82 protein-coding genes and 3 pseudogenes (1 of these 85 cut by a window edge) are annotated in these 115,343 nt (G+C 49.2%); 29 read left to right on the top strand and 56 right to left on the bottom strand.

Annotation, left to right across the window (positions count from 1 at the left end; translation table 11 throughout):
- Window positions 1-116 precede the first annotated feature (116 nt).
- Window positions 117-1,343, top strand: coding sequence for a transposase (locus EZ315_RS08300; RefSeq protein WP_135469735.1), 1,227 nt, complete (start codon window positions 117-119; stop codon window positions 1,341-1,343).
- 15 nt (window positions 1,344-1,358) lie between these two features.
- Here the strand turns inward: EZ315_RS08300 and EZ315_RS08295 are convergent, their stop codons facing one another.
- From EZ315_RS08295 to EZ315_RS08250, 10 genes are all read right to left on the bottom strand, one after another.
- Window positions 1,359-1,877 carry a hypothetical protein gene (locus EZ315_RS08295; RefSeq protein ID WP_135471660.1) on the bottom strand — a complete coding sequence of 173 codons (519 nt, stop codon included), beginning with the start codon at window positions 1,875-1,877 and terminating at the stop codon, window positions 1,359-1,361.
- A gap of 146 nt (window positions 1,878-2,023) precedes the next feature.
- Window positions 2,024-2,341 (bottom strand): hypothetical protein, encoded by a 318-nt coding sequence (locus EZ315_RS08290; protein WP_135471659.1) that lies wholly within the window; start codon window positions 2,339-2,341, stop codon window positions 2,024-2,026.
- 7 nt (window positions 2,342-2,348) lie between these two features.
- Complete coding sequence (locus EZ315_RS08285) at window positions 2,349-2,573, bottom strand: DUF3873 domain-containing protein (RefSeq protein ID WP_135471658.1); 225 nt, start codon at window positions 2,571-2,573, stop codon at window positions 2,349-2,351.
- Between the two features lie 11 nt (window positions 2,574-2,584).
- A complete protein-coding gene (locus EZ315_RS08280; RefSeq protein WP_135471657.1) occupies window positions 2,585-2,842 on the bottom strand; it encodes a hypothetical protein in 258 nt (85 codons plus the stop codon).
- Between the two features lie 54 nt (window positions 2,843-2,896).
- Window positions 2,897-4,231: a PcfJ domain-containing protein gene (locus tag EZ315_RS08275; RefSeq protein ID WP_135471656.1), complete on the bottom strand. Its 1,335-nt coding sequence runs from the start codon at window positions 4,229-4,231 to the stop codon at window positions 2,897-2,899.
- A gap of 11 nt (window positions 4,232-4,242) precedes the next feature.
- Window positions 4,243-4,680 (bottom strand): PcfK-like family protein, encoded by a 438-nt coding sequence (locus EZ315_RS08270; protein WP_135471655.1) that lies wholly within the window; start codon window positions 4,678-4,680, stop codon window positions 4,243-4,245.
- Window positions 4,681-4,692: 12 nt separating this feature from the next.
- Window positions 4,693-4,908: a hypothetical protein gene (locus EZ315_RS08265; RefSeq protein ID WP_068959944.1), complete on the bottom strand. Its 216-nt coding sequence runs from the start codon at window positions 4,906-4,908 to the stop codon at window positions 4,693-4,695.
- A gap of 971 nt (window positions 4,909-5,879) precedes the next feature.
- The gene (locus EZ315_RS08260; RefSeq protein WP_135471654.1) at window positions 5,880-6,917 is read right to left on the bottom strand and encodes a hypothetical protein; all 1,038 of its coding nucleotides are present in this window, start codon (window positions 6,915-6,917) and stop codon (window positions 5,880-5,882) included.
- A 16-nt stretch (window positions 6,918-6,933) separates the two neighbouring features.
- Complete coding sequence (locus EZ315_RS08255; protein WP_135471653.1) at window positions 6,934-7,515, bottom strand: RloB family protein; 582 nt, start codon at window positions 7,513-7,515, stop codon at window positions 6,934-6,936.
- 11 nt (window positions 7,516-7,526) lie between these two features.
- Window positions 7,527-8,708: an AAA family ATPase gene (locus EZ315_RS08250; RefSeq protein WP_135471652.1), complete on the bottom strand. Its 1,182-nt coding sequence runs from the start codon at window positions 8,706-8,708 to the stop codon at window positions 7,527-7,529.
- A 912-nt stretch (window positions 8,709-9,620) separates the two neighbouring features.
- On the opposite strand from EZ315_RS08250, the gene EZ315_RS08245 reads away from it, so the two are divergent.
- Window positions 9,621-10,421, top strand: a complete 801-nt coding sequence (locus EZ315_RS08245) for a phage integrase SAM-like domain and Arm DNA-binding domain-containing protein (RefSeq protein ID WP_135471651.1) — start codon at window positions 9,621-9,623, stop codon at window positions 10,419-10,421.
- Between the two features lie 180 nt (window positions 10,422-10,601).
- Here the strand turns inward: EZ315_RS08245 and EZ315_RS08240 are convergent.
- The 7 genes and pseudogenes from EZ315_RS08240 to EZ315_RS08210 all read right to left on the bottom strand — a co-directional run.
- Window positions 10,602-10,838, bottom strand: a pseudogene (locus EZ315_RS08240) (helix-turn-helix domain-containing protein); the annotation flags it as partial.
- Window positions 10,839-10,956: 118 nt separating this feature from the next.
- On the bottom strand, window positions 10,957-11,964 hold the full coding sequence (locus EZ315_RS08235; protein ID WP_135471650.1) for a porin: 1,008 nt from the start codon (window positions 11,962-11,964) through the stop codon (window positions 10,957-10,959).
- The gene (locus EZ315_RS08230) at window positions 11,961-12,659 is read right to left on the bottom strand and encodes a hypothetical protein (protein WP_135471649.1); all 699 of its coding nucleotides are present in this window, start codon (window positions 12,657-12,659) and stop codon (window positions 11,961-11,963) included. Before EZ315_RS08230 ends, EZ315_RS08235 begins: the two co-directional genes overlap by 4 nt.
- A gap of 163 nt (window positions 12,660-12,822) precedes the next feature.
- Window positions 12,823-15,105: an inorganic phosphate transporter gene (locus tag EZ315_RS08225; protein ID WP_135471648.1), complete on the bottom strand. Its 2,283-nt coding sequence runs from the start codon at window positions 15,103-15,105 to the stop codon at window positions 12,823-12,825.
- A 104-nt stretch (window positions 15,106-15,209) separates the two neighbouring features.
- Window positions 15,210-15,656, bottom strand: a complete 447-nt coding sequence (locus EZ315_RS08220) for a methylglyoxal synthase (RefSeq protein WP_123615268.1) — start codon at window positions 15,654-15,656, stop codon at window positions 15,210-15,212.
- A complete protein-coding gene (locus EZ315_RS08215; RefSeq protein WP_135471647.1) occupies window positions 15,653-17,101 on the bottom strand; it encodes a sensor histidine kinase in 1,449 nt (482 codons plus the stop codon). The genes EZ315_RS08220 and EZ315_RS08215 overlap by 4 nt, the downstream gene beginning before the upstream one ends.
- The gene (locus tag EZ315_RS08210; RefSeq protein WP_135471646.1) at window positions 17,085-17,780 is read right to left on the bottom strand and encodes a response regulator transcription factor; all 696 of its coding nucleotides are present in this window, start codon (window positions 17,778-17,780) and stop codon (window positions 17,085-17,087) included. Before EZ315_RS08210 ends, EZ315_RS08215 begins: the two co-directional genes overlap by 17 nt.
- Window positions 17,781-17,946: 166 nt before the next feature.
- On the opposite strand from EZ315_RS08210, the gene EZ315_RS08205 reads away from it, so the two are divergent.
- The 4 genes from EZ315_RS08205 (at window position 17,947) to EZ315_RS08195 (ending at window position 22,243) form a co-directional block, all read left to right on the top strand.
- Window positions 17,947-20,697 carry a TonB-dependent receptor gene (locus EZ315_RS08205; protein WP_135471645.1) on the top strand — a complete coding sequence of 917 codons (2,751 nt, stop codon included), beginning with the start codon at window positions 17,947-17,949 and terminating at the stop codon, window positions 20,695-20,697.
- A gap of 12 nt (window positions 20,698-20,709) precedes the next feature.
- A complete protein-coding gene (locus tag EZ315_RS08200) occupies window positions 20,710-21,633 on the top strand; it encodes a metallophosphoesterase (protein WP_135471644.1) in 924 nt (307 codons plus the stop codon).
- A gap of 111 nt (window positions 21,634-21,744) precedes the next feature.
- Window positions 21,745-21,903 (top strand): hypothetical protein, encoded by a 159-nt coding sequence (locus EZ315_RS16355; RefSeq protein WP_170957495.1) that lies wholly within the window; start codon window positions 21,745-21,747, stop codon window positions 21,901-21,903.
- A 28-nt stretch (window positions 21,904-21,931) separates the two neighbouring features.
- Complete coding sequence (locus EZ315_RS08195) at window positions 21,932-22,243, top strand: hypothetical protein (protein ID WP_135471643.1); 312 nt, start codon at window positions 21,932-21,934, stop codon at window positions 22,241-22,243.
- Between the two features lie 216 nt (window positions 22,244-22,459).
- Here the strand turns inward: EZ315_RS08195 and EZ315_RS08190 are convergent, their stop codons facing one another.
- The 12 genes from EZ315_RS08190 to serB form a co-directional block, all read right to left on the bottom strand.
- Window positions 22,460-22,729: a hypothetical protein gene (locus EZ315_RS08190; protein ID WP_135471642.1), complete on the bottom strand. Its 270-nt coding sequence runs from the start codon at window positions 22,727-22,729 to the stop codon at window positions 22,460-22,462.
- A 347-nt stretch (window positions 22,730-23,076) separates the two neighbouring features.
- Window positions 23,077-25,071 carry a type I pullulanase gene (pulA, locus tag EZ315_RS08185; RefSeq protein ID WP_242452544.1) on the bottom strand — a complete coding sequence of 665 codons (1,995 nt, stop codon included), beginning with the start codon at window positions 25,069-25,071 and terminating at the stop codon, window positions 23,077-23,079.
- Window positions 25,072-25,253: 182 nt separating this feature from the next.
- Window positions 25,254-26,135: a Cbp1 family collagen-binding glycoprotein adhesin gene (locus tag EZ315_RS08180; RefSeq protein WP_135471641.1), complete on the bottom strand. Its 882-nt coding sequence runs from the start codon at window positions 26,133-26,135 to the stop codon at window positions 25,254-25,256.
- Window positions 26,136-26,159: 24 nt separating this feature from the next.
- Window positions 26,160-26,870 (bottom strand): 16S rRNA (cytidine(1402)-2'-O)-methyltransferase, encoded by a 711-nt coding sequence (gene rsmI / locus EZ315_RS08175; RefSeq protein ID WP_135471640.1) that lies wholly within the window; start codon window positions 26,868-26,870, stop codon window positions 26,160-26,162.
- A gap of 19 nt (window positions 26,871-26,889) precedes the next feature.
- Window positions 26,890-27,513: a hypothetical protein gene (locus tag EZ315_RS08170; RefSeq protein ID WP_135471639.1), complete on the bottom strand. Its 624-nt coding sequence runs from the start codon at window positions 27,511-27,513 to the stop codon at window positions 26,890-26,892.
- Between the two features lie 2 nt (window positions 27,514-27,515).
- The gene (gene dacB / locus EZ315_RS08165; RefSeq protein ID WP_170957494.1) at window positions 27,516-28,883 is read right to left on the bottom strand and encodes a D-alanyl-D-alanine carboxypeptidase/D-alanyl-D-alanine endopeptidase; all 1,368 of its coding nucleotides are present in this window, start codon (window positions 28,881-28,883) and stop codon (window positions 27,516-27,518) included.
- A gap of 5 nt (window positions 28,884-28,888) precedes the next feature.
- The gene (gene surE / locus EZ315_RS08160) at window positions 28,889-29,650 is read right to left on the bottom strand and encodes a 5'/3'-nucleotidase SurE (RefSeq protein WP_242452543.1); all 762 of its coding nucleotides are present in this window, start codon (window positions 29,648-29,650) and stop codon (window positions 28,889-28,891) included.
- An 84-nt stretch (window positions 29,651-29,734) separates the two neighbouring features.
- Window positions 29,735-30,202 (bottom strand): hypothetical protein, encoded by a 468-nt coding sequence (locus tag EZ315_RS08155; protein ID WP_135471636.1) that lies wholly within the window; start codon window positions 30,200-30,202, stop codon window positions 29,735-29,737.
- Window positions 30,203-30,312: 110 nt separating this feature from the next.
- Window positions 30,313-30,813 (bottom strand): very short patch repair endonuclease, encoded by a 501-nt coding sequence (locus EZ315_RS08150; RefSeq protein WP_135471635.1) that lies wholly within the window; start codon window positions 30,811-30,813, stop codon window positions 30,313-30,315.
- A 60-nt stretch (window positions 30,814-30,873) separates the two neighbouring features.
- Complete coding sequence (locus EZ315_RS08145; protein WP_135471634.1) at window positions 30,874-31,308, bottom strand: NINE protein; 435 nt, start codon at window positions 31,306-31,308, stop codon at window positions 30,874-30,876.
- Window positions 31,309-31,334: 26 nt separating this feature from the next.
- The gene (locus EZ315_RS08140; RefSeq protein ID WP_135471633.1) at window positions 31,335-34,319 is read right to left on the bottom strand and encodes a PEP/pyruvate-binding domain-containing protein; all 2,985 of its coding nucleotides are present in this window, start codon (window positions 34,317-34,319) and stop codon (window positions 31,335-31,337) included.
- A complete protein-coding gene (gene serB / locus EZ315_RS08135) occupies window positions 34,316-35,545 on the bottom strand; it encodes a phosphoserine phosphatase SerB (protein ID WP_135471632.1) in 1,230 nt (409 codons plus the stop codon). The genes EZ315_RS08140 and serB overlap by 4 nt, the downstream gene beginning before the upstream one ends.
- A gap of 127 nt (window positions 35,546-35,672) precedes the next feature.
- On the opposite strand from serB, the gene EZ315_RS08130 reads away from it, so the two are divergent.
- Window positions 35,673-37,559, top strand: coding sequence for a LysM peptidoglycan-binding domain-containing protein (locus EZ315_RS08130; RefSeq protein ID WP_135471631.1), 1,887 nt, complete (start codon window positions 35,673-35,675; stop codon window positions 37,557-37,559).
- Entirely contained in the window at window positions 37,559-38,275 is a 717-nt protein-coding gene (locus EZ315_RS08125; RefSeq protein WP_135471630.1) for a porin family protein, read from the top strand. The genes EZ315_RS08130 and EZ315_RS08125 overlap by 1 nt, the downstream gene beginning before the upstream one ends.
- A gap of 85 nt (window positions 38,276-38,360) precedes the next feature.
- On the opposite strand, the gene EZ315_RS08120 is transcribed toward EZ315_RS08125, so the two are convergent.
- The 5 genes from EZ315_RS08120 to uvrB form a co-directional block, all read right to left on the bottom strand.
- Window positions 38,361-38,762, bottom strand: a complete 402-nt coding sequence (locus EZ315_RS08120) for a DUF5053 domain-containing protein (RefSeq protein WP_135471629.1) — start codon at window positions 38,760-38,762, stop codon at window positions 38,361-38,363.
- Window positions 38,763-39,231: 469 nt separating this feature from the next.
- Window positions 39,232-41,163: a choice-of-anchor J domain-containing protein gene (locus tag EZ315_RS08115; protein ID WP_135471628.1), complete on the bottom strand. Its 1,932-nt coding sequence runs from the start codon at window positions 41,161-41,163 to the stop codon at window positions 39,232-39,234.
- Between the two features lie 33 nt (window positions 41,164-41,196).
- A complete protein-coding gene (locus EZ315_RS08110) occupies window positions 41,197-43,959 on the bottom strand; it encodes a TonB-dependent receptor (RefSeq protein ID WP_242452542.1) in 2,763 nt (920 codons plus the stop codon).
- A 234-nt stretch (window positions 43,960-44,193) separates the two neighbouring features.
- The gene (locus EZ315_RS08105) at window positions 44,194-46,059 is read right to left on the bottom strand and encodes a YgiQ family radical SAM protein (protein WP_135471627.1); all 1,866 of its coding nucleotides are present in this window, start codon (window positions 46,057-46,059) and stop codon (window positions 44,194-44,196) included.
- On the bottom strand, window positions 46,059-48,158 hold the full coding sequence (gene uvrB / locus EZ315_RS08100) for an excinuclease ABC subunit UvrB (protein WP_135471626.1): 2,100 nt from the start codon (window positions 48,156-48,158) through the stop codon (window positions 46,059-46,061). Before uvrB ends, EZ315_RS08105 begins: the two co-directional genes overlap by 1 nt.
- A gap of 198 nt (window positions 48,159-48,356) precedes the next feature.
- Here uvrB and EZ315_RS08095 point away from each other — a divergent pair, with 198 nt between their 5' ends.
- From EZ315_RS08095 to EZ315_RS08085, 3 genes are all read left to right on the top strand, one after another.
- Window positions 48,357-49,016 carry a response regulator transcription factor gene (locus EZ315_RS08095; protein ID WP_135471625.1) on the top strand — a complete coding sequence of 220 codons (660 nt, stop codon included), beginning with the start codon at window positions 48,357-48,359 and terminating at the stop codon, window positions 49,014-49,016.
- The gene (locus EZ315_RS08090; protein ID WP_135471624.1) at window positions 49,000-50,424 is read left to right on the top strand and encodes a sensor histidine kinase; all 1,425 of its coding nucleotides are present in this window, start codon (window positions 49,000-49,002) and stop codon (window positions 50,422-50,424) included. Before EZ315_RS08095 ends, EZ315_RS08090 begins: the two co-directional genes overlap by 17 nt.
- Window positions 50,425-50,525: 101 nt before the next feature.
- A complete protein-coding gene (locus tag EZ315_RS08085; RefSeq protein ID WP_135471623.1) occupies window positions 50,526-52,829 on the top strand; it encodes an inorganic phosphate transporter in 2,304 nt (767 codons plus the stop codon).
- Window positions 52,830-53,059: 230 nt separating this feature from the next.
- Here the strand turns inward: EZ315_RS08085 and pyrF are convergent, their stop codons facing one another.
- From pyrF to EZ315_RS08065, 4 genes are all read right to left on the bottom strand, one after another.
- Window positions 53,060-53,890, bottom strand: a complete 831-nt coding sequence (pyrF, locus tag EZ315_RS08080) for an orotidine-5'-phosphate decarboxylase (protein WP_135471622.1) — start codon at window positions 53,888-53,890, stop codon at window positions 53,060-53,062.
- A gap of 27 nt (window positions 53,891-53,917) precedes the next feature.
- Window positions 53,918-55,657 carry a DUF4153 domain-containing protein gene (locus EZ315_RS08075; protein WP_135471621.1) on the bottom strand — a complete coding sequence of 580 codons (1,740 nt, stop codon included), beginning with the start codon at window positions 55,655-55,657 and terminating at the stop codon, window positions 53,918-53,920.
- 60 nt (window positions 55,658-55,717) lie between these two features.
- A complete protein-coding gene (gene prfA, locus EZ315_RS08070; protein ID WP_135471620.1) occupies window positions 55,718-56,827 on the bottom strand; it encodes a peptide chain release factor 1 in 1,110 nt (369 codons plus the stop codon).
- Window positions 56,828-57,124: 297 nt separating this feature from the next.
- Window positions 57,125-57,382: a type B 50S ribosomal protein L31 gene (locus tag EZ315_RS08065; RefSeq protein WP_135471619.1), complete on the bottom strand. Its 258-nt coding sequence runs from the start codon at window positions 57,380-57,382 to the stop codon at window positions 57,125-57,127.
- 217 nt (window positions 57,383-57,599) lie between these two features.
- Here EZ315_RS08065 and EZ315_RS08060 point away from each other — a divergent pair, with 217 nt between their 5' ends.
- The 9 genes from EZ315_RS08060 to prmA all read left to right on the top strand — a co-directional run bounded on the left by EZ315_RS08060 (window position 57,600) and on the right by prmA (window position 63,371).
- Window positions 57,600-59,045, top strand: coding sequence for a transcription antitermination factor NusB (locus EZ315_RS08060; protein ID WP_135471618.1), 1,446 nt, complete (start codon window positions 57,600-57,602; stop codon window positions 59,043-59,045).
- Between the two features lie 101 nt (window positions 59,046-59,146).
- Window positions 59,147-59,467 (top strand): preprotein translocase subunit YajC, encoded by a 321-nt coding sequence (yajC, locus tag EZ315_RS08055; RefSeq protein ID WP_135471617.1) that lies wholly within the window; start codon window positions 59,147-59,149, stop codon window positions 59,465-59,467.
- 3 nt (window positions 59,468-59,470) lie between these two features.
- Window positions 59,471-60,442: a YbbR-like domain-containing protein gene (locus EZ315_RS08050; RefSeq protein ID WP_135471616.1), complete on the top strand. Its 972-nt coding sequence runs from the start codon at window positions 59,471-59,473 to the stop codon at window positions 60,440-60,442.
- A 4-nt stretch (window positions 60,443-60,446) separates the two neighbouring features.
- The gene (gene coaE / locus EZ315_RS08045) at window positions 60,447-61,034 is read left to right on the top strand and encodes a dephospho-CoA kinase (protein WP_170957493.1); all 588 of its coding nucleotides are present in this window, start codon (window positions 60,447-60,449) and stop codon (window positions 61,032-61,034) included.
- A gap of 184 nt (window positions 61,035-61,218) precedes the next feature.
- Window positions 61,219-61,416 carry a YtxH domain-containing protein gene (locus EZ315_RS08040; RefSeq protein WP_135471614.1) on the top strand — a complete coding sequence of 66 codons (198 nt, stop codon included), beginning with the start codon at window positions 61,219-61,221 and terminating at the stop codon, window positions 61,414-61,416.
- A gap of 80 nt (window positions 61,417-61,496) precedes the next feature.
- The gene (locus EZ315_RS08035) at window positions 61,497-61,694 is read left to right on the top strand and encodes a YtxH domain-containing protein (RefSeq protein ID WP_135471613.1); all 198 of its coding nucleotides are present in this window, start codon (window positions 61,497-61,499) and stop codon (window positions 61,692-61,694) included.
- Window positions 61,695-61,823: 129 nt separating this feature from the next.
- Window positions 61,824-62,162 (top strand): hypothetical protein, encoded by a 339-nt coding sequence (locus EZ315_RS08030; RefSeq protein ID WP_135471612.1) that lies wholly within the window; start codon window positions 61,824-61,826, stop codon window positions 62,160-62,162.
- Between the two features lie 2 nt (window positions 62,163-62,164).
- Window positions 62,165-62,449: a hypothetical protein gene (locus EZ315_RS08025; protein ID WP_135471611.1), complete on the top strand. Its 285-nt coding sequence runs from the start codon at window positions 62,165-62,167 to the stop codon at window positions 62,447-62,449.
- Between the two features lie 73 nt (window positions 62,450-62,522).
- On the top strand, window positions 62,523-63,371 hold the full coding sequence (gene prmA / locus EZ315_RS08020; protein ID WP_135471610.1) for a 50S ribosomal protein L11 methyltransferase: 849 nt from the start codon (window positions 62,523-62,525) through the stop codon (window positions 63,369-63,371).
- A gap of 265 nt (window positions 63,372-63,636) precedes the next feature.
- Here prmA and EZ315_RS08015 read toward each other — a convergent pair whose 3' ends face one another.
- Together EZ315_RS08015 and miaB are read right to left on the bottom strand one after the other, a co-directional pair.
- Window positions 63,637-64,242: a YqgE/AlgH family protein gene (locus EZ315_RS08015; protein WP_135471609.1), complete on the bottom strand. Its 606-nt coding sequence runs from the start codon at window positions 64,240-64,242 to the stop codon at window positions 63,637-63,639.
- Between the two features lie 108 nt (window positions 64,243-64,350).
- Complete coding sequence (gene miaB, locus EZ315_RS08010) at window positions 64,351-65,691, bottom strand: tRNA (N6-isopentenyl adenosine(37)-C2)-methylthiotransferase MiaB (protein WP_135471608.1); 1,341 nt, start codon at window positions 65,689-65,691, stop codon at window positions 64,351-64,353.
- Window positions 65,692-65,766: 75 nt separating this feature from the next.
- Between miaB and EZ315_RS08005 the strand changes: the two genes are divergently transcribed.
- Together EZ315_RS08005 and EZ315_RS08000 are read left to right on the top strand one after the other, a co-directional pair.
- Window positions 65,767-66,201, top strand: coding sequence for a hypothetical protein (locus EZ315_RS08005; protein WP_135471607.1), 435 nt, complete (start codon window positions 65,767-65,769; stop codon window positions 66,199-66,201).
- A 37-nt stretch (window positions 66,202-66,238) separates the two neighbouring features.
- A complete protein-coding gene (locus tag EZ315_RS08000; protein WP_135471606.1) occupies window positions 66,239-67,735 on the top strand; it encodes a succinate CoA transferase in 1,497 nt (498 codons plus the stop codon).
- 61 nt (window positions 67,736-67,796) lie between these two features.
- Here EZ315_RS08000 and EZ315_RS16350 read toward each other — a convergent pair whose 3' ends face one another.
- Entirely contained in the window at window positions 67,797-67,961 is a 165-nt protein-coding gene (locus tag EZ315_RS16350; protein WP_161903504.1) for a hypothetical protein, read from the bottom strand.
- 275 nt (window positions 67,962-68,236) lie between these two features.
- On the opposite strand from EZ315_RS16350, the gene EZ315_RS07995 reads away from it, so the two are divergent.
- From EZ315_RS07995 to EZ315_RS07965, 7 genes and pseudogenes are all read left to right on the top strand, one after another.
- On the top strand, window positions 68,237-69,115 hold the full coding sequence (locus EZ315_RS07995; RefSeq protein ID WP_135471605.1) for a TIM barrel protein: 879 nt from the start codon (window positions 68,237-68,239) through the stop codon (window positions 69,113-69,115).
- A gap of 113 nt (window positions 69,116-69,228) precedes the next feature.
- Window positions 69,229-70,704, top strand: coding sequence for a DUF4992 family lipoprotein (locus EZ315_RS07990; protein WP_135471604.1), 1,476 nt, complete (start codon window positions 69,229-69,231; stop codon window positions 70,702-70,704).
- A gap of 29 nt (window positions 70,705-70,733) precedes the next feature.
- The gene (locus tag EZ315_RS07985; protein ID WP_135471603.1) at window positions 70,734-74,045 is read left to right on the top strand and encodes a SusC/RagA family TonB-linked outer membrane protein; all 3,312 of its coding nucleotides are present in this window, start codon (window positions 70,734-70,736) and stop codon (window positions 74,043-74,045) included.
- 12 nt (window positions 74,046-74,057) lie between these two features.
- Complete coding sequence (locus EZ315_RS07980) at window positions 74,058-76,256, top strand: RagB/SusD family nutrient uptake outer membrane protein (protein ID WP_135471602.1); 2,199 nt, start codon at window positions 74,058-74,060, stop codon at window positions 76,254-76,256.
- A 97-nt stretch (window positions 76,257-76,353) separates the two neighbouring features.
- Window positions 76,354-78,093: a thrombospondin type 3 repeat-containing protein gene (locus tag EZ315_RS07975; protein WP_135471601.1), complete on the top strand. Its 1,740-nt coding sequence runs from the start codon at window positions 76,354-76,356 to the stop codon at window positions 78,091-78,093.
- 15 nt (window positions 78,094-78,108) lie between these two features.
- Entirely contained in the window at window positions 78,109-78,771 is a 663-nt protein-coding gene (locus EZ315_RS07970) for a DUF3826 domain-containing protein (RefSeq protein ID WP_135471600.1), read from the top strand.
- A 125-nt stretch (window positions 78,772-78,896) separates the two neighbouring features.
- A pseudogene (locus EZ315_RS07965) lies at window positions 78,897-81,979 on the top strand (DUF6298 domain-containing protein).
- Window positions 81,980-82,052: 73 nt separating this feature from the next.
- Here EZ315_RS07965 and EZ315_RS07960 read toward each other — a convergent pair.
- From EZ315_RS07960 to EZ315_RS07890, 15 genes and pseudogenes are all read right to left on the bottom strand, one after another.
- The gene (locus tag EZ315_RS07960; RefSeq protein ID WP_262709758.1) at window positions 82,053-82,931 is read right to left on the bottom strand and encodes a DMT family transporter; all 879 of its coding nucleotides are present in this window, start codon (window positions 82,929-82,931) and stop codon (window positions 82,053-82,055) included.
- Between the two features lie 224 nt (window positions 82,932-83,155).
- A complete protein-coding gene (locus EZ315_RS07955) occupies window positions 83,156-84,472 on the bottom strand; it encodes an alpha/beta hydrolase family protein (protein ID WP_370463736.1) in 1,317 nt (438 codons plus the stop codon).
- A 34-nt stretch (window positions 84,473-84,506) separates the two neighbouring features.
- Entirely contained in the window at window positions 84,507-87,263 is a 2,757-nt protein-coding gene (locus EZ315_RS07950; RefSeq protein ID WP_135471597.1) for an alpha-L-rhamnosidase, read from the bottom strand.
- 10 nt (window positions 87,264-87,273) lie between these two features.
- On the bottom strand, window positions 87,274-90,597 hold the full coding sequence (locus EZ315_RS07945) for an MGH1-like glycoside hydrolase domain-containing protein (RefSeq protein ID WP_135471596.1): 3,324 nt from the start codon (window positions 90,595-90,597) through the stop codon (window positions 87,274-87,276).
- On the bottom strand, window positions 90,594-91,544 hold the full coding sequence (locus EZ315_RS07940) for a glycoside hydrolase family 43 protein (protein WP_370463734.1): 951 nt from the start codon (window positions 91,542-91,544) through the stop codon (window positions 90,594-90,596). Before EZ315_RS07940 ends, EZ315_RS07945 begins: the two co-directional genes overlap by 4 nt.
- A 53-nt stretch (window positions 91,545-91,597) precedes the next feature.
- Window positions 91,598-95,500: a family 78 glycoside hydrolase catalytic domain gene (locus EZ315_RS07935; RefSeq protein ID WP_135471595.1), complete on the bottom strand. Its 3,903-nt coding sequence runs from the start codon at window positions 95,498-95,500 to the stop codon at window positions 91,598-91,600.
- Window positions 95,501-95,532: 32 nt separating this feature from the next.
- Window positions 95,533-96,978 carry a glycoside hydrolase family 140 protein gene (locus EZ315_RS07930; RefSeq protein ID WP_370276537.1) on the bottom strand — a complete coding sequence of 482 codons (1,446 nt, stop codon included), beginning with the start codon at window positions 96,976-96,978 and terminating at the stop codon, window positions 95,533-95,535.
- 20 nt (window positions 96,979-96,998) lie between these two features.
- Complete coding sequence (locus tag EZ315_RS07925; protein ID WP_135471594.1) at window positions 96,999-99,443, bottom strand: glycoside hydrolase family 95 protein; 2,445 nt, start codon at window positions 99,441-99,443, stop codon at window positions 96,999-97,001.
- 208 nt (window positions 99,444-99,651) lie between these two features.
- Window positions 99,652-101,253: pseudogene (locus tag EZ315_RS07920) on the bottom strand (polysaccharide lyase); the annotation flags it as partial.
- Window positions 101,254-101,331: 78 nt separating this feature from the next.
- On the bottom strand, window positions 101,332-103,959 hold the full coding sequence (locus EZ315_RS07915; RefSeq protein WP_135471593.1) for a glycoside hydrolase family 2 protein: 2,628 nt from the start codon (window positions 103,957-103,959) through the stop codon (window positions 101,332-101,334).
- A 33-nt stretch (window positions 103,960-103,992) separates the two neighbouring features.
- Window positions 103,993-106,278 carry a DUF5703 domain-containing protein gene (locus tag EZ315_RS07910; RefSeq protein WP_135471592.1) on the bottom strand — a complete coding sequence of 762 codons (2,286 nt, stop codon included), beginning with the start codon at window positions 106,276-106,278 and terminating at the stop codon, window positions 103,993-103,995.
- A gap of 6 nt (window positions 106,279-106,284) precedes the next feature.
- Window positions 106,285-107,706 (bottom strand): sialate O-acetylesterase, encoded by a 1,422-nt coding sequence (locus EZ315_RS07905; protein ID WP_242452570.1) that lies wholly within the window; start codon window positions 107,704-107,706, stop codon window positions 106,285-106,287.
- Between the two features lie 63 nt (window positions 107,707-107,769).
- Window positions 107,770-111,009 (bottom strand): glycosyl hydrolase, encoded by a 3,240-nt coding sequence (locus EZ315_RS07900; protein ID WP_135471591.1) that lies wholly within the window; start codon window positions 111,007-111,009, stop codon window positions 107,770-107,772.
- Window positions 111,010-111,017: 8 nt separating this feature from the next.
- Entirely contained in the window at window positions 111,018-113,855 is a 2,838-nt protein-coding gene (locus EZ315_RS07895) for a glycoside hydrolase family 2 protein (protein ID WP_135471590.1), read from the bottom strand.
- A gap of 45 nt (window positions 113,856-113,900) precedes the next feature.
- On the bottom strand, window positions 113,901-115,343 hold the final stretch of the coding sequence (locus EZ315_RS07890) for a glycoside hydrolase family 2 TIM barrel-domain containing protein (protein WP_135471589.1). The gene runs 1,797 nt beyond the window's last position; the window shows 1,443 of its 3,240 coding nt (coding positions 1,798-3,240); its start codon lies off the right edge, out of view; the stop codon is at window positions 113,901-113,903.

Below are 115,343 nucleotides of genomic sequence, written 5' to 3'. Positions count from 1 at the left end.
CTGCGTCAATTCAATGATTCGGTAAAAATTACCGAAGTAGTTGAAACTTAAGTTAATATCTCGAATTGTCAAATACAAATGAATCGCCAAAGCGTTCATTATAAAAATCTTATACCATGAACGTATTGGCGATTCTCAAAGACTTCACCTTTCGGTGTAAGTCGGTATTTGAAAATACTACAACCAAGATGAGCAAAAGGTTCCTCAACTGGCTGATTTTAACAATACGCACTGTGGCGTTGATTCCGGGCAAAGTCAATTTTACCCGGCTGTCGCGCTATGGCGGTCGTACAGCCAAGACCTTTGCTTCCAATTTCAAGACATCCGTAGACTGGATGAAAGTCAACATAGGTATGGCGCAGGATTGTTTTGAGCCGGCCGATGACATGGCAGTGGCAATCGATCCGTCGTTCATTTCAAAGTCAGGCAGACTGACGTATGGCATAGGCCGTTTCTGGTCAGGGGTGGCACAACGTGTGAAACGCGGTCTGGAGATAATGGCGATCGGGGCAATAAGTCTGAGTAAACATACATGCGTGATGCTCGGTGCTGTCCAGTCACCGAACTTCAGGACTCTTGAATCTGAGAAACAAATGTCAATGCTTGGCTGGTATGTGGCACTTGTCAGGTCAAAGGCGACAGAGCTGCTCTCACTGACGGATATTCTGGTTGCCGATGCCTTCTTTTCCAAATATGAATTTGTGAATGAAGTGATTGGCATGGGATTTCGATTTGTCGGGAGATTACGTGCCAACTCATATCTGAGGTATCTGGCCATACCGGATTCCTCCGCCCCGCGAAGACGCGGCAGAAAGAAAAAGTATGGAGAGAAAGTGGATTTCTCCAACCTTGACATGTCCGTGTTCACTTCATTCATATATGAGGATTCCAAAGGAAACAAAAACCGATGTCACACGGCGGTCGTGCATTCGAGGGCATTGAAACGCGACATCCGTATCGTGGTCTGTCCGGTTGAAAACGCAGAGCCTCTTCTTTACTTCTCTACCGACACCAATATGAGGCCTGAAAAGATCATCGGTTTCTACCGCACCCGCTTTCAGATTGAGTTCGGTATACGCGATGCCAAGCAGTTTACCGGACTTCAGTCACAGCAGACCCGCGACAGGGAGCGGCTTGACTTTGCGTTCAATCTTTCCTTCACTGCCCTCAATGTCTGCAAAGAGGTCATAAGGAAGGATTATCCGGATCTTTCGGTAGCGCAGTTCAAACGGCTTATGTTTGAATCTTATCTCGCCTCAACAATTATTTCGACTTGCGGAAAATCTCCGCATCTAAAAATAATTCAGAAAATAAATCATCGGTTGACTCAGTTAGCGGCTTAGCCTAGGATGAACAACCTAAAATTTTACCGAATCATTGTCAATTGAAGCTTGAGGAATATTTAAGCCTAATTTATTCTTTATTTTTGAAATAAGGGTAATTGTGCTTCTTTCATTTTCGAGCTGCTGAAAAATTTGTTCCATTATAGTTGAGATTATCTCTCTTTTGTTGGATTTAGACAAAATTTCATTAGCTTTCATATTAACATTATGTTCCCCAACTAATCTATTTGGATCTGCACCGTTTATTGCCGCTTCTTTAAGGATATATCGTATGTATTCAGTTACCTCTTCATACATGTCTTTTACAAAAGCAACATATATGGTCTTACGTAGATGTTGAACTACTAATTTTCTACTGTTTGCATTATTTTGTCGCTTTGACAGAATCGGATGATTTACATCGGTAATGTTAGCAAAAATTGAAGCCTCTCCTTTCAAGAGCTCCTTATTTGCTACGATTATTTCCGCGACCTCATTGTCCTCACGAAAATATCTCAATCTGTCAGTGAATCGTTTATATCCTTTACTATTCATCTTTATATTTTCAGCAAAATTACGCAATAATTACGATATGAACAAACGCCGCCTTTTGGCGGCCGAAATTTTTGGAAAAATCAAGGTGAGCAACTTCATCACGAGGTCGCCCACCTTCTCTATATTACGACTTGGCAAATGTTCGGTTAAAATCGGGTGTATAACCCCGTCACATCAGTGAAGATGTCCTCCAACATATCGCAATAGACTCCATCTATCTTCTTGATGTCCTTTGTCTTGACCTCAAACGTCTTGTGGTTGATGCTCTGACGATAAAATCTGACATTGTAGAGGTCTGCGCCACTATCGTATATGATTTCAAGGCGGTTAGCCGATGTCTTGTTACGGCTAAGGCTCATTCTCAGTCCGTTGCCGAGATTTATGAAATCGTGACTTCCTGTCATTGCCACAAACCTGCGCCCTCCGATTTGTTGGAGTATGATTTTTGCTACTTGGTTGTCCATAACGATTTTATTTTGAGTTTTTGATTTTCTTGTTAAGCCATTCATCACGGCGTTGTCTGCACTCTTTGAGTGTGCCTGCCACGCAGGAGAATAATTCTCCATCGGTGTGGCGGTAATCATATTGGTAGTGTTTCTTTCGCCGTGAGCGGTAGCCGGTGTAAAACACCTCGTATTGTTCTGTGCCGGGAATAGTAGTTGTGCTTACTCCGTTGGCGGTGAGTTTTGTTGCCATAGTTTTGCGGTTTAGTATTCTACAATCAGTATCCGATATTCAAATGTTATATCGGGGTTGGTTATCTTCCTTTGTTTTAGCCAAAGGTGGTGACTGCCGTAGCCATACACGAAGTATCGGTCAAGGTCGTACTTGTCAGCAAAATCGACTACTATCTGCCGTAGCGTTTTCTCGCTGTCGGCATAGAGAATATGGTTTACAAATTCTATGATGATTTCGGCTATCCTGTCATCAAATATGATGGTCGGGTGTTCAAATGTCACTTTCATAATCGGTTGGTATTGTGACCTGCGCCATTGCTGGCGCAGGTTGGGGTTGAAGATTTAGGCTGTCATCATTCTCTCTCGGATTTTCTTGGCGTTGGCATTGACAAGGTTGACAATCCTTTCGTGGTAATCGGTATCCTTGTTATTCTTGCCGTGACACTGAACGACTTGGAAGGTGTGGAGGTCAACCTCTACCGTTTCAATTATTCTGCCGTCTATCCTCGCCGAGAGAATAAGGGAGTTGGCTTTGGTATAATAGCTTGAACCGAATACGCATATATTCTGCGTTTTACCTTCCTCATAGTATTCCTCTATGCTTTCAAGCACCTTGACCGTTATCTCGTTGTCGGATATTACCAGCCCGAAGAATTTGGATTTTTGGTTGATGAAATCCTGCTCTTTCTGTTTCTCTCGCAATAGTCTTTGCTGTTCTCGCTCACGCCTTTCCCGCTCATATCTACGCTCCAATTCGGCACGTTCCTTTTCCCTCTTGGCGTCTATCCTTCGGTTTACCTCATCGTGTGCCTTGATGAAATCATCGGGGCAGATGTTTTTTGGATTGCGCAGGTCTTGACCGAGATTTTTCAGCATTTTCAGATAGTCGCACCACATTCGGAGATTGTTGATGCAGTAGTGGTGGCGTCTTGCGATGATGTATGATGCCCAAAGTTCATCGGCAGTATCGGGATTTGAGAGAAAGTATCTCATTTCCTCAATATTGCCCTCTTTCATCAGCGTTTCTATCTTAGGGTCGGACAGCAGACCTTTGAAAAGACTGACGGGTGTTACTCCGTAGAAATCGCCCTTGAAGCCGTTGCGACGGAGTTGTGGCAAAACTGACATTTTCGGATATACCTTGCTCCAAACGCACACATCGTCATAAAGACTGTTGTGAGGTCTTATCTCCATATCGCTGAATAAAGACCAAACATCGCAGTAGCAGAAATTAAATCCTCGCAATAAAGCCATATCGGTAACTTTGCCGTTTGCAGAAATCCAGCGTTGAACGACCTCGTTGCAGTAATATTTAGCAGGCTTGCCTTTTAGACTTTCGCTCTTAATCTGCGCCACTCGGATAACCTGAAATCCGTTGTGGGTAGTAATCACGCTGAAATATGATGTCTGCCCGTACTTACGTTTGAGAGTATCTTTCACTTGCAGTTCCTTTCCGCAGTTGGGGCATTTGCACCCTGCAATGGTGTCGCAAAGCGTTCCCTTTCCGCTTTTCCAGACGTGTCCGCAGTCTGAGCAGGTAATCGTTCCGCTCTTGGTGCGGTAGGCGATGTGTTCAAAGCAATGGTTGTATGCCCATTCTTTCTGCGAGTATGATAGTGGGCGCAGGGTGGCAGATGCCTTTGCCACTTGCTTTTGTAGTGCTGTCTTGGGTTTCATAGTCGTATCTTTTAGAAGTCGAATAGACTTGGTTGCTCAACTTGGGTTCTGTTGTCGGTAGTTTTCTTGGGCTGGATTGGCTTGCGCATTTTCGCCATTTCCTCGTCACGGAGTTTTGCGATGGCGTCCTGCCGTGCCTGTTCCTTTTCTTCCTCAGTGAGTTCTACCGTATGGTTGACCACCACTTGGCAGTTGATTGGTTTGCCGACCTCAATTTCTTCCTCGTCATAATAGTGGGTTGCCATTCCGAATATTTCATCGTCCTCGAACCCGTTGCAACCGCTTTTCTGCACGGAGTTTAGTATGTAGGTCACGCACTCCTCGACTGATTTCGAGGGATTTGCAAACTTGACTGCAAACAGCGCGTCATTCTCGGCTCGTTCTTCAAGATACGCCTTGATAGTTTTGTTAAAGGCTCGTGTGCCTTTGTTTTCTCTTGTGGTTGCCATAGTCGTAAATATTTAGAGTGTCATTACCAAGTAGATAATCCCTATTGCGGTGAGGATTGAGATTATCCACCCCACACCTCGGAATATCGGTCTGAGTATCGCCCAAAGAATAATCCCGACAACCGCCCCGACTGCTATCCCCACCACCTTAGCCGCCTTTTTTAATGCGGTATGAGCTGGAGAAGGTGTGAAGCTCGTATTTTTAATATGTCTGTCGTTCAGTGTCATAAGGCGATATTTTTTTTAATGCGTATAATCGCTGTTTGAAGTTTGTTCGCTCGTTGACCCTGCGGCACGACGGGAGCAAAGGGGTGTTCGGCACTTGCACAAAAAAATACTACCGACCACCGGGAACTGTGGAGATTTTTTTGCGCGAATGCCAAAGAATACCCCGTACCGTCGTGTTAATCAACTACGAGCGAATAAACTTTGAATGGAGATTATACTCTGCATGAAAAATAGAGGCGGCAAAGCCCCGCAGGGTGACACTGGACGACAGACATAAGAAAAATGGAAACCGTTGAGATAAAAGCAATGGCCCCGGAAAGAGCAAGTATGCGTATGCTGCCGTACATGGAGCATGGCGTAATGATCGGCGTCATACGCTTTCTTGCTCCCGTGGGCTTGAACAAACGGATAGTGGCGTGACGGCTCAGATTCATTATAAGGAGAAGGCGTATGGCACACTGATTTGCCGATTGGTGTCTTGTGAGGGAAGCGACGTCACCGGCGCATCCTCACAAGGCGTTGAGGCAAACCGGTGTGTAGCCTCCTCCCATAGTCGGGGTACGGTCGGATGGTGTCAGTGACCCACCGGATCACCGTCACCATCTGACGGCACAACCGACGCCAACACCGTGAGCCGCCACGCCTCTATCCGTTTCCGCAGTGGAAAATAGGATCTAAACTCTGTTTTTTGTATAAATCACCGTTATAATCGCAGAAATTTGTACCTACGAAGAATTTAATCGTAAGTTATATACAATTATTGGTAATCAGATATGTCTGTGTAACTTAATTTCGGCAATAAATTGGATTTATTGCCGAAATCAAGGAGCATATCAACATTGTCGTAAAATGGGGTTTTGCGCTATTGCGTCATAATAAGTGTCCCCAAAGGAATTTTATGCTTTGGGGCATTGGAGTACACCTTTATTAATCGCAACTTCTAATATTCCATTACTTTATCGAATGTAACTTCAGATTACATCATAATTCCCTTGTATCTCATTATATATAACAGGACGTATTAATTCTTTCAATCCCTTGAAATCTGCGCATTTTTTTAGTGTTAGAGTTGATTGTCCCCACCAATCACAAAAATTTCGTTTATAATAACCCTCAACACTTCTTCTTGGGAACTCCCCAATAATGCTATCAAATAATGTTGTGTATGTTGACACATGGAAATTTGTTGGTTGGATAAAATCGCTCCATGTGTCAAGCAATTCTGATTCGGGCTTTACATCAATAATTTCAATCTGGTCATAACGTCTAAATGTGGAGGAAAATGCGGTTTTCATTGCCTCAATCGCTTCAATATCAGTTTTGGGTGCACTATAACCAAAAATAGTCAATATACTGGCATTTTTGATTATCTCCAGTAGCCCATTCCAAGCGGTGCTAATGTATGGATCGGAATTGTAATTTTTCTTTTTTACTGGAAACAAAAGTTTAGGCAGATGCAGAGATGTAGCACCACATTTATAGCAACGTATATTTCTATATGACTGTATAGCATGGCATTCATTACAGATGCCAACTCCTATATTTCCATGCAGGAACACTAATTGCGGTAAATCATTAGTAATACGACAAACTCTGTTATATGCTTGGATTAGCAGGTCATCCCAATTAAAAGTAAATATATAATCTTTTGACCTTAAAGACAAAATTAAATAGTCATAGATAGTAGGTTGTTCCGGCAATACATATTGAGAGAATTTTTGTATTATTCTATTCTCCAACTCGTATTTTATTGATGTATATTCTGGTATGGTATCCAATTCAGAGTAAATATCTTCCAAATTGCGACTCTTAGTGTTTAATTTTACACCTGACAAGATGTCCAATAAATCCAATTCTTCAAGGAAATTATTCATAACGGAACATCTTAATCCGTTTTTATCACCATTCGGAATTGCCGCAATAGTCGCACCCGCGCCCAAAATAAACACATGAGGGCGATTTAAGATGAAGTCATGTATGTACTTTTCTATTTCTGCTTTGTTTTCCATTACAGCACAATAAGATTTACTTTATATCAACAATCTCAAATAAATCAGGCAATCTACTGTAAGATTCTCCCTCCGTACCGATAGTATTGGCATTGACTATTGCTGTATCAAGACGATTGTCTGCAAGCAACTCCGAAACCCATGATTCTTTGGAGAGGAATGATTGATGCTTGCTGAAATTGGGCATATAGCGGTGTAAGGCATTAATCACATCGTCAGACGTGGCGAAATAGCGATTTGTGTTCAGGTAATGCAAGAGAAACCAAAACTCAATAGACGGCATACTGTCACATAATATGACAGCAGGATTGTCTGCATACTTACGTTTCAGATCTTCAAACTTTGCTTTTTCAGCCGGTCGGGTACGGGTAACATCAGCGTCAAAAACGCATACGGCAATTCCGTTATCGGCAAGCACACGTTCAATCTGCTTCCGCATTTCATCAAACGTTTGCTCAGTAAAATTTCGCGGTTTGCAGACATAGTTATATCCACGCAGCCTTTTGAGATGCGTGAAATAGTATCGCTCGGTTGCTCCTTCTCCGATGATGGTGATTGTCGGATTTTTTAGCTTGCGCTCTCGTATTCTTCGTGCCATAACTTAATCTTCTACAATACATTCGGCAATGCGCCAAACTGACCGTTCATATAGGCTCGATGAATTGAAGACAGCTTGTTAAGCCCTTTGAAATCAACAAGAGAAAACAGTGTGGTATTGCCGTCTTTACACTTTTCAGTAAACCATACGGAATCCTTGCCAAACAAATCATCAATATCTTTCAAGATTGGATCATAGTGAGTCGATACAAGCAGTTGTGATTGATTGTCCGGGGTGTTTATAAATTTGGCAAGTATGTATTCCATAAGATTGGGGTGCATACTTGCCTCAATCTCATCAATGCACAGAAAAGCCTGTCGCTTCAATTGTGTATATATAAGCGACTCCAGTTCAACCATACGCTTTGTACCTGTACTCTGGCAGTTTTCGGGCAAAACATAACTCTCACTTCCAGTCACTCCCTCCACGGTATGACCGAATAATGCAGCCATTTTCTGTATCTTGATGTCGGATATGTTGAAGTCGGCTTCTTGTGCGAACTGCATCAGGTATTCCCTGAAATCCTCGCTGTCTGCAATCATCTTCTTTGCTCCCTGCGATAATGATGAAAGCGAACCACTCTGCAAAGGAAGCATCCGGCTGTCAATCCAACGGCGCATATTATCAAGATAAGGCACGGCGATATTGACTTTTTTCAATACGGCAAGAACCGACATATTTCGCAGGCAGTTCATTGTCATAATATCCACCTCTGCCGGAGAGAGCTTGGCGACAGTTGAATTGAATGTCAGCTTTGATACGCCCTGTACGTCCTCTCGACAAAACACCTTTGTCGGGCGATTTGTGAGATAGACAAATAATGCCTCACGACATACCTTTTCTGGATTCACCGTAAGCTGATACCAGTAACGTATGCCGTCCACATACAATTTGATCTCAATCTCTGTGTCATAAGACAAAGCCGACTTCCGCATAAGGAATGGCTGGACATTTGTTCCATCATCATTTGTGGCAGGGATATTATTCCAGAATTCACGAAGGAACTCAACGGCATCCAAAAGATTAGATTTGCCGCTGGCATTGGCTCCGAGAACAACTGCAAAGCGGAGTAACTGCACCCCGTCAGGCATGGTTACAACACTGTTGTAACGGTCATCTCCCGAAGGCTCGAAACTTAGTTCAACTTCGTCACGGAAGGACTTGAAATTTTTTATTTTCAGCTCTTGTATCATTATATGTGGCTTTGATATGGCAAAGTTAGCTATTATTCGCGGCGTTTCCAAAATAAAACCGGAATATTTCGGTTTTTAATCTCTGAATTAGCCTAAATATCGCCAAAATAGAAATCAAAACGCAATTAGTGTTCATTATAATGAGGCGAGAGGGAGCAAAATTAAGTCTATAAATACATCGTCAAATATACGAGGGAGCAAGTATTAGTGAAAAACGGGGCAATAAATAAGGGTTATTTAACGCTCTTAATCGCCGAAAATCAGCGAATTATTTGTATCTTTGCAAAGTAAACGAAGAAGAACATTGAAATATCGGGGTGCGCAAAGAGGGAGTGCCGCGATTTTCAGAGAGCTAAGATATTGATAATCATATAATATACGTTTGTGTCACAGAGACCACGCGGATCACAAGGAAGTACGGACTTCCACCGCAAAACGCTGAAAATCACTTGATTTCCAGCGTTTTTCTTTTTGCCCTATCCGGCATAATACAGCGGAGTTCGGCACATGAGCGTGAGTTTTGCGTGAGTCACACGCATCGTGAGGCAAATGACTCACGATTGCAGTAACCGGTGAGTGAGTCGTCTGATGTTCAGTATTTTACTGCGATATGCAGTCCTGATACGGGAGGCTCAGGGTTCATGGCTCCACCCTCCGGCCCCACTTTTCTAAGCACAAAGCCCGTAAATTAACATCATTTAAGGAATGAGCGTGCAACGGGTATTTTTCGGGACGGATTTAACATTTGAGGATGTTTCCTCCGTGCTTTTCCGTGAGTTGCAGGGATATTTTTTGACTCACGCGGTGCGCCAGACGCTTACTGCCACACAACATACATTCATACTGTCCTTTGCCTGTTGCGAATTCGGCAGAAAATGATTATATTTATATAGCCATTAAACCCACAACAGTATGAAGGATTCATTTTTTACGCTGACTTTCTTTCCGAGGAAGCCGCGTTCGGAAGGCAACGGGGAGTACCCCATCTACGCGAGAATCACAACCGAAGGTCAGAAGACCGAGTTTACAATCGGCAGGAAGGTACATCCGTCCAACTGGGACCAGCGCGCCCAGAGAAGCGCGGGACGCTCCCGCCGCGACTTGGAGCTTAACAAGTATCTTGAAATGGTGCGCTCCCGTTTCTATGAGATACACAACCGCCTGCTCAACGAGGGCCGTTACATCAATCCGCCGATAATGAAGAACCATTATTTCGGTATGGTGGAAAAGCCTAAGATGCTCTGCGAAGTGTTCCGTGAGACAAACGTGAAGCGCAGGGAGGAATATGAGCGCGGTGACATCGGCTACGCCACTTTCAGCCGCTGGGAGCGTTGTGTCACCTATCTGGAGGAGTTCATCGCCCTCACCCACGGAGGCGACAGGGATATAGCCATAAAGGATGTGACAGCCGGTTTCGTGCAGGATTTCGAGCATTTCCTGCGTGTGAGCAAGGAGTGCGCCAACAATACCGCTGTCCGGTATCTGCGCTACCTGAAGAATGTGATCCAGTATGCCATCGCCAACAAGTGGATCAGCGACGACCCGTTTCTTGGAAAACGTTTCAAACGCACTAAGGCAGACCGCGGTTTCCTCACGGAGCCGGAGCTGAAAAGCATAATGGCTCTCGACCTGAAGGCTTTTCCGAGGTTGGAATGTGTCAGGGACACTTTCGTGTTCTGCTGCTTCACATTTGTTGCACTAACTAATGTATAGTTGATTATCAATAAATTACAAGCCAACAATAGAGGTATAGGTAATGGTTTAGAAACCACCTGCCTTCATCATTTTGCATGATTCCCAATCATTTCAAATAGCTCAATGCGAAGATAATATTATTTTGAGAATTAACCAAATTCTGATAATCAAAATCATATAAATCCAGTGAATTACTGGCTATGCTTGCTGAAATTTATACTTCAATCCATATTCTTCCAGTTTGTTGTACAACGTCGTGCGTCCTATCCCGAGCAGTTCGGCGGCAACCTTGCGGTTACCGTTCGCCTGCTTCAACGCGCGTAAGACACGCTCCTTGTCTTCCGCATCGTTGCGCAGGGCGAAGCTGACGGGTGAGGTCGCCCTCGTCACGGCAAGTTCCAGATGCTCTTTCGTGACAAGACCCGATTTGGCTTCAGCGGTGATTGCGATGGCTTCACGAATAATCGGAAGCACGACTGAAACCCCTGTAACTCAATTCTATCACTATATCTTTCCACATTTCACTTTTTTGTAGTAACTTTGTTTACCAAAATCAAAAATGGGCTACAAATTCCATGACTATCTTATTCTGTTCTGAAATTGCCGGATTTACTCCTCTGTTATAAAAATATTGTTCATAGTTGAGGCGAATATCTGCCTGTAATGATTTCTTTCCAAAACTCAATGTAAGACCTCCAGTCAGTCTATGCCTTTCAGGATCATCTACTTTGAGATTGCCGGATTCATCTTTCGTACCTTTGCTGTGATCTGACATATAGTCATATCTTCCGAGGAATGATATGGAAGTCAGACCTTTTTTCATCGGAAGTCGATATGCGGCAAATGCGTCAACCGCATTTACAGGCGTGAAAGAGCCGTGGGCATAGTGCTTGCGGAGATATTCCGCCTCGATGTGCCATCTCCGGTTTTGCCAGTAGACCCCTGCATCGTACATCATCACGTTCACATCCCCGGCATTTGCCTTCTGGCAACTGAGTGTGATATTAAATTGCCGGGCAATCATTGTCTGCGCCTTGAACGAGAAATTATAGTTGTTGGTCCAGAAATGTTTTTGATTTGTCAGTCCTGAGCCGTTGAATATACCTCCTTCAAGCGTAATGGGCATACGGTCGTTGAATGTCCACGATGCTGATGCCCCTACATCGCGCACATTGCCGACCTGCTTTGCTATGAAAGAACGATTGGCGAAATACTGTAGATGCGGTGAACGATGAGCATCAATGGTAAACGGCACTCTCATCTGACCGAAGGTGAACTTTAACACATCTTTAGGTTGCAGACGTATATATGCGTCAAGCATCTTTATAGTACCCTCGTCCGAAAGGTCTATCTCGGCCTTGTATCTTACAATAGGAATCACCCTGCCTTCCACGCTCAGACGCGCATTGCGTATCTCAAAGCGTCCCTTATCTATTTGAGGCTCATATTCATATTTGGTCCGGATAGTCCCGTGTATTTCCGGGATAAATGGATTTTTATCCTGAGCCACGGCAGACAATGCAAATACTGACAATGCCGTCATAATTAAAATCCGTTTCATGCTGTCATTGGTTTATTGCTTGTTTTAATGTTTTTGATTGCCTGTAGAAAGGAACTGATAAAGGAATGAAGATAATACAAGAGCATCAGATAGGAATATGAGGGGGCTCCTTCATCAAAATCTTCATGGGTCATCCCTTTGGAATGTATGGCGATGCTGTGTTCGATAAAATCTTTCTCCAAGCCCGCATCTCCATTAATCTTCACTGTATCAACATCTGAACTGAGTATGCTGTCAGCTAATTGAGACAGTCGGACAATCCCTCCACGAATTGTTTCGATCTCACATTTGTAAGAGATGGGGATATAGCCATCCGGGGAAGTGACAAGATGACGTGTGGTTTCGGCAATCTTGTCCGTAGCCTCAAGCATATATTCACAATATAGCGCAGTCTTGCCGATAGTATCGTCAGTGTCTGCCGAACTATTCCGGACTTTATCGCTGATTATATCAATGGTCTGCGAACCGATTCGATGATTCTTGCATACCGCAATATTATCATTGTTTGAAAGACATTCCAACGCTTTGTCGATAATCGGACCGCATGACTGCATCGTCATAGTCAAGCAAGACTTTTCAACAGGACGGGCGGGGATAAAACAATACATTTCCTTGACCTTATGTCTGCGGATATGCCGTCGCAACATAACGATGATTCCGGCCAGAGCCATTATCGAGAGAACTGTAACGTACATGATTTATAGAATTTCTTTGATGCAAAGTAACCATATTTATATTTCACGTTTATGTCTGAGATATTAGATAAATATTAAATTTATCAATCAGTTACAATACAAAAAGATGGGAGATATGCACTCCCATCTCAACCTTAGGAACAATCCTTTTTTACCTTAGACTTTATGCTGTTGGTACCATAATTTTGGCAAAGCGTGTGCGGAAATCTGAGTCGCGCAGCTTGGCAAACGCCCGCAGATATTTCCTTATTGACGATACCATTTCCTGCGTTTCCTGAAGCAGATTGACATAGACATACAGAACAGCCATTGCCGATGTGTCTCCGTCGCGGAGCTGGTCATGCACACGATGATATGTGTCGGAAACAGTATCCTTTATCTCGTCACAGTGTCGGCGAAGAGTGCTTATCGTATCTGTATCCCCGCTCCCCATAAGTTTGACAGTATCATTGAACAGTGTACTTATTTGTGTCCGTATCATCTCGTATTCAGTAGTATATTTGGGAGGCAGAGGAAGGAAATTGTTGTCGACATGCTCTTTGCAGACCTCGTTGATGCGGCGCAGGTTGTAAAGTATGCCCATACAGCAGTTGTTGCTGAGATAGAACCAAGTGCTTTTTTCTATCGCCATCTCGCGTGTCAAATGACGCAGACATAGAGTTTCCTTCCGGCGGGCGTTTTTAAGCGTGGTTTTCTGGCGGGCGAGACTCGATTCCGTCTTGCCGAGAATCCCGGCGCTCTCAGTTATGAAAGCCGATGTTATATCCCGGTATTTTTCCTCGGCATAGGTCATGAACTTCTCTTGTTGCTCGGTGATATACATCATAAGCAACGGCCATGTCTGCTCCCGATCCTGAGTGGATATTATAGTCTGGAACAGTGCATCACCGTTATCTTCTTCTGTCTTCTTTCTGAACCTCCGGTTGCTGTTGATGATTATGAATATCGTCAAAGCCGCCAACAGAAGCATCACCCACTGACCACCATAGTGCATTGCTGCAACAATCAGTCCTGCGCCGATAAACGCCGCACCCGCAGTAAGAAACCAACCGCCGATTACGGAAATCACGCCGGTGATGCGGAACACAGCACTTTCACGCCCCCATGCCCTGTCGGCAAGAGAAGTACCCATAGCGACCATAAATGTTACGAAAGTGGTTGACAGGGGCAGTTTCAGCGAGGTGCCGAGGGCAATGAGTGCTCCGGCAAGCACCAGATTGACAGAGCCGCGTATGAGGTCGAAAGCCGCACCTTGATCCATAATGGTCTCATCCACATTAAAACGACGGTTGAACCAACGGCGTACTTTCGCGGGTGTGACACGCCTTAACCAAGAAAGGGATGATAAGGTCCATCTTACCAGCCGCCGGGCAATGCGGGAAGAACCAAACATCTCATCGCCACCCTGCTGGCTTCCGAGACCGATTTCAGTCTTGGTCACATTTCTTGCCTTTTTTGACGTTGCAAGCGAGACCACCATTATGACTCCGGCACCGATGAGGAAATATATCGGTGTATTTGCCGGGCCGTTAAGTGAATCCATAAGGAAACCTTTGGAGTCCCCTCCGCCGTTAGCCATAAAATCCTGATATGAAGCCAGACCGCTCAAGGGAACACCTATGAAATTCACAAGGTCATTACCTGCGAATGCCACGGCAAGCGAGAATGTACCCATCAGCACAATTACTTTCAGCACATTAACCTTGCAGACATGGAGCAGTTGCATCAGCACTGTAAAAACTGCGAAACAGGACAGTATGATCAGCGCAGTGTTGTTTTTTATCCACGCTTTCAGTTCAGGGGTCATGAAAGAAAGATCTTTAGCCCCTTTAATCAGAAGAAAGTAAACAATCGCAGTTGCACATATACCTCCGAATATTCCTATCTTCCATTTCAGGTTGCTCCGGTAATTGAACGAGAACACCATACGGGATATGAACTGCACCACCGTTCCGAAGAAAAAGGCTATCGCCACCGACAGGAATATTCCGAGAATCACCGACAGGGCTTTCTCCGTGTTAAGCAAGTCATCAAAACCGAGACCGATGCCTCCTGCCATTTTAATCAATGCAACGACAAAGGTGGCTCCCAGCAGCTCGAAAACCATTGACACGGTTGTAGAGGTAGGCATACCCAGCGAGTTGAACACGTCGAGAAGGATGATGTCCGTGACCATTACCGCCATGAAGATGCAGATAAGGTCATAGAACGAAAAATGCTCGGGACGGAAAATTCCGTGCCGGGCAATCTCCATCATACCGTTGCTCATCGCCGCACCGATGAAAACACCGATGGAAGCGACAATCAGAACTCTTTTGAATGATGCCGCCTTAGACCCGATAGCCGAGTTCAGGAAGTTGACAGCATCGTTACTCACACCTACTGACAGGTCAAACACAGCCAGCAGGAAAAGAAAAATTACTACGCAAAGAAACAGTATTTCCATTGTTTTCTCAATTACTTATTCTGCTGCAAAGTAACTAAGAAAACATTTCATGATTATTTCAAAATCCTTAACCATTTATTAAAACTGCCGGACTGACAGAGAGTTTAATTGCGGTCAAACCGTATATAGCTCTGTTCGATGGGTTTATACGTCGGGTCATCCCACAGACGGCTTGAAATCATCAGGTCCGCACTTATTCGGTTGCAGGCAATCGGCACGTTGTGGAGCCGGCATTGACGCAAAAGCATCTGAATGTCCGCCTCGTGGGGCTGCGCATTGAGGTCGTCTATCAGGAATATAGCGAGATCAATCTCGTTTCTTACCACCATTGCCGCTATTTCGGCATCACCGCCCATCGGTCCGGAGTTCATACATTCGATTTGGGCATCTATTCCTGCTTCTGAGAAAGCATTCTTTATAAGCCCTCCAGTCGTGCCGGTACATACCAGCTCATGCTGTGAAAGGTATTGGGCGTTGAATTTTACCCAATCGACCATATCGGCTTTGCGTTGGTCGTGAGCTACAAGCGCGATTTTTAGTTTTGTCTTCATTTTGAGTTTCTTGAAAATGTTATTTTGAACAATAATCCGCCTGAGCATTGAGTTTCGGCGGAGATTTCACCGCCATGAAGAATCACGGCGTTTTTCACTATCGAAAGCCCGAGTCCGGTGCCACCGGCCGCTCGTGACCGTCCCTTGTCAATGCGATAGAACCTTTCAAACAGTCTTGGCAGGTGTTCGGGAGGAACGCCGCATCCGTTGTCGGACAATGCAATTACAACTTTATCGTTGTCGATACTGATTAATTCTATTTTTATTCTGGTTCCTCCACTATAAACAATCGCATTGTCTATAAGGTTGTTGAAAACGGCCTCAAGCAGAGAAGCATTACCGGCCATGATTACGTTATGAGAAACAAAATTCTCAATCCTTATGCCCTTTGTGGCGGCGATTATCTGTCGGTCCTCAACCACGTCATTTATTATATCCGTGAGATTAACCTGTTCTCTCAATATAGAGGCGCTTCCGTCGTCCATGCGTGTTAGGAGCGAGACATCGGTCAGAAGCCTTTGGAGCCTTTCTGTGTTTGTAAGACAACGTTGCAGGAACAATATCTGCTTTTCATCGCTCATATTCCTGTGTGCCAGCATCGTCTCCACACTGACCCTGATTGATGCGACCGGGGTTTTCAGTTCGTGGTTTATGTTATTCGTGAGTTGCTTTTTGATGCGTTCCTTTTCAAGCTGTTCATGGAGGGCTGCGCGATGTTCGCTGTCCCTGTCAGCGACAGCCTGTTGCAAACGGGCATAAAGGCGGACAATGTGGTTTGAAATCTCGCCAAGCTCGTCATGGGGGAACGGTTCGGTGTCGGAAATCTGGGCACCGTTTTCTACGTTTTCCGCAAATCTGTTCAGCCTGATTATGTGGAGGCCGACCCTTCGGGTTGCGAAATAGCCAAGTACGCACATCACCATTGTGATAATCCCCATAATCCACAGAAAGCCGTAATCGGCCTGCAACAGCCCACTGAATGATACGGAATACGGCACCGCTGTACGGACAATATAGCCGTCATCGCTCTTTTGCGCCGAATAAAAATAATTGTTGCCGGTACTCTCGCTGTGGCGCCTTACGGCATAGCCTGACCCAAGCCGCAGTGCGTCTCGGATTTCCTGTCGGTCAAGATGATTGGTTTTCGGAAGGGAATCGAGGGTGTTGTCGTAAATGATATGCCCGTCCTCGGAAATCACGCTGACACGGATTTCCCCGAATGGCTTGAATTCGTCAAGTTTAATATCCGGCACATCGTGTCCCTCACCAAGTTCGGTAAGGATATATGTGTTGATAAGCTGTAGTTGCTTGTCAATCTCCTCCGCCTTGAATTCCTTTTCCCTGTGATACTGAAACACGACAAAGCAACCGACCATCAGCAAGGAATATCCAAGAAGCCACACGAACAGCCGCTGCGGATAGGAGAGCTTATTCAATAAACCCATAACCGTAGCCCGAGCGAGTTACAATATTCTTGCCGTAGATGCCGATTTTCTGGCGTATACGGGTTATGTTCACATCTACAACCCTGTCAAGCACCACAACCTCGTCGGGCCATATCTCGTTGAGCAAATCCGCACGGGTGAAAACCTGCCCCCGGTTGGAGATTAGTTTGAGCAGTATCTCAAACTCCTTTTTGGGCATTTTCACCTCCGTCCCGTCAACCGTGCAGGTCCTGTTTTTTGCAGACAGAACCAGCCCCTTGTATGAAACAAGGTCAGAATCAGTCTTGGCAGGTGCGACATAAGCCGCCGTACGGCGAAGCACAGTCCTTATTCGGGCAAGTACAGCTTTAAGAGAATAAGGCTTCATTATATAGTCGTCAGCCCCGAGATCAAGTCCCGAAATCATATCCTCCTCAGTGTCTTTTGCTGTGCAGAATATGATGGGAACGGAGGCCGTTGCCGGATTTGACTTCATTATGCGTGCCAGTTGAGTCCCGGATATTTCCCCCATCATAATATCAAGGAGTATCAGGTCATAGGCGGCAAGGTTGAGGGCAAGAGCCTCCTCCGCGCTATACGCCATGTCGACCTGATAGCCTTCCGCTTCAAGATTGAATCCGAGGCCGTCACACAGGGCTTCCTCATCATCGACAACAAGTATCTTCTTTTTTGTTTCCATGCCGCAAAATTACTAATAATCGGTTAAATACTATCCTAATGCTCAAAAGTTTAATAAAAGTTTAATGACACAATTCATTTCATAAAATCTAAACAAATCTGATAAACCCATGAAATATTAGTTGGCGAATTTTGCAGCGTGAATCAGAAACAAAACAACAATCACAATGAAAAAAGTAATGTCAACTTTTTGGGTCGCACTTGCTTCAAGTCTGACCATTATGGCGGCTGACAGTCCGAAATACGGACAACTTAAAGGCCGCATCCTTGACAATGAGAAGAACCCGCTGCCGGGGGCGGTGGTTATCATTGACAGCAACAAGCTGTCGGCGGTTACAGATCTCGACGGCTTTTTCTCGTTTGCCAACCTTTCATCCGGGAATCATAATCTGAAAGTAACTTATATCGGTTTTCTTCCGGTCAGTAAAACAATCGTGGTTTCGGAAAAATCGACGGTTGACGACATTGTAATGTCGGATACATCACGGGAACTGAATGAAGTTGTAGTGACCGGCGTTTTCTCCGGGCAGCAGAGAGCCATAAATGCCCAGAAGAATAATATCAATATAACCAATGTGGTGTCTGCCGACCAGATTGGCAAATTCCCCGACTCGAATATCGGAGACGCTCTGAAACGTATAAGCGGTATCAATGTGCAGTATGATCAGGGCGAGGCCCGCTTCGGTCAGGTACGCGGCACTCCGGCTGAGTTCAGTTCAGTGACAATCAACGGGTCAAGACTGCCATCGGCCGAGGGAGACATTCGCAATGTTCAGCTTGACCTTATACCGTCCGATATGATTCAGACAATAGAGGTCAGCAAGACACTTATGCCGGATCAGGACGGCGATGCTATCGGCGGTTCTATCAACCTCGTTACGAAAAATTCGCCACACAGATTTACTATCGGAGCCGTAGCGGGAACAGGCTACAACTGGATAAGCCGTAAGGCGCAGATGAATTTCGGACTCACTCTCGGTAACCGTTTCTTCAATGACCGCTTCGGAGTGATGCTTGCGGCCTCCTATAATAATGCGCCAGCCGGATCATATAACACAGAATTTATATGGGAAAAGGATGACGACGGCAAAATCTATGTCAACGACTATCAGATAAGGCAGTATTATGTCACACGAGAGCGACAGAGCTACTCATTGTCGCTCGACTGGAAGTTCAATGACTTCAACAAGGTCTGGTTCAAGGGTATTTTCAACAACCGCAATGATTGGGAAAACCGTTACAGGACAACACTCAAAGACATTACGTCCGAAGGGAAAGCCGATGTGCGTGTCCAGACAAAAGGAGGTTCGGGTGACGAACGAAACGCCCGTCTTGAACGCCAACGGACAATGGATTTCACTTTGGGAGGTGAAAACCGTTTAGGTATCCTTGGCATGGACTGGAAACTGGGATATGCACGGGCTACGGAGAAACGCCCGAATGAGAGATACATCGACTACCGTCTCAAATCGCAGAGGTTCAGTTTCGACCTGAGTAATCCGAGAGAGCCATTTGCCACTCCCGACGAAGGATATACAATGATCTTGAATGATGACTTCTCGCTCAAAGAGCTTACACAGCAGCAGGAGGATATTGTGGAGCAGGACTTCAAGGCGGCACTGGATTTCAAGGCCCGACTTAGCGAACGCTCAAAAATCAAGTTTGGATGCAAGTTCGTGAACAAGACAAAAGATAAGGAGATAGACTATTACGAATACACTCCGCTTGACAAAAAGGCATTTAACACAGATGCGCTTGCACATACCACAGACCAAAGTACCGACAGATTCATGCCTTCCTCAAAATATCAGACCGGCACATTCGTTGACAAGAAATTTCTTGGCTCCCTCAATCTTGACGATTCCAATTTGTTTGAGCGAGAGCAAATTGCAGAGGAACTTGCGGGCAATTTCCATGCGAGGGAGAATGTGGCATCAGGTTATGTGCGTATTGATTCCAGACTTTCCGACAACCTTAACTTTATGGGCGGTCTGCGTGTCGAGAACACATCACTGCGTTACATAGGCAGAAATTACGATGATGAATCCAACAGTGTCTCCAAGACCGAGCCTGAGACTTCAAATTATATAAATTTCCTCCCCTCATTATTATTGAAATGGGACATCAACAAGGATTTCATGCTGCGTGCCGGTTATAACCAGTCCATATCCCGGCCAAAATATTCCGCACTCGTTCCCGGCATGAATATCAAACGTGGCGACAATGAGATAAGGATCGGGAATCCAGGTCTGAAAGCAACGACATCTCACAATATCGACCTCAACACTGAATATTACTGGAAATCAATCGGACTTGTGTCCGCCGGAATTTTCTATAAAAGAATAGAAGGATTCATCGTTGATGAGGTGGCTTATAACAAGGAGTATCAGGGTACTGTCTGGACTAAGTTCACACAACCTAAAAACGGTGGCAACGCTAATCTTTTCGGAGTGGAAATGGCATGGCAGCGTGATTTCAGTTTCATCACACCGGCGATGAAGTGTCTCGGACTTTACGCTACATACACCTATACCCACTCACGCATTACCGACTTCAACTTCGAGGATCGTGAAAACGAGAAAGGCCTTAGCTTGCCCGGCTCTCCCGAGCATACATCCAATCTCTCGCTATATTTCGACAAGTGCGGTTTCTCCGCAAGAGCCTCATTCAACTATGCCTCGGCATTTATCGACGAAATGGGCGCAAGTTCGTTCTACGACCGATACTATGATGCCGTGAAATATCTGGACCTTAACGTCAGCTACACATTCGGGCGCAAAACAAAAATAACCGTATATGCCGACTGCAATAACCTCCTCAATCAGCCTCTGCGCTATTATCAAGGTAGCAAGGACTACACGATGCAGCAGGAATATTACGGAGTGAAACTCAACGGCGGTGTAAAAGTAACATTCTAAAAATACAAAACAATGATTCGTAAATTTCTTATCGCGGCTTTGGCTCTCATCTCCTCTTTTGGAGCCATTGCCCAGACTGAAATCGCCAAAGGCGATGTGAACCTGATGGTAGTGTCAGACCTCGGACGCAACGGCCACTATGACCAGAAGCCTGTTGCCGCGACAATGGGCAGAATTGCAGAACAAATAGGACCCGATGCTATTCTTGCTCTTGGCGACACACATCACTACGGCGGAGTGGAGAGTGTGACAGACCCCTTGTGGATGACCAACTATGAGCTTATCTACGACCACCCGGAGCTTATGGTGAACTGGTATCCCGTCTGCGGCAACCATGAATATCGCGGCAACACCCAAGCGGTTATCGATTATTCCGGCATATCCCGCCGTTGGGAGATGCCGGCAAGATATTACACCAAGACCTTTGAAGATGACGGGACAACTGTCAAGGTGGTATTTCTCGACACTACTCCTTTGATTGACAAATACAGGAAAAAGACCGACACATATCCCGATGCTGTGAATCAGGATACCGAAGCCCAGTTGCAATGGCTCGAAAAGACTTTGACAGAGGCGACGGAAGACTGGATCGTTGTGGTCGGTCATCATCCCATCTATGCCTATACCGACAAGTCGGAATCTGAGCGAACAGATATGCAGAAGAAAGTTGACACAATTCTGCGGAAGCACAATGTGGACATGTATATCTGCGGTCATATCCACAATTACCAGCACATCCGCCGCCCGGATTCAAAAATCGACTATGTGGTCAACACATCCGGCTCCCTCACACGGACTCCGAAAGAAATCGAGGGCACCGTATTTTGCAACAATTCTCCCGGATTCTCTGTCCTGACCGCCGACAAAGAGAATCTTAAACTGAATTTGCTCGATAAAGAAGGCAAAACCATACATGTGGTAAGCCGCTCCAAATAGTGCGTGGCTTATGTGATATTCTGACAAATAACTACAAAACTCAGATACGTTTCATGCTCTTTCATGGAACGTATCTGACTGTGTATTTTAATAATCTAAATTTATCTAACAATGAACAAAATCCTCATTGTAGATGCCTCCGACTCCGACCGTCGGCTCATGGTTGGCTTGCTTACGCGAGCCGGCTACGAGCCGATAGCAGTCGAGACGATGGAGGCTGCAAAAGACGAGGTGGAGAAACTTCCACCCGGCGCAGTGATTAACTCGTAAACTCGTTGAGCTAAAGGTTGTCGCGGCAATGAAATTCGTCCGTGGCACAGCGCAGGAGTTAATCAACTGGCAGAAACGGAAGGGCTACAAATTTCCCATCATAGCCATCGTGGACAACCTCAATCCGTTGGAGATCGCCGACGTGATGAAAGACGGCGGTGCCGTCAACATCATTCAGCGTCCGGCAATGGACAAGCAGCTTGTTGAAACAGTGAGTATTTACAGGAATGTACTCTATTGCACCATTTATTATACTTTCCGATGTCATTTCAAGCAAATCCGACACTCGGCAACCGATAAGTCACTGAAAAACAAATATGTCGCGTTGCACCTCCAATGACGGTTTGTCAGACAAATCGAAACCGGCTATCAAATCGCGCTCCTCTATTGTGATATAGTAAGGAGTGCCGTATTTCTCACTGCCTATACCTGTGAAAGTTGCGAACGGAGTGCGGTCGAGATAGCCTCGTTTGACACACCAGTTGAAGAAAGCCCGGAGCCTTTTAAGAATACCGATAATGGAGTTCTCGCCGCGTTTCTCAGGGCGGCGGTGTTTTCAGGCAGTTTCAACCACATCGGAAGCCGCCTTGTATATTGAGGGATATTTGTAATATATTTTCGGCTCATTGATAACAAAGTCTTTGAATCGCTCTATCTCGGTGGAATCAAAGTCGTTGAGAATAAGCGTGAACTTTGTCCGGGTCGTTTTCTGCCTATATAATTCAAAGCGACGCAACAGACGAGCAAGTACCTTATAGTGGCCTGATAGCGGTGCCCAGTCAAGATGCTTATCAAGAAATTCATTGAACACCTCGAAGAAGGACATTTTCTGTGGAGCGGTCACTTCAAACTTTACGACACAGCCCCTTATTGTATTTTTGAAGGATATGTTTCCGTCAGTTATTTTGTCGGGGGAAGGACATAAAAAAGCCACACCAGAGCAAGATGATGAAACTCCGAATGACAGGATTTGAGTGCTGAGCCGTCCTTTGTAATCCTCCGGGCAATGCTTGCCTCCCCTAAGGGATGAGGCCCGCCATTAGCCGGCTAAGCTTGTCTCGGTATTTCAGAATAAATTGAAGAGTTTCCCAATCGTCTCTGATGTGGTGTATTTTTATAACGCAAATTTACGTCTTTTCGTTTTAATCTCCAAACGAAAAGACGTAAATTTTTTCATTTCTCTTTTGCAAGAATGAGAGCTGAGGTTGCCGGGACTATGATTTTGCCACCCTTGGATGAGCCGAGACCGTCGGCGTTTATGCGTCCGTCCTCCGCAATCACTTTCCACTCGCCACGCGGAATCCTGACCTCCTGAGGTTTGCCGGAACCATTGAACACGAGTTTTATCTCCTTCCATTCATCTCCGTTGGCATTATCAATGAGAGAGTATGATATGAGCCCGGGAAGTGTCTTGTCGAATTTCAGGTGGCGAGCTACCTGTTCGGCAGTTGTCATTCTGAACGCAGGATGCTCCTTTCTCAGCCTGATAAGCTCCTTATAATAATCAGTCTGTCCGGCATTGACATGTTTCAGGTTCCAGTCGATGGCATTGATGGAGTCAGGTGATTTATAGGAATTGTGCACCCCTTTCTTATCCCTGAACACCTCTTCGCCAGCAAACATGAACGGAGTGCCCTGCGAGGTGAAAACTATTGTCTGCGCCAGCCGCGCTGCTCTCTGACGCTCGGCATCGGTCGCTTCCGGCATGGATTTGCGAAGTTTGTCAGTAAGCATCAGGTCGTCGTGACACGACACATAATTGATGATCTGTGTAGGGGCGGCAGCATATGGGAACTTAGAATTGTTGCCCTTGGAGTAATCGACCTGCGGATGATCCGTAGCTGCTACAATCCCTATCTTGACAGTCTCCTCAAGCCCTGGTTTGCCGGTAGCGAACCCACGGTCGGCAGCATCGCTGTAATGCCCCTTTATGGCATCACGTATGTCATCGCTGAACACAGCTATACGAGGCATTCTGGCTACATTCTCTTTAAGAGCGCGCTTTTCGACAGGCAACGGAGAGTCTCCGGCAGTCCACCCCTCTCCATATATGAATATCGACGGATTTATCTCCTTGAGGGCTTCTGCCACAAGGTTCATGGTCTCGATATCATGAATTGCCATAAGGTCGAAACGGAAACCGTCGATATGATACTCCTTAGCCCAATACTTCACAGAGTTGATGATAAAGTCCCTCATCTGCTGACGGTCCGATGCGGTCTCGTTTCCGCAGCCCGAAGCATCGCTGTATGATCCGTCCGGACGATGACGGTAATAATATCCCGGGGCTGTCAACGAGAAATTGGAGTCATCATTGTCAGCCGTGTGGTTGTACACCACATCCATTATCACTCCTATGCCATTGTCATGAAGAGATTTCACCATTTCCTTCATTTCCCTGATACGAGTGGAAGGCTCGGAAGGATTGGTGGAATACGACCCGTCAGGGACATTATAGTTAAGAGGATCATAGCCCCAGTTATACTGACCGGACTGGAGGTTTGCCTCATCCACACTGTTATAGTCATAGGATGGGAGAATGTGCACATGAGTCACACCAAGCTCCTTGAGATGGTCTATGCCGGTAGTCTCTCCTGTGGGATTGGTCGTGCCGGGCTCGGTCAGTGCCAGGAACTTACCCTTGTTCACAATACCCGACGAAGGGTCGATGGAGAAGTCGCGATGATGCATCTCATATATCACAGCATCGTTTATATGCTTTAAGGCAGGCCCCTTGTCGCTCTCCCATCCTTCAGGATCGGTATCCGACATGTTGATCACCGCTGCTCTTTCCCCATTTGTTCCTACAGCCTTAGCCCATACGCCTGGTGTCTCCTTCAGCCACTTGCCATTGTGCCTGATGGAGAAAGTGTAAAACTTCCCATAAAGCTTTTCAGGCAACGACGCCACCCAAGTACCTCCGTCAGAACGCACCATATCGATGGTCCTTACAGCCGGGGTGTTAAGTCCGTAGGAATAGACCGACACCTTGGCAGCCTCAGCCTCAGGTGACCACAGACGCCAATGCGTGCCATTGTCATCCACTGTCAATTCAAGGTCGGAACCTGAATAAACCGGAAAGTTCAGATACTTTACATCAGGATTCTCGGCTAATGTCTCCATGGTACAGCATAATGCGACACTTGTAAATACTGGAATAATTTTCATAACAGATTGGAAAGTAAGTATAATATATAAAATGAAAGCAAATCCATGCATGCCAAAACACAAAAGGACAAAAGGACAAAGAAACAAGTATCATTCAGCTCATTATAAAGCTGTTGTTTTCTTTGTCTTTTTGTCCTTTTGTGTCTCTATCCAAATAGATTATCGGGGATATGCGAGCGGGATCAATCCACCTTTATCACAAGGAAGTTGGATACCTGCCAGAACTTTGCCGGATCAGTGATCTTGACAACTTTCTGCCCATCCACATCTACGATCTGATAGGAGTCCTTGGGCTGGCTTGTCATCACCTCAGCCTTCTTGCTGTGGGTAGGTATCTCAGTGAGAGTGCGCTTGTCGGCATTCTGGAAATAATCCATATCGAAATCGCCCTTCATCACTTTGGTCTTGCGGAGGAATCCTGACGAAAGGATGTTGCGCTCCTTAAGCTCCTTGCTGTTGCCTATCGCATAGTAGCAGGCATTGAGTTCTGCTGTTGCTTTGTCGGCCTCAGCCTGAGCCGCATCCTTAAGTTCACGCTCGTTAGCGACATTTGTGCTCAGCGAATCCACCTGTGTGTTAAGACTGGTGACAGTGCTGCTGAGCTCCTCGATCTTGATGTTGGCTGAGGCAAGCTGATTGGTAAGCGTTGCGATCTCGGTGGTCTGGTCAGCTATCTGAGCTTTCAGATTGGAGATAGTGCGCTTGAGGGTAGAATTCTCCCCGCCCTCCTTGGCGAGCTTAGCCTCAAGGTCGGCAAGACGCTGACGACGCTCCTGAAGAGCCTGCTGGATAGCGATCATATCGTTGCGTATCTGCTCCTTGCGTGAAGCCGACTCTGCGCCGATACCGCCCGGAGTGCTTATGATTTTCTCAAGATCCTTTATCTGAGCCATCCCGTCGGAAATGTCATTGACAAGCACCAGAAGGCTGTCCTGAGTAGCAAGAGTCTCACTCAAGTCACCCTTGAGCTGCTGATTCTGAGCTTCTGCTTCACGAAGTTTATCACCGTTGCAACCGCTAAGTACAGCAGCTGCCACAATTGCGATTGATGCAATCTTTTTCATATTCTCTTAATGTTGAAAAGTGAGCTAATCCTTATATTTGTTCTTATGCACCTTCGGGGTATTATCCTCGGGGGCTCCCAAGACTATAACAATCTCGCCGCGCGGAATGTTCTCCTTGAAATAAATTTCCAGTTCTCCGAGTGTCCCTCTATGGGTAGTGTCATGGAGCTTGGATATCTCACGCGACACACTTGCCTGCCTGTCCGCTCCGCACACCTCGATCAACTCCCCCAATGTCTTTACCAGACGTAGCGGAGACTCGTATATGATACTTGTACAATCGTTTGCGGCGATCCGTTCCAGACGCGTGCGTCTCCCCTTTTTGGGAGGAAGGAAACCCTCAAACGTGAACCGGTCGGTCGGCAATCCGGAATTTACCAATGCCGGCACAAACGCTGTGGCTCCCGGCAGAGTCTCCACATCTACACACTCCCTACGGCACTCCCTCGTGAGCAGAAACCCCGGATCACTTACACCAGGTGTTCCGGCATCGGATATCAGAGCTATCGTCTCTCCGGCAAGCAGGAGTTCGATTATGGGACGTACGGTCGTGTGCTCATTGAACTTATGGTGCGACGAGCATGGGGTCTCTATCCCGAAATGCCTTAACAGGACACCCGACGTGCGCGTGTCCTCGGCAAAGATACGGTCACACCCTTTCAGCACCTCTATTGCCCGAGGGGTCATATCCGCCATATTGCCTACAGGAGTCGGCACTATATAGAGCTTGCCCATAATTTCTCTTAAGTTATATTTAGAAATGCTTTATGACCACATCCATGAACGCCTTGACAGCCTCGTTCTCGGGATCAAGGCACAGATCATCGTATACATACTCCTCAGCCTCACCGACATTTGACATCTCGGATATCACTTTGAGGGCATCATCAAACTCTTCCTGTGAGTCACGGAACAGTTCACGGCGGAAACGGAACTTATCATTGAGAGTAAAAGCCCTGAATATATCCTTGGCACGCTGACGGGCAAGCTTCTCATCGAGAGTGAGCTGCGAATCGTCAGCCTCGCATACCTCAACCCTGCTGCTCACAGGTGCCACAGGCTCCTTGACACCATTGGACTCTGCAACCTCCTCTTCGACAGCGGATGCTGCTACAGCACCGTCCGCAGCCTTGAGTGAAGCTTCGCAAGCATCATTGCTATCGGAGGCTATTACCGGAGCCTCTTCTGCATGTACTGGCTCAGTAACTGAATACGATTCCGCCCCCCTGACAGGGAAATCACCTGCAAGCTGAGCAATTTTATCTGCCAGCATCTCATCTATGGCAACCTCTGCATCGGCTCCGCGCCGCTGTTGCAACAACAGCAGACCCTCTATTTCATATGCGAGCCTGAGCAGGCTGTTATAATCGTGTGACATATCTATTCTTTTGATTCCTGCAAATTACCTTGCAAACTTACATCAAATAATTCTAATAACAAACGCTGAATATCATTTTTTAATGCAGCACGGCTACATCTGAACCCATTTGCCATGAAAACAAGCAGATGTGTAGGCTTCCCTTCCGAGTCAAGAAGATATCCGCTATAGGACTGGACCCCCTTCATCGATCCGGTCTTCATTGCCACCCGACCTTCAAGCGGCGTGTCGACAAGGAAGCTCTTCATAGTGCCGTCATATCCGGCAAGAGGCAAAAGGGAGATATATTCGTTGCCGAACTCCTCGGCAAGCATATGCCTGCTGACTTCACCGAGAAACCTGACTGTAAGCCTGTTGTCGCGTGACAGTCCGCTGCCGTCCACGATATTAACGCCATGAGCACTTATCCCGAGCATGGACCACACCGCCTGCACTTCTTCGATAGCCTGGCGGCGCGTGCCTCCCGGGGCTATAGCCCTGAGCATTCCTTCAGCCATCAGATTGTCCGAACGAAACATCAGGCTCTGCATTATATCACCGAAACGCGGGGAGCGATGCACGTATATATCTGTCTCATCACATGAATCCTTGACCGTGCCGTTATCCACACTTATGCCCGCTTCACCAAGCACTGCCAGTATCTCCGCGCGCATAGCCTTGCACGGATACGGCATCGAGAATGTCTCGCTAAAGCCTCGACGCATATTCCCGCTCACCACCATAGTCTCCGATCCGTCCTTGCGGTCGACCTTGACTCCGCGACGCTTTGACTTGACAAACTGAAATTTCAAGTCAGGCACCTCCGGGACAGTCTTTTTGGAAGGCAATGTGAGCCTAAACCTATTGTCGCGGAAATTCGAGCCCTGCAATCTTGCTCCGTAATACCATGGTATGTCCTCAGCCATCCATCCGGGAGGAGTGGTAGCGTCAGGAAAACGGCTCTCGTCAATGATGACATCGCCCTTGACACGACGCACACCAAGCCTAAGCAATGATGCGGCTATACTGTCGGCAAATCCCTTGGTCTCATCGAAATACTGCGATTCTATGGTAGGATCACCAACAGTTTTCACCACAATATTTCCGTTCAGCACACTGTCGCTCACCTCACCGGTTGCCGACACTACTGTGAGAAACCTCTCCTCACTGTCGGCGAGATTCAGAAGCGAGGCACATGTCACTGTTTTCATGACTGATGCCGGAATGAGACTCTTGTCGATATTGGCATTCACCAGGTCATATCCCCAACGGAGATCATGAATCCATACAGCCGTACGCATAGTGTCGATCCCAGCCACTTTCAATGGGAAAGCGACGAGCCGGAGCGCGGTGCAAAGCATCAACGCCACAGCTATCAGAAACCGTGACATCACCATCAGTCTATAAGGCTTTTGATAGCCTCTATCTGGTCGGCGGCAGTCTGGTCAGGACGGATAGGCACCACTGTGCCATAGTTTCTTGCAAGCCAGTATTCATCCGTGTCAGGATTACCGGGCTCATCATTGTGAAACTTGCCTGTGAGCCAATAGAACGGCCTGCCATGTGGCGACGTGTAATCACCGTATTCCTCCGTCCAGTGCCCGCGGGCGGCCCGCACCACCTTGACACCCTCAGGAGTGCAGCCGGCAGGGAAATTGACGTTCAGGCATATATCCTTCGGAAGTCCTTCAGCAAGCACTCTACGTATGATATCCGCAACAAACGGAGCCAACGGTTCGAAATCAGCCTCAGGTGAATGGTCAAGAAGCGAAAAACCTACAGACGGTATCCCGATAATGCACCCTTCCATAGCAGCACCCATAGTGCCTGAGTAGATATTGTTTACCGCAGCGTTAGAGCCATGGTTTATACCAGAAAGTATCAGATCGGGCTTACGGTCGAGGATGGCATGCATGGCAACCTTCACACAGTCGACAGGAGTGCCTGTGATGCTGAACATCCTTACACCATCCTCCGAAGGATGTGCTATAAGTTCGAGCGCGCCATTGACAGTCAGAGCAGATGATTTTCCCGACTGAGGAGCATCGGGCGCGCCAACCACTACATCGCCAAAACCGGAAGCGATCTTCGCAAGCTTATGCAACCCGGCGGCATTAATGCCGTCATCATTAGTTATAAATATAAGAGGTCTGTCCATAAGTATATGTTATTTCTAAACAAAGGTACTCATTTCACCTCAATACGGCAAATCATTAATAAATTATACTGCATCAGGAAGCGTCTATGCCTTGGGGCGCAGGTGGTCCCATCGGGTGGAACGCACTCCGGCTCCACGCTTGAACATGCGTCGTTCGGCACGTGTCATGGGCGGAGTGAAGTCAGGGCGGTTGATGGCATATTCCCGCTGATATTTTATGAAATCATCCACGAGCTTTTCAGTCCCTCCTCCATCTTCGACAGCGGCGTTGAGCAAAGACCGGGACTTGCGTAAGGCAGCACGCTCGCGGGCTTTGCGCGACCGTTCGATAGCGGCATCCACATCCTGCCTTAAAAACGAAAATGCCATCTCCTCCATAGCTGAAAGCCCGGATGCATACCCTCTGTCGCCGGCAAGGTAAAGATCAAAAGCTGTGACCATGCGCGCCTCTGCCTCCGAATCCTGACCGAGCACCTCATGGATACGCGAACGGAAACGATTGTAAGCCTTGCGGGATACCGGCAATTCTTTCCTGTCAACTGACCTTTTCATAGCTGTGATATCTTTGTGTTTAGATGGGACTTATAGAATTCTTTGCACAAAGTTACGGTATGTGATAATACAAAAAGGTGCGATAATGTCGCACCCTTATGTCTTTTCATTCAATATGGCAATCCGTATGCCTCGGGGGGTTCGGCAGCGAGCGAGCTTCCACCATCATTATCCGATGTGGAGGCATACCCCTCCCCTATCCCTGGGGTGCCTACTATGCGCTGATAGAGTATCTGCAATGATGTCTCATCAATTTCACACTCCCATATATGCATCACTATCCAGCCCATCTGACGTAACTCCACATCCACCCGGTAGTCACGTGCACGGTTGAGGGTTATCTTGTGAAGCCAGTACTCACGGTTGCTCTCAGGCAGGCGTGAATGCCTGCAACCCTCATGTCCATGCCAAAAACAGCCATCCACAAAGATGACTGTCCTGTAACGCGGCAATACTATATCGGGCGACCCAGGGAGCCGCCTGTTGTTGACCCTGAAACGGAGCCCCTGCGAGTAAAGGAACCTGCGGACAGCTATCTCCGGCCGGGTATCCTTACCCTTTATCGCCGCCATGCATCTGCTCCGCTGCTGCGGGGTCATTCTATCAGCCATAAAGGATTATTCCTGGTGCATCAAACTCACAAAAATACCGCTCTGACACACCATCTCTCATCAGAACAGCGGGAAAGTGGAAGAAGAGAGCACGTATTTACGCTCGAAGTCGGCTTGTGTCATGGTGAGCATCATCACACCCTGTATCAGCGTAAGGATTCCCCATAATCCACATGTTATGATCGAAAGAAGGATACATATTATCGCACCTCCGGCCTTTCCCATATAGAAATAATGCGCACCAAGCGTACCGAGAACTATCGCCAGCACCCCGCATACTATCTTGTCCTTGCCTGTGGTGTTGACCTCAGCGGGTGACTGCATACGTTCGGGATTGCTGAGTCCCTCCATCAGATCGGGGAACATGTAGAGCGGAGTCCATTTCTGGTTCTCCTCAGTGCAAACCGGAGTGTCGGGTGTGACAGGATAAGCATAGATCTGCTCCTTGGTCATCGGTCCCACTGTCTGACCGTTAAATGTAATAAAATACTTCATAATAAATTCTTATGTATACTGTAGATTTATTTATTCGGTTTCACTACCACCCCTGTGCCCTTAAGCCCGTTGACACCTATCACGAGGGGGTCTTCAAATGTCACGATGCGCATAAACTCGCTTTCGTATACAGCCGGCATGGCATCAAGGAAAGCCACGTCGTAAAGGTCGGTCACCCCGGCATCCGCATTGCGCTTTCTGGTAGTGTCGATGGTGAAATATGCAACGCCAAAAGACGTGAGGTTCTGGAAAAAGTGCGTTCCCTGGCTCGGCTCTATCCTATAGTTAGGCAACGCCGACTCTACTATGAGGCGGGCTGCCGATATGGCTGGCCACTTCACAGGGATACCCAAGGCGGAGTCAGAGGAGCCCCATCTGCCGGGACCTATCAGCAGATACCGTTCATCACGTTCAAGAAATCCGCGATTGATCTTCTCCATCTCACGTGCTATCAGAGAATTGTTGGATGAAGAGAACTTTTCGGGACGCACATACACCACAGTTCTCACCCCCTCGATGGTACCATGCCCGAGAGCGGTGGAGGATTTGAGGAGCAGGCAATCGTCAGGAGTAGCCATCACAGCCTCATCCACATTCTCCTTCCGGTCGACAATGGGACGTATCTGCAACCAGTAAAGACGTCCTTTCGATTTCTTGCCGGGCTCAATCATCCCCGCAAACTCGATCTCCACAGGACGCTGCATCTCCTGCTGGCCTTTTCGGAGCATAAAGTCGACCGCTTTGGCGAGGGGATACACATCATGCTTGAGCACATTATTGAACGTGACCACTTTACGGCCGTCGCTCTTATCATTGTCACGCAACACATTGTCGCGGAAATCGTAAGTCGACACCATGTAGGTCAACGCTCCCTTGTCGGCGACATCCTGCACACGCAGTTTTGCCACATTATATCCGTCCTCAACCTTTATCTCTCCCTTATCCCCTATCATATCGAGGGCATACATGCGTGTCTGCGTGTCACGGAGAGCCAGCTCAAGCTCCGAGGTCTGGAGCACATTTCCGGGATGGCGCGGAGAGAAACGGAGCCCCACTCCGCCATCCACAATATACTTTCCAAGCCCTACAGCAATCTCAGCCACACCGTCCTCAGGGGTCTCTTCCCCCAAAGGATAATAGTTGAGCGAACGCCCCACTCCCGAGAACGACGGGAAATAGTAACCGTCAAGGTCCTTGCCCACGACCTCCTGTAGTATCACAGCCATCTTCTCCTGATCAATCACATTGGATGTGGCTGTCATGTAGGCCTTTGAGTCGGCATAGAACACCGAGGCATACACACCCTTTATCGCATCGGTGAGCATCCCGAGCATCCTGTCCGGATCGGAGAACTTAGGCACCATGTAAGTGGAATATATTCCGGCAAACGGCTGATAATGGGAATCCTCAAGAAGGCTTGATGAACGCACGGCAATAGGTGTGTCCACCACCTGAAGCAGAGCCTTCAGGTCCTCACGTATCCTTTCGGGCAAGGCGGCGCGGAGGAAATGCCGGAGTATCTGCTCGTCGGGCATATCGCTCAGAGCTACCGGATAAAGCTGATTGCTCTCCATGAACTCGTCAAAGATATCGGTACATAGCACCACAGTGCGTGGTATGGAGATGGAGATGCCGTCAAAGTTGTCGCATTCGGTGTTCTTTTTTATTATGGAGTCGATGAATGCCAGACCTCTGCCCTTGCCTCCGAGCGATCCCTGACCGATGCGGGCAAAGTTAGAGTAATGGTCGAAACGGTCCTGACGGAATATAGCCACCACACCCCGGTTCTTCATCTTACGGTACTTCACAATGAGGTCGAAGAACAGCTGACGCACTCGCGGGGCATCGCTGATGTCGCTGAAACGGTGCTGCTTTATCACCTCGGCTATGGGGAACATGGCGCGGGAATAGAGCCAACGCGATATATCGTTGAACGATGCGTGCCAGTACAGTGCCTCGGCAGGGATATCGAAGATGGATTTCTGAAGCTCCTTGAGATTATGGATGCGGCATATCTCCTCGCCTGTCTCAGGATTGCGCACCACAAAATCCCCGAAACCGAACTCGTTGATGATAGCCTTGCCGAGGTCCACAGGAAATTTCTTGGAGTTCTTGTCGATAAACGTGCAACCCATCTCCCTGACATCATAGGCATTCTCTGGCTCAGAGCTTTCGATAATGAGCGGAAGATACGGATCGCGCCGACGCAGCTCCCTTGCCAGACGTATGCCGGCTTTAGGGTCCTTGGCACCCTCGCGCTTGAACGATACGTCACTTATCACACCGAGTATGTGTTCGGAGTATCTTTCATAGAGCTCCAAAGCCTCTTCATAATCACGTGCAAGCATCACTTTGGGACGCCCGCGCATACGGAGCATGCGCTCATGCTCGTTAAGAGCCTCGGTGGAGAACAGACGTGACTGGGTGAGGATGAACTTGTAGACTATAGGCAGCACGGAACTGTAGAACCTGACAGAATCCTCCACGATAAGAATCATCTGCACCCCAACGTTGTTTATGTCATTGTCGGCATTGAGCTTATCCTCAAGCAGCTTGATGATAGCAAGCAGAAGGTCGACATTCCCGAGCCACGAAAACACATAGTCAATGCCCGAGAAATCCTCGTTTGAAAGCCGTCGCGACACCTCTTTGGAGAACGGTGTCAGCACAATGATGGGCTGCTCAGGATAGGACTGCTTGATGCGGCGCGCTCCGGTGAAGGTCTCGCTGACATCGTTGCCAGGCATCATTATCACGAGGTCAAAGCTCTTTACCGCCATGATCTCCATCGCCTCAGCCGAGTTTGACACGCGAGTCACACGCGGAGGCGACGACAGGTTGAGCGATATGTACTCGAAGTAGAGCTGCTCCTCCACTCTGCCGTCCTCCTCCATTATGAATGCGTCGTAAGTGGAGGCTATGAGCAGCACATTGAATATGCGCCGCTGCATAAGGTCCTGAAAAGTAGTATCTTTGAGATATAACTGGCTTAAAGCATCTTCGTTCATCAGCTTTCGGTTATGAATGAGTCCTTGAATCCGAGGAAATACAGCACTCCGTCCAGTCCTATTGTCGAGATGGACTGCTCGGCATTGGCCTTGACCTTAGGCTTGGCATGGAATGCGATACCAAGACCGGCGGTAGAGAGCATGGGGAGATCGTTGGCACCGTCGCCGACGGCAATAGTCTGAGCGATATTGACATTCTCCACCTGGGCTATGAGGCGCAGGAGCTCGGCTTTGCGTCTGCCGTCGACAATATCGCCGAGATAGCGTCCGGTGAGTTTGCCGTCAACAATCTCAAGCTCGTTGGCATACACGTAGTCGAAACCATACTTCTGCTTAAGATAGTTCCCGAAATATGTGAATCCTCCTGAGAGGATGGCAGTCTTGTATCCGGCACGTTTCAGCACCTGCATCATGCGTCCGACCCCTTCGGTGACCGGCAGATGTTCGGCTATGTCACGCATCACGCTCTCATCCAGCCCTTTGAGCAGAGCCACACGCTCACGGAAACTCTCGCAGAAATCAATCTCGCCACGCATGGCACTCTCTGTTATAGCCTTTACCTTGTCACCGACCCCGGCACGCATAGCCAGCTCGTCAATGACCTCGGTCTCTATGAGAGTAGAGTCCATATCAAAACATATCAGACGGCGGCAACGGCGATAGAGGGTGTCCTCCTGCATGGATATATCGAATTCATCTTCCTGCGAAAGCTTCATGAACTTTTCCTGCATGGCATGCACATCCGAGGGGGTGCCTCGCACCGACATCTCGACACACGATTTTGACCTCGGCTGTTCCTCCTCGCCAAGCGGCATACGCCCTGTGAGACGCTGTATGGCATCGATGTTCATACCCTGCTCGGCAAGCACCGAAGTGACATTTGCTATCTGTCGTGCCGTGAGCCTGCGCCCGAGCAGTGTGATGATCCAGCGGTTCTTGCCCTGACGCCCCACCCATTCCTCATACTCCCTGATACTCACAGGGGTGAAACGGATGTTCACATTAAGTTCGCAAGCCTTGAAAAGCAGCTCCTTCATTATATTGCCCGACACACTGGAATCGGTCTTTATAAGAATTCCAAGTGAAAGAGTGTGATGGATATCCGCCTGACCTATGTCAAGAATGCCGGCATCGTACCTGGCAAGAATTTCTGACAGTGCAGATGTGACTCCGGGATGGTCCTGACCCGAGATATTTATGAGAATGAGTTCAAGCTCCGATTTTTTCATAATTATCTTTTGATTTCATATGCAAAGTTAACACATAATTTCTGTAAAAAAACTTTTTTTCATTATTAAGGTGCGGAGAGGTGCGGAATTATTAGTAATTTTGCAAAATCACAATCTGAGCATACCCATGAATTTTTCACGGTTCACTACGTTAGCCGCACTCATCGGAGCGGCATCGTTAATATCTCTGCAAGCCGCAGTCAAAGACCTCCCTACAAAGAAGGTCAACGGAAAACTGTATCACTACTATGAAGTACCCGCCAAGGAGACAGTCTACTCCTTATGCCACAAGCTCGACATAACCAAGGACGAGATAATAAGGCACAATCCTGCCGTTGCTGACGGCCTGCGCAAAGGGATGGTGCTGTTCTTCCCCGCACAAGAGCCACAGCCTGCCGCCACTACAGCCACAGCCCCCGACTCCGACAACGCCACGTCAGAGCAAGTGATAAGCCATTATGTGAACAAAGGGGAGACAATCTTCGGCATAGCCCATAAATACGGGCTAAAGACCGAGGATGTCATAGCCCAGAACCCTGTGCTGAAAAACGGATTGAAAGCCGGTCAGACCATCACTCTCACAGTACCCGGCTCAAAGGCTCCCGCATGCGCCGACAGCAACACTTCCACCGCCAAGCCGCCGGTAAAGAAAGAGGCAGAGCCCTCTACAGCCGCACCCAGACAGGAAATGCGCGGATATGTGGTGAAAAAGAAGGAAACATTCTATTCCATCGCCATTGAAAACGGACTGACAGTGGCAGCTCTTGAAGCCGCCAATCCAGGAATCATCACTCTCAAAGAGGGGCAAGTGCTCAACATACCCTATGTGCCGAAAGAAGCTGTCAATGCGGATGAGCACGACGAACTGACCGCCTCCAATGAACATGCCGACCATACCGCGGCGACCGAGACTGACCAATCCACTCCTCTGACCCCATTGACCCCGGCTGCTCCTGTAGAAACAAAAGAGCCTGTGTCCATAGCCGTCATACTTCCGTTCATGCTGAACGAGGAGACACCCTCCAAGAGCGCGATGAGATACACCGAGTTCTACAAAGGCTTCCTCATAGCTGTGGATAGCCTGCGCAGCAACGGAGCCCCTATACACGTCACGGCCTACGACACCGAAGGCTCGGTACTGAAAGTGCGCGAGGCTCTGACCGACACAGCTTTCAGAAAGCACAATGCCATAATAGCCCCCGACAATGCCTCACAGCTCGCCATACTTGCAGAGTACGGTAAAAACAACAATGTGAAAGTGTTCAACACATTCCTTGTGCGTGACAAATCCTATCTCACCAATCCGTCAGTGATGCACGGCAATCTTCCCAGCGCACTCATGTACCGCAAGGCAACCGACGCGCTCATGGAACGTCTGTCCTACTCCACCCCGGTGTTCGTATCCTTCAAGGGTGAGAACGGTGACAAGGCAGAATTCGTATCGGCACTAAAGCAGTCACTTACCGACAAGGGTAACACATTCATGAACATCGAAGTGGACGGACGTCTGGAGAGCGCAGACCTGCGCGCCTTACCTACCGACGGCAACTACACATTTATCCCGACTTCGAGCCGTCAGGCAGATCTTAACCGTATTATGCCCGGCATCATAGAGTGGCGCGACGAGGCTGTCACCCCTATGGTACGCCTGTTCGGCTATCCGGAATGGACCACTTTCCGAGGCGAGACCCTTGACAACATGCACAACCTCAACACCACAGTGTATTCACGCTTCTACACCCACGAGGACGCGCCACGCACCCATGATATCGATGCCAAGTACAAGAAATGGTATGGCAACAGAATGGAGAACGCGGTGCCGCGCCAAGGCTTGCTCGGATTTGACACAGGCATGTTTGTGATACCCTACCTGCTTCATGAAGCATCATCCTACGACGGTGTGCAGAACGGATATTTCTTCACCACTGCCGGGGATGGAGCCGGCTCCTACAATGATGCCCTCTATTTCATAAACTTCCGTCCGGGCAACATAATCGAAAAGTCTCGCATCTGATGAACATCCGTCATTTTATTTCTGCCAAACGCCAATGTGTATGGGCACTTGCAGCACTCGTATTACCGTTTGCCGCCAACGCCCAGCGTGAGTATTCCCCTAACCTATCCATAGGAGCGCGAGCAGGCGTAACGCTATCAAGCATGTCGTTCACCCCTGAAGTGCATCAGTCGATGATACAGGGAAAGACTTTCGGCATCACAGCCCGCTACACCGAGGAACGTTTCTTCGGACTCATAGCCGAAGTCAATCTCACCCAGCGCGGATGGAAAGAGGACTTTGTGAAGGACGAGGCTCCGCAATTCGAGTACTCGCGTACACTCACCTATATACAGATACCTCTGCTCACTCATATCTATTTCGGTTCCAACAAAGTCAAAGGATTCTTTAATCTGGGTCCGGAAGCAGGTTTCATGATCGGTGAAAAGATAAAGTCAAATTTCGATTATAAAAATTTTGACAATATCCCTGATTTCCCCAAAGGTTACCGCACCAACGAGCAGATGAAGATGGAGATCGAGAATAAGTTTGACTATGGAATAGCCGGAGGCGCGGGAGTGGAATTCTTTATCAACCGACGTAACAGCATCCAGCTTGAGGGAAGATATTATTTCGGTATCGGCAATATATTCAAAGCCACCAAACGTGATTTCTTCGCAGCATCACGCGGATCATCTATAGAAGTTACCCTGTCGTATATGTTCAGGGTGCTTTGACCTACTGACAAAATAAATATCATATAGATACAAAAAATGATGTCGCATCAGAAGCCTGATGCGACATCATCGTGTCTTAAGATTTTTAATGAGTTAAATTAATTGAGGTTTGTTGAATGATATGACTTATCTCCTTGAGAGAATCGGAAAATATCCTAAGTTCTGATTCGGAAAAGGCAGCCGGCTTACCATTGACCATCGATCGGTTGAGCCTCTGATACAGCCATGCACGGTCCTTGTCAAAATAACGCTTAGCTATATAGGAAAGGTTCAGAATCTCTGATACCTCGCCTAATATGCTTTTGACATCGACATCCGGACGTTTCCTACGAGCAATAGCCTTCCTCAAATATTCACCGGCTTCCTTTTTCTCTTCCGGAGTCCTGACGAGAGCAAAAGCCTTAGCCATACGCAAATCCGCCTCGTCATTTGAGAGACTTGTCTGTGAAGCCAATTCATCAATCAATGTCTTTAATTCAGCGTTCATAATATATGATGATTGTTTATTTACAAAAAAAGTCTTAAGATAGAATGCTCTTTAAAAGTTTGACCATCCGTCTAACGGACGGTCAAACTGGTCTTTCACTCCTCCTTGATTATGCTTATGGCATACTCTCTAATGATTTCGTCCACAATCTTGAAGAAGTCCGATTCACTCACCCAACCTTCATTAAGAAGGGTTTGTTCATATCGGAAGTAGAACCTCAATTGCTCAAGTAATTCTACCCGGTCTTTTAAACCTTTTAAAGAACTCATGTCTTATCTTAAGACACCGCAAAGTTAATAATCATTTGCTTATTATTCAAATATTTTTCAATAAAAATAATCTTTTGATGATTATTTTGTCATATCTATGTTGTCTGTCTTAATTTCATTACCGGGTAATACAACACAATCCCCCCATTCTGGCTGATTGCCAGAATGGGGGGGTTGTGTTGTATTATGCAGAGGATATGTTACTGCATAATGTAGAGGTAGGGGGTCAACTGCCCTTCACCAATAGTTTCATATGCACCGAAACTAGTGAATTTAGTAGAATAAGCGATTGTCTTTTCGCTGAAGCAGTTGACAATAGCCCATGTGCCGTCGGCATTGCGCTTAGCGGTCCAGAGATAGCCGTCAGCGATCGCACCGCCATCTGCTATAGCCGGCTCGTTCTTGACATTGAAGCTATCGTATGTGCCTTGCATATAAATATAACGTCCATCCGATCCCAGGATCATGAACTTTCCTTCAGGAGCCTCATACTTCACATCATCCTTAACAAAGGTTGATACGAATGCGAACGCATTGGCATCGCCGGGTAGGATGATCTGACCATCAGAGATGGAGACACCGGTGGTGTTCATGTATCCGTATGACTTGCCGGAATCAAGAGGCTTCATGCAGATATTTTCCGACACGAGAATGTAGCTCTTGTCAAGCTTGATGACCTCTTCATTGAATTCGTCAAAAATAGCCTCTCCGACATATTTGATGAACACCCATTTGCCATTCTGCTTTTCGAAATGTCCGGTGACAGTCTTAAGACCGTTATCATTGAGAGTCCATACAGCACCGTCGAACACGAAGAGCGAAACAGTCTTGCCGTTGTATACCACATATTTCTGAGCACCCTGCTGAGCATAGGGGAACTTCTGCTTAAGATAAGCGGGGATATAAGCCTGAGGATTCTCAAGTTTGTCATTCTTGAAGCCCATAGCCTCATAGTCGGCAGGCTGGAGCATGCAAGCGTTGGCAGGAACTACCCAGTCCGAACCATCGAAGCAGTAAAGAGCATGGTTGGTCACCATAGGGATATCGGCACCGGAAGCGATCTTCACGTTTCTGATTTCGGTGGTGCCAGACTTTTCAGCTGTGCTTGTGTAACGGAAACCGATCTGAATCTTCTTTCCGTTATAAGCCTTAAGATCGATCTTGCCGGAGTTTACGAAAGTCCAACTCAGACTCTCAGGCACAGCTTCGGGTGTAAGATTGTTCCATTCTCCGCCCACTTCGCGTACAGCGACAGTGTTCTCCTTTGCAGCTGTTGCCGCATCCTTGAAGAAATTCCAAGCCTGATCAAATGTCAGGTAGGCATTGGCATCGGCGGGAAGGTCAATCTCTGGAGAGATGAGCCATGCATCGGAAGCTTTATTGGCACCCCCAACAAAAGCTGAAGCTTTCATGTAGCCACGGTCATCAAACTTCCATACATAAGTGCTGCCTTCGGGGAGCAAAATATTGTCAATGGTAAATTGTCCCTGACCTTCAGCGAAAGGCTCCTCCAGAAAGAGTTTTCCGGAATTAAAGTCGGGGGTACCTACTACGACATTGTAATTGACCACCGCATAGTCACCCTCGCCGGGATTGCTGTAACCGTCAGAGAGCACATCAAGCATATCCTTTGCAGGATTGAAATTCTCGGGATACGCCTGATCGAAATCTACATCACCGCCCCAGGCAGCCTTGTACTGAGCCTTTCCGACAGAGAGTGACTTGGCAGCTCCGATATTGGTGATCTCGGCGGGCACTGCTCCAGCCTCACGATAGGTCACATCGACAGCAGAACCGTTGGATGCAAGATAGTAAGGGAATGAAGAAGTGTCAAAAAACAGAGGGAGAACAACATCAGCAGGATATATGCCAGACTTGTCGAAATACAGGTTGGCTGCAATCGCCTTGGCAGCCGCCTTTTCGGCATCGTCGGCAGCCTCACCTTCCAGCATCTTGGCGATAGCTGCATAGTCGGCATCAGAGACAGTATATGAGCCGGTCTCCTTGTTATTGTAATCTACCCCCCCCTCAAATCCATTCAGATAATGGTCATTCCAAGAGTTTTCGTCGCAACTTGCAAGCCCCATAGCGAGTGAGCCTACAATGACTGCGTTAAGAATATTCTTATTCATAATTGTATTTATACGTTATGAGTGGGTGCTCGGTTAGAAGTAAAGTTTAGCACGAAGGTTGAATGTACGTCCGTAGCTGTAGATGACTCTGAAAGCATTTTCCCATGTGCCGACGGTAGAATAGTTGGTGTAGGCATCCATAACATAGTAATTGTTGAATGCATTATACACGTTGGCTGAGAATGTGCAGCGTACATTGTCGGTAATCGGGAAATTGTAGCTTGCATTGATATCGAGCTGATTGCCGAAAGGAATCTTCCAAGGCTCGCTGATAATGAGAGGCTTGCCCGGGGAGAGGGATACATCGCTACGAGAGTTGAGCGTGAAGTCGCTGTAGTTGCGTGCATTGAATGTCCAGTCGGTGCCGATACGGAATCCGCGGAAAGGCTTGAACTGAACACCAAGAGCACCTGTGGTCTGAGCTGAACCGCCCACCTTTATGCCCTTCTGCACGATAGTGGCATTGAGATGATCCTCGGCAAGAGGGGTAGTGGTGACAGGAGCCGTTTCACGATTGCCGAGAAATGAAAGAGCCTCGCCCTGGCTGTTGTAGTAGTAACCAATGGGGTCGTTCTGCCAGGTGTTGTCAGCGATCGACAGCATACCTGAAAGCTCCATCCACTTGAAAGGCTTGTAGACGAAATTGAGTTCCACACCCATATAGCGTGAGTCCACACCATTCATGGTAGCGGAATAGCGTGTGCCGTCATACTCCGAAGTACCAGAAGTGACCATGGTACGGTCCATCCACATTGTATAATAGCCGTTGAGCTGAGCAGTGAACTTGGGTGAATGGAACTCATAGCCAACCTCTACAGCAGCGACTTTCTCGTTGCGCGGATCGGGGTTGATGGCATTGGAGTTGGCAGGGGACACGAACACTCCATACTGGAGGTATGGGGCGCGTGTGATGTAACCGCCGTTGACATACACGTTGTTGTAACGGTTGATGTTATAGTTGGCACCAGCCTTGATGTTACCGGCAAAGAAAGTCTTTGTAGGTGACTTGCTGAATTCCTCATCGACATAGAAATTCTCGTAACGAGTGTAGGTGTTAAGGTTCATGGCACCGGCGAGAACAAGGTTGAGCTTCTTGTCAAGAGCCTGATACTCAGCCTGGGCATACACTCCTTCCTGCCAGATACGGCTGTCCCAGTCGCGATATACCACATCGCCTACACCAAGTTTCTCACGCTGCCATGCGAGCTTTGCTTCAGGAGTAGCGAATGTACGGGTCACATTCTTGTTGGAACGAGTCTCATCAATGAAGTAAGCTCCATTGTAGAGATCGGAAAGCTCATTGGTGTGGTATCCCTTGTAATAGCGCACATCGACACCGGCTGTGACTGCAAGATTCTCAGTTAGCTCATTCTTATAGTTGGAGATGAAGCCGAACCATTTATGGTTGTTCACGGAATTCGACATAGCCATGAGAGATCCGGTGGTGCTGTTCTGGTTCATAAGCTGAATCTGATCGTAGGCGAACATACCGTTGCCATGACGCAGATTGTAAGTCACACCGTTGCTCTCGACAGTACTCCAGTTAAGGGCACCGTCTGTGGCACCATACCACAGATTCCTATAAGAAGAGCTGTAGCCCTGACCGTTGGAACCGTAACCGCTTCCGAGTGAAGCATAGGCTACTGACGACAGCGATGACTTGTGGTTGATCTGCCATACATGGTTGACCATAGCCACAGGCTTGTTGTACACATTGTACTGTGACGACTTCTCCTCACCGTTCAAGCCCAGACCATAGGTAGGATTGTATCGGTAAGCCTCACCCTTAGGCATGAAGTTAGCCACATTCTGCCATTCCTTTATTGACAGACCGTTGGCTGAGTTACGCTTGTTGTGGGTCTGAGGCGCGCCGGTCACAGTAAGAGAGATCTGATTGTTATCGTTGAGACGCTTGGATATGTTGAGGAAGTAGCTGTAAGCCTCATAGTCGGTGCCCTGGATGTATCCGTCGCCGGTCTTGCGCGCACCGAGGAATGTTAGAGCCCAGCCGTTCTTCATCAGACCTGTAGAGAACGATATACCATAGTTCATGGAGTTATCGTTGCCAAGTCCGTACCAGGCTGTGCCGCCTCTCTTTGCATCGAGGCCCTTGGTGATCATATTGATGGTACCGCCGAATGAGGGTGACGATATGATTGTGGCTCCGAGACCGCGCTGTACCTGCATCGATGAGGTGACATCACCGAGTCCGCTCCAGTTGGACCAGTAGATACCGCCCCATTCCATATCGTTGACAGGCACACCATTGACCATGGTGGCAGTGTTGTTGGAACGGAAACCGCGGATATTGATCTTGGCATCGCCGAAACCGCCGCCGTCCTTTGTGGCCCATACACCGGGAGTGGTCTTGAGCACCTCGGGAAGCTCCTGGTTGCCGAGCTTGATCTCAAGAGTCTCGGCATTCACAGCCGACACAGCCACAGGGGTCTTACGCGTACGTGCTATAGACTGTGTAACCACAACGTCCTGAAGCATTTCGGATGCTACATCCATTGCAACCTGACCGAGATCGGACGCAACCTCAAGGTCGAGAGGCTTATAGCCTATGTAATTGATATGAACCTTCTTTCCCTTTGGAGCAGAGAAAGAGAAGTTACCATCGATGTCGGTAGTGGTGACAACTTTTGTGCCGGGAACTGTGATAGTCGCGCCAATGATAGGCTCGCCCACCTCATTTACCAGCACGCCTTTACACGTGACATCGTCAGCTGCTGCGAGCGACACCATACAGTTAAGCCATACGGCTGCGGCTGTTAGGAGGAGTCTCTTTAACATAATTGATGACTGGTTAGATGATTAGACTTAGTTTTATTTTGGTTTATCTGAATATAATCCGGTGATAAAAACTATTGGAAGATTAAAAATTTTTCACAAATGTAATGAATTTTTACGACATCACAAAAACATAGGCACCATTCTTTGCAATAATGCCTATGCAAGATGCCTCCGTCAACACCTATGTATCAACGGATAAACAACTGTAGGGTACAGCCAGGCAGACATTGCAATCTACTTTTTTCTGTATGGATAGGAGGCGGAACGCGGGAAGAGACGTGCGAGAAGATCGGTGCGATGCATGCGCATGAGGGAGCGGGTGATGTCCTGACGGTAGGAGGGATCATACCAGAAGAAATATTTGCGCTGGGCTTTCTTGGCTTCCGGATCAGTCGCAGTAAACACCGGCTTCAAAGTGTAAGGATGGAACCCGGTATAATATATCTCGGTGGAAAGAGTCATGGGTGTGGGAGTGAAATCCTGCACCTGCTCCAGATGCAGGTCAAGACTCTTGGTCTCGGCAGCGAGCTCTGCCATGTCGACTTCACGGCATCCCGGATGGGAGGATATGAAATATGGTATGAGCTGCTGTTTCAGCCCATGGGCAGAATTGACCCTGCTGAAGAATCGTGAGAACTCGTGATAAAGCCTGAACGTGGGCTTACGCATAATGTCGAGCACCACATCGGAGGTGTGTTCCGGAGCAACTTTCAGCCTGCCAGACACATGGGCGGTGATAAGTTCCTCGTTATACTGACGGTTGGCGCGGTCGACAGCCTCATCACCTGTATGATGCATGGAGAGGTCGTAACGCACACCGCTCCCTATGAATGACTTCTTGACTCCAGGCACAGCATCAACGGCATGATAGAGATCGAGAAGCGGACGATGATCAGTGTTGAGATTAGGGCACACAGACGGATGCAGGCATGATGGCTTAAGGCATTTCTCACATAGCGAACGGTCCTTTCCGCCAAGCCGGTACATATTGGCACTCGGCCCGCCAACATCGCTGAGATAGCCTTTGAAATCATCCATCCGGGTGACCTGCCGCACCTCACGGAGCACAGATTCCTTACTGCGCGAGGCAATGAACTTGCCCTGATGAGCCGAAATGGTACAGAATGAGCATCCGCCGAAACATCCGCGATGGATGTTGACCGAATGACGTATCATATCGTAGGCAGGAATGCGTTTACCTTTGTAGCGCGGATGAGGGAGACGAGTGTAAGGGAGGTCGAATGACGCATCGATCTCCTCGGTAGCCATGGGAGGATACATGGGATTGACCTTTATCCATATGTCGCCGTGACGCTGCCACAGAGTCTTTCCGTGCATCGAATTGCTCTGCTGCTCGATATGCCTGAAATTCTCAGCCTGGCAACGCTTGTCGGCCTGGCAACGCTCATAACTGTGGAGCACAATGTCCTGATCGCCCACATATATCTTACCCTCACGGCAATCCATGCCAGGAGCAGAGGTGCGTATGACAGTCTGAGGCAGGCATGTGAGCGAATCAAGCGACTCACCGCTGTCGATATGCTGTGCAATCTCTACGACACACTTCTCACCCATCCCATAGGATATGAGGTCAGCACTACAATCAATGAGCAGCGACGGACGCAGACGGTCCTCCCAATAATCGTAATGAGACAGACGGCGCATCGAAGCCTCAATGCCTCCGGCTATGATGGGGGTACCCGGAAACAGTCTCCTGAGTATGTCGGAGTACACTACAGTCGGATAGTCGGGACGCGCGCCATGACGCCCTCCCGGGGTGTAGGCATCGTCACTGCGACGACGACGAGCAGCAGTGTAATGATTGACCATGGAGTCCATGGCTCCGGCAGAGACCCCAAAGAACAGGCGCGGTGCACCGAACTTGCGGAAATCGCGCAGGTCGTCCTGCCAGTTGGGCTGCGGGACTATAGCCACCCTGTAACCGGCAGCCTGTAGCGTACGCCCTATCACAGCAGCCCCAAACGAAGGATGATCCACATAGGCATCACCTGAAAACAGCACTACGTCCACACTGTCCCAGCCAAGAATCTTCATCTCCTTGACACTCGTAGGCAAATATGCATCGACTCTCGGTATCATTATTCAGCAGGCATTTTGGAAAGGCGGTCCTCCATGGCGATGATCTCGTCACGCATCTGTGCCGCCTCGATAAAGTTCATATTTTTTGCAGCGTCAACCATCTCCACACGGCGTTTCTCGATGAGCTTGCGCAGAGCATCAGCCGACAGATAAGGCATGACAGGATCGGCTGCGACATCCACTCTCGAAGAGTATTCTCCGGCATACGGCACAGGCTGCGCGCTCTTACCTCGTCCGAAAGTTCCGGCACCTTTTGCTGACGAGCGTCCCTGCCCGGGCTTGCCCTGCGGAAGTATCTCATCGGTGTCGAGTCCGATAATGACATTGCGCGCCTTGACTATTGCCTGGGGTGTTATGCCATGCTCCTCATTGTAGGCGAGCTGAACAGAGCGTCGCCGCGATGTCTCATCGATAGTCTGCTGCATGGAGTCGGTGATCTTGTCGGCATACATTATGACTGTGCCATTGAGGTTACGCGCCGCACGCCCCACCGTCTGTGTAAGGGATCGGTGAGAACGGAGGAATCCCTCCTTGTCGGCGTCAAGGATAGCCACCAGTGACACTTCAGGAAGGTCAAGCCCCTCTCGCAGAAGATTGACCCCGATGAGCACGTCAAACTCTCCTGCCCTCAGCCCGTCGAGAATCTTTATGCGGTCGAGGGTGTCGACATCACTGTGTATATAAGCGGTCTTTATGCGCAAGCGTAACAGATAATCGTTGAGCTCCTCAGCCATGCGCTTTGTGAGAGTGGTCACGAGCACACGCTCGTCACGCTCCACACGGTCATTGATCTCGTTGAGAAGATCGTCGATCTGGTTGAGCGACGGACGCACCTCTATGACCGGATCGAGAAGCCCGGTGGGGCGTATGATCTGCTCCACCACAACCCCTTCGCACTTCTCCAGCTCATAATCGGCAGGAGTGGCACTCACATAGAGAACCTGGGGCGTGAGACGCTCAAACTCCTCGAAACGCAACGGACGGTTGTCAAGAGCCGCAGGGAGGCGGAAACCATACTCCACAAGATTCATCTTACGCGAAAGGTCACCGCCATACATCGCACGACACTGCGGAAGAGTGACGTGGCTCTCGTCGATAATGGTAAGGAAATCCTTCGGGAAATAGTCGAGGAGACAGAAAGGACGCATACCAGGCTGACGACCGTCGAAATATCGTGAATAATTCTCTATACCTGAACAATGCCCCAGCTCACGGAGCATCTCCACATCGTAAGTCACACGCTCCAGCAGACGTTTCGCCTCCATCTCCCTCGCTTCGCGCATGAAGAAGTTGTACTGCTCGCCAAGGTCGAGCTCTATCTGCCCTATTGCCGACCCCATCCTTTCGGGAGAGGTGACAAAAAGGTTGGCAGGATATATCTGGAACTCATTGTGGGAGCCGAGCGACGTGTTATCGGACGGATGGATGGTCTTGATCGACTCAATCTCATCGCCCCAGAATGTAACACGCACTATGATCTCCTCATAGGCAAGACGGATGTCGACGGTGTCGCCCTTCACACGGAATGTGCCGCGTGACAGTTCGATCTCATTGCGTGAATACAATGAGCTGCTGAGAGTGCGGAGAAACTTGTTGCGTGCGATCTTCTGCCCTACGGATATCTTTATCACATTGCTGTCGAAATCCTCAGGATTGCCCATGCCATAGAGACATGACACCGATGACACCACTATCACATCCTTACGCCCCGAAAGGAGTGCCGAGACAGTGGAAAGGCGCAGACGGTCAATCTCTTCGTTGATCATCAGGTCCTTCTCGATGTATTTATCGACAGTGGGGATATAGGCTTCCGGCTGATAGTAATCGTAATAGGACACGAAGTACTGCACCGAATTTTCAGGGAAAAAGTTCTTGAACTCGCCATAGAGCTGAGCGGCAAGAGTCTTGTTGTGGCTGAGAATGAGAGTGGGCTTCTCAACCCTGGCTATGACGTTTGCCATTGTAAACGTCTTTCCCGAGCCGGTGACGCCAAGGAGTGTCTGTGCCTTGTCGCCCGCCTTGATGCCGTTGACCAATTGCTCTATTGCCTGCGGCTGGTCGCCGGTGGGTTGATATTGTGAAGTCAGCTGGAATTTCATAACTTACAAAGGTACATAAAAATCCCGGATTTTCCATGCCGTTTGATTTTTATTAAAAGTCAAAAACATACATATCCCCAAGAAATAAATTGACTAAATTTACCGCATGATGCCATAATCTCACGAATTCTGCGTAAATTTGGCATATAAACAACACCAAAGCAACCCAAACCGACCAGGACTATACAACAATAACTTATGGCAAGGATACTTATTGTGGATGATGAAGATGACCTTCGTGCCGGACTCGGCACCTATCTCGAACTGCAAGGCTATGACGTGGATACGGCTCCGAGTGCCGAGGAGGCATCGCTCCTGAACCTCACGCGCTATGACCTGCTGCTTCTTGACATAATGATGGGAGAGATGAGCGGTACCGATCTTGCCATGAATGTCAGGGAGAATCCGCTCACAGCATCCGTACCCATAATATTCCTGACAGCCAAGGACAATGATGACGATATGGTGGCGGGACTCAATTTAGGCGCTGACGATTACATCGCAAAACCGTACTCCCTGAAAAATGTCCTTGCAAGGATCGAGGCTGTGCTACGCCGTGTGCCTCCCCGCCCCGCAGCATCTGACGGCGTGACCTGCGACAGAAACACCCTCACATGCACAGCCGACGGCGTGCCGCTTAAACTCCCCCGAAAGGAATTCGAGATCCTCGCCATGCTTCTTGAGAACCCCGGAAGGATATTCACTCGCGAAGAGCTCCTGGCAAAGATATGGCCCGAGAGGACGGTGGTGTCGGACCGCACCGTGGATGTGCACATCACACGCCTCCGCGCAAAGCTCGGCAACTACGGCAAATGCATAACCTCACGCTCAGGATACGGATATGGCTGGCAGGATTAAACTTTCGTTCCACTCAAGGGTGCTTCTCACTGTGCTGCTTCTGTGCTGGGGGCTGGTGGGGATATTCATGGTGTTCCAATACCATAGGGAAAAGGAGTTCAAGGCACAGCTTCTTGACACGGAACTACAGATGCACAACCTCCGCATAATCGACGCCATACGCCACAGCGATCCTATCGACGATATAGCAGGGAGCATGGACAAAAGCACCGACGGACTGCGCATCACCATAATAGACCGGGAGGGGAATGTGATGTTTGACAACAACTCCAGCACGCCGTTCCCCACCGCCAACCATAACTCCCGCCCCGAGGTGACCGACGCACGCAAACATGGGACAGGGCACATAATAGGACGCCATTCCGAGAGCGATGATGCCGACTATTTCTATTCCGCACGACTGGGTGACAACGGTACTGTGGTACGCTCAGCCGCCCCTTATACACACAAGCTTGAGGAATTTCTGCGTGCCGACAGCACATTGCTGTGGATAATGCTCGTAGTAACCGTGATAATCAGCATGGTGGGCTATCTGGTGACACGACGCATATCCAAAAGCATAGTCAGGCTCAACCGATTCGCCCAAAGGGCAGAGAAGGGGGAACGCATATTCGAGGAAGAGGCATTCCCACATGATGAACTCGGCAGCATAGCCAGCCACATAGTAAGGCTATACATCCAGCGCGACGAACGCCACAACGAGGCGATGCGCCAGGAAAAGGACAAGATACGCCTGAAAAAACAGCTCACCAATAATATAAACCATGAGCTCAAGACCCCGGTGGCATCAATGATGGTGAGCCTGGAGCTGCTACGCGACTGCCCCGACCTGCCTGAAGAGAAGAAACGTGAATTCATAGAGCGTCTTTTCGCCAACACAAGGCGGCTCAGCTCGCTGCTTAAGGATGTTTCGACTATCACAAGAATGGACGAAGGCTCGGAAATGATAGCCAAGGAGACTGTGGACCTTACCGCTCTGATAAAGGGTATCGTGGAGGAGGAACAGATAAGAACCGAGGCACACATCAGTCTGGAGGTCCCGCAGCTTACTGTCATGGGGAATACGGCCCTGCTTGAATCGATATTCCGCAACCTCATAGACAATGCCATATCCTACAGCGGATGCACGGAAATCACCATCAGAGCTGACCGCGATGGACGTTTCACAGTGAGTGACAACGGATGCGGAATAGCCGAGGAGCATATGCCGCATATATTCGAACGGTTCTACCGTATCGACAAGGGACGCTCCAGAGCAGCCGGAGGCACAGGGCTGGGACTGGCTATCGTCCGCAATGCCGTAGCAATCCATGGAGGGGAGATAAAGGCGTTCAACAACAACGGACTGACATTCCGGTTCAGGTTAGGGAAAATCCGTCAGGAGATGCATGGCGAGTCATGCACCTGAGCCAAATCAAAACTGCTGTTAACAAAAACGCAACATTTTAGAAATAATTATTAAACATAATATGCCGAATTTTGTACAGATAGATATAAATCGACATATTTATGGATATAGTATTTCTCGGAATTGTCATATTCCTGTTCATTCTTGCAGTGTTTGACCTCTCGGTGGGAGTCAGCAATGACGCTGTAAATTTCCTCACCTCCGCAGTAGGTTCCAAGGCAGCATCGTTCAAGAGGATAATATTCGTGGCGGCTATAGGTGTGTTCATCGGAGCCGCCATGAGCAACGGCATGATGGACGTGGCGCGCCACGGAATATTCCGCCCTGAAAACCTGTCATTCTACGATGTGATAGCCATATTCATGGCTGTGATGGTTACTGATATCATCCTTCTCGACATATTCAATTCGCTCGGGATGCCCACATCGACCACGGTGTCAATGGTGTTCGAACTCCTTGGCGCAACCTTTGTGGTGGCACTCTTCAAGATAGCCGCTCCCGAGAGCACTTTCGGAATGGGCGATCTGCTCAACACCGAGAAAGCCCTGTCGGTAATACTGGGAATATTCCTTTCCGTTGCCATAGCGTTCGTGTTCGGCACTCTGGTACAATTCCTTTCGAGGCTTATTTTCACCTTTGAATACAAAAGCCGACTGAAATGGAAAGTTGGGCTCTTCGGAGGGATAGCCTGCACTGCTATAGTTTACTTCATGCTGCTAAAGGGCATCAAGGACCTCTCGATAATGACTCCTGAAGTCAAAGGCTGGATATCAGCCAACACAGCAATAATACTCGGGATATGTCTCGCAGGATTCACACTGCTGTCACAGATTCTGCATCTGCTCAAGGTCAATGTGTTCAAGATGGTAGTCCTGTTGGGCACTTTCTCACTCGCCATGGCATTTGCAGGGAACGACCTCGTAAACTTTATAGGCATACCCCTCACATCGCTTGCATCCTATCAGGACTATGCCGCCAACGGAGCCGGCAACCCAGGAGCCTTCAATATGGTGAGCCTCAACGGACCTGCCGACACTCCGTTCTATTTTCTAATAGGGGCGGGCATGATAATGGTGATAGCTCTCGCCACATCCAGGAAAGCTCGCCAGGTGACCCGCACATCCGTGGGGCTGAGCGCGCAGAACCAGGGAGATGAGATGTTCGGCTCATCAAGAATAGGTAGAAAACTCGTGCGCGGAGCACTGAACACCTACGGATGGATAAATGAGCATGCCCCTTCAGGTGTGAAACGCTGGATAGCAAAGCGTATGGACCCCTCCGTATCGCAGGCTGAGGACGGTGCCGCTTTCGACCTTGTGCGCGGCTCGGTCAACCTGATGCTGGCAAGTATGCTCATAGCCTGGGGAACATCGATGAAACTCCCACTCTCTACCACTTTCGTGACTTTCATGGTGGCTATGGGTACTTCACTCGCTGACAGGGCATGGGGCAGGGAAAGCGCAGTGTTCCGCATCACGGGTGTCATATCAGTGATAGGAGGATGGTTCATCACTGCCGGAATGGCATTCATAGGAGCCGGAATAGTGGTGTGCCTGATGCACAAAGGGGGTGTACCGGTCATGATAGCTGGTGGCATTATTTCTGTAGTCATGCTCATACGCAGCAACATACGTTTCCGCAAAAAACAGCAGGAAACGGAGAAAGACACCCTGTTTCAGACCATTCTGTCGACCGAAGACAAAACCGAGGTGTGGCCTCTGCTGAGAATATACATCAACGAGAAGCAGAGAATGTTCCTGCAGTTCGCTGCACAGACCTACAGCGATGTCACCGCCGGGTTCATCAACGATAACACAAAGTTGCTGTCGCGCTCGGAGAAGGCTCTCGTCACTGAAAAGGATGTGCTTAAAGGACAGCGGCGAAAACTTACCCTGTGCATGAGGCTGCTGCCGACCGGGACCGCCATGGAGAAGAACACGTGGTTTCACCTGAGCAACAATATGGCAATGTCGATGACCTATTCACTGCGCCGTATCAATGAAGTGTGCAAGGAGCATGTAGAAAACAATTTCCGCCCGCTACCGATGCAGTTTCATGATAAGTTTATGCGTCTTTGCGAGAAGATAAACCAGACCATTCTCGATTCAGAGAAGGCTATTGAGGTATACGATCCGGAGACTATCGACTCGCTACGCACTCGCTGCGATAAAGTGAAGGATGAGCTTACTTACAGCACTCGTGAAGTATATGACCTGCTGCAAAAGGGTGATGCCTCCGATCTTACTGTAGCGTATGTCTACCTTAATGTCCTTCAGGAGAGCCAGGAGTTTATCACTTCGCTACGCAAACTGCTGCGCGCTGTCGGCAAGCTGAATCTTGCTCCATCATCCTACCGCAGTTTCTCTCATCACGAGACAAGAGAAATAGATAAGACCAGAGATTAAATAAGACCAGAGGACCAAAGGGCTATAGACAGGGGGACCAAAAGTCTATAATCAAAGACCATAGGACCAGAGATCTAAAGACAGGAGAACAGGGGAACTTTCAGACCAGAGAACCATAGAGCCATATTTTTGAATCTATATTTCGTTCTCCCTGAATTGTTCTCCTGTTCTCCTGTCTTTAGATCTCTGGTCCTCTGGTCTTATTTAATATATCCCTTTGGTCTGATTTTTTAGATTACTCCGTGGGCGGAAAGGAGCATTGTCATGTTGTCACGCAACTTGCGAGCTTCGGCAGCTGCCACCTCGGCAAAGTCCTCGCCCTGCGAGGCGTATATTATACCGCGCGAAGAGTTGACAAGGAGTCCGCACTCACGTGTCATGCCCCACTTGGCTACTTCCTCAAGGCTTCCACCCTGCGCTCCGACTCCCGGAACGAGCAGGAAGTTGTCGGGGGCTACACGGCGCACTTCGGAGAACATGGCTCCCTGAGTGGCTCCTACGACAAACATCAGCTGATCCTCGTTGCCCCACTTGCGTGCCGTCTCAATCACATGCTCAAACAGGCGTGTGCCGGTCATGTCGGAAAGGAACTGGAAATCACGGCTCCCCGGATTGGATGTGAGGGCAAGAAGTATCACCCAGCGTCCGGAATAATCCATAAACGGTTTCACACTGTCGAAGCCCATATAAGGAGCTACGGTGAGAGCATCCACCCCCATGTTCTCAAAGAATGCGCGGGCATAGAGCGAGGATGTGTTGCCTATGTCACCTCGTTTCGCATCCGCGATTATGAACTGGTCAGGATAGTTGTCACGGATATACTTGACTGTGCGGTCGAGCGCGCTCCATCCTTCCACGCCAAGGCTCTCATAGAAAGCGGTGTTAGGCTTATACGCCACACAGTATGGCGCAGTCGCATCAATGATAGCCTTATTGAAAGTGAAGATAGGGTCTTCAACATTTCTCAGATGCTCTGGAATCTTCTTAATGTCAGTGTCAAGCCCTACACACAGGAAAGAGCCTTTGCGACGGATGTTTTCAAGAAGTTCGGTACGGTTCATAACAAATATGTAATTATATTTTGATTATTATCTGGTGAATTTATATCCGTAAATATCCAGGGATGTCACCTCACGCTTGCCACTCCAGGTGGCAGGGACATAATAGAAAGATATCCTTTCAGCCACAAACACTGTGTCGGGAGTTCCGGAAGCCGCATGCAAGATCACCGGCTCATAGACAGAATCGGACAGATGTATGAGGCTGTCGGCAGGCAACAGAAACTCCGTGCCCCCTAAGCTTATGGCACCATTGCGATTGTCTACATCCAGCTTTGACATGTATTCGTTCAACTGATCCACTTTCCGGAATCCGTCAGGGATACTCACATCGGATTTCCGGTAGTTGAGATCAACACTTTTTTGTGCCGACCCCTCATTATCATTTCTATAACTGTAAATGACAGAATTATGTCCGGTATATAACGAGGGTTCAATTATGCCATCAAGACCGGATTGAATGCCATGCCTGTCGAGCTCCTTTACTATGGAGCGCAGGTCCATACGGTCACGACTGTCGAGACGTTCAAACTCCGGAATGAAAGCTTCCTCGCTTACAGGAAATTCAGTGAATCCAAGTTCAACGAGCCTTTCCCGGAGCTTGCGTTGCATCATCACATCGGAAAGGGTGGTGAAGTTGAAGTATGGAACAATCGATGTGGCAAGGAACACCACGGCAAAAGATATCGCCACCGCGTTATAAATGCGCGGACGACGGACCATGAGATAGATGAACACCCCATAGCACCACAGGTTGAACGTAAGGACATACAGCCGGGATACTGTAAGCCCATACTCCCCTATTCTATACAGGACAGCCACACTCATCAACACAAGAAGCGGGATCATCGCCACAGGAAGGACTCGTATAGCCTTGAGGGTGAGACTGTCGGTTGGATGAGTGCGACGCACACCCTCAAGAAAAAACAGTGTGACAAATACCGCGGCTGTAAGCCCGGTGACCGACAATGACACTATTCCTCGCGGCAGCTCCCAGGTGAAAAGTATCTTGAAACCATATACATACAATATAGCCATGTATATGACTGTGACCATCAGAAAGAAATATTTCGCAGTGCCGCACTGGAATTTTGTAGCGAAGAACGCTTTTTCATCCCTCTCGGATTCATCCCTGCGTGGTATAAGATGGAGGAATATCACAGCGGGCACAGACCCGGCACAGACTGCCTGGGCACAAGCCATCGGCTTCCATATATCCAGACCGAAAAGCCCGTTAATGGTCATAAATATCGCACCCAAGGCAAGCATGAACGCCCAACCGAACGCAGCAGCAATGATAAGCCCTGTGACCTGTGAATTAGAGAAATTCCACGCCATTGGACTACGTGACGGTATAAAGATAATCGCAACAGCCAATGCCGCAAACATCGCCCCCCTACCCACATTCCATGCCATGCCCAAGCTGGATTCGAAACAGAAAATGCAGATACAGTCAGCGACAAGCAACAGATTGGCGATCACCATGGGCAAGCGTGACGGACGTCGCAGATATTCACACCATAGATACACTGCAAGCGACAACGGCACACCCATGGAACCGAGATACCAGAGGGATGCAACAAGATTATCGTCACCAAAGAAATCTCCGATTATCTGTATCACTGACCACAATGCAAGGTAGGCAATGTAGACCACCGTGACAGGGAATCGATGCCATGCATCACGCACTGCATGGACAAGCATGTCAAATGATATCTTTGACTTCTTATGCTTGGGATCAATATTTGTCTGTGTCGGTATGGTATCCATTTTTGAGGAGATAATTGTGGTTTATGATTCAAACGGCCTTAAATGAGCAGGAGAAATCCACTACAGTTCGGCAGCCTTGAGCTTTTCGGCATTCTCCGCGATGGTGAGCTGATCGATTACATCCTGGATGTCTCCGTCCATAAATGCCTGAAGATTGTATATGGTATAATTTATACGGTGATCGGTGATACGCCCCTGAGGGTAGTTGTAGGTACGTATCTTAGCCGAACGGTCGCCGGTCGACACCATGGTCTTTCGGCGGGAAGCTATATCGTCGATATATTTCTGATGCTCCTTATCGTATATGAATGTGCGCAGACGGCTCAATGCCCTCTCCTTATTCTTGGGCTGGTCACGCGTCTCGGTACATTCTATGAGTATCTCCTCGGTCTCGCCGGTGTTCGGATTGCGCCACATATAGCGCAGACGCACCCCAGACTCCACCTTATTGACATTCTGACCTCCGGCACCACCGGAACGGAATGTGTCCCACTTTATCTCACCCTCGTTGATCTCCACATCGAAAGGCTCAGCCTCAGGGAGCACAGCTACCGTAGCAGCCGAGGTGTGGACTCTGCCCTGAGTCTCGGTAGCGGGAACTCGCTGAACACGATGTACACCGCTCTCATATTTCATTGTGCCGTACACATTGTCGCCGGTCACACTTACAACAATCTCTTTATAGCCACCTGCGGCACCCTCACTGCAACTTGTCACAGCCACATTCCAGCCCTTTGACTCGCAGTACTTGGAGTACATCTTGAAAAGGTCGCCTGCAAATATGGCGGCCTCATCGCCACCTGTGCCACCACGTATCTCCAGAACCACATTCTTAGAGTCCTCCGGATCGGCAGGCACAAGCAGGAGCTTGATCTCCTCCTCAAGAGCAGGCAATGACTCGGTGGCCTCATCAAGCTCATCCTTCGCCATCTGACGCAGCTCCGGATCGGACTCTGAGTCAAGTACCTCACGTGCTTCGTCGATATTGCCCAGGAGGGAACGGTAGCGGCGAGTCACAGCGGTAAGCCTCTCAAGGTCCTTGTACTCCTTGGTGAGACGCACATAACGCTTCATGTCCTGAATCACAGAAGGATCAGTGATGAGTGTGCTCACCTCCTCAAACCTTGATTCGATGCCATCCAACCGCATCAATAATGAATTGTCAGCCATATACAGATAGAATTTTTCACAAAATTACAGAAAAATTCCGAAAGGTAAATGCTCAAACCGCGAAAACCGAACCGCGAAAACCGTCAAAACCACAAAAACTGCCACCTTAGCACCATAACAGAGACATCTATCATTCAACCATTTTTACAATTTTTATGCCGACTGCAACATCAAATATGACCTAACTTCAAAATAATAAACAAGAGTATCTGAAATAATAAAAGCCGAGATGCATCGGGGATGCGTCTCGGCTTTTATTCGTTATGGCGTATTTAGCCTGCCTGGACGATGGCAGGATTATTTCTTCTTGGTGCGGTTGCCGTAGCGGCTCATGAACTTGTCTACGCGGCCTGCGGTGTCGACGAGCTTCTGCTTTCCTGTGAAGAAGGGGTGAGAAGAGCTGGTGATTTCAAGCTTCACAAGAGGATAGGTCTTGCCGTCCACTTCGATCTCCTCGCGTGATGCTACGGTGGAACGTGTGATGAAGATCTCATCGTTTGACATATCCTTGAATACTACTTCGCGGTAGTTGGAGGGATGGATGTCTGCTTTCATTGTTATAATGTGGTTATTATGATTTAACGAAATTGAATGGTGCGTTGGTAGGACGCCTTATATTCGTAATGGCGGTGCAAAGGTAGTGATTATTCCCGACACGGCAAAGCGTGCCACAAACTTTTTTCAATAAATTTTCTGTAACAAAAGATTATGCGTGATTGAGGTATTTTTTGTACCTTTGCGGTGTATTTCAAGAAATAGCTCTTTAAAAATTATGATAAATCGAGTTTTGATACGTATCAAGGTAGTGCAGCTGCTTTACTCTTATCTTCTTTCGCAGAACGAATTTCGCATCGAATCACAGGTGGAACACCCCTCCCGCGACAAGAAGTACGGCTACTCTCTATACCTCGACCTGCTTATGCTTGTGCTTGAGCTTTCAGGGATAGATGTCTCCAACGGACGTCGTGAATCCCCACTCCGCGGACTTGCCCGCATCAAGCACATCAACCAGGGCCAGCTGGCAAAGTCGCTCAACGCCAATTTCGAAATCCGCGATATCATAGTAAAGGAACGTGCCAATCCCGAGCTGTTCGATGCCATCATCCCGTCCATCTACGAGGCAATCCCCGAACTTCCAGCCTACAAGAGCTTTGCCAAGATCAAGGCACCTACGCTTCATGACGAGGTGGTGCTCTGGCTCTCTATTGTCGAAAACCTGTTTGCCAAGAACCAGGCGTTCATGAATGCCGCGCGTGAAAACGAGGATTTCACCATGGCAGGCTTCGAGCGCGGTATAGCCTCACTCAAGTCCACATTAGGGAACTACGGCGACAACCGCTCGCTCTTGATCCATGCCCGCAACTCGCTCGACCATTCAATGGAAAAGGCGTACGAGCTGTATCACGATCTTCTTCTCCTTGCCTCAGAGATCACCGATGAGCAGGCCGAGCGTCTCGATAACGCCAAACATAAGTTCTACCCTACCGACGAGGACCTGCACCCCGACATGAGATTTGTAGCGAACAAATATGTGCAGGAACTTTCAGCCAACGAGGAGTTCCGCAGCTTCATCGAGGACAAAAAGGTCACCTGGGTGGCGCAGGATTCACTCATCACAGATCTACTCACTGCCATCCTGGAATCGGACATATACCGGGAATATATGGCAAAGCCCGGCGAAAAGACTCTTGAAGAGGATGCCGCATTGTGGCGCGCCTTATATAAAGATGTGATACTCCCGTCCGATGCCCTTGCCGAAGCCCTTGAGTCAAGGTCGATATACTGGAACGACGACCTTCAGGAGATGGGGACATTCGTGCTCAAGACCATACGCCGCATAGGCATGCTATCGCAGGGCGAAAACAGCAAATCGCACCCTATCATGCCGATGTACAAGGATGACGAGGACAGCCGGTTCGGAGCCGACCTGTTCAACAATGCAGTGAAGCACTGCAACGAGTACAAGGAGCTGATCGAGAAGTTTGTCAACACCTCCCGCTGGGACGCCGACCGTCTGGCATTCATGGATATAGTGATCATGATCACAGCCATAACCGAGATCATAAACTATCCTTCCATACCTCTTGCCGTATCGTTCAACGAGTATATCGAGATCGCCAACTATTACTCCACTCCCCGAAGCGGAGCATTCATCAACGGCATCCTCTACTCGGTGACAAAACATCTTAAGGAGGAAGGCACCCTTCTGAAAGCCTGACACCCATTTTCTCTGCACACCAAGCAGCAGAACAGAACCCGCAACGCCCTACGAGCGTTTAATAAAACAGAATAACCCAAACACTAAAAAACTTATAAGACATGCTTAACACCATCCTTCTCCAAGACCAGGCAGGCTGGGCCAACATCGTAATGATTGTCGTGCTCATCGCCATCTTCTATTTCTTCATGATCCGCCCCCAGCAGAAGAAACAGAACCAGATAAAGAAATTCCGCGAAGGCATCAAGGTAGGCGACCGCGTTGTGACCGCAGGCGGCATATACGGCAAGGTACGCTCCATCGAGGACACCACATTCTCACTTGAGATATCCAAGGATGTGCGCATCACCATCGACAAGGGCTCCGTATACCCCTCTGCCCAGCAGGCATCCGAGGACGCTGCCCAGGGAGAGAAAAAATAAACGATGAAAGAAAAGCTACAACATACAGCAGATAAGGTAAGTACAGCCCTTCGCTCCAGCAGGGGGAAGGATGTGCTTACCTATCTTATGTTCGTAGCTGTGGCTTTTGTTTTCTGGGTGTTCATGTCGCTCGACACCGAGGTGCAAAGGGACTTCGAGGTGCCGATTGAAATATCCGAGGTGCCCGACAGCGTGACCCTCATCGGACAGGCTCCCGAGATACTATCGGTAAGCGTCAAAGGCAAGGACTCACAGATGCTGCGTTTTCTGTGGGGTAAGATATCGCCGGTGAAATTCAAGTGGAAGGAAAACATCTCCGACAACTACATGCACCTGCCGGCAACACGCATAGACTCCAGACTCCGAGAATATTTCGGACCAGGGATCGAACTGGTGTCCTACCGTCCCGATTCAATCCACATACCATTCACAAGCCGCCCAGGCGTAAGGGTCAAACTTAACATCCAGGCAGACGTACACCCCAATCTGCAATATATAGTGTCAGGCAGGCCGTATGCCAACGTGGATTCCGTGACGCTCTACTCAACCAACGGTATACCACATACCCTCAAGGCTGTGAGCACCGAGCCTATAGTACAGTCGGAGCTAAAGGACACCACACGCTTCGAAGTCAAGGTAAAACCCATAACAGGGGTGAGAATAATCCCCGACAAGGTGATAGTGACCGTGCCTGTGGAGCCCCTTATAGCCCGCAAGCGCATGGCGACCATAGTCACCCAAGGGGTACCTCCAGGCAAAAACCTCGTGACATTCCCTTCTAAAGTCGAGGTGTCGTATCTTGTGCCTATGAGCGCGTACAACGATGAATACCCGCTGAAAGCGTTTGTGGAATACGAGGACGTGAAGATGCCAGGCAACAAGATCCCTGTAAGCCTTTCGATGCTACCGAGCATATACCACAACGTATCGGTCAATCCCGAAAGCGTGGAATACATAATCGAGGATGCCCAATAGATCCATGGAGCGGTTAATAGCGATAACAGGAGGCATAGGAAGCGGCAAAAGCGTAGTGAGCCGCATAGTAAGTGCCATGGGATATCCGGTATACGACTGCGACACACAGGCGCGCCGGCTCATGGACAGGAGTGACTCCATAAAGAGTGCGATAGCCGAACTCATCGCACCATCATGCATAATAAACGGAGAGATCGACCGCGCAGCACTCTCAGCGGAGGTGTTCAGCTCGGCTGAAAAACTGGAATGCCTCAACGGCATCGTACACGGAGCTGTCAGGGAGCATCTCGCCATGTGGAGCAGCCATCCTGACCGCGCAACCGGTATACGGTTTGTGGAGACAGCAATCCTGTATCAAAGCGGGCTTGATACCATGGTCGATGAGGTATGGCAGGTGGACGCCCCTGAAGAACTGCGCATACAAAGAGTGATGGCCCGCAACGCCATGTCACGCTCGCAGGTGACAGACCGCATCAAATCACAGGACTCCTATATCCCAGCCATCCTCCATCGGCACACACGCCTAATCATCAACGACGGCGACGCGGCAGTGCTCCCTCAGGTAGAGAGACTAATAGACGAATTGGCATAGGCTTAGAAAAAATTTAACTTAAATACTTGGTGAGGGGGAAAATTGTTAGTAATTTAGAGGGCATAAAATATTTTTGCCTACGCAGTGAACATTCAGCCGGGAGGCAGCGTTAGGAAAATAGATTATTAACCCCGCCGAAAAGCCGTCAGGCACATAGGCTCAAAATAAATAAATTACAACAGTTATGAAAGCATTAAACATTGTGCTCGCAGTAGTAGGAGGTGCCATAGCAGGTGCCGCAGTAGGACTCCTTCTCGCCCCCGAGAAAGGTGAACACACCCGCAAGAACATTGTGAAATATCTCGAAAGCAAGGGCATCAAGCTCCAGAAGAGCAAACTTGAGGAACTCGCCAACGAAATCGCTGACGAACTGGGCAAGTAATCACCCCCTGCTGTTCCTGCCGTTAAGAAGCAGGCACTAATCACTACTTATTCTAACACAACTTAACAATCACAAGCATTATGTCAAACTTATCCATGCTCTATGCATTCATCGGAGGCGCAATCGTAGGCGCAGGCGCAGCCATCCTCTTCGCACCAGAAAAGGGTGAGGACATCCGTGCACGCATCGCCGACCTTCTCCGCAAGAAAGGCATACTCTGCTCCGACAATGAGATCGATGCCCTGGTCGAGCAGCTGACAACTCAGATTGACGACTAATATACACGGCAATTAACGTCGTTGTAGCAGTATAATCACGCGACATCACTTATAGGGGCACATGGACACAACATCTCATAGTGCCCCTGTTGTATTGTGTTACAACCATTCCTCACTCCCCCCTTGTTTATGTCTGAAATCCGCGAACAATTATCAAGCATCTGGATTGAGATAAAGGAGACCCTTCATCTCAATCTTGACTACGCCAAACTTACAGCAACGGAAAAGATCACCGTGCTCCTGTCGACCATCGCAATCGTACTGATATGTTTTGCCGTCGGCTCCATAGTCATCTTCCTGGTGGCACTCGGATTGCTGCTGCTGCTCGCCAAAAGCACCGGACTCTTCGGAGCATGCATGATTATGGCAGGAATATTTGCAGTGTTGCTCATAGCCGCCCTACTGCTACGCAAGCAGCTGGTGATTGACCCGATAGCACGTTTTCTGTCTCAATTATTCCTGAAGTAACCATGGCAAATTCCAAACAACTCCCGCATACTACCACCGAATGGACAGGTTACACCCTTGATGAGCTTCGCTATGTGCGCGCCTATACAGCCGCCCGCATGGAGCTCAACCGCGAACGTGTAATATCACGCATCGACGGAATGCGAAAAAAAGGGTTCAAGCCCGGCGCGCCGAAAGGACTGATAGGCAAGGTTGTAGGTGCTTTCGGATATCTCGACATAGTGCTGATAGCCTGGCGTGCAGGCAGAAAGCTGTTCAGGGTGACACGAGCCATAAAAGGGAAATAAGCATCCACACGCATACTCCTCGCCAAATATAACTACAAATGCCTTAGTCCCCTCACAGGGGATCGAATACATTATGAATGATTACACAGAAGTGAGGCTCGGACTCGAACCATGTTCCGAGACGTTGACCGACATTCTCGCCGCAATGCTTGCGGAAGAGGGATATGAAAGCTTTGTACCCGACTCCATGGGGGTCACTGCTTATATACGCAAAGAGGCTTTCGATCCGGACGCGCTCGACCGTATAATACGCGAATTCCCAATGGAGACAGCTATCACCTACTCCCATTCAATTGTGGAGGGGCAGGACTGGAACGCCGAATGGGAAAAGAACTATTTCAAGCCGATAGTAATTGACAACCAGTGTGCGATACACTCATCCTTCCACAAGGATGTGCCTGAATGCACCTACGATATACTTATCGACCCGAAAATGGCATTCGGGACCGGACACCATGCCACCACAACACTTATACTCCGCCGGCTACTCGGAATGGATCTTGACGGAAAGAAAATGGTGGATATGGGTACCGGCACCGGCATACTTGCCATACTCGCCGACATGCGTGGCGCAGCAAGTGTCGATGCCATAGAGATTGACGAGTTTGCTCACGAGAACGCTAAGGAGAACCTTAAGCTCAATCGCTCGGAAAACGTCACACTGCATTTAGGTGACGCATCAACCCTCGCAACCATACGTGATGTAGACATATTCGTCGCAAATATCAACCGTAATATCATAACAGCTGACCTCCCTGCCTATGCCGATACTCTATCGCCTGGCGCGTCGGTGATCCTCAGCGGATTCTACGAGGAGGATATACCTGTGATAATGAAAGCGGCTGAGACTCTCGGTCTCGAATATGCCGACCATACCGTTCTGGACAGGTGGGCGTCACTGCACCTCAAAAATCAGATATAGTCTTTAAGACCAAAGGTCCATATTAATCTTAGACCAGAGGTCCAAAGAACCTAAATAAGACAGGAGAACAGGAGAACTTTCTGACCAGAGAACTATAGAGCCATATTTTTTGATTCTATATTTTGTTCTCCCTGAATTGTTCTCCTGTTCTCCTGTCTTATTTAATCCTTTAGTTCTTTGGACCTCTGATCTTAAAGTTCTCCTGTTCTCCTGTCTTTATAGCCCTTTGGTTCTTTGGTCTGAATGTCCTCTGGTCTGAAAGTATTCAATTTACCATGGGGTTCTGAGGATGATAGAGCCATCCGCGGAAATCGGTGCCGAGCGAGCGCACAGCCCTGTGCCAATAGGCATCGCCATCACCCTTCAGCAACTCATGTCCTGAGCCTGACATCGGGGATACGGCCCACACATTGCGTGAAAGCTCCTCTTCAAGCTGACCATCGCTCCAGCCGCTATATCCAAGGAAGAAACGTATGTTGCCCTCAAGCTCATAACGGTCGTTGATTATTGACAGCATGGGATCAAACTCTCCTCCGATCCATAGACCGTTGCCGAGAGGCTGTGTGCCCGGAATTATGTCGCCGAGGGTATGAATGAAGAACAGACGGTCAGCAGCCATAGGACCTCCGCAATACACAGGGATAGGTTCCTTGACGGTGACCCCCTCTACAAGATCCTGAAGCGAATAGTCCGAAACATTGTTGAGCACCACGCCCATTGCCCCGCCGTTAGGCTCGTACTCCACAAGCGCGATCACGGCATGATTGAAATACTCCTCGTGCAGAAAAGGCTCGGAGACGAGCAGTGCTCCCGGAGCCGGCATATGACCCGAGGGGATGTCTATATTGAACAGCAACGACTTGTAATCCATTTTACACCAATTTTAAAGTATCATTTCGACGTGAGTGAGGGAGTGAGACCTCCCCTACTCTTTTAACAATGATTAGTGCCGAAAAGTTAGATGGCTGACAGTGGAAATCTATACCAACTCTCCGATGAGAGTGGCTGACGACACCGAGACCACTTTCACCCTTACTGTATCGCCTATACGGCATTCGCCACGAGGGAACACGAGGGTCTTGTTCTGCTGATTCCTACCCACCATCTGCTCCTTGCTTCGCTTCGACACTCCTTCGACAAGCACATCGAAAGTCTTGCCTATATCCCTGCGGTTGCTCTCCTGGGAGAGCTCGTTCTGAAGGGCTATCATGCGGTTGAGGCGGTCGATCTTAACATCCTCCGGCACATTGTCGGGCATGGTGCGGGCTGCAAGGGTGCCCGGACGCTCGGAGTATTTGAACATGAATGACGAATCGAATCCCACCTCACGCATAAGCGAGAGTGTCTGCTGGAAATCCTCCTCGGTCTCATTGTGGAAACCCGTGAACATGTCGGTGGAGATACCGCAGTCAGGTATGCGTGAACGAATAGCCTTGATGCGGTCGAGATACCACTCGCGAGTGTACCTGCGGTTCATGGACTTGAGCACAGAATTGCTCCCCGACTGCACCGGAAGATGTATGTGCCGGCATATGTTGGGGCGCGAAGCCACCACGTCGATTGTCTCGTCGCTCATGTCCTTGGGGTGAGACGTGGTGAAACGTATACGCATGTCAGGCGCTGCATCAGCCACCATGGCAAGGAGCAGAGGGAAAGTGACCTTGCTCCCATCGGGGCGTTCATAGCAATAGCTGTTGACATTCTGCCCGAGGAGCGTCGCCTCCCTGAACCCTCGCTTGCGCAGGTCGGCAAGCTCGGCGAGAATGCTTTCAGGCTCTCGCGAACGTTCGCGCCCGCGGGTATATGGCACTATGCAGTAGGAGCAGAAATTGTTGCACCCGCGCATGATGCTTATGAAGCCCGACACCTGATTGCCGGTGATGCGTGCCGGGATGATGTCGCGATAGGTCTCAGTGGTGCTTAGCGTCACATTGACCGCCTTCTCCCCTGCCTCAACCGAAGCAAAAAGTGCAGGCAGATCGAGATATGAGTCCGGACCTGCAACAAGGTCCACGCCATGGTTGACCACAAGGTCATCCTTGACACGCTCAGCCATGCACCCTATCACTCCGATGATAAGCCTCGGGGAAGTCCTGGGACGCTTCCTGCGCAACGATGCCAGGAAAGCCAGGCGGGAAATTATCTTCTGCTCGGCGTTATCACGTATCGAACAGGTGTTGAGAAGCACTGCATCAGCCTTGTCGATATCATCGGTAAGGTCGTATCCGACGGTGGCCATCACTGATGCCACCACCTCACTGTCTGCCACATTCATCTGGCAACCGTAAGTCTCTATATATAATGCTCGGTTTTGGTCCATTGATTTTTTGGGAAATAGCGCAATATTCTGTATATTTGCGCAAACTTTTCCACAAAGTTACGAAATTTTCCGCAAATGGAGGATATAATAATATGGATAGTGATCATCGCGGTCGGCATGGCAATAGAATTTCTCAAAAAGAAAAAAGCCGAAGGCGATGAGGACATACAAGTCACGGAGCGCAAGCGACAGCCGCGCCCCGCGTCGCGTCCTGCGCCATATAGAGCGCCATCTGTAGACAATAACGATGTCAAAGACAATGGCACCACACGCCATCCCATCCATCCTAAGCCTGCGCCGGCTCAATCAGGCAATCAGGCACAGCCCGTCAGGCACAATCCATTCCGATCCTCCTATCAGCCCATAGCCATGAGCGAAAACATGGAGGAAGAAATCTCCGTGGAGCAGCCTGCTGCCACCACAGCTCCTTCCGACGAGGAGAGAGACGCACACTATGCCCGCTGGCGTCAGGCGATCCTCGACACACAGATACTTGAACGGAAATTCTAATATCAATAATAGAAATATAATAAACCCATCATTGACAATGAGATTCCCGATTCTCACTCCCGAAGAGGCTGCTGAGCTCTTCTACAACGACTGTAACTGCGGATTCTCCGGTTTCACCGCCCCCGGGGCTCCCAAGATGGTAACCCAGGCCATCGCAGCCAAGGCCGAAAGACTGCATGCCCAGGGCGAACCATTCAAGATCAATATCGTCACCGGAGCATCAACCTCCGACAAGTGTGACGGCATGCTCGCACGTGCCAACGCCATAGGCCGACGCACCCCCTATCAGAACCATCCCGATCTTCGCAAGCGCATCAATTCCCACGATGCCCACTACTTCGACCTCCACCTTTCCGAGACAGCCCAGAAGCTGCGTTACGGATTCATCGGCGACATCGACATCGCCATCATCGAGGTCAGCGACATCCAGGACGACGGCACCGTAGTGGTAGGAACCGGCGTGGGAAATGTGCCCACCATAGCCATGATGGCGAAGCGCATAATCATAGAGCTCAACGAGAAACTGCGTCACGCCCTCTACGGACTCCACGACATCTACATCCCCCTCGATCCCCCATGCCGCCGCGAAATCCCCATATTCAAGCCGAGCGACCGCATAGGTTCACCTGTGCTCAAGCTCGACCCCGAGAAGATCGTGGGCGTGGTGATGAGCGACAGCTACGAGGGAGTCAGGCCTTTCACTCCGCTTGACGACACCACTAAGATGATCGGGGCAAATGTGTGCCGCTTCCTCATAGGAGAGATGAAGGCAGGACGCATACCCTCGTCGTTCCTCCCCATCCAGTCAGGCGTGGGCAACGTTGCCAATGCCGTGCTCTACGGACTCGCCGACGCCAAGGAGATCCCGCCGTTCCAGATGTACACCGAGGTGATACAGGATGCCGTGATCGAACTCATGAAGAACGGACGATGCAGCTTCGGCTCCACAAGCTCGCTCACCGTGAGCAACGAGGTTGAGGAAGAGGTGATAAGCAATATCGACTTCTTCAAGGAGCATCTGGTGGTGCGCCCTGTGGAGATATCCAACAATCCCGAGGTGATACGCCGCCTTGGTGTCATAGCCATGAACACTGCCCTGGAGGCCGACATATTCGGCAACATCAACTCCACTCATGTGACAGGAACCAAGATGATGAACGGTATCGGCGGCTCGGGCGACTTCACACGCAATGCCTACGTATCCATCTTCTCATGCCCGTCCATCACCAAGGAGGGCAAGATATCCAACATCGTGCCTATGGTATCGCATGTGGACCACACCGAGCACTCCGTGGATATCCTTGTCACAGATCAGGGAATAGCCGACATGCGCGGACTCGATCCGGTGCAGCGTGCCGAGACCATTATCAACAATTGTGCACACCCGATGTACCGTGAGCTCCTTCACGACTATCTCAGGATGTCGACACGCGGCGGTCAGACTCCCCACACTCTCGAAGCTTCGCTGGCGTTCCACACTGAGTTCCTTGCTTCGGGCGACATGCGCAATGTCAACCTCGGAAAATATCTATAAGACCAGAGGACCAAAGGACCAAATAAAGACAGGAGAACAGGAGAACTTTCAGATCAGAGAACTATAGAGCCATATTTCTTGATTCTATATTTTTTCTCTCTGAATTGTTCTCCTGTTCTCCTGTCTTTATAGTCCTTTGGTTCTCTGGTCTAAAAATTCTGTTTTCCTGTTCTCCGGTCTTTATTTGGTCCTCCGGTCTGAATTTATGAGGGTTTTCCTGCCTCATATTCTTATCGTATAAAATACAATAAGCCCCATAAGTGTTAATTTCACACTTATTTTCCAAAAATATTTTGGCATTTATAAAATAATATATATCTTTGCATCATCTAAGTGATAGATAGGTCAATCCATAGATATAAGATAAAGTTCTCCATCTTGTAAAGATGCTATACTCTACCATTCATTTCCCGCAAGGGATCCACGTAAGAAACTCAATTCTTGTATAAGATACAATAAGTGTTTTCATGTAAATTTTTGTCACCTTAAATCTAAGAAGCAATGATTCCAAAGAGACTATTAAGTCTTTTGCTATTGGCATTATTAGTGTTCCCGGCTTACCTCGGGATCAGCGCAGGCGGGAACCGGTACAAGGTTGCCGCCTGTGACTGGATGATGCTGAAGCGACAGAAGCTCGGTTCCTTTAAACTTATGCACGAACTCGGTGGTGACGGAGTGGAGATGGATATGGGCGGACTCGGCGTGCGCGACACGTTTGACAACAAATTCCACCACCGCCATTTCCGCAAGCTATTCCGTGAGACAGCCGACAGCCTCGGGGTGCTTGTCCCCTCGGTGGCTATGTCAGGGTTCTACGGACAGTCATTCCTCACACACCATAATTATAAGGCACTCGTTGAGGACTGCCTCTCCACCATGCGCGTCATGGACTCAAAAGTAGCCTACCTGCCGCTCGGAGGGATAAAGGAGGACTGGACAAAGCCCGGTCCGGCCCGCGACGAACTGGTGAAACGTCTCCACGTGGCAGGAGTGATGGCTGAAGCCGACGGACTGGTGATAGGGATACGCACACCTCTCGACGCTAAGGAAAACATACGCCTGCTCAAAGAGATCGACTCTCCGGGCATAAAGATATACTATTCTTTCCAGACAGCACTCGACAATCACCGCGACATCATCAGCGAGCTCAAGACGCTCGGCAAGGACCGTATATGCCAGATACACGCCTCCAACACCGACGGAGTGACCCTCGACCGCGACACGGCCCTCGACATGCCGAAGATCAAAGAGACCCTCGACAAGATGGGGTGGAGCGGATGGCTCGTGGTGGAACGTTCACGCGACGTGAAAGAGGTGCGCAATGTAAAGAAAAATTTCGGCACCAACATAAGGTATCTCAAAGAAGTGTTCCAAAAATGATGCTTCACAACGACATATGACCCATAAAGGTCAGATTGCAAGGTCGCGGCATGCCGCGACCAATGCTGCATAGAAACGTAATTTATTAATCTTTTATCATTTATATTAACACCATGAACAGCAAAATGCAAAGAATCAGTAGTATTTCGTGCGCTGCTTTGGCTATTATGCTATTGTCATGTGCCGATGACGGCTTTGACGATTCAGAAAAGTTTGAAAGCACGGTAAGAAATGCTCAACTCGTGTCGCCGACAATACAGCCGAGCGACCTTAGCGTCGTGAACAATCCCGATGGGACAGAAAGCGTAAGAGTACAATGGCCTGTAGTTGAAGGAGCTAGTGGATATCTCGCCAACGTTGCCATTGTCGACAATCCTGAAACACCCGATTACATCGTCAAAGATCAAATGATCGACGGATGCTCTATGACATTTGATCGTCAAGAGGACACAAAGTACAAGATTTACATCAAAGCTATAGGCAACAAAAAATTCAATAACACAGATGCCCCTGAAGCCTCTGTCATCGACTATAGTTCTTATGTAACGGCAATTGAAATCCCCGAAAATGAAGAGATCGCAGAATTCGTAAAGAAGAATCTTCCTGCACCAGGCACAGAGACAGCATTTGCTCTAAAAGCCGGAGGTACATACCGACTCAATGATGCCGCCGATTTCAACCTCGTTCAGTGCCAGCTCCGTGGGGATAAAAACAATCACCCAACCGTGATCGTAGGTGAAAAAGGTTGTATCAAGATCCAAAACGGCTTCAAGCTCCGTTACATTAATTTTGATTGCAAAGACATGAATAATGTAGGACTGATAAGACTCGCTGATGTCGCTGATCCTACACTCCGTTTCGATGCATTAGGTTATAATGGTGGTAATGCAGCCAAGGCATTTCTCATTAAAAATCCTGTAATGATTCAACATTGCTGGATCAAGGATCTAAAGGCAGGAGTCATTGCCGGTAGTAACGAAGACTGGTCGTTGGCTGATTTTCGTCTTGAGGATTGTATTATACAGCTTCATCTTGACAAATCATTCGGTGACAAGTCATTATTGAACCTTCAATACTGCACAGCAGAACAATCCATTGGCGGATGGAAATTATGTGCTCATTTCAAAGATCTATCCGTGAAAAACAATACTATATTCAATACCCAAGTCAATGATAAAACTTATTTTATACGTTACGCCAATGGCAGTAACTCCGATCCATCCAAGACATGGGGACCCGGTCACACATCCACACACAAATGGTTCAACAATACTTTAATTCGTACATTCACTGGTAAAGACTTTGGTAATAACATACAAAGAGGTGTGACCCATATCATGGAAAACAACATATTCTATGACACATACCGTATCAACAAGTATGCTCGTGGCACAAAACAAATTAAAGACAATGTTTTCTGTTATAAGGATGGTAGAAAAATTGATGGCGGTGACTCGTCATTCGGCTCTGTTGATGACGGACTGAACTTCGATTTCTCCCAGACAATGGATTTCTCCAAACCCAACGCAGGTCTTAACTTCAAGCCCAACACAAGCACCAATGCCGGTGATACTCGTTGGTTTAAATAATTCAACTTTAAATCTAAAAAAACCACACAATGAAACAATATATAGCAAAACTATGTTTCGCGTTGCTGGCTCTGTTTATTACATTACCCGCATTAGCAGATGATATATTATACTCGGCTACGGTAATGGATGCCAATGATGAACCGTTGATGGGAGCAACCGTCAAGGTCCCTGACACCCCTAACATTACCGTTACAGATCTTGACGGCAACTTTACAATAAAAGTACCAAAAGGTGGAATAGTCGAAATCTCATATATCGGCTTCCACACAGAAATAATAAAAGATTTTAATATAAAAACCATAATTCTTAAGGAGGACTCCCAAGCCCTTGACGAAGTGGTTGTTGTAGGATACGGCACTCAGAAAAAGGCCCATTTGACAGGCTCAATCTCAACCGTAAACATGAGCGATATAACAGACCTCTCCACTGGTAGCCTTGCATCATCACTCAGTGGTCTTGTAAACGGACTTAGTGTCAGTGGAGGTGAAGCTAGACCTGGCGAATCCCCCAGAATGTATATACGTGGTGCCGAAGATATGAGTGCCGTGGGTAGTAGCGCACAGGAACCATTGTTTGTAATTGATGGCTTTGTGTCAACCTCTAGTGCATTCAACAATCTTGACAGCAACGATATTGAAAGTATATCTGTCCTCAAGGATTCATCAGCAGCAGTGTACGGTGCGCGTGCAGCCAATGGTGTGATCCTAGTAACTACCAAACGAGGCAAAATCGGCGAGCCTGTTATCTCCTATAGTGGATCTGTAGGTATTGCCGATGAGATAGCTCGTCCCAAGATGCTCGATGCATATAATTATGGTCGTCTCTACAATATAATGGCCGCTGCAGATCCCACTAATACCGGTCTTGATCTTCGCACTGATCTTTTTCAATCTGATGAACTTGATGCCATGCGTAACCTCAACTATGACCTGCTTGATGCAAACTGGAAAACAGCATGGACTCAGAAACACAATGTAGGTGTAAGTGGTGCAACAGAGAAAGCGAACTACTATGCAAGCATATCTTACTTCAAACAGGACGGTAACCTCGGTAAACTTGATTATGACCGTTGGAACTATCGTGCAGGTGTTGATGTGACTCTCAAAAAATGGATAAAGGCAAGCTTGCAAGTATCAGGAGACTACGGCAAAAAGAATTCTCCTCTTATCAAAGTTGGCGGATCTGGAACAGATGACTATAACATGCTTCTAACTCATCCCAGATACATCCCAGAATACGTCAATGGTCTTCCCATCACACCCTACGGTCCCACCAATTCTCGTCAGGACCAACAGCAAGATTACAACTTCTCCGTACTTCAGGATCTTGGTGACTACTCCAATAATATGACCAATAACCTACAGATCAACTCATCGCTTTCTGTAGACTTTGGTTTCATCCCCGCACTTAAAGGGCTCAACGCTCGTTTCACTTATGGAAAGAATATCTCTAACAGTAAGTCTAACGAGAAAGGCTCCAATTACAATCTCTACTATATGTCAGAGCGATTCGGTAGCGGTTCACACCTCTACACCCCGATTCCTAATACCGACCAAGAAGAGATTGATCGTATCATGTCTGAAGCCAATTTCCTCCTTGCCAATAATGGACAGCCAATAGCCAACGGCTCTACAAACGGCTATCTACGACGCCAAATGAGTCGCACCGACAATTATCAGATGAACCTTCAGATCAATTATAATCGTCAGTTCGGTGATCACTCCTTAGGAGCACTTTTCGCAATTGAGAAATCAGAATCCGAGTATGAATATCTTATCGGTCGCGTTACCGATGTTTACGAGTTCGGCACAGACCAGTCAAATGCAGTAGGACCTAACAACGATCCGTCCACCGAATTCAAACGGACAGAATCGGGAACACTCTCCTATATCGGTCGTGTCAACTATGCTTTTGCTGACAAATATCTTCTTGAATTCCTTCTGCGTGTAGACTCATCCACTAAATTTGCACCGGAAAACTACTGGGGTACATTCCCCTCCGTATCTCTCGGTTGGGTAATATCACAGGAAAACTGGTTCCGCAACAATGTCACATGGATCGACTATCTTAAAATACGAGCATCGTATGGTCTTACGGGTCGCGACAACACTGTGGCATGGCAGTGGATGCAAAATTACGGCACTGACGCCGACAAGGGTCCGATCTTCGGCATCGGTAACAATAATCCTGCAGGTAGCCACATCGCTCTCAATAAAAACAACGCAGCCGTTAACCGCGACGCACATTGGGACAAATCCTACAAGTCAAACCTCGGTATCGACTTCAATGTGCTCCATAATCGTCTTGCATTTAATATCGATGGATACTACAACCGAGAACGCGATATGCTAATGCCTTACAGGGCATCAATCCCAGGTACTGTAGGAACACAGTCTGCTAACGTTAACTACGGACAAATGAACAGCTGGGGTGTAGAACTTGCAGCCACATGGCGAGACAAAATCGGCAAAGACTTCTCTTACAAGGTAAATATCAACACCGGATATTCCGATAATGAAGTAATCCTCATGGACTGGAATACCAAAACTGAAGCATACCGTCAGATCTACAAGGGGCACCGCACCGATATGGGCACCTGGGGCATGCAATGTCTTGGTATGTTCCGCAGTTTCCAGGATATCGAAGAATATTTTGCTAAAAACAATATAACTTCATATATGGGTATGACCAAAGACAAAGTTCGACCTGGTATGCTCATCTACAAAGATATACGTAGCAAACAGAATGCTGACGGATCATACGGAGGTCCTGACGGCATTATCAGTGAAAGTGATGATAAGGTATGCCTGTCAAACAGAGCAAATCCTTATCATGTAACAATGAACCTCACGGCAACCTACAAGGCATTCTCACTTACCGCCCAAATGAATGTAAACTGGGGTGGCTATAGCTTTATTCCGTCCAAATCTCTTAAACCAGGCAAATCAATTGAGTATACCAATATGCCATCATTCTGGAATCCTGATGATATGTATGTCTATAATGACATCTATGATAACAGTGGAAATCTTATTATGGCCCAGAATCGAGATGCATATCTTCCAAACCTTGCATACTCTAATGTAAACTCTGTTACATCCTCTTTCTGGCGTGTAAGCGGCACTCGTGCCACACTCAGTCGTCTGACCCTAGCTTATAGCCTACCAGCTTCAATACTCAAACATCTTGGTGTATCAAGCTGCCGTTTTAATGTCACCGGTCAGAACTTACTTAGCCTCTATAACCCTTATCCCGACAACTTCATAGATCCTATGATGTCGTATGGAAACTACCCAATTCTTCGCAAGATCACTTTGGGTCTTAATCTATCTTTCTAAAATCTAAAAATAATGAAATCAAAATACTTATCCTTAGTTCTACTCTCAGCTGCAGCGTTATCCTCCTGTAGCGATGACTTCTTGCAGGAAAAGAAGAACTACGAGCAGACTGATGTGAATGCATACAACAGCTATGTAGGTTCTCTCGGTCGTCTTGCTGATTGCTATATGCTCTCACTCCCCGATGTTAATGGCAACCCCGGTTGGCAATACACCAGTACCGGTAAAAGTGACGATCTATCCAAATGCACTGAAGAATATTATGGGTTCGGAATTTTTGTAAATCCTGAAAAAGAACTGTCTGCAATCTCCGGTAATGTCGTTCCCGATTACTTTCAGGGAGATGCAAGCAATATTAGAGCCAGTGCTTGGGGACGCATCAGAAACATCAATGATTGCATACAAGGTATCAGCAACAGTACTCTTTCTCAAGAACAGAAGAACGAACTTCTCGGTCAGGCATATTTCCTACGTGCATGGTGCTACTATCTTCTGGTGAAATGGTATGGCGGTGTACCCATAATCACCGAAGTGCAGCCACCTTTAGCAACATCCGTGACACCACGCTCAACAACCAAGCAGTGCATTGAATTCATATGTTCAGATCTTGACCACTCTGCCGAACTTCTAAAACCTTTTACCACAAAAGGAGGCTGGAGCACAGGCGAATATGGGCGTGTGACTTCCGGTACAGCTCTTGCACTCAAAGGTCGTGTGCTCCTACTTTGGGCAAGTCCTTTATTTAACCGAGAAAATAAAGAAGAGCGTTGGCAACATGCATATGAAACCATGAAAGCAGATCTTCCGATTATAGAATCATGCGGATATGGTCTTGCATATGAGAACAATCCAGGTACCAACGCTTCCAATTGGGCTAAAATGTTTGTTGAAGATGGGGTTAACAAAGAAGCAGTATTTGTTGTCCTTTACAATAACAAGGCATCCGGCGGTGTACCGGACCTTCATCGCAATAACCCCTGGGAAAGAAGTATTAGACCGGCCAATACATTGGCAAGTGCAAGTTCAACACCAACCTCCAACATTGTAGCTCTTTTCCCTATGGCAGACGGTCATCGTCCGGCATCATATGATTCCTATAAGACTCTTCCTGCATCAAGTACTTATGACTATGACAAGGCTCACCCTTATATGAATCGTGATCCTCGTTTCTATCGTACATTTGCCTTTACCGGGGTTAGGTGGCGTTATGATGGCAATCCGATGAACTCAAACAACAACATTCCCTATCAAGGCAACAACTACGATCTTTGGAGCTATGTATGGTACCTTACCGATGAGGCTCGAAATAATATTGTTGATGGAAAGACATATGGAACTGACGACCTCCTTGACAAAGCTAAAGGAATGTATATTCGTAAACGTTCCGATGATGCAGAGTTGGGTTCCGCTCGTTACGTATTCAATACTGATCAAAATGGTTTTGGTCTTTCTGCTGCTCCATATATGGAAATTCGCTTCGCTGAGGTTCTTCTAAATCTTGCTGAAGCTGCATGTCAGTCAGGTCATCCTGCCGATGCTATTGAAATATTGAAACGTATCAGAAGCCGTGTATACAACGACAAAGAAAACTGTGGTATTGAATCAAATCTCTCAGATGCTCAATGTATGGCTGCTATCCTTTACGAGCGTCAGATAGAGTTTGCGTTTGAAGGCAAACGTTTCGATGATCTACGCCGATGGATGCTTTTTGATGGCGGTGTCAATATCCCTGCCGGAGCTCCATCCTCCTGGCGTCTTACCGGTTGGGGCGGTAACACTTGTGATTATCTCGGGTTCACACCTCTTAATGGTACGCGCCGCGAAAGAATCGAATACCGAGTTAAGGCAGACTACAACGGAGGTCTTGGTGCCGACAAATGGGTAGTAAAGGGCAATGAACGCATAAATCCAGATCCATTGGCCGATGTGAAACGTCCCGCAGCCATCAATCTTAATGAGGGTAATGCAAATAAGCTTAATCAAGCTTTCACTGCTCTCAACACGTTCTATGATACATATCTTGAACGCAACGATCGTCCAGGTGATGGTCTGACCAGTGCTCATACCGAACTTTACATCAACTTCCTTCCAAGATATTATATTCTTGGTTTCGGAAAATCGATGGAGAACAACAGGGAACTCCCACAGAACATAGGTTGGGATGATCTAAATTCAGGTGCACCTGGCACTTTCGATCCTCTTGCTGAATAATAGAATATTGTAATTATTAGGCTGATTCGGTATTGTCAGTCTAACCGACAATACTGAATCAGTCTTTAATATGTAACCCTAACAAATCATTAATGCAATGAACCGCAGAAAAGCTTTAACAGCAGCTCTCTTCTCACTGTCGCTCATGGCTCCGACTGCTATGATGGCGCAGTATCCTCAGCTGAACGCTGACGCAAGAAAAACCTACGACGTACTCATGTCAACCGCACGCGCCCACTCCGACTCGGCATGGGCGGTTGCCAAACCCATCGTTGACAAGGAGGCTCGTGAGGGCCGTCCGTACGTGCCCTGGGCTTCTCGTCCGGACGATCTTCTCAAGGCAAGCATCCCTGCATTCCCAGGTGCCGAAGGTGGCGGAATGTACACCCCCGGCGGACGCGGAGGCAAGGTGATCACAGTGACCAACCTCAATGACAGCGGTCCCGGCTCGTTCCGCGAGGCTTGCGAGACAGGCGGTGCACGCATAGTAGTGTTCAACGTCGCAGGAGTGATCAATCTTAAGACCCCTCTCTATGTACGTGCCCCCTACATCACTATAGCCGGACAGACAGCTCCCGGCGATGGTGTGTGCATAGCCGGCGAATCGTTCCAGGTGGATACCCACGATGTGATCGTACGCCACATGCGTTTCCGCCGCGGCGACACAAGGGTTCATTACCGCGAGGACTCATTCGGAGGCAACCCTGTGGGCAACATCATGATCGACCACTGCTCTGCCGAATGGGGACTGGACGAGAACATATCGTTCTACCGTCACATGTACGATCCCAGCGAGGGTCAGTACCAGAGCACCGACCTCAAGCTCCCCACTGTGAACGTGACCATACAGAACACCATTTCTGCCAAGGCTCTCGACACTTACAATCATGCTTTCGGCTCGACTCTCGGAGGAGAGAACTGCATGTTTGCCCGCAACCTTTGGGCAAGCAACTCGGGACGCAATCCGTCGATAGGATGGAACGGTGTGTTCAACTTCGTCAACAATGTAGTGTTCAACTGGGTGCACCGCTCATCGGACGGCGGTGACTACACTGCCAAGTTCAATATGATCAACAATTACTACAAGCCCGGTCCTGCCACTCCTAAGGAGGGCAACATAAGCCACCGTATCCTCAAACCTGAGGCTGGAAGAAGCAAACTCGACCACAAGGTGTACGGACGTGTGTTTGCCGAAGGCAATATCATGGAGGGATTCCCCGAAATCTCTGCCGACAACTGGGCAGGAGGCATACAGATCGAGACTGACCCCGACTGCGGCGAACACACCGCATACATGCGTTCAAAGACTCCTTTCGATATGCCTTATGTGCGCATAGCATCAGCCGACGAGGCTTACGACTTCGTGCTCAAGAATGCGGGAGCCAACATCCCCTGCCGCGACATAATAGACCAGCGCATCATCGAGGAGGTAAGGACAGGTGTCCCCTACTACGATGAGAAGCTTGCCAAAAAGCACCACGGTGACATCAGCGGACTCGCTCCGAAATCAATGGGTGACGGACAGTTCAGGTATCGCCGTCTGCCCAAGGATTCCTATAAGCTCGGCATCATCACCGATCCCATGCAGATGGGCGGCTATCCCGAATACAAGGGCACACCCTATGTGGACTCTGACGGCGACGGTATGCCTGACGCATGGGAAATCGCCAACGGTCTCAACCCCAACGATCCTTCGGATGCCAACGGCGACTGCACCGGCGACGGATACACCAACATCGAGAAGTACATCAACGGTATCTCCACCAAGAACTATGTGGACTGGAAAGATCTCCGCAACAATTACGACACTCTTGCCGCCAAAGGCAAACTAATGTAAAAAGCTGAACAAGACATGAAAAAATATATCCTCGGATTGCTCCTGGGTGCGTTCGCAATGAACGCCTGGGCTGTAGACCTCAAGACTGAGGGGCGTGACCCTGCCTACGTGGAGTCGATCGTGAAACGTTCACAGAAGATTGTCGACAAGCTCGGTATCGATGATGCCGCCAAGGCTAAGGAGGTGACCAATATTGTCGCCAACCGCTATTTCAAGCTCAACGACATCTATGAGGCACGCGACGCCAAAGTGAAGGCAGCCAAGGAGACTCTTACAGGCGATGCCAAGAATCAGGCTGTACAGGCAGCCCAGAACGAGAAGGACGCGGCTCTCTACCGCTCTCACTTCGAGTTTCCCGCCGATCTGTCGCTCTATCTCACTCCCGAACAGATCGAAGCTGTGAAGGACGGCATGACCTATGGAGTGTTAAAGGTCACCTACGATTCTCACCTTGACATGATCCCTACCCTCACGGATGAGGAGAAAGCGCAGATAATGGCATGGCTCATAGAGGCCCGCGAACTTGCCATCGATGCCGAAAACTCCAAAATGAAGCATGATGCTTTCGGAAAGTACAAGGGCAGAATCAACAACTACCTCACCGGACGCGGCTACAATCTGACCAAGGAACGTGAGGAGTGGTATAAGCGCATCAAAGCCCGCGGAGGCGAGATCTAAGGAACGGAATCCTATAAAAAAATGAGCGGAGGGGGCGTGCCCCCTCCCTGCTTTTATATTCATGCAGGACAAAGTACATCATACCATAATCCTATTAACATCATCAGCCGCAGGCTGAACAAAAAATGAATAAATCACTTCAATTAGGCCTTGCCTGCCTTGCATTACTGTCATTTTCCGCAGAGGGTTTCCCTCTCCAGGTAAAGGACGGTAAGCTCATATATGAGACCGATGCGCAGGGCAACCGCATTCTGGACTACTCCTATTGCGGTTACCGTAATTCGTCGACCCCCATACCCGACATAAACAAAGTGGTGGTGTCGGTGCCATGGAAAGCAGGCGACAACACCGAACGCATACAGCGAGCCATCGACTATGCCTCGTCTCTGCCTGTAGGCAAAGACGGATTCCGCGGAACAGTGCTTCTCGACAAGGGGGAGTTTGAAATCAGCGGGAGCCTGCGCATCTCGGCATCGGGCATAGTGCTCCGCGGCATGGGTGAAGGTGTCACCACCATCAGGAAAAACGGCTCCGACCGCGGCGCGCTCCTCTATGTGGAGGGGGTCTATGATCCGGTTGTCACCGATACAGTCAGCATCACATCAGGCTACGTCCCTGTCAACAGCACAGCATTCAGCGTCGACGGTGCCGGAAAACTCAAGGCAGGCGATCGCGCCTTCATCCTGCGCCCCTCATCCAAAGAGTGGATAGCATCGCTCGGTTGCGACATCTTCGGAGGCGGCATCAGTGCCCTCGGATGGAAGCCCGGTGATGTGGATATGAGATGGGACCGCAGCATATCAGCTGTGAACGGCAGTGGGGTCACCATCGACTCGCCTGTGAGCATGGCTCTCGACAGCACATGGGGAGCATCACAGCTGCTCACCTACACCTGGAAAGGACGTATCTCGGATGTGGGTGTCGAATACCTCTCGCTCGTATCGGACTACAACAGGAAGTACCCCAAGGATGAGGACCATTGCTGGGACGGCATAAGCGTGTCGAACGCCGAGAACTGCTGGGTGCGCCAGGTCGATTTCAAGCATTTTGCCGGAAGTGCGGTGATACTCCAGCCCACGGCATCACGCATCACTGTGGAGGACTGTATCTCCACCGAACCAGTGTCGGAAATAGGCGGTATGCGCCGTTCCACATTCCATACGCTCGGTCAGGAGACACTGTTCCAGCGTTGCTTCTCAGCCAACGGCATTCATGATTTCTCAGCAGGAATGTATGCCGCCGGGCCCAACGCCTTCGTGCAGTGCGACTCACGTGAATCGCTCGGCTTCAGCGGGTCCAATGACGCATGGGCTCCCGGACTGCTCTTCGACATAGTGAATATCGACGGAAACAACCTCGCATTCAAAAATCTGTGGCATAACAAAAACGGCGGAGGTTGGAACACCGGAAACTCTACGTTCTGGCAGTGCACCGCCGCCGAAATAGAGTGTTTCTCCCCCGCTCAGGACGCCAAGAACATAGCTTACGGCTGCTGGGCTCAGTTCGTGGGTGACGGAGAATGGGCACAGTCCAACAATCATGTGCAGCCACGAAGCCTCTTCTATGCCCAGCTCGCCGAACGTCTCGGCAAAGAGGTGCCCGAGGCGCAGTCACGCATACTGCCCATGCCTACCAACGCCACCAGCAGCCCTACAGTAGAGGCAGCAATGAAGCTTGCCAAGGAGGCATACACCCCGCGTATGACAATGACAAGATGGGTGGCCGAAGCTCCGTTCACAGCCTCAGTCTCTGCCGACGGGGCAAAGATTGTGGATGATATAAAAGTGAAGCAGCCGCGCATAGCACAGGCTCCTGAACATCGCTACGACATAATAAACGGTGTGATAGTGATGGATGGCGCGACACTCACAGGCGGACGGCAGGAGGTGCCATGGTGGAACGGCAAGATCAAGCCGAGCCAGACTGTCAAGGCAAAGCCTCATGTGACACGCTTCGTGCCTGGACGCGAAGGTCTGGGACTCACTGACCGCATTGACTCCACCCTCGCATACATGGACGAGAAAAACATTGTGGCCCTCGACCATAACTACGGACTGTGGCTCGACCGCCGCCGCGACGACCACGAACGCATACGCCGCCCCAACGGCGACGTGTGGGCTCCTTTCTATGAGCAGCCGTTCAGCCGCAGCGGTGAGGGGACAGCATGGGACGGAATGAGCCTATATGACCTCCGACGGCCTAACGCATGGTACTGGGGAAGACTTGACGAATTTGCCGACAAGGGTGCAAAATCGGGTAAGGTACTCTTCAACCAGCACTATTTCCAGCACAACATCCTTGAGGCGGGAGCTCATTGGGTGGATTCGCCGTGGCGTTCGTCCAACAATATCAACTCCACCGATATGCCTGAACCTGTACCTTTCGCAGGCGACAAGCGCATATTTGTGGCCGACATGTTCTATGATGTCAACCATCCAGTGCGCCGCGAGCTACACCGCAACTACATCCGCATGAACCTTGAACAGCTTGGCGACGATCCCAATGTGATCCATTTCATAAGTGCGGAATACACCGGACCACTGCATTTCACCGAATTCTGGCTCGACGAGATAGCAGCTTGGGAGAAGGAGACAGGCAAGGATGTGAAAGTGGCACTGAGCGCGACCAAGGATGTGCAGGATGCCATCCTCGCTAATCCCAAGTATAAGGATGTGGTCGACATTATCGACATCCGATACTGGCACTACAAGACCGACGGCATCTATGCCCCGAGGGAGGAAAGAATCTCGCACCGCGTCAGCATGCTCGCAAGATGAAGGTGGGAAAGGTGACATTCGATGAGGCTTACAAGGCTGTGAACGAATATCGTGAAAAATATCCCGACAAGGCGGTCACATACTACGCACAGAACTATCCTGACATGGCATGGGCTGTGTTCATGGCAGGAGGCTCGCTCGCCGGCATACCTCAGACCGACAATGACTTCCTTTCCGAAGCTGCCGGCATGAGCATAACCGGCACTGCCGACAATAATTACCGCATGCTCGGCAAACAGGACGGATGTATCGTGTACTCAAAGGGTGCAGGCAGCATTGATGTCAGCCTCGCTCCTGGAAAATACATGCTCGCCTCCATCAATCCCAAGACCGGCGAAATGACCATCGTAAACAAGAAACTTACCATAAAGGGTGACTACACTCTCACAACACCCGATTCAACCAAAGTATTCTGGTTCAAGAGACTTTGACACCGGGAAATAATGGAATATATCTGAATTGCACCCCAAAAGTCATACCTAAAACTTTTGGGGTGCAATTTCTTTATGATATACGTTTTCTTTTGCCTAAATTGGTTATCGCCATGCCTATAACTATTACACCCATCGCCACAACCTGTATCCATCTAAGCTTATCTATATCCATCATTACAGCTGAAATGGAGGCAAAAACAGGTATCATGTACTGATACAACGACACAAGTTCCGAACCGATACGTTTGATGGCAGGCTGAACGAGAAAATAAGCAAGAAAGGTCGGGCAAACAAGTATAAACGAGATTTCAAGCCATGGGATTATACTGGAGGTCTTAAATATAGGCATATACTGCATGCCCGGAATAAGAAAGAGTGCCGGTATAGCTGAAAAAAGGAATACCCACCGCAACATGGTAACAGGGCGATACGTATGACTCGGTTTTTCAAGAATCACCAGATACAATGCATAACATATAGCAGATGCCGTAGCAAGAAGATTCCCTAAAAAATTATCGCTTCCACTCACTCCTCCCTTACCGTAAAGAATCACTATCAACGCCCCCGCAAAGGACACAAATACACCAGCATACTCCAACAACGATGGACGCCTCCTCTGAAATATAACACCGATAAGTATTACAAACATCGGTGGCAATGTCATAATTATGGAAATGTCGATTGGATTGCCGTAACGCAATGATGTGACAAACAGGTAAATGAAACCGAAAAGCCCTACAAATCCTCCCGATATGAGTCTGAGCCAATCCTGAGGGGCAATGCGATCACATTTAACAAACACAGATGTCAGCCAAAACAAAGCGGCACCAAGCACCAGTCTTACCACAATGATACCCTCTGCCGTCATCCATTCCGGGATAAGTGCTTTTGTCACAGAAATATTCACTCCCCAAAATATCGATGCGAGCAACATGCAGGCATTCCCCATCAAAAATCCTGAAGCATGTAATGGTCCTGTCCCATTAACGTCTGGTCTTAAATCTGATTTCATACTATAATAATTCAGTGCCTATACTATCAATAGAACACTCATTACGAGTACAAGTTTATCAATAAAACATCTAAGCATGACAACAGAGAGGGCGGAATGTGGCTATAATACCTACATTCCGCCCTATGATTTAGGGATATTATGATATTATCTACACTGTCCTATTTTTTGAACCGTATAGCATTTGCCGGCATGAGTGAACCGTCAGGCCCGAAACTGTAAAGTGCCTCGAACGGCTCAATGGTGACCTTTGATTCATCAAGCCTGGAACGGTCAAGCCCAAATACATTGATGAAGAAGTCGTAGACCGCATTACGCTTGTTTGGACCGAAATCGTGCCCCTCGGATGGAAGATGCACGTTGCTCACCTTATCGGCAGCATTATAGAATCCGTAAACACGCTGAAGATAGGGGTACTCAAGCACCGGGACCGCGGAGGTCCAGTCCTTGCCATCGGACACTACACACATAGGTCGCGGAGCAAAGGCAGCGGCGAGTTCGGCATTGCATGTGCCACCGCCTGCGCGCTGTATCGGCATACCGCTTTCGCAAGGACATCCGCCATCGAAATGCGATGCCAGACTCACCACAGGGCAAGCCGCAGTGTAGCGAGGATCTATGAGCGACAGGAGTACAGTCTGAGTGCCACCCCCAGAACCTCCATTGACTCCAATCCGTGTGGGGTCCACATCCTTTCGCTCCATCATAAAATCGAGGATCGAGATGCCGTTCATAGCCTGTATCACATGGGCTTCGGCTGTCTGATGAGCCTCGCTGCCCACCTGTAGAGCAGACTCACCCCATGCATAGAGGTCATAATCGACACATATGGCACCCATACGCGCGAGCGTGGCAAGACGCTGCTGCTGAGCCTTGTTGTAACGACCGTTGCCAAAATGTCCGTTAGGGCATATGATGAGCGGATGTTTCCCCTTTACACCTTTGCCTGACGGCTCATAGATAGAGCCGCACACATAAAGCCCGGGATAGGTCTCAAGATAGAAATTGCGGACGGAATATCCGTCAAATTTTCTCACCTTTGAAAACACAGGCTTCCCACCCACTCTCTTAGCGAGAGCCTGGTCTATGGTGAGGAGTTCACGCACCTGACGGCTGAGACTGTCACGACGCGCCTCCCATGAAGCCTTGTCGGAATAAAGCGAGGACATGTAAGCAAGAAGCTTCTCTCCGTCAGGCACAGTGCGGCGAGCCTGTTCGTATGACTTTATTTTATAGGTGCGGGCATCCTGCTTGACAAACTTGAAGTCAAACGGACTGAGCACATTTGTCAGGGACTCCTCTACGGAGTAAGGGCGGACGCGGGAATCGGCATAGCTGAGTTTAAGCCCAACAGTATCCACATTATATTTCAATCGCACATTGAAACGCTGTGATATGTCATTGAGCACATCGCCGAGCGGACGTGTATAATGCCCTTCAAATGTATTCTGGGCAAAAGCAGGAACGGCAAGGAGCATAGCTCCTGCTATCATGGATAATGGTTTCATAATGTTAATTCTTGATAATGTGGTGACCTGACGATATCTTCCGCGGGGAGATGTCACCGGGAAGATACAGGTCGGCAGTAGTATTGGCAGGGATAGCGACCTCACAGGTTATCTTACCGTCAGATGCCCGGGACCATTCAACCGTAACGTCTCCGTAAAGGGTCCTTGTCTTGCCCCTGACGTGGCTAAGATCCCCTACCACCGAGGGACGTATTATCATGTGTTGCATGCCGGGACGCTCTGGATCAGACTGTATGCCGACGAGTGAACGGAAAAGCCACTCATCAATCTGCCCCATCATAAAATGGTTCCAAGACGATCCCTGACGCGGGTCCCATTGCTCGGTGAGAGTGGTGGCTCCGAATTTTAGCTGAAATCCGTAACCGGGAGCCTCGTAATGATTGTGCATCCTGTACATGAGCGAGTCAAGACCGTTATCGGCAAGCGTACGGAATAGGTAACGGTTACCGACATCGCCGGTAGTGAGGCGGTCACCATGCTCACGTATGTCTCCGATAAGATTGGCAAGAACCGCATCACGAGTTCCCTCAGGCACCATATCGAGAAACAGGGGAAGAGCATTGGATGTCTGGCTTCCTGTACCGTAATCGCAAGTCGAGGCATTGAAGTATTTCCTGTTGAAAGCCTCACGCACCTCTCCGGCAAGCCGTGAATACTTCACGGCATCCGCATCGTTTCCCACAAGGCGTGCAGCCTTGGCAATATAACCGAGATCCATGTAATAGTGGGCCGAAGCAACAAGCCCTACAGGTGTGTTGCGTGAAAAACCGGCGCGAAAATCACCATAATCATACCAGTCACCAAGCCCGAAGTCTATAAGATTGCCATCGGCACGCGTGCCAAGATAATCGACATAAGCCTTCATCTGCGGATAATAGTCCCTGATGAGAGAATCGTCTCCGTAAGTCTCATAGTACATCCACGGAGCCACAAGGAGGGTAGCACCCCATTCAGGTGATTCGGCGAAAGCATCCATTCCGGGGCCCTGGAATATTATGTACTGTGGAGCTATGCTCGGCACCATACCGTCAGCCCGCTGACTGTCGGATATGTCGTGAATCACTTTAGGAAGATAGGCTGTGAGATCATAATTGAACAGAAGGCTCGGACCATTGAGATGCACCTGTTCCAGCCATCCGAGTTTCTCACGATGAGGACAATCAGTGAACACCGACTGCATGTTGCTGCGCTCGGCATTGCGTATCAGACGGTGAGCCGCCGTGAGCACAGGACTGGAGCAGTCAAACTCGCTTACCTCAGGAGCCGAATTGTATATAAAGCACGAGCGTATGTCCTCAACCACAGGTAGCTTATCAGGATTTGGCTCGCCCGCAAGCACCGCACCCTCAAGCTGTATGTAACGGAACCCATAATATGAGAACCTCGGGTGCCATGTCTCCACGCCATCCCCCTTGAGGGTGTATGTGTAGATGTGCTGGCGTCCTGTCTGCTTCTGGTTGGCGGCATTCTCGGCAGTCATGCTCTCGGCAACAACCATCGTAACCTTCTGTCCGGCACGCCCCTTGACCGAAATCTCGGGAAACCCGGCAAGGTTCTGTCCCATATCAAGCATGATTGCGGACGGGTCGACAACACGTTTGGTGGATACCGACGCTTTCTCGACCTCCTCGGCAGTCAGTTTGTGGCTGCTCCTGACACCGAAGTGCTCCATAATCTTCACAGGCGGTGCAAGCTGAGAGGTGAGTCTCCCCTTAGGAGCACGCTGCTCTACCACGTTCTTCCATCTATGGTCATCGAAACCAGGTAAATTCCATCCATACTGCTCAAGGCGCGCATCATAGTCCTCCCCGCCATACATGGAATGGAAAGTGATGGGGCTGAGATCATATTTCCATGCAGCATCGGTAGATATAACCTCCGAAGATCCATCGGTGTAGCGCACAAGCATCTTCAGCCATAGTGTCTCAGGACCGAAACCTATCTGAAGCTTGCTGTAGCGGTCACCTCTCACGACATTGTAAAAACCGTTGCCGAGAAGCACTCCTATGGCATTCTCACCTTTTTTCACAAGTGAGGTCACATCGTAAGTATTGTAGTAGACCGTATGCTCGTAATCGCTCCAAAGAGGGGTGAACTCACCGTCACCTACTTTCCTGCCGTTGACCGACAGTTCGTAATGCCCGAGGCCGCACACATATACCGTAGCGTCTGAAATCCTGCGAGGGAGCTCAAACTCACGGCGAAGGAGTATACTCCTGTTTGCCATAGAATCCACCTTCTCCCATTTAGCCTTGACCTCAGGCTTTTTCCATTCGGTATAAGGATAATTCCTTCCATCGGGAAGCGCAGCCTTATCATAATCGACTGCACCTATCCATGAACCAGAAAGGAAGGCTGCATCGGGAGCTATGCGAAATTCTGAACGCGGGCTCCAAAGTGATTCCTTTCCGTTTTCGTCCCACACCTTTACACGCCAGAAATAACGGTCGGCAGGGATAAGCTCCGGCCCATGGTATCTCACCAGCTGGCTCTGGGATGAACGGACCCTGCCGCTGTCCCATACACGCCGTTGCTTTTTTCCGTCATCACGGAAAAGCTCTATCCTGTAAGCCGACTGCTCAGCCCCGGCTGCTCCGGTGAGCTGCCATCCGAAACGTGGCGCACTGACCTCAAGAGCGAGAGGGTTCTCGGACATCTCCACTGTCATCCGAGTCACCTCCAAAGCATGGGAGGCGACAGCGAATGCCACAGAGCATAATAATATAAGGAAGCGTTTCATACATTACAGACTATAATACATTCCTGCACACCAGTCGACCCATATCAGCGCGATTGCCTACGATCCCGCCATCGACCATCACAGTCAGACCCTTGCCCTGATGATAGCGGCTACCATCCTTATCCCAAATGATTGTGACATTATGACCATGATAAGGAATATTGTCAAGAGCAAACCAATCCCATGTACCTGCTGGGACAAGCGGATTCACCTCTATATCATTGCCGTCCTGAGGACGCAGACCACAGATGCCTGTGATGACAAGATCGTTGAATGTGGAATGATTGTAATAACGGCTACGCTCCTGATCACCTTTGAGCCAATATCCGGTCACCTCGTCAAGATACTCACCGATATAGGGGCGGCCGCGATGATGCTGCGACTCCACATAGAGTTTCATCTGTGCGAAATATGTGCTGTCGCTCACCACAGGATTCTCTTCACTATTGAGATAATTGGCGAGAGCTGTGAGGGTCTGCGCCGAAGCGAAGGGCCAGATGGCACCATCCCATTCACACTTGCCTACACCTCGGGTGCGGAATTCAGGATGACGGCGTTCGGCAGTGGTGAGACCGTAAGGAGCCGAAAAACCTTTCTTGTCATTGAGCTGAAGCCATGCGGCATCATACTTTCCGGAATCAGGAAGATTGAAATACCATGGTATATACCCTATCGCCTCGCGAGCCATACATATGGTGTCGCCTCGCACAGTTTCAAAAAACTGCTGCTCGTCACTCCAAAGACGAGACTGCACAAGGTCCTTCATCTCCTTGGCTTTACCTTCATAAAAGGCTTTCTCGTCGGACTTTCCGAGCTTATCGGCGATCGCAGCAAGAGCCTTGGCGTTGCCATACATGTAACTGTTGATGGACGGACGTGCATTGCGAGTGCGCCGACCTCCGCTGATGCTCTCCTCCATACCGTCAGCTACATCGCGCTGCCAGTAAAGACCGTTGGGGAGACGGTTGGATTCCTCCCATCGGGCATACTCCGCCTTAAGGTCGGCATACATCGCTTCAAGCCTCTTCAAATCACCGTTGACGAGATAACGACCGTAGACTGCATCGGGATTCCACGAGCTGAACTTCATCATCTTGTCCATGGGCTTCCCTTCGTTGCCGTGATACCATGTGTTGATGATACCGTCGAGATACTTCTGATCACGCAGCCAACGGCTCTCATAGATATGATGACCTATGGCACAGGCTATGAGATTGTATTTGTCAGAATAGTTGCGGTTGACGAGAAACTCGGTCATGCCATATCCTACCGGAGTGTTCTTGATATGCTTGCGTAGGGTCCACCACCGATAGTAATACATCTCCTCCATATCCTTGTCAGGACATTCGAACAGAGGTATGTTCTCCATCATCCAGTCAGAAGCCTCACTGTTGGGTATCGCCTGGGCGATGTTCTCATCCTCCATATTATTGAAATAATCGACATATGGAGCATAGTCGCCATAACGTAATACAGCCGAAGAGCCGTCGATATCGCGCGAAGATGTCCTGAAATTGGCTATACGGAACTTAGCCTCCTTATCCACATCGTTGGCTCGCGGATTGTCATTGTAAGAATCGGCCTCGGTGTCGACATTCGGGAAGTCGGAATGGGCACCTGTGCGGAACACAACGCGCTCAACTGCCGCTACCGGGGCAAAGAGCATGCGGGTAGCCTTCTTTTCACCATTGACATACACAGTGGAATTTCGGTTGTCGAGAGTGAGGTCAACCTTGACATGATAAGATTTACCAGGCTCGTAATTAAGAATCTTGCCATAGCGGGCACCACCCTTGGAACGGAACTCTCCATCGGGTGTGAGGTCAAGGCGGGCACAGGCTGTGCCCTTGTCATCCACAAACTCGATGAGAAGATTGCCATGGTCGTTCTGTTCAGCCATGATATCAAACTCCACGCTAAGCTCGCGTGTGGACGGAATCTTGCGTTCCACCTTGGATACATCAAATGGGTCCTTGTCAGCCAAAGTCAGCCAAGTGTTGCCATCCTTCTTCTCCAATGAGACAGGAGCCCATACAGGTGAATATATGTTCCACATGGTGAGGTCGGACAGCTTGCCGAAATCAGCGAAATTCTCATTGGCATGGGCTGTTGCCTCAGTACGCACCGGCACAGGGACACGTGCCACCCACATGTCCTCTTTTCCGACACTGTAGGTGAGCCACAGGTCTCCATCCTCGGGAGTGCCGTTTCCTTCCTGTATGCCACGCACATACTGCGGTCCGTATGACTTGTACTGCCCTGCATAACGCACAGGAGGGACCTCGCCGTGCACAAGATTGAGGGTAGTGTAGTTCAGTCCGTCAGAGCTGAGTGATATGCCGAGAGGCCAACGGTACTCGGAAGGATTGTATACTGTGGCATATGTGCCGTCACTGAGTCTCTGCCCCCATATCTTGGCATTGCTGTTGACAAACCCCTTGGCACGGCTGACAGGCTCATGCCAGGTGTTGCCGCCATCCTTGCTTACCGAGGTGAGAGCATGTTTCCATAATGAGGCTATATCACCGTTAGGGAGAGTGTACCAGCAGAATGCCTTGTAAGGATTTTTGAGAGGGAGCATAGGATCATTACGGTCGGCCTCCTCTACCATCTGCATACGGTAAAGTGGGTTGTCAAGAATCTCCTGACAAGCCTCGCGGAATCCTTTGTCCTTGCTCTTCCTGAAATTGGGATAAGCAGTGTTCTTCTCGTTGAAATCGTGATTGTAGTAGATGAAGTAGACAGGCCCGAAACTTCCGTCAGGAAGAATCTCGCGTACCACACGCCCTATACCGTTTCCGTCATTAGGATCATCCTTCGGATGAAGAGCTATACCATAGTTGCCGATTGCGAGAAGACGGCCTGACTTTGACACATAGAATCCCACACGCTGATGCATAACAGCGTCAAGGTTCTTAGCTACACCGTCAACACCTTTCTTAGTGAATCCGTCCGGAACAGGATACACAGGAAACAGCACTTCAGGTGCGGTCCAGTTATATCCGTCAACGGAGGTCTGCAACAGTGTGCGACCCGCACCTACATGCTCGTCAACAGGATTTGAAAGATAATGCATATAGAACTTGCCATTCCAATATGCCATCATGGGCTGATGGTTGTAGGTCCAGCCGTTCTCGTTCTGATGGTACAGATCATAACGGCGGTTGGCACGCATGGTCTGTATGTTATGGACTCCCACCACAGGTGACAGTCCGCCATCATGACGGTTAGGGTCGGAAAGCTTGCTGCCGGTATAATGCACCAGATTCTCCGCCCCGGCAAACATTGCTGCCGCCAAGGCGGCACTTATTATCATTACTCGCGATGTGTTCATTTCTTTCGGGCTTCAATAAGTTTTTCGACTACACTCCTTGGTGCACGGAATATGGTTCCATGCTTGTGACCCGACGGCACGCTTATGCTATCGGTGACATCGGTGAATGTCTTGAAATCAGAGGTCTTGTGCGCACTGTAGATAAACTTTCTGTAAGTGTCGTAGTAGATATAATACTCGTCACCGACTTTGGCGACAGAGGGGCCTTCGGTGAAGGATTCGGTGAAAGGCTCCGAAGCGGCGGTGTAAGGGCCTTCGGCATCCTTGGCAAAGGCAACCTTTATATTGCGGTTGGGACGAGTGTTGTCCTTGACCACCATTACATAATCCTCAGGTCCACGCTTCACAAGTGTGGCGTCAATACAGCTGAAACCAGGCTCATAAAACAGCTTTGGATCACTGAACGTAGTGAAATCCTTAGTTGTCACATAATAGAGACGATGATTGTTCTTCTCCTCCTCTATGCCGACATCGAATCCGGCATCAGGCACACATGACGCATAGACAACCATATACTGCCCCTTGACATCATCATAGAACAGTTCCGGAGCCCACAGATTCTGAGTGGACACCACCGAGTCCATTGCAGGAATGCGACGCTGCTCGCTCCAGTTGACAAGGTCCCTGGAACTTGAATATCCGAAACCAGTGTCACCTTTCCAGGCTATAGTCCACACGAGATGGAAAGTGCTGTCAGGACCCACCACTATGGAAGGGTCACGCATTATGCTGTCGCCGAGAGTCGGAGCAAGCCATGTGCCGGCGATGCTGTCCCAATGTATGCCGTCCTCGCTATAGAGAAAACGCAGACCTTCGTCGGCCGGCTCATGGAAAGAGGTGAACATATACAGATCGTCGCCGGTCTCATTCCCTGCACCCTGCTGATTGCATGAGCACATGGCAAGAGCGAGACAACCTGTGATTATTGTAGCAGCAAGAATTCTCATAATATAAAAATAGCTGTATGGTAATAGATATGAAAAATAATGAAAACGATGTGTTAAAGGTCAATGACAGCATGCTTGATGCGCTGGCGACGCCATGTATAGACTGCATGAAGCTTGCCATCCTTTCCCTGAATGATGCTCGGATATGAGTACTGGCTCACAGGACTGTTCTCAAGAGTCAGCACATTCTCCCAGTGCATACCATCCTTGGAGACTGCCACCGAAAGCGGTGTGCGGACACCCTTGGGAGTCCCCGGAAGAGTCTCGAAATCGTTATATATAAGCACATGACGACCATCGGCAAGAGTGACGGCATCGGTGCCCGAATTATTGTTGGGAACATCGATAAGGGTTACAGGGCTCCAGGTGTCACCATTGTCGGAACTGAAGCTGGTGGCAATTTTGGCATTGCGCGTACGGCAGAGAATCTGCAACCTGCCATCGGCAAGACGCAGTATGCTCGGCTGAATGGAATATATCGGTTCTATCTCCTTTCCGTTGGTACGCACAAGCGAGTCAGCGGGCAATGCTCCGGTGGAACGCCAGGTCTTGCCTTTATCATCACTGATCTCTATCCATGCACGCCAACCCTTACCTTCACGGCTGCTCGGGGCTATGATGCGACCATTGATATACTCGGGCTTGTTCTTGATAGGTCCGAGAATGCCTTCAGGGAGAGGTTCGCGATGGCTCCATGTGACACCGCCGTCAACCGACCGTGTCACCCATCCGGTCCAGTCCCCTACATTTGATCCTATCTTGAAGAAGAGCATCAGCTCCTTCTCTCCGGGTATCTGGAAAAGCACCGGATTCCAACAAGCCTTGCGACGTGCATTTCTGATATCACCTTTGAAATGCGGTCCAACAGGTCCTGCTGTAGCAAGGGTGGTCTCGGAATTTATGCCTGAAAGTCCGGCAAGCTTCACTGTGGGGTCGTCAAGATCAAACACACCATCGGCAGCAATTTCAGGAGCGGTCCATCCGACAGCCCCTTTCGGCTTGCGGCTCACCCATATACAGCAATCGGGATTTTTTTCCTTAGTGCCCCCGAAATAAGCGGCAACAAGGTCTCCGTTGGGGAGCTCGACTATCGTGGCACCATGGCATTCCGGGAAAGATGTCGACTCATAAAGGAATTCATCGACCAGAATCCCCTTGCGGTTCTCGCCAAGCGACGGATCGACATCAACACTGAACGTATAGTTGCCCGAGCCCACTTCCCAATAGGAATTATTGCCTTCTGTACGAACATACCTGGCACCCTTGACCTTGACCGACTTCCTGTAAGGAGTGGGGACACATACCTCGGCTGTGGTGTTGCAAGGGATCTGGATCTTCCAGTCGATATGCATGGGGGTCTTGACCCAACTGCTTCCGAGCAGACCGTAAGGGGTACGGTAAGTAGCACTCACACTATCCATCTGCTGAATGGAAAAGTCGGGTTTTAACAGAATTTTCTTGTAACCGGGAACGGCAGGATTGAAACCGGCGAGATCCTGATAATACCAGTTGAGATGGTCACCGAGCATCATCACATGATTAGCACTGTTCATCCTCCTGTTAGCTGTATCTCCGTTCCAAAGCTCCCATATGGTGGTGGCACCCTTGCTTATCTCGTAGCCGTAGCTCGGATATTTGGTGTTGGATGCAAGCATGGCAGCCACATCGCCACGACCTATACGTGAAAGCTCGCGCATGAGCCAGTTAACACCTATCACACCTGTGCTGATAGCCCCATTGTTAGTGAGGATTATGGTCTTTATCAGATTGTCGGCAACAGCCTGACGGTATTCCTCAGGCACCATATCGAATGCGAGCGGGAGGATGTTGGCTGTGGCTGTATTGTTGCCGTAGAATATGCTGTCGGGATACAGAATGTGAGGGGTCTTGACAGGAGATGTACCTTTATTGACGGTAAGGAACTTACGGTTGAAGGCATTCTTTACTTTCTCTCCGTCACTGAGCCATTCCTGAGCTTCGGAGTCCAGACCCTGCATACGTGCAAACTTAGCCATGAGCTGACACACCTTATAATAATACGCCGAGGCTATGAGAGTGCCATCAGTCTTGCGGGCAGGGTCCTGGCTGTGAATAAGATCGGGCTTCTCAGGAGGTACACACCAGTCGCCGTACTTGTCGGCTGTGATAAGCCCTTCCTTGCTTGTGAAATCAGCACGGATATGGTTCATCCATTTCTTCATGGCGCCGTAGTTGCGGATTACAGGCATAGAGTTGCCTGTCTGCTCATAAAGCATGTCGCATACCACAGGAAGAGATGATGACCAGGTCATATCGGATGTATAGTAATTATAATAAGCGGGGGCTATGTCGGGGATACAGCCATCCTCGCGCTGTGATTCGCGTATGTCGTCCATCCACTTTGCATAGAACATGGCGTTATCGAAAAGGAAGTTCTCGCCCCATGTGCCCATACAATGATCTCCCGTCCACGGCTGACGCTCGTCACGCTGAGGGCAATCGACAGGCACACCCTTGTAGTTGCTTGATATTCCCCACCATGCATTACGGTGTATGGCATTCATCACCGGGTTGGAGGATGTGAACGAACCGTTGTCAGGAAGATTGTCAAACACTACTTCTGCAACGATATCATCGCTACTGAGATTATTCATACCCGAGATCTCAACGAAACGGAAACCGTGGTAGGAGAACTTCGGGCTCCACTGTCTGCCATTCTCAGTACCGTTGGCAATGTAACGGTCGGTGCTCTGTGCGTGACGCAGATTCTCCACATCAAGCCGGGTGCTGTCAGGAGTGACAAGTTCGGAATAACGTATGGTCACCGTGTCACCCTTGGTGACATCCGATACGGCAATTTTGATCCACCCTGCCATATTCTGCCCGAAATCAACCATATAACGGTCGCCAAGCCTACGGACCCTCTTCGGCTTAAGAGTGCGCATGACTTTCATATTGGGGGATGTGTTGCCACGCAGTGTGCCATATGGAAGCTCGGCACGCTGAGCCTTAAGCCATCCGGAATCATCGTAGCCCGGGAGGGTCCAGTCGCCAAGCTCAAGACGTGCGTCATAGATCTCTCCGTCATACTCGTTATTGCTGCGGATAGGTCCCTGAGCTGTGAGAGCCCATTTCTCATCACTGTTGACACGCTGCTTGGTGCCGTCAGTGTATTCGATAATGAGGTTCATACGCATTTTGGGATAACCGAATGTAGGTATCTTATAGGGCTTATAATTCTGACGCATGGTGTAGAAACGTCCGTTGCCGAGGGTCACCCCCACGGCATTAGCCTCGCCGTTGCCTTTAAGAAGCCCGGTGACATCATAAGAATTATACAGAGTGGTGCGACGGTAGTCAGTGGGAGCGGGAGCAAGCACATCATCGCTAACTTTCTTTCCGTTGATATACAGTTCGTACATACCGAGGCCGGAGATGTGGACTGTAGCACGCCTGATGTCTTTATTTGCAGTGTCGAACTCTTTGCGCAGATAACGTGAGCTCATGCGCGAATGTGAGTCCTCTATATCCCATTCGAACGGGGCCTCCCATCCTATCCATCTGCCACCCCAGTGTCCTTCACCGACGATGCCCATGCCCCATTCGGCAGGCTCGCTCCATGGCGAGTCGCCACGAGTAGTGGCGACCTTTACTTTCCAGTAACAACGTGTGTTGTCGGCAAGTTTCCGTCCGGCATAAGGCACCCATACCGACTGGTCGGAGCGGACAATCCCGGAGTCCCATATGTCACCTTTTCCTGAGTCAAGAAGTTCCGGCGACGATGCAACAAGTATATGATAGGAGGTCTGCATCACATCCCTGTCAGAAGATGTGATGATCCATCCAAGGCGCGGGGAAGAGCTTTCGACATTCAATGGACTGGGAAGTCCCTCGACAGTGAGCGACCCCACATTCACACCGGCCTGAACAGACCATGCCACCAGGAATGACAGAAGCAGAAATGATTTACGTAACATAGATATAAAAAAGTGCGAGGGGGGGAGAATAATTAGTACTTGACAGGGATGGATTTCCAGTCCTTGCCCACATAGTCCTTGGATGAGTCAACGGCTATGAGCACACGGTCGTTGCCCGCGCCGTGGCCGCCGTCATACTTGAACGGAGTCACCTTGCTGTCAAATTCACCGATGTATTCAAGAGTTCCGTCAGTCACATCGTACCACCATGCATTCTTCTTTTTGCCTGATATTTTTGTGAGATCAATCTCCATAGGTCGATTGGTGTAATTGTAGACAAGGAGATAGTCGTTGCCACGTGTGGCAATGAGGCGGTCATAACGTGTACCGTTCTCCCCTGCTATTATGCTCTGGTCAGGAACACGCTCAAAGAACGGGAATGTCAGCATAAGATTTTTGAGATACTGCATCTGATTGAAACCGGGGTCCTTCATGCCTTCGTACCATGTCTTGGTGGCTCCGTAACCGCCTACATTGGCAGTCTTGAGCATCTGCATTATGGAATTATGTCCGTAAGTGTGTCCGAAAGCCCCTGCGAAAACTGCCCAATAGGCGTAACGGCGCACATCGGGAGCCTTCCACCAAGGCTGGGAAGGATCATGAAGCCCTTGGGGTATCTCCTCGTAGCTCGGCTCTGCATCAAAGATAGGTTTGCGCGGCTTCATGGCAAGTCCTGCTTCGACATAACGCCAGTTGTCCTCGGCTTTGGAAGCCTCGGCACGGTCGTCACCGTCACCGCGCACCTGGTCATAGCGGCGATGACCACTCTGGAACATATTGAAATCAAGCCATTCGGCATTATGGAACCAGTTGATGGATGAGGTTCTGCCGAAAGGATGATAGCTCATGAGGTGATTCTTGTCGATCGATTTGATGGTACGTGCCATGGTGTTCCACTGGTCCGGGTTGATGTCACCTTTGACATCTCCGCCCATCACCCATATGATGTTGGGAGAATCCTTATAACGCTCTGCAAGGAACCTGCCATATGACGCAGCATCGTCAACGCTCATCAGTCCGGCTTTCACCAATCCGCCCCATATAGGCACCATGGCGATATATATGCCATTCTTCTCAGCCTGGCTGATTATGTAGTCCATGTGGTCCCAGTAGCCGTACACACCTTTCTTGTTGATTTCCGAAAAATCCCAGCCGTCGGGATTGGACAGCTGTCCGTAGAAATTTATGGCAGGGACTCCGTTGATAGTCTGAACCTGCACCACGTTAAAACCAGCCTCACGGCAACCGTTGAGGTAATATGACGCCTCGGCACGGTCAAGACGCTCGGGAAGAAGCCAGCCGGTCTCACCCATCCAGAAGAATGGCTTACCGTTTTCGTGCTGTAGGTAAGTGCCGTTGTCGGACACACGGAGCTTGCCATTGTTCCATGGCTTATTGAATGTCTTTACCGGGTCCTGTGCATAGACAGACACCACCGTGGCGAGGAGGAGAGAAAGCAGCAATGTAAGTTTTTTCATTTTCGGTATCATTTATTTGTTTATTTTCCTATAAGAGTGTAGGTCTGACCTGCCTTGGTAGGGAGATCGTAAAGGTAAGTATCCTTAAGATTCAGCGGCGAAAGCTTTGCCTCCTGACTGATGATCGGGGCGGCAGTCTCGTTGACATCGAACAGATGATTAGGGTTATCACCCTTGGCTGACTTCAACCCTTTCCCCTTAAGCGGAGTGAGTGTGCGCAGACGGCAGTTACCGCCGATAGTCGAGGTGATCTTCACTGTCTCAATCCTGCCTCCTGACCATTTCATGTCAATCTCAAAACCGCCTCGTGCACGCAGACCTTTGATCTCACCGTCACGCCACACCGACGGAAGTGCCGGCAGAAGATATATGAATCCGTCGTGGCTCTGCATAAGCATCTCGGCTATACCAGCCACACAACCGAAGTTACCGTCGATCTGGAACGGCGGATGCGCGTCAAAGAAATTAGGATATGTACCACCTTTCTTCTTTTCGTTGCGCACAAGTGTGAGCTGATCGGTTATGAGCTTGTAAGCATGGTCTCCGTCAAGGAAACGAGCCCACAGACACACTTTCCATCCCATGCTCCATCCTGTCGACGGATCTCCGCGATGTATCAGAGATGTGCGGGCGGCATCGAAAAGCTCAGGTGTGCGATAAGGGGATATCTGATTGGACGGATACATGCCGTAGAGATGAGACACGTGACGGTGCACATCCTTCGGGTCGTCCCAATCACCCATCCATTCCTGAAGCTGCCCCCAATGCCCTATACGCATAGGCGAGATCTCTTTTACGCGGGATTTGAGACGGTCGGCAAACTCCTTATCGGTATCGAGTATCGTTGCAGCTGTGATGATATTGTTCCACAGCTCTGTGACAAGCTGATTATCCATGGTGGCACCAGCCACAGTAGTGGCATTGTGCCCCTTTGGCGCATTTTCCGGGGAGTTGCTCGGACATACCACAAGCTTCCCGCTCTTAGGCTCATACACCATGGTGGCATCAAAGAATTCACCTGCACCTTTCATGATGGGATAAGCCTCACTAAGAAATTCCATATCACCTGTGTGCAGATAATGCTCCCACAGATGACGGCACAGCCATGCTCCACCGCTCATCCACATCCCTGAAGGAGCATTGTCAATGGCACCTGTGACCCGCCATATGTCAGTATTGTGATGAAGCACCCATCCGGGAGCATCGTACATGATCCTGGCAGTCTCGGCTCCGGTCTCGCTTACCTCCCTGATAAGACGGAACAACGGTTCGTTAAGATGTGTCAGACCTGTGACCTCGGAAGGCCAATAGTTCATCTCAAGATTGATATTGCAGGTGTACTTGCTGTCCCATGACGGGAACATCTTGTCATTCCATATGCCCTGTAGATTGGCTGGCTGACAACCCGGCTGCGAGCTGCTGACAAGCAGATAGCGTCCAAACTTGTAGTAATTGGCAACGAGATGATTGTCATTGGTCTCGGCAAAACGTTCTATGCGTTTATCGGTGGGTACATCGGCATACATGTCGGGGCCAAGGTCGAGCGACGACGAGCCGATCTCCTTCTGATAGAAATCCACATGCTCCTTTTTAGCCTGTGCATACGGCTTGGCTACGGCCTTATGCAGATATTCCTTGGCTCGCGCCTCCTCATCGGCGGTGATGTCCTTATAATTGTTGAAATTAGTAGCTATCGAGGTGTATATGACCGCCTCGTCGGCATTCTCCACAGTTATCACCCCATCGCGTGATGTCATGCGTCCGCCTTTGGGAACCGCGGTGACACGCCCCTGAAATTCCACCTTGCCCTTTAGCCCTTCATGATTGGAGCTGATACCACTGAGGGTGATCTCGTCACCCTCAGATGCTATCATCACATCGGGATGAGGAGTAGTGAGCGAGGCATTGAAAGTGACACTCCCCGGACGGTCGGAGGTGATGCGTGTTATTACCACCTGATCAGGGAAAGAAGCGAACGTCTCGCGGGTGTAGTTCACACCGTCAACACTGTACCTCACTACCGTGCGGGCGGAATCGAGGCTGAGTTCACGGTAATAATTATCATATCTGCCATGCCCCGGGAATGAAATACGCAGGTCTCCAAAAGGCTGATAAGGCATGCCCTGGTTGGTAGCCGATTTCACATGGGCAGTGCACATGTCCTGCGCCTCACGGTATCTACCCTCAAAAACAAGCTTCCGAATCTTAGGAATCCATTCCCGGGCTTCAGGATTGGCATTATTGTTAGGGCGTCCCGCCCAAATGGTCTCTTCATTGAGTTGAATCTGTTCGTTGGCAGGATTTCCGTACACCATGGCACCGAGACGTCCATTACCAAGAGGAAGAGCCTCTGTCCATACCTGGGCGGGGGTGTCATACCATAGTTTGTGCACTTGTCCGGCTGACACATTTAACGACAACACAAAGACACCAGCAAAAATTAGGGATTTGGCAAATAGTTTCATGGAAGATTATATTGGTATCACAAAATTATAAAATTTATCCCATATCTACAAATCATATTGTAATTCTATCTACTTGTAAATCTCTCAGTTCCTGCAAAATTTACATAGTGTTTACTGTACATAAAAAAGCATCCGCCCCATGAAAAATCAGGGGCGGAAGGCCTAATTAAGTGTAAATCTTACACTTATTCAATTATTCGGCAAGTTCATTGGCATAAACTTCTATCCAGGCATAGCCGCTATCAGAAATTTTTGCTGAATCGGACGGATCATTAGGATTAAGTCCATGCTTCTTCTCCCAATCATCGGGAATACCGTCATTATCAGAATCTTTGCGAGGCTTACCCTTGTATTCGGGAAGTCCGCCTACCTGCATAGGATCAGTGATGATTCCGTACTTGTAGGAATCGACAGGCAGACGACGCTTCACATAGGGACTTACAGCCAAATATTTGTCGGCATCCTTGGCATAGATAGCCTTTCCTGTCACAACGCTTTTCATCACTCGTGTATCCACAGCGTCACGGCGCGGCCTGGTGGCTCCGGCATTGTTGATGACATAGTCGTAAGCCTTGTCAGTATCCATAATTGTGACCTCAGCCATAGGGAAAGGAATATCGACCTTCAGATCGTTGATGCGGTCAGCGACCTTTAGCCCATCGGGAAGCTGAACACCTCCGTCCCAATTGTCGGCAGTGACCCTGTCATTGCCCCACATCTTGTTACCATTGACATATGCACGTCCGAAATGACCCTTATGGGCCTTGTCACGGCCAGCCTCCATCTTTACGATACGGTGACGTATCTCCGCGCCAGGAGCGTTGGTGTCAGTAATAGGACCCGGCTTGAAATTGTTGTTGATAATATTGAGGCGGCTTGTGTTGTCACCTCCGTCGATCGAACGGTTCCACCAATTGTAGGTCACATTATTGATGAAATTAAAGTCCTCATCCATACCGATCGAGCAGTTGCGTGAAATGTTGGAAGCGAACAGATTGCGTGCAAACGTGCTGTTATGTCCTCCTATTGTCGCACCGAAAGCATGGTTGTAGAGGTCAAGCCCCTCGGAGAAGATACTGTTCTGGATAGTGATATTGACTGTAGGGAGCTTCTCGCCACGACCGTTCTCATCACGGTTGTAGACATGACGGTAGATCGACATGTTCTCGTCAAGTCCCCAGCAAGCCGACACATGGTCAATAATGATGTTGCCCACGGCATTTCCACCGAGAGCATCATCACGATAAGCCACATCCTGGGCTCCGCGACGGAAACGCATGTGACGGATTACCACATCATGGGTATCTATAAGGAACGAGGCTCCGGTGACGCACACTCCATCGCCCGGAGCAGTCTGACCGAGGATAGTGATATATGGCGCACGAACGCTGATAGGCTTGTCGAGCTTGATGACACCTGCGACATTGAACACGATTATACGTGCTCCGCCTGCCTCACAAGCCTCACGCAAAGTGCCGGGACCACTGTCGGCAAGAGATGTCACGACAAACACCTTGCCGTCACGGCCTCCTGAAGTGTAAGCACCTCCGCCTTCCGCTCCCGGAAAAGCCTTGATATCGCTTTTAAGAAGATCGCCTGGATACTGTGCCCACGGACGATATACACGACCCTTCTCAGCCGCCTCCTTCATCACTATAGGGTATGCCTTTTCCCAGGCTTCGTCAGAGAGTCTGTCCCATTCGGCTGTCTCACGCTCTGCACGTACTTTCACAGAGTCAGGGATTACCGGATACTGCGCCGAAGCCGAGACAGATGCCATGGCGGCAATAGCTAATAATGTTTTCTTCATATCGATTGGTTTCTTATAATTTGACCATCAACGGCAGGGGTGTCACACTCCTCTTGCCCGATGACATAAGTTGGTGTATTACTTCTGTATTCCGAATTCCTGCTGCTGGAGATCGACCTCTTCAAGAATGCGCCGTTTCTCATCCTCCGACAGACTTGATCCGGCAGTGTTCACCCTACCAGCCCCTGATGCAGAACCGATCTTTTTTTCATCCCTATAGACAGCCTTAAAAGGAGCAGGCACACTCTCGATCTCAATCTCAGCCGGTGTCGGGGCATGTGTGCCCGGGAACTCGACACGAGCTGATATCCTTATCTTTCCGGGAGTGCGGGTCGAACGTATGAGCACCGGAGCCGAACCCCACTCCACAGGACGAGGATTGGCATGGATCGATGCATCTCCTATGATCTCACCTTCACCCTCAACGGTGAACACGATGTTCTCCTTTGCCAGACGGCGCACATTTCCGTTGTCGTCAGTGACCTCAGCCACCACAACTATGAAATCGGAACCGTCAGCAACAAGCGGCTTTCCATTCCAGTCGGTGTAAAGACGCAGCTTGGTTGAACGACGTGAAGGCATCTTGCGCTGTGTAGCCACCACCTTACCGTCAACTATGCCTTCGGCTACCATATTCACAGCCTGCCAATTTTTATTTGTATAGCTGTAGTCACGTGCCTCCCAAAAATCCCACACATTCTTGAACACCACAGGAGCCGACGGCATGTGTCCCGCCTCGTGCCTGACCGGAAGGGTCCACGAACGAGCACCGTCATAAATTGACAGACGCACCGAATCACAATTGCTGAACACTACCACGTCAGGATCCGAGAACTGTGACATCTCATGCATTATGTATACCATAGGTCCGGATTCAGCCACAGGATGATCCAGATCGTGGGCAGTCTGGCTTCTGAACATATGATAGGCATACTTGGGCTGGCGGAACGCATCGTATATACCGCCCCAATACGGATCGGGATGATAGCCGCGCTGATGGTCAAAAGGATGCCACTGGGCTCCGCCGATAAATTTTCCTGTGGTATGATACAATCCGTCATAGGTCTTTGCAAGGGAGAGAGCCTGAACCTTCATAGGACGCTCACCCCAACTTCGCGAAGCACGGTTGTCATTGTTATGGGCGTACCAGTCATCGACATTCTCACCCCATTCGCGTGTAAAAATATTCTGACGCGGGGCATCGGCTTTCTCATCATCGCCGGGCCAGCCGTATACAAGGTCATAATTCTCCTTCACTCCTGCCGAATGGACATCTGCGGCAGCAATTGGCCGACCGGGATAAGGATACTCATCCTTAGTGATCTGAAGAGCCTCAAGCGAGAAGTTTTCAGGATAGCGGGTCTCGTTGAGAATCGGTTCCCACATCAGGACACATGGATGATTTCGATCACGACGGATTATCTCACGCGTATTCTGATGAACGTATTCGGCAAACTTAGGGTCCTTGTTCCAATACTGCCATCCGGGAGTCGCAACAATCACAAACATACCTAACTCATCGCAAGCGTCCATGAATGACGGGTCCTGCGGATAGTGGGCAACACGTATTATACGGCATCCGGCATCACGCAGACGCTTGGCATCACGCCACTGCTGAGAATTAGGGAGAGCGTTGCCAACGTAAGCGAAATCCTGATGACGGTTTGCACCGACAAGCTGACCGAAAGGCTTGCCGTTAAGTATAAAACCTTTATCGCCGTCAAACTCAAATGTACGTATTCCCACGCGGGTCACGCCTCCATCTATGGAAGACTTGCCATCCTTAATGCGCGACTCCACACGATACAATGAAGGGGAGTCAGGCGACCAAAGCTCGGGGTTCTTCACATGTATGCTCTGGGCAACCGTACGAGTCTCCCCAGACTTGACAGATACAGGACTGCTCACCTTGCGCACCAAACGTCCCTTAGGGTCTATAAGGGAGGTCTCGACTGTGACCTTGCGTGTGGCAGTACCATTATTGGCAACATCGGTGCTGACATTGACATCGGCACCCTTGCCGGAAACATTGTCGAAATGCACGAACACTCCACCACCTGCAACCCTGTCAGCCTCTATGGCATCAGTAATCGAGACAGGAGACTTGGCTATCATCCACACATCACGGTATATGCCGCCATGATAGGCAAAATCGAGTGAATGCTGCTTCTTGCCGGGAGGGAAGTCTTTGTCATCGCTATTGTCAGCCATGACAGCCACCACACACTCCTCGCCAGGCTTCACTCCGGATTCGGTAAGAGAGACCGTAACAGGCAGGTAGCCGCCAAGATGCTCCTTGACCTCCTTGCCGTTGACATATATCTTCTGCTTACCCATAATCCCCTCAAAATGGAGAGCGACATCCTTGCCGGCGGTCTCCTCAGGCACGATGAAGTGCTTGCGATACCAAGCCACCCCCTGATAATTACGGCAACCGCTCGCCTCTGCGGGCATAAGCTGCACGGAATGAGGTGTCGATACCACTTCCCAAGCGGAGTCATCCAAAGCTACCGCCCCGCCATCGGTCACATCACCGAGATGGAAACGCCATCCTGAATTAAAATCATATATCTGACGGCCGGAATCACCAAGCGGCATGAAACCGGCAACCGAAATCTCCTGCGGAGTCACCGGAGCGTCAGGCTTAGCAGCCGAGACTGCAACCGGCACCAACAGGAATGAAAGGATTACAGCAAGTTTATTCATAATACTAATTGAGGGATTTCTGTATGTTTACTATTACCGCAGAGATGCGGGAAGCACAATGTCCTTAAGACGCGAGGAGGGGGTGACCTTTAGATCCACAACCTTGCCCCCACGCAACTCAGCCTCTACCACAGTCCTGCCAGGAGCATGCAGGCGGAAACTTATATCCCGGTCGAGAGGCCATGCCGGAAACAAGTATATACTGTCGCCGGATGTCTGAATAAGCATCTCCTGAAAACCTATCATACCGCTACCTCCCCAGTTATGGTCGGGCGTCCAGTCGTAACCAGGTCCGAAGAATGCCGGGAAACGGTGAGATCCGTCAGCCCACTTCCGGGAGTTCAGGGTGAATGCCTCGTCAGTCAGACCGAGACACGCCGCCCATATATTGTCCTGCTTCCATCCTTTAGTGGAGCGGAATTCCAAAGCATCAGGATCATGTAGATATGTGTTGCGGGCTATCGAAAGGTCTGTGCTGTCACTAATCACAGCACCATAGAAACGCCATGGCCATACCGGATAAAGCTGAGGAGTCTCTACATTGTTGATGCGCTCCCATGTTCTGGCGGGAGCTATCATCTCGCGCCCTTCCACAATACGGTGAGGTATCTCAGGAATCCTGCCAAGAATGGTTTCCCAACGTGACACAGCGGTGTCGCCCTGTGACTCAAGGTACCTGATATAATCGCCTGTCACACGCCGTAAGGCAGCAACAGTGGAGGATGCGTTGTTAGTCATCTTGTAGGTCTCACATGCCGAACCTGGAAAGAGAATCAATTTTCCGTCTCCATCAAGCTCCTTGCTGCCACGACGCGAGGCAAGATACCTGTAATGCTCGTCAAAGAAGGTCAGAGAACTCTCTATAAGCGGACGGTATTCCGAAATATCAGTTCCGGCATAACGCTCACTCTCAAGCATCATCTCGCAGAATTCGAGTACGGTATCCCATTCATACTCCAGCCAGGCATTGTATTCGACACCCGGATCGGACCATGACGGACGTTTGGTCCCATACTCCATCATATTAGGCAGCCCGAATATCTCTATCTGCTCTGTAAAGCATCCTCCGGGATGATTCCAATAGACTTGCGAACGCATCTCGGCATTGCCAAGCATACGCTTGTAGAAATCGAACTGAGGCTTCATCATATCGAAATCCCCACTCTTTAGCATATGCCAGTATACAAGACGCTGATTCTGGGCGGTCATTGTGGTACCGCACCATTTGCGATAGTCAGGTGTGAATGCCTGAGATCCATCGACATATGACGGATCAAAAGTGAATAGACCTCCATTGAACTTGGTAGGCTCCTTGCCAAAGGCATTACACCCGAGCATATAGCGGAAAAGGGTGTAATTACGAGCCATACGAGCCACAACCGTGTCGGCTGAGACCGGTGCGGAAATGTAGCTGCGCTCCCAATATCCATTCCACCATTTGCGGGAAGCATCGCGGTTGTGCCTCAGATCCACAGTGCGCTCCACACTGTCTACACCAGCTTTCCATTCAGCCATTTTATCGGCACGACAGATGTGCAGAGCCACAGAGAAATGATGCTTTTTAGACGGACGTACACTCTCAAAGTTCCAGGAACGGTAATCCGTGCCGTCATATACACCATCGGAGGTCCCCACATACCTTAGATTGTCACCACGGAGCCTTCCTCCGGACGCAAGCCGTGACAGAGGATTCCACAGCTTATGCTTCACAGAATCCATCCCTTCACGAGCCACAGTCACATCAAAAACAGTAGAGTCGGGGTTATGATGGAAGAATGTCACATCACACTGACCCGGAAATATCGAATCACGTGAGGTCCTGACATTTTTCTTAGGCGAGGTCCATTTCCAAGAGCCCTGCTGCCCCTCCCCCTTACGGTAAGGACGGTCGGCATACCGCCAGTTCTCGTAACTCACACGCGGCTTCACAGCCTTTCGGCCTTCAATCTCGACATGGACTACCGGACGGTACACATCGGCCCATATCACCACCTTGCTGTCACCGAGAGCCAGCTCGCAATATCCGTCCACAAGCCTGAGACGCTGCGAAAACGGCTTGACATGGCTCCCCGGAATGTGAATCCTCACTCGCCCTTGCTTAAGGAGAGCACCATTCTCATCGTAAGCACCGCTACGGCACATGTAAAAAAGCACGTCACCATCCTCAGCCCATACATTAAGACCGATGTCGCCTCCACCCACAGGCATAGACTGTGAGGAATCACGGCTCATGCTGTCCCACACATAATCGGCAGGGATATCGGCAGCAGCAGATACGGCAAATAATAGCGCAAACGCTATCAGTGACAAATTCTTCATTTTCAATTATTTCTTGACAGGTCGATCGTCGGGCCAGTTATCGGAACGGAATGATGACACAGGCAATCCGTCGGTGCTGAACAGGTCACCCTCTGAGGCATTCTCGAACGCATAGCGCACTGCCACCGGATGAGGCACCTTTTCACTCCTGACCATCACCTTGCTACGAGATATCCAAGCCTTTGCAGGATGGAACACACGGTCCTCGCCGGCAAGTTTGAACTGGGTAGACTCAAAGCTGTGCTTTCCGGCAATCCATTCAGGGGCACGGTCGAAGCTCACAATCACGGTGTCGCCCTTTATCTCCATTGATTTATACACAGGGCTTTCACAACCGATACCTTCCACTCCATAGGTCTTTCCGAGAGCAAGAAGGGCAAGACGCTCTCCAGGCGTGCGTTTGTCCGAAGGGTGTATACCCTCTGCCCATCCGGCATCCATCAGGACAGCCATTCCGGTGTTAGGCACAATCTTCTCGGCATTCATCTGCGCCTCACGCAAGTAGGCGGAATTAATAATCTCCTTTCCAGGCTCTGTGATTATAGAATAGTCGTATGGAGCGATCTGGCAATAATAGAACGGAAATTCACCTTGCCCCCACAGTTCACGCCAACCTTTGATCATGGTCGAGAACATATCGGTGTAGGAATGTGCACGGTTCCAGTTGTCCTCCCCCTGATACCATATCACACCGCGCATAGACATGCCGATGAGAGGGTTGAGCATCCCTTTGAAAAGGACACTCGGAGTGCGGTTCTTGGACTTGATCTCACCATCTACAGGAGGTATATTGGCTGAAGCCTCAGGGAAAGCCTTAAGCATATCATCGCTCATCCATGCCTCGCATGCAGATCCACCCCATGCGGCTACGACAAGTCCTACCGGAACATCAAGATAGTCCTGAATGAGACGACCGAAAAAGTAGGCTGTGGCACTGAAATTGCGCACTGCCGCAGGAGAAGCCTCCGACCACTTGCCGGTGACATCATCCACAGGAGCCGTCGATGAATTACGCTTTACTGTGAACAGCCTGAGGTTAGGGTTACGGCTCCCAAGCACTGCCATATTAGCACCATCGACCGGCTGATTCTTGAACCCCTTCATCGGCATCTCCATATTGCTCTGCCCGGAACATAGCCACACCTCACCGAGCATCACATTGTTGAATGTAAGCGGAGTGCCATCGCTGACAGTCAGAGTGTAAGGTCCTCCAGCATGTGTGGTGGGAATCGAAATGCTCCATTTGCCGTCCTTGCCGGAATTGGTCCTATAGTCCTGTAAATTCCAGCCGGCTGTTATTCTGACTGTAGTATTAGGCTTTGCCTCACCCCAAAGACGTACATCCGTATCGCGCTGAAGCACCATGTTATCAGAGAAAAAAGCAGGCATCCTGACCTCGGCATCCATAGCAAAAGCGAGTACCGCCATAGCTATAAGGCTGAAGCCACGAAATATGTAATTACTATTGGTATTCATCTTGACAGATTATTTTTATTTTACTGTTCTTATAGTCAATGTTAGAGGGCCTGTCAGGCCGGCAGGAATAAGCTCCTTGTCGGCTCTACGGTATTTACCGTTGGTCCATATGCCCTCAAAGGGAGCTTTACCTTCATCGGCACCAAGAATGGCGTTAGCCCAAGTGTTGGTCACCTTTATGACAAGCTCATTCTTACCCTTTCTTAGAGCGTCCGTTATGTCGACCCTGTAAGGATCGGTCCACACAATGCCACAGTCCTTACCGTTGACATACACCGTGGCAACATCATGCAATCCGTTCAGATTGAGCAATACACGGCTGCCATCGCTGTAGCTGGGCGACTTGAATGTGGTGGTATACTGAGCGGAACCGGAATAATATCTCACACTATTGTCATCGGATGAAGTCCAGTCAAACAATTCCTTGCTCCTTATCTCCTTACCTGTGGTGTCGAATCTCACACGCCATTTGCCGGGCTTAAGATCAAAGACCGATTCAACCGACACAGGGGCCACACCGGAGGTTTCGGTTGTTGGTGTGCGGAACACGATGAACGCTGACTCGGCAGGAGCAAGACTGATATTGACCATGGTACGCCCATCGGCAGAATTCCAGCTAAGATTCTTGTCGATGGCTCCTGTCATCGGATTCCAAAGTTCGGGGATACGACCATCCACACGGAAAGATGCCTTGAAATCACGAGAAACAGACTCCTGATTGGAAATAAAATACAGGTCAACATTGTCCTGATCGTTACGGCGATGGGTCCATGCTATATTCTCCGGGACCTCTATATCGCGAGACAGTCCGTATTCAGAGAAATCGTCCTTAATATAAGGCACATCAGGCACCACAACGCCGTCACATATCATGTCAATCACCTTCTTCTTCACCTCATCACTAAGAGGTGTATCTGTGAGCAATCTGTCAGGCATCGGAAGGACAAGCACCTTATAAGACGCCCCACCCGGAAGCACCAGACGACCATTCTCGACCCGCGCAAGACGCAGAAGAGCATCCTTATTCATGGAATCATAACTGTAGCCACGCAGAGGATTAATCCATTTCTCAGGGTCGGCCATATTCGCCGAATGAGTAACTCCCACAGGCACAGTGCGCAACGGCTGTCCGACATTGGCAAGTCGCTGACGCTCCGACTCAACCCTCTCGGCACCGAATATACCTGGGAGAGATGACACTATGCGGTCAGGCAACACAGCGCGACGCGGCATCTCCTCTCCGGTGAACACTGCGATATCCACCACCGGATGACCATATTGCAGCAGAGCCTGACAACGGCGCATATAATCGGTAAGAGCCTTGCCTCCGTCATGATACCATGTGTTGTCACGCTGGAAGAACAGACCTATGCCATCGAGAGTCATTCCCGGTTTCTTATCCATAAACGGATTGTGGGCGTTCACATGATAGAACATCCTGTTTATACCGAGCGCGTAATTGCGGTCAAGAAGAGCTTTCAGTGTGGCAGGAGATTCGTCCCATGTGCCACGCACCTCGGTAAACCCTTCGGCCTGAACTATATTCTTGCCGTAAATGTGAGCACCGTGTATCGCATCAAGCATATCATTCGGCTTGTCGTGGGTAGGGCTGTTGAGCCAGAATTCCCCCATCGGAAAATCCACCTTATCATAATGAAGCATACCGTCGCTCACCATGGTAGGCGAAACACATTCAGCAGAGAATTTGCAGTCATATTCACGAGCCTTGTCGGCGAACACTGTGTAGAACACATCCACTACAAGCTCAGCCATAGTGGTGCGGATATCCCGAAGCACTTTCTCGGACATCTCGGCACTCTCCATGGGCACACCTGCATAAAGCGGCAGATACGGCATGAGATCATATCCGCGACGTTTCATGAATTCGGAAGCAAAATTGTCACTCCAGTTCTGGCTTCCGCATTCCCAGCTGTCGATATGCATGTACTTTAACACACGGCGAGCCAATGCGGGATCTACGTTTCTGAACGCAGCTCCAAACCAGTTGTCAAATTGCTTGGCGACTGCATCCTTGCTGAACTTGTCACATTCCAATCCCTTGCCGGCACCGCCTGTGGCATTGGTATGACCGTTGGGGGTATGGCCTATGCGCAACACACGCCATTCACCTTTGGGAAGTGTCACCGAAAGCCTGCCTCCGACGAAAGACGGGGTCAGGTCGATCACTTCGCCAAGCTTGACACACATCGATTCGGGCACCTCTTTTGCGGAGGTGGCAGAAGCCACACGCCACACACGACCCGACTTGCCTTCCCAATGATTGATCTTAGGTTCTCCGCTCAGAACTATATCATTTACCTTAAGATTAGGTTTCCATTTGGCATTGTCAAGGTCCTCGCTGCCCGGTTCGCTCCCCTCAGGGGTCCAATAGAACCGAAAATACCGAGCCACAGTCTCAGGAAGGGTATAGGTATTGTTCTCATCGGTATTCTGCCATCCGTGGCGCGGAGGCACAAGCTGCTTGACCTCTCGGAAATTCTTACCGTCGCTGCTCGCCATCACTTTCAAGCGGTTAGCCTGGTAGCCATTGCCTTTCAGTACTACCTCAAGACTGCGGACAGTGACAGGTACGGAATATTCATACTGAATCCAGCAGGGGACCTGCGACCGTATAGTGCCCTTGGCATCAATGTTTACACCCTTGCCTTCAGGCACAGACTCCGCGATATTGCCGACTGTCACCACAGGCCTTTCCTTTATGGCATTGCCCTTTACAGGCACAGCATATACCGCGATATCCTTATAAAATCCCTCATTGGTCTCAGGCTGAGGCAATAACAGATTACGGACCTCACCTCCCGAAATACATGTATCGGATAATACCACCTTCTGCATAGCCTCCTCAGGGGTGACCCAAGGACCTCCGGCAAGAGCAAATCCGTCACATATGTGCATACCGAGCTTAAGCCCGAGGCTGTCGGCTATCTCCATGCTTCTACCCACGAGCCTCCACCACTCCGGAGAGAGCTGTGCAGCCTTTCCTCCGTACTGAGGTGCCATCTCGACCGATTTTATCGGCATCAGATAGGTGCCTCCGAGACCTACATCCTTCATTGCCTGAAGATCAGCCTTCAAGGCTTCTTCATTGGCAGCTCCGAACATCCAGTACCAGAACGACCAGGGTTTGGCATCAAATAATGAGGGATCGGCAAACTCCCTCTCAAGTGTCGGCAATGCCGACACATTGAGGGATAATGCTGCCGCCAATATCAATATCTTGCTACGTATTCTCATCGTTGTTATCATTCAAATCTTAGACCAATGCGTCCCTTGTACTCTCCGTCAACCCATTTAGGCTGGGACGAAGGACCTATGAGATCGGTGGTATTCACCTTATTTCTCACCGGAGGGATTACCTCCATAACGGCTATTCCTGTCTTCGGAAGATTGTAGAGGATATGGTCACGACCGTCACGAGGCTCATACACACCCACATAACTGTCGGGGGTCTCATTGATGATCACTATATTGCCATCCTTAGTGCGGATATCCATCCAGTCCACGTTCGCGAAATATCCCTTGAACTCAGGATAAGTGAAACTCTCGGCAGGGATAGGATCATTGTAGTCATTCTCCCATACACCATATTGAGGTCCGTGGAGACGATTCTGCCACACACGGTATGGCCCGTCACCAACCCAACGCTTGCTGATCACCTTGTCCTCAGGGAAGTCGAACTTCACTCCCATAAGGTCGATAACACCATTGAAATTATATGTGAAATCAAGAACGGACGATCCATCCGGGGCGATTGTCCAGACAGCCTTATCAAAGTTTCCAAGCTTATAGTCAGCAGTCACCACAACATTTTCGCCGACTGTCTCAGCTCTGACACCGACAAGTGTTCCGGCATCATCGAACTCCGTGTACCGGGTCTTCTTCTTTTCAGCCTCTTTGTCATCATGATTGTAGAAACCATCCATCGAACGGTCGGAACGCTTGGCTACAATGACACGCGGACCATCAGTAAGCCCGATATGACGACCATTGACATCTACCCCCTTGAGCTGACCATCAGCCTTGCTGAAACGGTAGGTCCTGCCATTGGCTGTAACAAGAATCATGTCTCCGTCCTCTTTCCACACCGGTGCCGCACCTGAAACCTTAGCAACAGTCCGCTCTTTGCCGAGAATCCTGTGAGACCAAGTGAATAGCTCCTTGCCATCCCTGTCAATAACTGTCAGTTCAATAACATCGGCTGAAGGCTTGAACACAGGAATAGAGACTGTACCTGACTGGCGTGCAGCAATATCTGGGAAATTGACCGTACCCTGCGCCACCACTTCCGATTCGGACTTTGAACCGGGTGACGGCATAGCGAGCTGACGCCATTTCAGCGCACTACCTTTGAGGCTGTTGAAATCATAACGGTTCTCGACATTAAGAACACCGTCAAAATTACTGTCAAACGATGAGTTCATTATCTGTATAGGGCCCCACACCTCCCTGATGGTCCAGTAGCTGCCCTCTTTCTCATGGTGGGGACCCACAATGCCGTCGGCTCCGTAGTTTCCACAGTTGTCTATGAATCCGTCCATATCCACACGCTTCACACCTTCATCGGCAAGCACCCAAAGGAAACCACCGGCACAACGTGGGTGTTTGCGCATCATCTCCCAATAGTCATAAAGACCTGCACCATGCCCGCCGTCATAGAGACCGTGTAGAAACTCGGTAGGCATAAATATCTCAGGCAGACGCATATAATTCTGACTCTCGCCATACGAACGATAGTGCATTGTCTCGAACCCTCCGAAGTTGCCCTGGGGATGCAGCACCGGACGCTTCTGCGGATCATACTTATGGAACTCGCCATTTAGCTCGTCGTTCCATCCTTTCTCGTTACCATTGCTCCACCATATGATGGACGGATGATTCACATCGCGCATCACCATCTCCTTAACGAGCTTCTGACCGTTGATGGTCTCATGCTTGCCATGCCACCCTGTCAACTCACTCATCACATAAAGCCCGAGAGAATCGCACAGCTCATAGAATTCAGGATCGGCAGGATAGTGAGACAGACGCACAGCATTCATATTCATTGACTTGATAAGCTCAACATCCTCAAGATTCTTCTGCCAGCTGAGCGTACGGCCACTCTCCGGACGGAAGCTATGGCGGTTTACGCCACGGATATTTATCTTACTGCCGTTTATATACAAACCATCGCTCTCACGCACCTCTATAGTGCGAAAACCGAATTTCTCTGTCTCCTTATGAAGCACCTTGCCCGAAGCATCGGCAAGGGTGAACACAGCCTTGTACATATTAGGGGTCTCGGCACTCCATGTGGCGGGTGAGTCCACCTTAAACTCCACATTAGAATCACCCTGACCGGGACGTAACGGAGTCACATTCTCCGCCACCTTTTTACCGTTTTTGTCGAAAATCTCAGTGGTTATCTTTCCGTTCTCGACAGGCATACTCAGAGTGCATTCGGCATAAAACGTGCCATCCGCTTTAGCATCGAGAGCAATATGCTTGAGATTGAGCGCAGGGCGGGCTATCATAAATACAGGACGCCAAAGGCCACCGAAATTCCAATAGTCGGCACGACGCTCGGCAAGATTGACTCCTGCATTCTCGCTCTCCTTTGAAACAGTCACCTCAAGACGATTCTTCTTTTTAGGACCGAAAAACACGCGGTCGCTTACATCATGAGTGATGCGGTAGAAACCTCCGTGATGCTTCGATCCGCCCTTGCGACCATTGATAAGCACTTCGGTGTCAGTCATCGAAGCCTCAAATATAAGCTCAATCTGCTTGCCGCGCCACGACTCGGGAAGCTCAAACTCATACTTATATTTACCTACCTCATCGGCAGCTCCTTCAGGAAAAGCCTTACCGTAAAATTTCATGCCGTACTGATATGTGCCGAAGCCCTGAAGCTCCCAGCATGAGGGCACTCCGATCTTTTTCCATTCACCGGAATTATTTCCGTCAGTACACATAAAATCCCATTCGACCATATCATCGCATCCTTTACCTGACAGATAGAGACGCTCAGTAGTCACGGACTGTGCCATCATAGCCATGCCGGCAAACATGGAGCAGATAGTTACTATAGATTTTTTCATTATATGGTTAGATTTAATTTCTATAAAAAGGTTTAAATACACACCCTAAAATTTAACAGGTGAGAATCTCACCTTAAGAGTGTGTGGACCCGGTGCTATCGAATATTTCTTAAGCACACCCGGACCGCAACTGCTGTTGCCGAGTCCGAGGACTGCCGCATCAAGATTCAGATAGATTTTTCCACTGTCCCTAAGATCACAATCATGAGAGACAGCCGCAATGTCATTTACAGAGAAAGGCAGAGCCGAGGCTGAGATCAGATCGTCGATCGCCGTCACGCGAAGACCGCGTCCTGACTTATCAGTAACTGACAATTCAGCTACCGACTCAATATTCCCTGAATCCTGCGGACGAGGATAATGCGTGTACATATCCCCCGACTTCCTGTTCCACCGCCCTATCCTTGCAGCTTCATGACGATCAGGATAGGTCTCCATAGGTCCATAACCGAACCAACTGATATTGTCAAGGCTTCCGTCAGCCACAAATACACTGCCGAAACGCGGAAGTTCCGGAAGCTCGCCCTGACGCTTGTAAGTCTGAGTGAGGTCAACTGTCCCATCGCCATATACAGTGTAATCGCTCTCCACCGATATTACACCGGAGACATACTGATATCTCTGAACAGATTTCACTTTAACAGTGCCATTCTCATCAGCCCATGCGAAGGACTCACAAGCAACGGCAGGTGAATCTATCCTATTCTTTGTCCAATCCTTGGCAATCCAGTTGCCGAAACTCTTGTCGTTGTCGGTCGGCGCACGGAAAGCCTGGAAATAAGAACCTGAGAGAATCTTCTTCCCTCCATAGGAAAGACCAGTGAGATTTCCTGTGAGACGATTCCAGACAGCAGAGAATCTTTTGCCGGAAACTATGAGTTCATTGCCATTCTCAGAAGCCTTTAACGACCCTTTCCCTGCTTTACGCACAACTGCTCCAAGCATATTGTCATTGAGTGTCAGCTGACGGCACACTATCTCATGACCAGCGGGAGCCCAGTCAGTAGCTTCCTGCAGAGTGACCGACAGATTAAGCCGCAAATCAGCATCGCCGGTTTTCAGTTTCCGCAGATTCAAGGTCATTACACCCCTTTCTCCCGGAGCCAACGCGGGTAAAGACACCGGACAAGCCTTTCCTTCCACTCCATTCAACACAGGGGTCCAAGCGCAATTGTAACCTGAAAGACCGATATGATGATTACGGTTGATCACTTCTATCTCTACGTTCCCGGATGCCGGATCATAGGATTTCAATGCAAAATGCACCGGGCTGTATACAGTCTTGACCTCATAATACTTGGGATTGAGTGAACGGTCAGCAAAAATGACACCGTTCATGCAGAACGCTTTAAGATTGGGTTTGTCGCCAAAATCACCGCCATAGGACATCTGTAATCTTCCGTCAGGACGACGTTGCTCGATACCCTGGTCCACCCAGTCCCATATGAAACCGCCAGCCATACGCCTGTTGCTGTAGATCTCATCCCA

The sequence above is a fragment of the Duncaniella freteri genome (assembly GCF_004766125.1).
Classification (GTDB): domain Bacteria; phylum Bacteroidota; class Bacteroidia; order Bacteroidales; family Muribaculaceae; genus Duncaniella; species Duncaniella freteri.
The sequence above is the reverse complement of the archived record's forward strand: the minus strand, read 5'-3'. Positions and strand labels throughout refer to the sequence as shown.

Bases quoted from the DNA above. Each gene is read 5' to 3' on its own strand.
- EZ315_RS08300 (WP_135469735.1), top strand. From the start codon at position 117: ATGAACGTATTGGCGATTCTCAAAGACTTCACCTTTCGGTGTAAGTCG.
- EZ315_RS08295 (WP_135471660.1), bottom strand. From the start codon at position 1,877: ATGAATAGTAAAGGATATAAACGATTCACTGACAGATTGAGATATTTT.
- EZ315_RS08290 (WP_135471659.1), bottom strand. From the start codon at position 2,341: ATGGACAACCAAGTAGCAAAAATCATACTCCAACAAATCGGAGGGCGC.
- EZ315_RS08285 (WP_135471658.1), bottom strand. From the start codon at position 2,573: ATGGCAACAAAACTCACCGCCAACGGAGTAAGCACAACTACTATTCCC.
- EZ315_RS08280 (WP_135471657.1), bottom strand. From the start codon at position 2,842: ATGAAAGTGACATTTGAACACCCGACCATCATATTTGATGACAGGATA.
- EZ315_RS08275 (WP_135471656.1), bottom strand. From the start codon at position 4,231: ATGAAACCCAAGACAGCACTACAAAAGCAAGTGGCAAAGGCATCTGCC.
- EZ315_RS08270 (WP_135471655.1), bottom strand. From the start codon at position 4,680: ATGGCAACCACAAGAGAAAACAAAGGCACACGAGCCTTTAACAAAACT.
- EZ315_RS08265 (WP_068959944.1), bottom strand. From the start codon at position 4,908: ATGACACTGAACGACAGACATATTAAAAATACGAGCTTCACACCTTCT.
- EZ315_RS08260 (WP_135471654.1), bottom strand. From the start codon at position 6,917: ATGGAAAACAAAGCAGAAATAGAAAAGTACATACATGACTTCATCTTA.
- EZ315_RS08255 (WP_135471653.1), bottom strand. From the start codon at position 7,515: ATGGCACGAAGAATACGAGAGCGCAAGCTAAAAAATCCGACAATCACC.
- EZ315_RS08250 (WP_135471652.1), bottom strand. From the start codon at position 8,708: ATGATACAAGAGCTGAAAATAAAAAATTTCAAGTCCTTCCGTGACGAA.
- EZ315_RS08245 (WP_135471651.1), top strand. From the start codon at position 9,621: ATGAAGGATTCATTTTTTACGCTGACTTTCTTTCCGAGGAAGCCGCGT.
- EZ315_RS08235 (WP_135471650.1), bottom strand. From the start codon at position 11,964: ATGAAACGGATTTTAATTATGACGGCATTGTCAGTATTTGCATTGTCT.
- EZ315_RS08230 (WP_135471649.1), bottom strand. From the start codon at position 12,659: ATGTACGTTACAGTTCTCTCGATAATGGCTCTGGCCGGAATCATCGTT.
- EZ315_RS08225 (WP_135471648.1), bottom strand. From the start codon at position 15,105: ATGGAAATACTGTTTCTTTGCGTAGTAATTTTTCTTTTCCTGCTGGCT.
- EZ315_RS08220 (WP_123615268.1), bottom strand. From the start codon at position 15,656: ATGAAGACAAAACTAAAAATCGCGCTTGTAGCTCACGACCAACGCAAA.
- EZ315_RS08215 (WP_135471647.1), bottom strand. From the start codon at position 17,101: ATGGGTTTATTGAATAAGCTCTCCTATCCGCAGCGGCTGTTCGTGTGG.
- EZ315_RS08210 (WP_135471646.1), bottom strand. From the start codon at position 17,780: ATGGAAACAAAAAAGAAGATACTTGTTGTCGATGATGAGGAAGCCCTG.
- EZ315_RS08205 (WP_135471645.1), top strand. From the start codon at position 17,947: ATGAAAAAAGTAATGTCAACTTTTTGGGTCGCACTTGCTTCAAGTCTG.
- EZ315_RS08200 (WP_135471644.1), top strand. From the start codon at position 20,710: ATGATTCGTAAATTTCTTATCGCGGCTTTGGCTCTCATCTCCTCTTTT.
- EZ315_RS16355 (WP_170957495.1), top strand. From the start codon at position 21,745: ATGAACAAAATCCTCATTGTAGATGCCTCCGACTCCGACCGTCGGCTC.
- EZ315_RS08195 (WP_135471643.1), top strand. From the start codon at position 21,932: ATGAAATTCGTCCGTGGCACAGCGCAGGAGTTAATCAACTGGCAGAAA.
- EZ315_RS08190 (WP_135471642.1), bottom strand. From the start codon at position 22,729: ATGTCCTTCTTCGAGGTGTTCAATGAATTTCTTGATAAGCATCTTGAC.
- pulA (WP_242452544.1), bottom strand. From the start codon at position 25,071: ATGAAAATTATTCCAGTATTTACAAGTGTCGCATTATGCTGTACCATG.
- EZ315_RS08180 (WP_135471641.1), bottom strand. From the start codon at position 26,135: ATGAAAAAGATTGCATCAATCGCAATTGTGGCAGCTGCTGTACTTAGC.
- rsmI (WP_135471640.1), bottom strand. From the start codon at position 26,870: ATGGGCAAGCTCTATATAGTGCCGACTCCTGTAGGCAATATGGCGGAT.
- EZ315_RS08170 (WP_135471639.1), bottom strand. From the start codon at position 27,513: ATGTCACACGATTATAACAGCCTGCTCAGGCTCGCATATGAAATAGAG.
- dacB (WP_170957494.1), bottom strand. From the start codon at position 28,883: ATGTCACGGTTTCTGATAGCTGTGGCGTTGATGCTTTGCACCGCGCTC.
- surE (WP_242452543.1), bottom strand. From the start codon at position 29,650: ATGGACAGACCTCTTATATTTATAACTAATGATGACGGCATTAATGCC.
- EZ315_RS08155 (WP_135471636.1), bottom strand. From the start codon at position 30,202: ATGAAAAGGTCAGTTGACAGGAAAGAATTGCCGGTATCCCGCAAGGCT.
- EZ315_RS08150 (WP_135471635.1), bottom strand. From the start codon at position 30,813: ATGGCTGATAGAATGACCCCGCAGCAGCGGAGCAGATGCATGGCGGCG.
- EZ315_RS08145 (WP_135471634.1), bottom strand. From the start codon at position 31,308: ATGAAGTATTTTATTACATTTAACGGTCAGACAGTGGGACCGATGACC.
- serB (WP_135471632.1), bottom strand. From the start codon at position 35,545: ATGAAAAAATCGGAGCTTGAACTCATTCTCATAAATATCTCGGGTCAG.
- EZ315_RS08130 (WP_135471631.1), top strand. From the start codon at position 35,673: ATGAATTTTTCACGGTTCACTACGTTAGCCGCACTCATCGGAGCGGCA.
- EZ315_RS08125 (WP_135471630.1), top strand. From the start codon at position 37,559: ATGAACATCCGTCATTTTATTTCTGCCAAACGCCAATGTGTATGGGCA.
- EZ315_RS08120 (WP_135471629.1), bottom strand. From the start codon at position 38,762: ATGAACGCTGAATTAAAGACATTGATTGATGAATTGGCTTCACAGACA.
- EZ315_RS08115 (WP_135471628.1), bottom strand. From the start codon at position 41,163: ATGAATAAGAATATTCTTAACGCAGTCATTGTAGGCTCACTCGCTATG.
- EZ315_RS08110 (WP_242452542.1), bottom strand. From the start codon at position 43,959: ATGTTAAAGAGACTCCTCCTAACAGCCGCAGCCGTATGGCTTAACTGT.
- EZ315_RS08105 (WP_135471627.1), bottom strand. From the start codon at position 46,059: ATGATACCGAGAGTCGATGCATATTTGCCTACGAGTGTCAAGGAGATG.
- uvrB (WP_135471626.1), bottom strand. From the start codon at position 48,158: ATGAAATTCCAGCTGACTTCACAATATCAACCCACCGGCGACCAGCCG.
- EZ315_RS08095 (WP_135471625.1), top strand. From the start codon at position 48,357: ATGGCAAGGATACTTATTGTGGATGATGAAGATGACCTTCGTGCCGGA.
- EZ315_RS08090 (WP_135471624.1), top strand. From the start codon at position 49,000: ATGGCTGGCAGGATTAAACTTTCGTTCCACTCAAGGGTGCTTCTCACT.
- EZ315_RS08085 (WP_135471623.1), top strand. From the start codon at position 50,526: ATGGATATAGTATTTCTCGGAATTGTCATATTCCTGTTCATTCTTGCA.
- pyrF (WP_135471622.1), bottom strand. From the start codon at position 53,890: ATGAACCGTACCGAACTTCTTGAAAACATCCGTCGCAAAGGCTCTTTC.
- EZ315_RS08075 (WP_135471621.1), bottom strand. From the start codon at position 55,657: ATGGATACCATACCGACACAGACAAATATTGATCCCAAGCATAAGAAG.
- prfA (WP_135471620.1), bottom strand. From the start codon at position 56,827: ATGGCTGACAATTCATTATTGATGCGGTTGGATGGCATCGAATCAAGG.
- EZ315_RS08065 (WP_135471619.1), bottom strand. From the start codon at position 57,382: ATGAAAGCAGACATCCATCCCTCCAACTACCGCGAAGTAGTATTCAAG.
- EZ315_RS08060 (WP_135471618.1), top strand. From the start codon at position 57,600: ATGATAAATCGAGTTTTGATACGTATCAAGGTAGTGCAGCTGCTTTAC.
- yajC (WP_135471617.1), top strand. From the start codon at position 59,147: ATGCTTAACACCATCCTTCTCCAAGACCAGGCAGGCTGGGCCAACATC.
- EZ315_RS08050 (WP_135471616.1), top strand. From the start codon at position 59,471: ATGAAAGAAAAGCTACAACATACAGCAGATAAGGTAAGTACAGCCCTT.
- coaE (WP_170957493.1), top strand. From the start codon at position 60,447: ATGGAGCGGTTAATAGCGATAACAGGAGGCATAGGAAGCGGCAAAAGC.
- EZ315_RS08040 (WP_135471614.1), top strand. From the start codon at position 61,219: ATGAAAGCATTAAACATTGTGCTCGCAGTAGTAGGAGGTGCCATAGCA.
- EZ315_RS08035 (WP_135471613.1), top strand. From the start codon at position 61,497: ATGTCAAACTTATCCATGCTCTATGCATTCATCGGAGGCGCAATCGTA.
- EZ315_RS08030 (WP_135471612.1), top strand. From the start codon at position 61,824: ATGTCTGAAATCCGCGAACAATTATCAAGCATCTGGATTGAGATAAAG.
- EZ315_RS08025 (WP_135471611.1), top strand. From the start codon at position 62,165: ATGGCAAATTCCAAACAACTCCCGCATACTACCACCGAATGGACAGGT.
- prmA (WP_135471610.1), top strand. From the start codon at position 62,523: ATGAATGATTACACAGAAGTGAGGCTCGGACTCGAACCATGTTCCGAG.
- EZ315_RS08015 (WP_135471609.1), bottom strand. From the start codon at position 64,242: ATGGATTACAAGTCGTTGCTGTTCAATATAGACATCCCCTCGGGTCAT.
- miaB (WP_135471608.1), bottom strand. From the start codon at position 65,691: ATGGACCAAAACCGAGCATTATATATAGAGACTTACGGTTGCCAGATG.
- EZ315_RS08005 (WP_135471607.1), top strand. From the start codon at position 65,767: ATGGAGGATATAATAATATGGATAGTGATCATCGCGGTCGGCATGGCA.
- EZ315_RS08000 (WP_135471606.1), top strand. From the start codon at position 66,239: ATGAGATTCCCGATTCTCACTCCCGAAGAGGCTGCTGAGCTCTTCTAC.
- EZ315_RS16350 (WP_161903504.1), bottom strand. From the start codon at position 67,961: ATGAGGCAGGAAAACCCTCATAAATTCAGACCGGAGGACCAAATAAAG.
- EZ315_RS07995 (WP_135471605.1), top strand. From the start codon at position 68,237: ATGATTCCAAAGAGACTATTAAGTCTTTTGCTATTGGCATTATTAGTG.
- EZ315_RS07990 (WP_135471604.1), top strand. From the start codon at position 69,229: ATGAACAGCAAAATGCAAAGAATCAGTAGTATTTCGTGCGCTGCTTTG.
- EZ315_RS07985 (WP_135471603.1), top strand. From the start codon at position 70,734: ATGAAACAATATATAGCAAAACTATGTTTCGCGTTGCTGGCTCTGTTT.
- EZ315_RS07980 (WP_135471602.1), top strand. From the start codon at position 74,058: ATGAAATCAAAATACTTATCCTTAGTTCTACTCTCAGCTGCAGCGTTA.
- EZ315_RS07975 (WP_135471601.1), top strand. From the start codon at position 76,354: ATGAACCGCAGAAAAGCTTTAACAGCAGCTCTCTTCTCACTGTCGCTC.
- EZ315_RS07970 (WP_135471600.1), top strand. From the start codon at position 78,109: ATGAAAAAATATATCCTCGGATTGCTCCTGGGTGCGTTCGCAATGAAC.
- EZ315_RS07960 (WP_262709758.1), bottom strand. From the start codon at position 82,931: ATGGGGAATGCCTGCATGTTGCTCGCATCGATATTTTGGGGAGTGAAT.
- EZ315_RS07955 (WP_370463736.1), bottom strand. From the start codon at position 84,472: ATGCTCCTTGCCGTTCCTGCTTTTGCCCAGAATACATTTGAAGGGCAT.
- EZ315_RS07950 (WP_135471597.1), bottom strand. From the start codon at position 87,263: ATGAAACGCTTCCTTATATTATTATGCTCTGTGGCATTCGCTGTCGCC.
- EZ315_RS07945 (WP_135471596.1), bottom strand. From the start codon at position 90,597: ATGAACACATCGCGAGTAATGATAATAAGTGCCGCCTTGGCGGCAGCA.
- EZ315_RS07940 (WP_370463734.1), bottom strand. From the start codon at position 91,544: ATGAGAATTCTTGCTGCTACAATAATCACAGGTTGTCTCGCTCTTGCC.
- EZ315_RS07935 (WP_135471595.1), bottom strand. From the start codon at position 95,500: ATGTTACGTAAATCATTTCTGCTTCTGTCATTCCTGGTGGCATGGTCT.
- EZ315_RS07930 (WP_370276537.1), bottom strand. From the start codon at position 96,978: ATGAAAAAACTTACATTGCTGCTTTCTCTCCTCCTCGCCACGGTGGTG.
- EZ315_RS07925 (WP_135471594.1), bottom strand. From the start codon at position 99,443: ATGAAACTATTTGCCAAATCCCTAATTTTTGCTGGTGTCTTTGTGTTG.
- EZ315_RS07915 (WP_135471593.1), bottom strand. From the start codon at position 103,959: ATGAATAAACTTGCTGTAATCCTTTCATTCCTGTTGGTGCCGGTTGCA.
- EZ315_RS07910 (WP_135471592.1), bottom strand. From the start codon at position 106,278: ATGAAGAATTTGTCACTGATAGCGTTTGCGCTATTATTTGCCGTATCT.
- EZ315_RS07905 (WP_242452570.1), bottom strand. From the start codon at position 107,706: ATGGCGGTACTCGCTTTTGCTATGGATGCCGAGGTCAGGATGCCTGCT.
- EZ315_RS07900 (WP_135471591.1), bottom strand. From the start codon at position 111,009: ATGAGAATACGTAGCAAGATATTGATATTGGCGGCAGCATTATCCCTC.
- EZ315_RS07895 (WP_135471590.1), bottom strand. From the start codon at position 113,855: ATGAAAAAATCTATAGTAACTATCTGCTCCATGTTTGCCGGCATGGCT.